This window comes from Pseudoalteromonas sp. A25, assembly GCF_009176705.1.
Classification (GTDB): Bacteria; Pseudomonadota; Gammaproteobacteria; order Enterobacterales; family Alteromonadaceae; genus Pseudoalteromonas.
The window spans coordinates 115,343-230,685 of the sequence record NZ_AP021847.1 but is presented as its reverse complement, the minus strand read 5'-3'; the positions used below and the strand labels follow the sequence as shown (position 1 = coordinate 230,685).

Below are 115,343 nucleotides of genomic sequence, written 5' to 3'. Positions count from 1 at the left end.
ATTAAAATGTTGCTTTATTTGTGCAAAAAAAGGCAGCATGTGGTGAGTTCTAAAATCACAGAATTGTAATTGTAGATCGTTTGCGAGCTTAAAATATTCAAAAGCTTGCTCGTGGTTACCTAGGCGGTGATGACACGTTCCTAACGAGTAATAATTGACAATATTCATTCGCTTATCATCATATTCTTCGAGTAGTTTTTCTAACGGCTCAAGGTAATCTGGTAAATCTTGGCTGGGCGCTAATTGTACTAGCTCTCGAAATATGTAAGGAGTAACTTCTTGATGAGCACAATGAATACCTTGCGAAAATGTGGTCCTTGCTTGTTTTACGAACCCATAGTCTAAATAAAATTGCCCTAGCTCATAATGTGCCCTAGCACTGTGTTTTGCCACGCTCAAGGTATATTCTAAAACGGTTTTGGCATCAACAGGTGAGCCCACTTGTATAAAGCAAAAAGCAAGGGTAAATAGAGGTTCTAATTGCTTGGGAAGGTGTTCACATGCTCTGCGTAAATAGTAAATTGCGCTGTCATAGTCTTCAAGCTGAACGCATATACGCCCTAAACCAAATAGTGCAGAGCCATTGTGGTTGTTTTCTTTTAGTACGGCCTTAAACATAAACTCAGCTTCTCTGAGTTTATTTTCATCCATTAATTCATTGGCTCTTTGTATTAATAACATGTGCGGTTGGGTATTTAATTCTGATATGTAGATGATAAAAACAAAAAGGCGAAATAGCCAATGCCATTTCGCCTTTACTGCTGGGTTACAGTAAAAAATTAGAAGGTATAGGTTGCCTTCACGTAATAGAAGCCACCGTTGATACCATACGGAGACGTCTCATAGTATTTACCACCCCAATTGTTATTAGGAATACCAGTTGCCTTTTGGAAATCGAGCTTCTCTGCTTCTTGGTCGAAGATGTTATTTGCACCTACAGTTAAACTAATGTTTTCCGTGGCGAAGTAGGTTAGTTCAGCATCAAATGTAACAGACGGATCTGCCATAATTGCTGTAGCATCATAGTCTACGTGCACACCTTGATACTCACCAAAGTAGTTGTAACGAACAAAGCCTGTGAAATCTTCCCACTGTTGCGTCCAAGTAAATGTTGCACGGTGGTTAGGTAAGTCTTTTTCTAAACGCTTAACTTTGAAGTCGCCTGTGATTGCTGAGAATCTATCAACTTCAGTTTCATTCCAGTTATAAGCGAACGCAAAGGTAGAGTAACCACCTAGCATATCCATTGAGTAGTTCGCTACTACGTCAACACCCTGCGTGGTTGTATCAAAGTCGTTAGTAAAGAAACTTACTTGTGCAAGACTATCTACGTTGGGTACACCATCTGCTTTAAGCGCCGCTTTTTGAGCGAGTGTTAGGTCAATTTTATTTGATTGACTAATACGGTCTTCCACTTGGATGTTGTAGTAATCAATCGTCATGAACAAGTCACCTGATTGATAGACCGCACCAAATGTGTAGCTATCAGACTCTTCTGGCTGTAGCTCTGTACCACCTAAGATTTTAGACACTGGGTTTGTTGGTGGTAATAGTGCAGAGTCTACTAACACACCGCTGCTAAGGTTAGTTTGAACGTTACTGACGTTTGCTTGACCAACAGTCGGTGCGCGGAAACCAGTACTGATTGAACCACGGAAAGATAAATCATCGGTTGCTTGGAACTGAGCGGTTACTTTGTAATTTGTTGTAGAGCCGAATGAATCGTAGTCTTCAAAGCGAAGTGCCCAACCCATTAAGAACTCTTCAGTAAATGGTGTTTCAACATCAACATAGGCTGCATAGTTACGGCGACTATACTCTCCTGCTGCTGAAGGTTTAAAGCCTGGGAAGCCGTTTGAGCCGATGCCGAAGCCTTGCTCAGTTAATGGACCAGCAATAAACGACGCTTCGTCACCAGCGATTACTTCAAAGGTCTCTTCATGCCACTCAAGACCAGCTGCTACGTTTACATCGTACGCTAAGTCGAAATCGTAGCCTTTTGAGATATCTGCATTAAAGTTTTTCTCTAGTTGGATGTATTTACCTGGGCTGAACTCCATTGGGGTTTCTGCGCCCAATGAGGCATTTACTGTGTTGGTAATAAAATAGCGAGACTCATTGCGACCAACTGAACCGCTTAAGTCATATAAAGCGCCTTTCATAAAGCCTTCTGTGATCTCACCCTTAGTACCAATTGTCAGTGATGTATCTGTGATATTACCACCGAAGAAAGGTGTAAAGCCTGCCGGTAGCATTTCGTTAAATGCAAAGCAGTTAGAGGCTGATAATGAGTTGAGTGCATCTGGATCTGGTAAACCGTTAGATTGTATCTCTACTACTGGACAGTTTAGCTGAGCATCGTAACCGTCATTAGAGCCAACAAGTACTGTAGGAGTCGCGGCATCCCATGCTGCTTGCAATGCTTCATCAGTTGGGTGTCTTCTGGTTGGTACACCATCAACCAAGCGAATGTTACCACCGTAAACGCCTGGTCGAGTTGTTGGATTACGATAGTAGAATCCACCTTTTACATCACGTTCTGAGTAGTTACCGAACATATAAAACTGCGAATCATTTGATAAATCAAGGCCAACGTTACCGAATAAGCTGATGTCGTCTTTTATCTCTGGTGCACCCCAAACTTGAGCTGGGTTTCTGACACCTTCTAAACCAGCCGCTGTGAAGGCTGCGGCATCAGGGCGCTGTACACTGCGGCTTGTCGGATCGGCATTTTTATATTGGAAACTTAGGTTAGCAAAGCCGTCGTCTGAGAATGGTAAACCAACGTTACCTTCAAATGTTGTTGTATCACCATCGCCTTCAAAGTACTGGCCTTGTTTTACTGAAAAACTGCCACCTTCGGATGCATCTTTTAAAACAAAGTTAATTACACCTGCGATAGCGTCTGAACCATACTGAGCTGCAGCACCGTCACGCAACACTTCGACTTGTTTAAGTGCAATACTTGGAATAACTGAGATATCAGGACCTTGAGCACCATCGTTGATACCACCACCTAGGAAGGCGATAACGGATGAGCGGTGGCGACGTTTACCGTTAAGTAGGATCAATGTACTGTCTGCTGGAAGACCACGAAGGTTTGCAGGACGTACTAAAGACGCAGCGTCACTGATTGGGTTTTGGTGTACGTTTAGTGATGGAACAGAGCCTTTTAGAAGCTCGAGCATGTCATCGCCGCCAGCTTTGCTTAGCTCATCACCGCCGATAATGTCGACTGGTACTGGTGAGTCGCCTACTGAACGAGGTGCTGCACGCGAACCAACGACCGCTATTTTTTCAATCTTTTCTTTTTTAGCACTATTCTCTTCCGCCATAGCGGTTGTTGAAAATAGACCAACAGATGCAGTTGAAGCGATAGCATAAGTAATTGCACGACTAATCGCGTTTAATTGTAGTTTCATCCTGTTTCCCCAGTTTGATTTTTGTTGTCATAAGCTTTTAAACAAAACTCATGTTTGCTTTTTATTGCAACTTATATATACATATCATTAACTTGTGATGCAAATATTCTTTGCACCCGTTATAACCGTAGCAGCGATTTAAATAAAGGCAAATTTTTAAATAATTTTTCGTTAAATCCAAGGGTTAACGGTAAGTTACAGTTAAAAAATGGGTAAAAAGCGCAGGGAAACTAAATTTTTAATGCAATTTGTTTGCTTGTTATTTGTTCGAAAGGGGAATCTTTTGTTGGTTTTTTAACCACTCTTTTTTTGCTGCTCTGTATGTGTCCCAAACGCAGGGGCAGCAACTTCCGCCACCACAACATTCATCAGATTTCGGCTTTTGAGGTTCGCTTATTTGCTTTTTCGGTAGCAGTGTCATCTCGGTACATCATTAAGACTAAAATCACATAGTAACATTAAAGAAAAGTTTGCTAAACTCGTTATAACCTATTTGGATAGTGGTAGTGCATGAGGCTGATAAAAGTAGTTCACAAGGCGCCGATAAGGGTTGCAAAAATTTCAAAAAAAAGACAACAAATACGGTTGCGCCGTGCGATGATCGAGCTCAAGCTTGCTTTGTCTCAAGAAAAGCAAGAAACCAAAGAGATGTTAGATATTTATAAAAGGTATAGTTCAGGTAAAGCACACAAAGCAGAGCTAAAAGTAGCAAATAAACAGTTTGTTGATTTGTTAAAAGGATTAGGGCTTGGTGTATTTGCTTTATTACCTTTTGCGCCAATCACCATTCCGTTGATAGTTAAATTGGGTCAATGGGTGGGGGTTGACGTGTTGCCAAGTTCATTTTCACCAGGAAATAAAGCTGCGCGTAAATAAGTGATTTCAAGCTCGTAACTTGTTATTCTTAAATTAGACTTTTAAAAGTACGAGAAAAATTATAATGCGCGGATTACTTGTTCAAGCCAGTACTGGCACTCCCATTCACTTCATTTTGAAACCTCAGCTTGATAACTGGTTGAAATCTCAGCCTGCTCTAACGCAAACGTTGGTCAGAGCAACCAAAACTGCTAATACGAAGTATTTTCTGGTTCCACAAGAAAACAGCGAAGAGCTGGCTGCCGTGATCTGCTTAGTTGACTCTTTAGATTCTATGTGGTTAGCGGGAGAGCTTGCTAAGCAACTACCAAAAGGTGTTTACCAACTCCAAGGCAGTGACGAGTTTGTTGAACAGCAAGCGTTGAGTTTTGTATTAGGTGCGTACCAGTTTTCCGCCTACAAATCTATGGCTAAGGTTGAGTCGCAACTCGCTGTTGCTGATAGTGCTATGTTAGAGCGAGTGACGCGCTGTGCAGAAGCTATTTATTTAGTGCGCGATTTAGTTAATACACCAGCAGCCGATATGATGCCACAGCATCTTGCTGAAACAATGGATGAGTTGGCGCAGCGCTTTGACGGTCAGTTTACGCAGTTTATTGGTGATGAGCTTTTAGAGCAAAACTATCCGACTATTCATATGGTTGGCAGGGCCAGCGATAACAAACCGAGATTGTTAGATTTAACATGGGGAGATGAAAAACACCCTAAGCTGACTTTGGTTGGCAAGGGAGTATGTTTTGACTCTGGTGGTTTAGATCTTAAGCCTGCTTCAGGCATGCGAAATATGAAAAAGGACATGGGCGGCGCAGCGCATGTGATTGGATTGGCACACATGGTGATGGCGGCTAATTTACCAGTGCGTCTGCGTGTGTTGGTTCCTGCCGTAGAAAATGCGGTGTCTAAAAACGCATTTAGGCCGGGTGACGTTATCAAAACGCGTAAAGGGATCACAGTAGAGATTGATAATACCGATGCTGAAGGCCGACTAGTGCTGTGTGATGCTTTGGCAGAAGCGCAAAGTCAATCGCCAGACTTATTGGTTGACTTTGCTACTTTAACGGGTGCTTGTCGCGTGGCGCTAGGTACAGAGCTACCAGGCTTTTTTAGTACCGATCCCCACGTTGCGGCAGGGCTAATTGAGCAAGGCGCAAATACGCAAGATCCAGTTTGGCAGCTGCCTCTATTCGACCAATATAAAGAGTTGTTCAAAAGTGATGTAGCAGATATCGCAAATTGTGGTTCAACACCATTTGGTGGTGCCATTACTGCCGCGCTTTATCTAAAAGAATTTGTAGAACCACAGCAGACTCCTTGGGTGCATTTTGATGTGATGGCTTGGAATGTTCGCTCATTGCCAGGTCGTCCTGCAGGTGGTGAAGGGTTGGGCTTAAGGGCGACGTTTAGCTATTTAGCCAATCGCTACGCAGGCTAGCATAATAAAAAGAAAAGCGGGTTTATCATAACCCGCTTTTTAGTGTCATTATTTGTGAGGGATATTGGCCAAGATGGCTTTCATTTGTTGCCAATATAAGCCAACGCTAGCAATGTTTACTTTCTCATCAGGAGAGTGAGGAAATTTAATGGTTGGGCCAAACGAAATCATATCCATATTAGGGTACGGCTCTTTAAATAAACCACATTCGAGTCCTGCATGGATAACCATAATGTCAGGCTTTTTGCCATAGATGCCTTCATATACATCGCGGAAAATATGAAGTATTTGTGAATCGGGATCAGGCTTCCAACCTGGATAGGCGCCCGATAATTCAATATTAGCGCCGGCGAGGGATGCTAGAGAGCGCAATGAACCAGTTACATCTTCTCTTCCTGAATCAATCAGCGAACGTACTAAACATAGTATCTCGACATGCTCATCTGATGTTTTAATCACGCCCACATTGAGCGATGTTTCAACAACGCCCTCGATGTCGTCGCTCATGCGAATAACACCGTTGGGGCAAGCGTTGAGTAGCGCTAATAGTTGGCTTTGAGATGCTTCGCTCATAGGAGCGAGCTGAGAACAATCTTCTTTTATATTCAAGCATATATTAGTTTCAATTGATGCTAGTTCAGTTTTTAATAGTGCTTCAAAATTGTTCAGTTGGCTTTCAAAAGCCGTTAACTCAGAAGCTGATAAGGCAATTTTCGCGTAGGCTTCTCTTGGAATAGCGTTACGTAATGAGCCCCCTTTGATATCAATAAGGTGCCAGTTAACATCAGTCACATGATGTTGTAAAAAGCGCGCCAATAATTTGTTCGCGTTTGCACGCCCAGTGTGAATATCCACACCAGAATGCCCGCCTTTGAGCCCTTTGAGTGATATTTCAAAAACTCGCATATCAGCGCATGGTTGACGCTCAACAGCAAGCTTTAAGCTTGCGTCTACGCCACCGGCACAGCCCATATAGATTTCGCCTTCTTGTTCAGAGTCGGTGTTGAGTAGGATGTCTGCATCAAGCCATCCTTTTTTGAGCCCAAAAGCACCAGTCATACCAGCTTCTTCATCAACAGTAAGAAGGACCTCTAGTGGGCCGTGAGGGATGTCGTCTGCTGCAAGCACAGCTAAACATGATGCCATTCCGATACCATTATCGGCCCCCAAAGTAGTGCCTGTTGCGGTGACCCACTCTCCATCTACATAAGGTTTTATCGGGTCGCAAGTGAAGTCATGGTCGGTATCATCATTTTTTTGCGGCACCATATCAATATGAGCTTGTAACACTACAGTTCTGCGGTCTTCCATGCCTGACGTTGCTGATTTTTTAATAAACACATTGCCAGTTGGGTCTCGACGTACATCAAGCCCTTTATTAGTCGCCCATTCAACAATGAACTTAGCTAATGCTTCTTCGTGTTTAGATGGATGTGCGATTGCACAAATTTGGTCAAAAAATTGCCAGATTGCTGTTGGTTCTAACTGACTAATTTCTGTATGTGGTTTAAACAAGATGTTATCCCTACTTGAATGAATAAGTGAAATTTTATCATTCATGTAGGGATAATGGCGATACCTTTATTGGCAAGCTTTCACAGCTGGAGTGATCAGCTCAACGCCACTTTGCGTGCAAGGTGCTAATGTTGCATCGCTTTGTGCTATCGGGGTTACTCTATCACCCCATTTAATGTAGCTTGCGGCCCAAGTTAAGCCTGCGCCAAAAGCTGCTGACATGATATTGCTATGTGGCTTAATAAGCCCATTTTCAACGGCTTCACACAGAGCAATCGCAATAGTTGCCGCTGATGTATTGCCATATTTGTCGATATTAACCATGACTTTATCATCTTGTATGTCTAGACGCTGTTGAATTGCCTGAATGATACGTAAGTTTGCTTGGTGTGGAACTAAAACATCAATTTCACTTAGTTTCAAATTGGCTTTATCTAGCACTTCATCGCACGCTTCGCTCATGCCTTTGACAGCACGTTTAAATATTTCACGACCCTCAAACAGAAGATCAGAGGGGCCAGTTGGTTGATATTTATCCATATCAGTACCGTAGTTGGCAATATGAAGAATATCTCTATCGGTACTGTCACAGCCTGTTTTTGTGCCAAGTAAACCACAAGGTTCTTCACTCGCTTCTAGTACAACCGCACCTGCACCATCACCAAATAACACTGCACTGTCTCTTTTTGCCCAGTTGACATACCAAGTCATTCGCTCTGCTGCCACGACTACCGCACGTTTGATCATACCTGCTTGAATCTGAGCTGTTGCATTTTGTAATGCGTACAAAAAACCAGAGCAAGCCGCGTTAGTATCACAAGCCGCTGCACCTGTTGCACCGATATTTTTTTGCACAAGAGATGCGGTATTAGCAACCATAGTCGAAGGGGTACAAGTTGCTAATAAGACTAAGTCGATATCTTTGCCTGTTAACCCAGCACATGCGAGCGCGTGCTGACTTGCTACAGTCGCTAATTCTGCTGTGGTGGCGTGGCTAACTCGGCGTTCTTTTATACCCGTTCTGGTGCTGATCCATTCATCATTAGTATCAACAATTTGACTTAATTCTTCATTAGATATTTTGGCAGGGGGGATACATTTACCCCAGCCAGTAATTTTTGCGTAAATCATGCGGCTCTCTTATTCTTGTCTGACCAGTGGCCAAGTTAGGGCATTTATAGCAAATATCTAGGGTGATCACCAGTTGATATTGCCTATAGGCATCAGTGTAGACTAGACTCATCAGTAAGGTACATATTGATTTGTAAGGTATTATGACCAATAAAATTAACGCAGAATTACTTGAGCTCCTTATTGATCAAGAGCGGCAATTATTAGAGCCGGGTGTACGTCAATCATGTGACATGCTAGAGAGACTACTCAGTGATGATTTTTATGAAATTTCGGCAAATGGCCTGATGTTTGATAAAAAGCATGTTATTTCTCGTTTGCCTAATGAAAAGGTTCCCCAATTCTATAACCAAACGTTTAAAGGCCGAATGCTTGGCCCCCATCTTGTTCAGCTTACGTATCAGGCTGCTTACAGACGCAGTGTTAAGTGTCAACTCAATTACTCTGTTCGTATGTCCTTGTGGCGATTAGAACATGACTTATGGAGGTTGGTATTTCATCAGGGGACACCATGCGCAGAGTTTAAATTGCGCTTAGATGACTGATCTGTATTGTATATATTCTCTTCAACTTAAATGTTTAAATTAAGCAGATTAGATTATTTGCCGTAAATTATCTTAAACAGTTGAAACTCTGTTTTTGTTCTATAAAGTCTATAGTCGGTCTTTCAAAGCCACATTGCCAAAAATACTTGTGTTAAAATAAACGATAAGAACGCTTGCTCGTTAAGTGATAGCTTAGTGCTGGAATATGAATACCCGCTATGGCTGTAAAGTAAGTTTGTGTTTTGGTCTTACCTGCAAATTTGCTCAAGGTTCAACTATTGCCTAAATTTAAATTAAAATAACAGAAGACGCCTTTATGCTGATTTTTGATTTGAATTACTGGGCTGTATTATTGGCAGCTTTGTCATCATTTATGCTTGGTGGGGCATGGTACTCTCCATGGCTATTTGGCAAAAAGTGGATGGAGTGTTGCGGACTAACCGACGTAGATCTCCAGCAAAGCGACCCTAAACTCATTTACGGTGGTGCATTTGTTTTAGCGCTCATAGCTGCATTTTTTATGGCTGTCTTATTGGGTAAAGATCCGCTATTGATAGATGCGATTATCTTGGGCGGCTCGATAGGCGCAGGGCTTGTAAGCACAACATTAGGGATCAGCTATATTTTCGAGCAGCGACCATTGACCTTATTTTTTATTAACGGGGGGTATCATACTTGTCAGTTTGTATTAATGGCATCAGTATTGAGTATTACGGGATAGATTATAATGGCTAAACCAAACAAAAAAGGGCCCGTGCGTACAGTTGATATTTATTGCTCCAGCTGTGCGGCGACTTTATTTAAATACCGTAAAGGCGGTAAAGGTGCTTTGGTTAAATGCTTTTTAGAACGTATCGTTAAAAACCATACGCAAAATAACAGTCACTGTCCAAAATGCGAGCAAGAATTTGCTCGTTCTACTTTGATCCGCGGCACGCCCGCCATTAAATTTATTGGTGGCAAAGTTAGGTTTAAATAAATAGCGGACAATTATCCTGTTTCAGTATTTTTCAACTGATAGTATTGCCACCGTTTGTGCTGTTTCAAAGATTGAAAATTACCCTCCCCATGGAACGGGCCAGTGTGTTTGGGTGAGCAAAAAGCCAAATTTGGCACTTCTAATGGACAAAAACATGATCGATATTCTTTTTGATGTAATAGGTATGAGCGGAACGGCTTTGGTTGTAGGTGCGTTTTTTATGCTGCAATTAGGAAAAGCCTCACCAGAAAGCTTAACCTATAACCTGATGAACCTTTCTGGTGCGATACTATTGTTGATCAGCTTATGTTACAACTTTAACCTAGCCAGCTTTGTTATTGAGTTGTTTTGGATAGCGGCTTCGATAATAGGTTTAGTGAAGTATTTAAAAGCGAAGCAAAGTAGCGTAGCCACATAAATTTCAATAAATTACACCTAAAAGCTTGCACGGCTGCTGATCATTTGTATTATTAATATAATGTGAAGTTTGCTGTGCTGTCCTCATTCTATAGATTTGTGTATTCAGCCAGTATATGTAGCCAGGCTGAATAATGATAAATATCCCGATAAAAACAATACCCTTGTTTGCTATATGTCTGGCTTCTAGCGTTTGTCACGCGAAAAATGAATCAGATCTTTTTGCCCTATCCTTTGAAGAACTTCTCGACGTAAATATCAACTTAGCCACTAAAACTGATGAAACAAGAGCCAGTGTGCCCTCGAGCATCACTGTGTTCAATCGACAACACATCTCGCTTTTAGGTGTAACAAATGCCTACGAGTTAATGAACTATGTGCCAGGTTTTCAATCAACTCGTGGCGACTGGGTGGGAGCAGTACCCAAAGAGCATACTCGAGGTATATTTTTAGACAGTGGTAATGTGCTTGTGATGCTTAATGGCCATCGTTTGAATGAGTCGTCATTTGGTAAAGCTTCGGTGTATATGCCCCATATTTCGGTAGATATCATTGAAAAAGTAGAGTTTATACGTGGCCCGGGCTCAGCGCTTTATGGGAGCAATGCATTTTTAGGCGTAATGAATATAGTTACGTCGAAAGATCACAATCACATGAGTTTGGGCATAGGCGAGCATGGATTTACTCAAGCAGCTGTCGGTTTTAATAAAGTACTCTTTGGTGATCTAAATATATATGGCAATGCTTCTTGGCAAGGACAGCAAGGTGAGCGTTATGTTGAAGGAGTAAGAGATCCTCTTGCGAGTTACTTTATTGAACTTGGTGGGCAGTGGCGAGATCTGAAGCTGTCAATGTGGCATAACCAAACTCAACTAAACGGTTTTGTTAATTTAGCCGGTTGGTCGGATGAAAATAAACATAAGAGCCAAAATTTAGCGGTATTAATTGGCTATGATTGGCTTAGAAGTGCCCAATGGGATGTGAGCTCGACTGTTAAGTATATTGAGCATGATATCTATTCCGCTGGGTTAATTGCATCGGCTCAAGACTTAAGCCTACAGAATGACTTTTTTGTTGGACCTAGTTGGCAATCAAAAGACTTAACGTTGAACTTGGATGGCGCCTTTAGAGTAAATAATTCGTTGGCATTGAATTTTGGTGTTGAGTATTCAGAAGAAGAACAATCTGAAGCTGGAATTAACACTAGTTATTATGACTTTGCTCGCGGTGATGTTTTTTTAGGGGAAGAGTTTTACCAAAATGGCATTATCACCGTGAACCCACATCAGCCGTTTAACACTTTATTGCAGTCTTTTGACTCAACGGCAGTATATGGGCAACTAAAATACACAATGAGCGAGAAAGCAACACTCTTTGTGGGTGCCAGATATGATGATGTTAAGGACATAGATAGTAAGTTTTCGCCAAGAGTCGCTGCTATTTACTCTTTATCGGAGCAAAATACGATTAAGCTTCAATACGGAGAGTCATTTCGTACGCCTGTTAGTAACGAGCTAAACTCTAATGATGATGTAACTGTGGGCAATCCAAACTTGACCTCTGAGTATGTAAAAACAACGGAGTTGGTATGGCACAGTAAATATCATAGTTGGGAACTGGATCTTGTGCTTTTTGATAACCAACTTAAGGACTTTATAAATCTTGTACCAATTAATACTAGGCAGTTACCTGTAGAACAAAGACGCTTTACGTTTTTAAATACGTTTAACACCGATATGCAAGGGTATGAGGTGAGTGGTAAGTTTAATATCACCCCTAGTACTTGGCTTGAGATGGGGTACACCCATTTACTAGATGAACCTTTTAATCCAAGCTATAAGCGTTTTGCATCACTTGCTGTGACGCATAATATGGATCCGCTACAAATTAGTTTTAATGCATTGTGGAGAGACAGTGTATTTGTAAAAACACCGGAGCCAGGCGTGTTAGATAACTATGATCAGCCGGCTTACAGTCTTTTGGGGGCATCGTTGTCATGGCGCTTAGGTAATAGCCAATCTATTGTAATGAAGGTAAAAAATTTGTTTGATAAGCAGTACGTAATATTTGAACCGCGCATGAGCGATGGCAGAATACCTGGCACGGGAAGAGCAATTCACGTGCAGTATGTACAAAAGTTTTAACCAATATCAATCCGCAATAATACATAAGCATTTTTAGAGACAAAACCCAACATTAGCTGCGTTAAAAATTTTTAATTTAGAACTACTAAATAGCGATATTTTTGCCTTGCTATCGATAGGTTTTGTCGGCAAAAAAAAGATCACTTAATTAAGTGAGTTGGAATGAAAATAGCTTATTCATCACCCAATCGGTTTTACATTCGCTTTTTGTGAAACTCCTACTGCGATCCTTCTGCTTTTAAAAATTGCGTTAATTTAGTAATTACTACAGTATCAATAAAATCATAAATATACCCCAATATATGCGTCGTGATTTCTTGCTTTAAGGGTGTTTCCTATTTGGGTGTGTAAATCTAAATGAAAATAGTTATTGAATGCATCATTGTTATTCGATAACATGCCCAGCGCTATAATAACCTTACAAAAATTGGGATTACTGTGAAAAACATAAAAAATATTGCACTTTCGCTCGTATGTGTAGGCGTTTTAGCTGCCTGTGGTGGCAGCGATAAAAAGGTGGCTGCACCTGTTGATAACTCGCAAGGAAATGGTCAAACAACGGGTCAACAAACTGAAGTTGTGCATCCTACTGCGACGTTTGAAAGTGTCGTATCAGCCAACGCCAATTATGCTTTTGCCGTTTATTCTGATGCTTTAAGCAGTGCTAAATCATTACAAGAAGCAATAAATACGTTTGTTGCGACGCCTAGTGAGGCTAATTTTATGCTCGCAAAGCAAGCTTGGTTAAATTCACGCGAACCATATGGACAAAGTGAAGTGTTTCGTTTTCGTGAAGGGCCAATTGATGCGCTAACTAAAGATGAGCAAGGTAATTGGACGTTGCAAGACGGTCAGGGTCCAGAGGGAGCAATTAATGCATGGCCGCTAGCTGAAGCGCTCATTGATTACACTCAAGATATGGATGGTAATGAAGCGCGTGGTAATGCGGCTGTATATCAATCGGGTGGCAATATTATTCAAGACAGCTTCACCTTTGCCCAGATCACTGCGGATTTAATTCGTGAAAAATTTGAGCTAGACGGTGAAGAGGCAAACGTAACCTCAGGCTACCATGCGATTGAATTTTTACTATGGGGTCAAGATCTGAATGCCGATTTAACCTACACAGCACAACGTGATTACACCGCGGGTCATCGCCCTGTAACAGATTACTACACGAGCAGTAATCTACCGAGCAGTGAAGCTAATGGCCGCACCTGTACATCAGGTGAGCAGGGTGCACAAGATGAAATTTGTCAGCGTCGTGGTGATTATTTAAAAGCGGCAGCAGCATTACTTGTGCAAGATTTACAAGCGGTGGTTGATGCATGGCATCCTGAAACGGGTTTTCATTATCAAGAATATACCAAAGCCGACAATGCTGCGGCTAACTTAGGGGCCATGCTTGAAAGTATGGGGCGCTTGAGTTTTGGTGAATTGGCTGGAGAGCGTATGAGTATTGCAGTGCGCACTGATAGCCAAGAAGATGAACATTCGTGTTTTTCTGACAATACGCACCGAGATATATTCCTAAATGCGAAGGGCATTCGCAATACATATTTAGGTCTTTACACTGATATTAATGGCTTAGAGCAAAGCGGACCGAGCATCCATAATTTATTGGTAACAAAAGGTCATGAAGCGCTAGCGTTAAAACTAAAAACAGCCCTTGATAACACGATGGCTAAAGTACTCATTATTGACCAGACAGCAAAAGCAGGTATGTCTTTCGATGTGCAAATACAAAAGGCTGAAAATCAAGCTCATATCTATGCTGCAATTACTGCATTAGCAGAGCAAACTGATCTGATCCAAGAAGCCATCGACGCTTTAGGCGTGTCGGCGGAAGATCTTAAACAAGATACAGAAGAAAATATCTAACAACTTGTAATAATTATTTAGGCTGGCGCAATGCCAGCCATTTCAGTTTCTGACATATAGAGATATATGGCAGATCAGGGGCACTGAAGTGACACATTATTTAAATAAACTACTAACTTATATATCAATATTAACACTAAGCGCTTGTGGAGGTGGTTCAACAAACAACACTAACACCGAAAAGCAAAATACTAGTAATGACACAGTTGATCATGTTGCGACAGATAAACCGGCGTTTAGCATTTCAGTCACTGATGGGTTACCCCCGCTTTTAACAAATAAACCTGATGATGCTGAGCACTTAAGTGCAGGCTTGGCGACCACCCACATCCTTGACCAAAATGCATATAGTAAAGCTATCCCGGCGATTGTAGACTCACCCCAATTAGATGCGGTGTTTAAAGCTGGCGATCACACCTTTCGCAGTAACCATGATGGACAGGGACCGTTATTTAATAACACAAGTTGCCAAGGTTGCCATATAAAAGATGGCCGTGGGCAAGTGCCTGCAAATGCAAACGAACCGATGACTAGTATGTTCTTAAGGGTCGGTGATAGCTCAGGTAATGTCGAGCCGACCTATGGTGATCAGCTTCAAGTATTTGGCACCATTACAGGACAAACAACTACTCTCGCTAAGTATCGTGGCGCGTTAGATGACGGATTAGCATACGGTGAGGCATATACGTGGGTTGAGTATGAGACGGTTATCGGCAGTTTTGCGGATGGTGAAAGCTATGAACTTCGTAAGCCAGTCTATAAAATTAAAGATCTCGCATACGGTGACTTTATTGACGATGTGCAGTTTTCTGCCCGAGTAACCCCCCATGTGTATGGTTCAGGTTTACTTGAAAGTATTCCTGAGCAATCTTTATTAGCGTACGAAGACCCCAATGATAGTAATAATGATGGGATTTCTGGACGCGCCGCATTTACAAATCATCCACTGACTGGTGAGTCACAAATAGCAAGATTTGGACAAAAAGCAGTCACAGGTTCGGTGCTGCAACAGATCTCGGGAGCATATCGTGGCGATATGGGAATTACCAATACCGTCAATCCAGGTGAACCATGCACGCAAGCTCAGGATGCTTGCTCCGCCCAAGCACAATTAGAAAATAACAAACACCACAACGGCGTGGACCTAAACAATGTTGACCTTGCACAGGTTGAATTTTACAACCGAACTTTGGCTGTGCCTAAACGACGTGGGTTTGATGAAAGCACTCAAACTTGGCAAGCCGACGTTTTGGCAGGTAGAGAGCAGTTTTATGCGGCTAATTGTCATAGCTGCCATGTGCCCCGTCATAAAACAGGGGCGGCACTAGGTAGCGTGTTGGGTGATGTTGATTTAGTGACGTTATCTGAGACACGGACAAATATTACGGCGTTGGAGCATCAGGTTATTTACCCATACACTGATCTGTTGCTACATGATATGGGAGGTTCATGCCGTGTAAGTAGAGAGCTTGCAGATGGTCAGACTTGTTCACAGGGTAAAGAATGCATTTATGTGCAACGCTGTGAAGGTCTTGCAGATGGCCGCCCTGAGGGAGATGCAACAGGAACTGAGTGGAAAACGCCTGCTTTATGGGGGATTGGCTTAGTTCAAACGGTTAATCCAAAAGCAACGTTTTTACATGATGGTAGGGCAAGGACCATCCAAGAAGCGATTTTATGGCACGACGGAGAAGCTAAAGCATCACAGCAAGCGTTTGTTAACATGGACAAGGCACAGCGTGTTGCATTACTTGCATTTTTAAGGTCGCTCTAATGTATGTGTTGCGTATTTTAGCTGTCGCAGTATTGAGCAGTACGGCGGTTGTGCAAAGTGTTTTGGCGCAAGTCAGTGCACTGACGTCTTTTGAAAAGCAAGCAGTGCCCAGCTTTTCAGAGCGAGAACAGCTTCCTGGTGGAAAAGCCACGGCAAAGCGTGTGGCAACAAGAACGTTTATTCATCCAGCAGGTAATATTCCGACGATTGAGCAACTAGATTTTTGGGATGGGTTTTCTTTTTTTCGAGATCCCTGGGTTGCTTCTCCTGCTATTACTTCTGATAGAGACGGATTAGGTCCGCTTTTTAATGCTCGCTCATGTAAAGCTTGTCATCATGATGGTGGGCGGGGGCGCTTGAATAATAGCGGGGAATTTGCCTCACCCGCTCTTTTATTTCGATTACTAAAACGAGATGGTAACGGTGTTGATAAGCACTATGGCGGTCAGCTACAGCCCAATGCGGTAAGGTTGTCTCATCACAAGCTACCGAGACCGGTGAAAGGGGAAGGTAGGGTTCGGGTTAATTACCAAAATATATCAGGTCGATACCCAGATGGTTCTGAATACCGTTTAAGAAAGCCAATTTATCATCTAGATAAGTTGGAATATGGAGAACTTGAAAAAAATACCGTGTTGTCGGCACGCTACGCGCCTGCTATTTATGGAATGGGCTTACTCGATGCCATTAGCGAGCAAGATTTACTCGCGCAGCAAGATGTTGATGATATTGATGGCGATGGCATACGCACACAATATAATAGGGTCAAAAATGTTCAAACTGGTCAAATACAAATAGGGCGGTTTGGCTTTAAAGGCTTACACCCAACGCTTGAGCAGCAAGTGGCGGGCGCATTTGTAAATGATATGGGCATAACGAATGCAATTTTTGCTGATGAAGTGTGTACTGATGTGCAGAAAATGTGCGCTAAAGCCGCGAGCGTTGACCCTTATGGAACACTGGATATACCAAAAAAACTCCACGATTTAACCGTTTATATGAATCAAACGCTGGGAGTCCCTAAAGCGAGAGATTTAACCAGCGAACGAGCTCAGCAAGGGCGAACCATATTCTTTCAATTGCGTTGTAACAGTTGCCACACACCAAAATATATCACCCGAGCTGATTACCCCATTAAAGCACTACAAAGTGTGCACATTTATCCTTACTCAGACTTAGCTCTTCACGATATGGGGGAGCAGCTAGCAGATCAAGGATCTGAGAATCTCGCTAAGGGAAGTCAGTGGCGCACCCCGCCTTTGTGGGGTATCGGGTTGCAAAAGCGGGTACAAGGATTTGAGGCATATTTGCATGATGGTAGGGCCCGTACCGTGGAAGAGGCCATTCTATGGCATGGCGGCGAAGCACAAGTTATAAAACAGAACTTCATGCAGCTATCAGCCAAGCAACGCAACGCATTAATTTATTTTTTAAAACAAATATAAGCTTAGTGAGAAATAGAATGTTAAATACAGATAGTAAAGCAATGTCATGGGCATTTATTGCAATGCTGAGCGCGGTGTCATTAGGTGGATGTGGCTCAGGTGGTTCAGACAGTAAACAGCTTGATAGCAACCAACAAAATAATAGTAATGTAGATAGCAACTCTGGGGGTACACCTAACACCCAGGAAAAGCTAACCGCAGAGCAAGGATATGAGAAGCTAACATCTAACTTGGTTGATAACGTGATTATTCCAACCTATCAACAGGTTCGTGAGCAAAACTTAAAATTGAAAATGCATACCACGCAGTTTTGTAATAATGAACAGCGAGATCAAAACAGCCTCTCTCAATTACAGCAAGCGTGGCAGCAGACGCACTTGGCATGGCAACAGGCAAGAACAATAAAGCTCGGTCCTATCGCTGAGACGTTTCATTATTCCCGTATCCAATTTTGGCCAATTTCCGCCAATAAGCTTGCCAACGATGTGGAAAGTTTAATGGCTGAGCAAGTGGATCTATCTGGCGGTGTGAGCGCGATGAAACACCAAGTACAGGGTCTACCAGCTTATGAATACATTATTTATAACTCTGATGTGCCATTGCTTGAGGCTGTTGATTTTACTCGCCGTTGTGCGTACTTAGGTGCGATCACTGAGAATATTGATACGATGATAGTTAACAGCATTGAAGCGTGGGAAGGTGACTATGGCAATAACTTCAAACATGGCTTGGGGGTGTTTTCAAGCAAAAAACAGGCATTAGAGAAGCTTTTAACGATTTGGTTTGAATATCTAGAAATTATTCGAGACAACAAAATCAACGGTCCTTTGGCGCTTGAAGCACCAGGAAAGCTTGAGTTAATAGAGAGTGTATTGAGTCAAACATCGATAACTAATATTAAAGCGAACGTGACAGCACTTGAAAAACTTTACCTTGGTGAACAAGGTTTTGGTTTTGATGATTACTTGCAACAGGTTAATCAGCGAGAGGATACTGTTACTGAGATAGGCCTGCATTTTCAAGCGGTGTATGACGGCGTTGATGCCACACAATACAAGCCGATGCAAACACTTATCACCACGAGTGAAGGGCGTGCTCAGCTTGCAATGCTTGCAACGTCAATAGCAAATTTACGCAGTATTATGAGTAGTGATTTTGTGCAAATAACAGGTCTTGCTCCTGGGTTTAATACCAATGACGGAGATTGATAGTGTTATCTAATGTAAATGCTATGTCGCGTCGCGAATTTTGCAAGCGCGTACTGGCTATGAGCGCGAGCATATGCGTTATGCAAGCTTTAAGTGGTTGCACTGTGAATGTGCTACCACGATTTGCTAGTGCTTATACAGATAATCACGGAGATCACTATGTTGGATGGTTTAATGGCCAAGGTGAGATTTTAGGAAAAGTTGCTATTGATAGCCGGGCACATGACTTATGCTATGTCCCAGACAATGATTCATTATTGGTTTTTTCAAGACGTCCAGGACGTGTAATGTACGTTATTGATGTTAATGAGAATAAAATCAGACATCGCATAGATAGTGCAGAAAACCAACATTTTTTTGGGCATGGCACATTGAGCCTGGATGGTCGGTTTTTGTATACCACTGAAAACAAATTCGATCCTTCCTATCATGCATATGAAGGCTTAATTGTTGTAAGAAATACCCATAATTACAAAGTTGAAGCGCAGTTTAATAGCGGTGGTATTGGTCCCCATCAGCTGGCAATGCTCAGGCAACAAAATACGTTGGTGGTAGCCAATGGTGGAATTCATACTCATCCTGCGCGCCCCCGAACCAAGCTGAATATTGATAGCATGAAGCCAAACCTAAGCTATATAGACATATCGTCAGGTAAGGTTGTAGAGACGGTATTGCCACCAGATAACCAGCTCAGTACCCGTCATTTGTGTTTGGCTAAAAACGACACGGTTTATGTGGGTTGTCAGTATCAAGGTCCCGCGCACTATGTTAAACCTTTGGTGTTCTCCCATAGTAGAGGTGAGCAGCTTCATGCTTTGCCTGCCAGTGATGAGCAGTGGCGCTCTTTTAAGCAATATATAGCCAGCCTGGCTGTATCTCATGATGATCATAAACTTGCGGTTACGTCTCCGAGAGGTGGCGTTGTGGGGGTTTGGGATAGGCACTTACAAAATTTACCGGTAATTGAAAACAAGATTGATTGTGCTGGAATAGCACCTTATCAAGATGAGTTTATCGCAAGTACGGGTAGCGGTATCTTGTCTAGTTATAAACATCAGGTTAAGCACGAATTGCACTGGGATAACCATATGATTTATATGTGAATCTTTAGTTTAAATACGTATTAATGCGCAGTAAGCTCAAATTTACTTGGTTTACTGTGCTTTTTAATGGAAGAATTGTGGGTTACTAGGTGTAGCATGTTTATTGGTTTTTACGTTGTTACATTTGTACCTAGCTATTTTGATTAATAGCTCTACGTTGTTGAATCGATATGTTAAGTGCTTATAGATTTTCAATGCTCGCTTTGTTATTTTTACGGTTTATTTATGTTTTTTTGATGATTGAGGTATATTTGAGTTTTAAATTTTGTAAATTTATGTAACTTAAAATTTACACTTTCGGTTGTTTTAGTTCATTTTCATCCCTTCATATATCCTTAATTTAATGAAATATAAGTTTATATTTGTTATTGCTCTGATGTTTATTTATTGTTAATTTTCGTTGTGCTTTTTTTGTGCGCTCAACTAAGCTGGATTTAGCGATGAGTCACTAATTTGAATCTCTTCGCTAATAAAAGTCAGAACGACTGACGGATACAACATAAATAACAATTTGGAGCGTAAACGTGAAATTATCAAATATCACTTTAGCCACACTTTCAGCATTAGCTTTGGCTCACATGAGCTCAGCGGTCGCTGCAAACAAGCAGTTTTTAAATCAAAACCCAACTATTAATACCGCGGTTAACTCGCAGGCTGTATCAGTTCTCTCTGATAAACCGCGAGATATTATTGGATTAAGTGCCGACAATGAGCTGATCTTGCTTAAAGAGTTCAAACAACCTAATGGCGATGTGACGCGTCGTTATCAGCAGATGTACAAGGGCGTGCCTGTGGTTGGAGATACAGTGATTTTGTCATTTGACAAAAATGAGCAGTTGAAGTTTGTACACGGTGCTGCGGTATTTGATATTGCTGATGATCTATACTCGGTAACACCAACCCTTAATAAAGACATGGCGATAGCGCGTGCTGAGCAAGCGCATGGCATGAAAGCACTAAGTGCTAAAGGTGATAAACTCAAAAAGCATAATGAAACTTCAAAGCTCGTTGTGTGGGTTAACAAGAAAAATAAAAAGGCTTACTTAGCCTATGAGGTACAATACGTTGTATATGGCGACAACCCCTCACGTCCTTATCAAATCATTGACGCCCATACTGGCGAGTTGCTGTTCAGTTATGAAAATCTGCAACACGCAGATGGCACGGGCCCCGGTGGTAACCAAAAAACAGGGCGCTATGTATATGGTACAGACTATGGTTATTTAAACGTAAGCCAGTCTGGCAATACTTGTACTATGAATAATGCCAATGTTAAAACGATTAACCTAAATCATGGTAGTTCAGGTACATCTGCCCACAGCTTTACTTGCCCAGAAAACACAATAAAAGAAATTAATGGTGCATATTCTCCGTTAAATGATGCTCACTACTTTGGCAACGTCGTATTTGATATGTACAACGAATGGCTAGGGACTGCGCCATTATCATTCCAGTTAAAAATGCGTGTTCACTACAGCAGCAACTATGAAAATGCGTTTTGGGATGGCAGTGCTATGACATTTGGAGATGGCAAAGATAGATTTTACCCTCTAGTAAGTTTAGATGTGTCTGCGCACGAAGTGAGCCATGGTTTTACTGAGCAAAACTCAGGGCTTGTATATAGCGGCAAATCAGGCGGTTTGAACGAAGCTTTTTCAGATATGTCGGGTGAAGCGGCTGAATTTTACATGAAAGGCACAAATGACTGGTTGGTAGGCCAAGAAATATTTAAAGCTGAAGGTGCGCTTCGCTATATGAACAACCCAACTCAAGATGGCCGCTCGATTGACCATCAATCTGACTACACATCTGGTATGGATGTTCATCACAGTTCGGGGGTTTTCAATAAAGCGTTTTATAATCTTGCAACCACGACTGGTTGGGATACCAAAAAAGCGTTTTTGGTTATGGCCAAAGCAAACCAGGAATTTTGGACAGCAAACACCAACTGGGATTTAGCTGGTAATGGCGCAATTGACGCTGCGTGTGCGCTTGGGTTTGATACCGATGACGTAAAAGCGGCCTTGGCAGCAGTAGGAGTTAACTCAACGGCAAGCCCAGGTGGTAATTGTGGCGGTCCAATTACAGATGAAGAAATCTTCAACGGAGTGCCTCGTACGGGGATTTCTGGCGCATCAAAAGCGCAGCAGTTCTTTGTGCTAAATGTGCCTGCGGGCGCGACAAACTTGAACTTTGCGACAGCAGGTGGAACAGGGGATGCTGACTTATATGTTAAGTTTGGTGCTCGTCCATCGCTAGATACATTTGATTGTAAGAGCACAAGCTCAACCTCTACAGAGAGCTGCGCTATCAACAATGTTCAAGCTGGTACTTACTTTGTAATGGTGGAAGCGTGGAATCAAATTTCTGGCGTAACGCTAACGGGTAGCTTCTCTACAGATACAGGGGGTCCAACGCCGATAGACCGCACAGAATCAAATGTGTCAGTAGCGCGTAGTGACTGGGCGCGCTTCACTCAAGACTTGAGTGCAGGCTATTCATCGCTAGACGTGACTATCTCTGGTGGCACGGGGGATGCGGACCTTTATGTGAACTTTGGCGCTGCGTCTACGACGACAACTTATCAATGTCGTCCATACAAAAATGGCAACAATGAAACGTGTACTATCGCTAATCCTCAAGCAGGTACTTGGCATATTGACTTACGAGGCTACAACACTGCAAGTGGCGTAACGCTTAGTATCAAAGCAAATTAAGCTACACAATGGTAAGGGAGCAACCTGTTGCTCCCTTTCTTATGCAACCATAAAGGAAAACAACATGTATAAAGCAATAACGTTGCCCTTAGTTGGAGCCAGCTTAATCGCTGGCTTTGTGGCAAAAGCAGATATGCAAAGCGATGAAAAAATTTGGGTGACCATTGACCCACATGCTGCTAAACATTACCAACTGAAAAGCATGATGAGTGGCTTGTCGGTAAATACGCAGGCAAGTGGGCAATTAAATGCAGATTTAATGCACATAAATCAGGGGATGGTTGGGGAGCTAAGTGCGTTTATGCACGATAACTACCACCGCTGTGGCGGTTTTGTGGCGCATAGCTCATATCAAGAAGCGCAACAGTATTTAGCACAATTAGCTGAAGTAGATAAGGGCGCTATCACACCATTACTGGTCGATTATACCATTGATAATCCTGAGAGAGTGAATAGCCTACTGGGATATGTTTTTGCAAGCAATCTAACTAATACCGTTAATACGCTGACAGGGTTTCATAACCGTTATTATACGCAACAAACCGGCGTTGATGCGGCGCAATGGATAAAGGGTCACTGGGAGCAACTTAGTGCATCTAGAAGTGATATTACGGTAGAGTATTATAATCACAGCTGGTCTCAGTCATCGGTGATTGTCACAATTCCAGGCGCTGAAAAACCAGATGAAATAGTTGTAATTGGTGGCCATTTAGATTCTATCAATTCATCAAGTCCAAGCTCTGGTAGAGCGCCAGGTGCAGATGATAATGCCTCTGGTATCGCTGTTTTATCCGAAGCTTTGCGCGCTATTGTAGCAAGTGACTTTAAGCCAAAGCGTACCATTCAAATTATGGGTTATGCAGCTGAAGAAGTGGGTTTAAGAGGTTCAAAAGCCATTGCACAAGCATATAAATCGCAAAACAAGAACGTGGTTGGTATGGTGCAATTTGATATGTCTGGCAGAAACGGTAGCACGCAAGACATTGTAATGATGACCGATTATACCAATGGCGCGCAAAATCAATTTTTAGGCCAGTTAATTGATACTTACTTACCAACGATAAGTTATGGCTTCGACCAATGTGGCTATGGATGCTCAGATCATGCTTCATGGTACCAACAAGGCTATGCGGCATCGATGCCATTTGAATCGTCTATGTCTGACATTAATAGAAAGATCCATACCGTCAACGATACTGAGTTTGATGCTGAGCATTCAGTTAAATTCGCTAAATTGGCAGTGACATACTTGGCTGAGTTGGCAAAAGATGCGGGAAGTGTTGATCCCGAACCAAATAACAAACTCAAAAACGGAGTTGCAAAAACAGGTATCTCTGGTGCTGCAAAACAACAGCTATTCTTTACGCTCGATGTTCCTGCAAATAGCACTGGGCTGAAATTCGTTACCTCGGGTGGTACTGGCGATGCGGACCTTTATGTTAAATTTGATTCAAAACCAACTTTGCAAAGTTATGACTGTAAAAGCACAACGTCATCGAGTAACGAAAGTTGTATCATCTCAAATGCACAAACGGGGACTTATCATGTAATGGTTGAAGCTTGGAACCAAATAAGCGGTGTTAGCCTTACGGGAAGTTATCAAGCCATTGGTGATGGACCAACTCCCATTAATCGCAAAGAGACTAACTTGAGTGTTAATCGCGGTGCTTGGCTTAACTTTGAGCAAGTTCTAGAGGCCGGACATTCTAACTTTACAGTAAGTACCTCTGGGGGCACAGGTGATATAGACTTGTATGTTAAGCATGCAACCGCGGTATCAGACAATGTATATGACTGTCGCCCATTCAAAAATGGCAATAGTGAATCATGTAGTTTTGATGCCCCAGCATCGGGTACTTGGTACATTGGCCTTAAAGGCTATAACGCCAGTAGCGGCGTTACATTGACAATTAACGCTCAATAGCTGCGCACGGTTTGTTTATTAGGATAGGGCGCTTTTGGTGCCCCTATTCTACTTAACGATTTATTTACCTTACATCTTGTTGTCGTTCTTGCTCTGCTTCATACTCTGTCCAAAATGTTAAATTACCCTATAGATAAGCCTTAACTCTTTTGCGATATATATGAATAAAACAATCAATAATAATTCTAATACACTGTTACTGTTATTAGCGCCAAGCTTATTTTTAATTACCTGCCTAACAGAAGCGCCTGCTGGGTTACCTCCAGAGGCTTGGCGAACTGCGGGGCTAGCGATTTGGTTAGCAATTTGGTGGGTGAGTGAAGTGGTTCCTATCCCTGTTACCTCGCTAGTACCCATTATTGCTGTTCCTCTAGCTGGCATTAATGATATTAAGTCAGCAACGAGTTTGTACGCGCACCCTTTAATATTTTTGTTTCTAGGCGGATTTTTAATTTCTATTGCGATGGAAAAGTGGCAATTGCATCGGCGAATTGCGCTTCATACCATGTTACGCTGCGGTAACAATGCCAAAGTACAAATATTAGCCATGATGTTAGTTAGCGGTTTTTTATCTATGTGGATAAACAACACCGCCACTACATTGATGATGCTACCGATTGCTTTATCTGTAATACATGTTCTGCGTGATAATGGCGGAAATTGCGAGAACTATGGTAAAGCCTTGCTGTTAGCCATTGCTTATAGCGCCAGCATTGGTGGCGTAGGCACTATTATTGGCACAGCTCCCAATGCCTTGATGGCAGCATTTTTGTGGGAAAGTTACCAAATCAAAATTGGTTTTGCCCAGTGGATGGTATTGGCAGTACCGTTCTGTGTGCTGATGATAGTACTTTGCTGGATATGGTTAGTGCGGTTTGCGTTTAAAGTAAAGGCGACTTCTTCAGAGGCTGATCTAGAGTGTCTATTTAAAGGGCAACTGAGCGCTTTGGGCAACATGTCCATCGCAGAAAAAAACGTGTTTGGGGTATTCGTATTTGCAGCCTTGAGCTGGATATTGCGCCCTTATTTAGCTATGTGGACAGGTTTAAATATTACGGATACCGGTATTGCTGTTGCAGCCGCATTGCTGTTATTTGTATTACCGTCAGGTCAGCCTCAACAGCGTATCATGGACTGGGAGTCAGCAAATAAGCTCCCTTGGGGCATATTACTATTGTTTGGTGGCGGGCTTACTTTAGCAGCTCAAATTAAAGGTTCGGGGCTTGCAGACTATGTAGCAAACTCTTTGGCAGGTGCATCGCTCGTTCCAATCATTGTTGGCGTATTATTGGTTAGTGCGTTAATCTGCTTTTTAACTGAACTAACTAGTAATACAGCCACTGCGGCGGGCTTTTTACCGTTGCTGGGACCTATCGCTGAACAAGTTGCGGGCACGCCTTTGATTTGGGTTATTCCAGCTGCAATGGCAGCGAGTTGTGCGTTTATGATGCCGGTAGCAACGCCCCCCAATGCGATTGTTTTTGGCTCTGGTGAGTTAAAAATAAGTGATATGGTTAAAGCAGGATTTGCTATGAATATTATTGCGATAGTATTGATCACGATACTAACAATGACCGTTGGAGCTTGGTTGTTTGGCTATTAAAACTATGAGGCTCTTCATTCGGCTCAAGTATGTTGCGTGATAGTGCTCGCTTGATATATTAATCCAATGATTAAAAAGGATATGTATTCGATGCAAGTTGAACAGCTCAGTGAATTAAACAAGCAGTTGATGGCACTGCAGGTGGCTTTTTCACAGCAGCCGTATCAAGACACTCAAACGCGAGTCAAACTGCTTAAAACACTTCAGCAGGCTTTGGTCGCACATCAGGATGAATTGGTTGCTGCTGCTCGAAGTGACTTTAATGGTCGCACAGAGTTTGACTCTGTATTTGGAGATATCATTCCTACGGTCAATGCACTGAAATATATGTGTGGCCACTTAAAAGGTTGGATGAAACCCCAAAAACGTAGCGCTGGAATGATGTTATGGCCTTCAAAAGCGTCGGTGCACTATGTACCAAAAGGAGTAGTCGGGGTTATCTCGCCATGGAATTATCCAATTCAGCTAGCATTATTGCCAGTTGCTACTGCGCTGGCTGCGGGCAACAGAGTTATGCTGAAGCTTAGCGAGTTTACGCCACAGGTAAACCAAGTAATAAAAAAAATGTTTGTTGGGCTCTGTGAACATTGCGTAATTGTTGAGGGAGACCATCATGTAGCTAATGCGTTTTCACAGTTGAAGTTTGACCATTTGTTTTTTACAGGTGCTACTGAAATTGGTAAAAAAGTCATGGCTTCAGCCGCACAAAATTTGGTGCCAGTGACTTTAGAGTTAGGTGGCAAATCTCCTGTGATCATTGCTGATGATGCTGATTTGAAGCACGCCGCTAAAGCAATTTTATTTGGTAAACTTCTCAATTGCGGACAAATATGTGTTGCACCAGATTATGTAGTAGTGACTAAACCGCAGTTTGAAGGGTTAATTAAAGAGCTAAAGGCGCAATATACGCTTAACTACCCAAACAAAGAGCATGACGAAAAAATATCCAGCATAATTAATTCAAGGCAGTTTGCTCGACTAAACGAGCTGCTGGTGGATGCAAAAAGTAAGGGAGCGACGATATGGCCATCGTTACCTTCGCAAGATGCACCTCAGCGCATGGGGTTGCACCTTGTGATCAATCCAAGCTCGTCAATGCAAGTGATGCAAAGCGAGATCTTCGGTCCTATCTTACCAATAATGGTCGTTGATAATGTAGACGAAGCAATACAATACGTTGAGTTGCATGAAAGGCCATTAGCGACTTACTTATTTAGCGATGATACGTCATTGATAAATAAAGTGAGTAAAACGCTGCGTACTGGCACATTGGCTATTAATGAAACGGTACTTCAAGTTACTGCAGAGGATATTCCTTTTGGTGGCGTAGGGCACTCAGGAATGGGTCAGTATCATGCCAAAGAGGGTTTTATACAACTCAGTCACGCAAAGAGCATACTGCACAGCAATAAAAAGACCAGGCTTCGTACCCACTTGATGCTAAAGCAATCTAAGGTCCTTACTTATTTGGTTAAAAAGCTTATGCTGAAGTGAGCGTATATCCACTTTTCGTCACATCCTCATGAGCTCATAGTGCCTTGAAGTTCGAGCTCATATCACTATTTTTGTAAATTTATAGAGCAGCCAAAATGTTTAAGATATATACAGCTTAACTTTATTGACAGCGGTGTCATTTTTGTTAATCTGATATTCCTGCTGGACGGGTTAGGATGTACCTACGTGGGAATAGATAAAGTAAAACAAGGAAAAAGGAGAAGGTTATGAAAAAAGCTTTATTATCAGTTTCAATGCTCTTTTTATCGGGCACAGCTGTCGCGGATGAATGTGGATATTGGGAAACATATTATGTAAAAAACTGCTCTGTTGAGCAAAGTTACCCTGTGACTGTTTGTCATTATTACACTGATTATCCAAACCAAGGTGCACCAAATAGTGTGAGTAACACGTTAGACGGCCATGTCTCGTGTCCATCTACTTACCTTTGGTGGGATTTAGACCGCACAGAACATACAACAAGAACTAGAACAGTACAAGATCCAAATAGATGTGTATGGGAAGCAAGACGACGTTGGGTATGGAATGAAAACCCACCCAGTTATTGTCGTTAATTGTGCTAGCTCATCTCAATTTCTTGTTTTGGCGTTGGTTAGCCAAAATACAAAGCTGATATGAGCTAGCCTTTAATGCAACGCTTGGGCTTTAGTAAGCAGCTTTACGAGGCCTTACTTCTGGAATATACTTACGAGCTTGAATTTTATAATATATTTCAGTCGCTTTTTCAGTTGCGCGCTCTATTTGTGACGGAGATAGCTGTTTTTCATCGAGCTGGCGACTTTCAGCGGCTTGTTGGCTGCCATTATATTCGGCAATCGTGTTCCATATAAAAGACTTCTCGATATTTTTGCTTACACCTAAACCCTGATAGTACATTAGCGCTAAATTGAATTGTGCTAGTGTGTAATTACTTGCAGCCGCTTTTTCGTACCAATCCATCGCGGTATGATAGTCTTTAATTACCCCATCACCATTGGTATACATTACACCTAAGTTAAACTGAGCAGCTGCCAAGTTTTTCTTTGCAGCACGGGTATATAACTCAACGGCTCTTTGCTTGTCTTGTTTAACCCCATTTCCTTGTTCATACATGACGGCTAATGAAAACATTGCGTCAGCAACACCAGTATTGACAGCATCTTGAAATAGCTGGGCGGCTTTTCTTAAATCTTTAGGCACACCGTAGCCACCTTCATACATTTTAGCTAACTCGTAGATCCCAGGACCATACCCCATGTCTGCTAGGTATCTAAACTCCTTCAATGCAACTTCAAAGTCACCTTTATTGGCAGCTTCGATACCTTCTTCTAAACCTGCGTTACTTGGTAATGCCCATGCCAACATACCGACACATAGGGCAACTTTTAGTTTTTTGTGCCACATGTTACGTCTCCTATTATTTGACAATGTTTGGTGCTAAGTGAAACCGCTTAAACCTCATGCTAGTGTTAAAGCGATAAATAAAGCTAATGTATTACATTGGACCATTATTAGTAAACTAAGTGCAAGAAAAGATTGCTATTGCTAAGAGTTATATTTTTTATGCGCTTTAATCGGCAGTGTTTGAAGTGGGTTGTCGACTTTAGCGTAGCTCAACCGAGTAAGGCCTGACGTTGTGTGATATCTATCAAGGCCACTAATGGCCACTGTTTGTAACTGCTCTAAGTCTAAGAACCCATCGTGGCAATACGCTGCGTCGTCTTCTAAATAAATATCAGTTATCTCACCAATAACGAGTTCGGTTTGATTCAGCTCGATTGTTTGAGTGCTTTTAAGTGTTACCGCAATTTTTAATTTGCTCTCTTTCACAAAAGGTGCCATGCATGGTTCATGGTATTGTGGCGTTAGCCCTACAGCCGAAAATTCTGAAATCGCTTTGTCATACCGCGCTGATGTTTGATGCGCTTTTTCAACAATTTCTGTATGTATATGGTTTATGGTGTAATGGCCAGTTTCTAAAATGTTTTCTAATGTGTGTCTCGGTACTGAGTGTGGCCGCATAATCATGCCAATCAGAGGTGGGTTGGCACCAAGGTGAAATACCGAGCTTACGATAGCCAAGTTCTCTTTACCTTGCTTGTCGGCTGTGCCAATGAGATTCGCGCTTTTAAACCCTGACAAAGAGTTAATCAAATGAACACGGGTTTGTTTGTCTAATGCGTCGATATGTTGTTTTGAAAAGTGCATGCGATACCTTTATGAATTGAACTCATTACCAATTAATTGTTTTTCCTTGCCAGTCGATGTAGTCAACTTGCCCATCTACCACTCTAGTTGTAATTAAATGACTAAGCTGCTGTGCAACAAATTGAGGCGTGAATAGCTTGCCTTCGGGTACATTTTTTTGAAATGGCTTAGATAAGCTGCTGTCGGTAGTACCCGGATGAAATAAAACACATTTGCAGTGTTTCGCTCGCCTAGCAAGCTCTATAGATACCGTTTTGACTGCCATGTTCAAAGCAGTTTTACTGGCTCTGTAGCTATACCAACCACCAAGTTGATTGTCGTCTATACTTGCCACCCGGGCACTTAATACGGTAATGACGCAACGGCTTTGGTTGGTCAAGCGTTGTCCTATGGCTTTTAGCCAAAGCATGGGAGTGATGGTATTCGTTTTAAAAAGCCAAATTAGATATTGCTCACTCATATCTTCTAGGCGTTTTTCTGGTACAAACTTGTCATTATGCAATTGCCCATTGAAAATGGTCACGCTTTGCGCGTTGGCTATGTGTGATTCTATTTGGGGTGCTAGGTTGTTGATGCTTTGCTCTGAGTTGTCGCATAAAAAATGCTCATGATGAGCATCTAGTTGCTCAAAAGGCCCGCGACTGATGGTTATCAATGTGTGGTGAGGGTACTTTATTCTTTGCTCATGCATAAACGCTTTGGCAATTTCACCGTTAGCGCCAATGATGATAATTGTTGTGTTACTCATTGATGTTACACCCAGAACGCGCACACTGGTTAGGCATTAATACTTTCGAAATTGCAATGCGATGCTTGGCAAAAAATAGATAACACCAATCTGCTGCCCAGCGGATGGGCACAATACGCAATACTTTAAGCCATCGGTGTTTGCCAACAGCTTTCCATGCTTGATAGGTGGCGTCTAAGCCGAACCACACTGTGCCTTCGCAGTCTTGCAGATGAAGTACTTTAAGTGCTTGGTTTCTATCGATATCAGGATATTGCTCGGGAAAGCGCTCATCATGCAAATCAACAAGCGTAATGCAGCCCTGTTGATCATAGGATTGCAAGCTTTTCATCTCTGCTACACACAACGGGCATTGGCTATCATAAAATATTTTCATGTCACGTCTAACTTTAACTTTGATACATTAGTTTACGGTTAACAGATAAAAAGAGATCGCTCGTAAATCGAATTAATCTCGGTATAGTGAGTAGTATAAAATCTAGACAAAGGATGCATCATGACTGAGCAATATCAAACGTTACGTACTAACGTCAGTATGTTAGGTGAACTGTTAGGAAAAACGATAAAACAGGCCCAAGGTCAAAAAGTGCTCGATAAAGTGGAGCAAATTCGTAAATTATCTAAGTCATCTCGTAATGGTAATGAGCAAGACCGCGCCTTACTTATTGATACACTCCATGGCTTGACCGATGAAGAGCTATTGCCGGTCGCTCGCGCTTTTAATCACTTCTTAAATTTGGCCAATGTAGCTGAGCAGTTTCATACGATATCAAAGCAAGGCGCGCCAGATGGAATGCTAAGTACTTTAAAAAGTACGTTAACACAGCTTAAAGCAAACGTAGACGATGGCTCGCTGAACTTGAACCAAGTTGCGCAGGTTATTGCAAACTTAAAGATGGACTTGGTACTTACAGCTCACCCTACCGAAGTTACTAGACGCACCATAATTAGTAAGCATGTTGAATTGAGTGAATGTTTAGAGGCGCTAGAGCTACATGTTTTAGATGATCACCACCAGGCCTACTTGCTTGACAGAATTGAGCAGCTGATTTGCCAAGCTTGGCATACCAACGATATACGGGGCAAGCGACCTACGCCATTAGACGAAGCAAAGTGGGGTTTCGCTGTTATTGAAAATAGCCTTTGGCATGCAGTCCCTGAGTTTATTCGTCAATTTCACAGCTACAGTGAGGAGATATTAGCTCTTAAGTTACCAGAGGACTTTTCACCCGTCGCTTTCACGTCATGGATGGGCGGAGATCGAGATGGTAACCCTTTTGTGACAGCACAAATCACTCAAACCGTACTTGACCATGGCCGTTGGATGGCGCTGGATCTGTATTATCGAGATTTAGATAAGCTGGGTGCTGAGCTGTCAATGCATTGCGCAAGTGACGAGCTTAAGGAGTATGTTTCAGAGCAAAGTGAACCGTATCGCTATTTACTAAAATTACTCAAAGCGCAAGTTAGCGAAACAATTTTTGCACTCGAACACAAAATCAAAAATGAACCAACCAAAAAGCAAGATAAAATTACGCAAGTTTCTCAACTTAAAGCGCCTTTAGAGCTGATATATCGATCTTTGTGCAATGTGAACATGCATGTTATTGCCAATGGATTATTACTAGATGTGATCAGACGCTTAAATTGTTTTGGTATTAATTTATGTAAACTCGATATTCGTCAAGATTCTGCGCGCCATACGGAGGTGTTTAGTGAGTTGACTGGGTATTTAGGGCTTGGAAAGTACGCTGATTGGTCGGAGCAAGATAAACAAGCGTTTTTATTGGCAGAGTTAAACTCTCGCAGGCCTTTGATACCAAAACATTGGCAGCCCAGCAGCAATGTGCAAGAAGTATTAGATACATTTGCAGTGATAGCCAATCAAGATGAACATGCATTGGGTATATATATCATTTCAATGGCGCAAAATGCGTCTGATGTATTGGCGGTTGAGTTATTACTGCAAGAAAGTGGTTGCAAATTTAAATTACCTGTTGCGCCTTTATTTGAAACTTTAGATGACTTAAATCGCAGTGCACAGGTAATGACAGAGCTGTTTGCTCAATCATGGTATCGACAGCATATAAATCGCAAACAGTTTGTGATGATTGGCTACTCAGACTCTGCAAAAGATGCGGGAATGATGGCCGCTGGTTGGGCCCAATATAGTGCCATGGAGAAACTAGTCGACATTTGTGAGCAACAAGATATCGAGCTTATTTTATTCCATGGTCGCGGCGGTACGATAGGTCGTGGTGGTGCGCCAGCAGCGCAAGCTTTACGTTCTCAGCCTCCTGGTTCATTAAAAAATGGTTTGCGAGTGACTGAGCAAGGTGAAATGATCCGCTTTAAATTTGGTTTACCAAAAGTAGCGATCCAGAGCTTAGCTATATACAGTGGTGCGATTATTGAGAGTAATCTATTGCCTCCGCCTCAACCAGAAGCTAGCTGGCAGGAGGTTATGGAGCTGATCAGCAGCGCTTCGTGCGAACATTATCGCAGTATTGTCAGAGAAAACCCGCAATTTGTTCCGTACTTTAGAATGGCAACGCCAGAAGTGGAGTTGGCCAAGTTGCCATTGGGCTCCAGACCCGCAAAGCGTAATCCGAATGGGGGAGTGGAGAGTCTACGTGCAATACCTTGGATTTTTGCGTGGAGTCAAAACAGACTCATGCTGCCTGCTTGGTTAGGTGCTTTACAAGGTTTAAGTGCCGCTGTTGAGACTTATTCAGAGCAAACATTAAAAGAAATGAGTGAGCGTTGGCCATTTTTTAGAACTCGGCTAGAGATGCTAGAGATGGTATTTTGCAAAGCGGATAGCTGGTTAAGCGAACACTATGAGAAAGGGTTAGTCGATGACGATTATAAACCTTTGGGCAAAAAGCTTAGAGATGAGTTGAGCCAAGCTCGTGACCTCGTTCAACGTCTTGCGCCTGACTCAACGTTGTTGTCTGCTCAACCTTGGATAAAAGAGTCTATTGCGCTGCGAAACCCTTACACCGATCCACTTAATGTGCTGCAAGTTGAGCTACTCAATCGAGCTCGCTCCGGACACAGTGATGACATTGATAACGCATTAATGATCACGATGACAGGTATTGCTGCAGGTATGCGAAATACTGGTTAGACGAGCAAACAAAAGCAGCTTTAATGTTCACTTTGGCTGTTTTGCTGATAGTAGAGTAAAAACCAATCCTTTAGGGTTGGTTTTTTGTTTTTAGTAGGTGTTTTTGATTAATTTTATTGACTTCGGTCTGCATTTAAATAAAATCGTTCGACTGGTTATACCAGTTGGTTGTTTTATGTTCGAGCTAGCGAAGCTAAGCTTTTTTGCAATTATAATTGAGGTCCAATGTCAACACTGTCTACTAGTATCACATATGATGATACGACATCGTTAATCTTAATGACGTTGCGCGGTTGCGTTAGCGCCGATGATGTTGTGAGTGTTTATCGAATCGCCAATGACTACGCTAAAGCTCATAACAGTTCAAAAATATTAATTGACTTGAGTGAGGTAGAGCACCGCTTTGCTGCGATTGATATTGTTGATTTTATGCCAAAGGTTGCACATTATTTGCGCGATTTCACTGTAGCAAGAGTAGTGGGTTTCGAGGGATACATGCACGACTTAATTTTACAAAAAGCAAAGCGTTACAACGTCAATGCAGAAAACTTCGAATGCTTTAAATCTGCAAAGCAATGGTTGTGTAATTTATAGATTCTGCTTAAACTGTGCTGCCATTAATCAATTATGTTCCCAATAATGGCAGTATTTAATCCGCAACAATTAAAACAATTACAACGCCAAGCAAAGCATACACGCGGTTATTTTTCAAAAGAACAACTAAGCGACCTACAACAGCAACTAGATTGCGATATGGATGCGTTGCTCAAAGCCTTACTTCCTGTAGCCGCAACATTTTCTGTGGCACCGATCTCGCATTTTAATGTTGGCGCAGTCGCCTACGATAAAATTAGTGGAAATGCATATCTAGGTGCCAATTTAGAGTTTTCTCATCAGGCCTTATGCCTCGTCGTTCATGCTGAGCAGTCAGCAATAAATAATGCATGGCTAAATGGTGCAAAAGAGGTCAGTGCGATGGCAATCACTGATGCACCGTGTGGTCATTGCCGTCAATTTATGAATGAACTATCCACAGCTAAACAGCTCAAGATCATGTTGCCAAGCTTAAACACACACTTGCATGAGTTATTGCCAAGTGCATTCGGCCCGCAAGAGCTTGGAAATTCTGCGCGCTTACTTGACAGCAGTGCGTTAGCAATCACTGATTTGTCGAGTGAGATCAGTGAGCAGTTAAAGTCTCACTTACAACGCGCCTACGCTCCTTATTCTAAAAACTTATCAGCAGTTGAAATATGCACTGCATCTCATGGTAATTTTTATGGTCGCTACGCCGAGAACGCAGCCTATAACCCTAGTTTATCACCAATGCAAAGTGCATTAAGTCAGCTCGCACTTGCAGGACTAACTGTAGAGCAGGCGGGTATATGTGAGGTTACTTTAGTGCAAAGCGATGGACTTGAGAATCAAACAGCAGTTGCTGAGGCTGTTTTAGCGAGTTATAACGCAGACATTAAGCCTAACTATATTACTGCAAAGCTTAACTAAATGCTGGTCATTGTGTTTTTAGGGCCTCTGTATACAGAGGCCTTTAACTTAAAAGTTATTTAAGAAGTAATTCAGCAGCTTTGATCACGACCGCAACAGAGTCATGTTCGACTTTTGCGTGGTCAACTGTTGGGATCTCCTGACGAGTTCTGTTAACAAGTACGCCCGCCACACAAGCCGCTTTTAGGCCTAAAGCCGCGCACATCGTAAATAGTGTCGCTGACTCCATTTCATAGTTCATGACATTTAACTTTTGCCACTCTTCGCAACTACCTTGAAATGCTTTGTTTACATAGCCTGAGTAGGTATCGTAACGTTCTTGGCCTGGGTAAAATGTATCACTAGAAGCAGTTATACCGATATGGTGCGGGATATCTAACTGTTCACACGCATTCACCATTGCTTGTGTACAGTGAAAGTCTGAAACAGCAGGGTAACTTAAAGGAGCAAAATGCTGACTTGCACCGTCTAACCTGACGGAAGCTGTGCTAACTAAAACGTCGCCCTCATTTATATGGGGTTGTATTGCGCCTGTTGTACCAATGCGTAAGAAAGTACGAATACCTAATTGAGCCAACTCTTCTACAGCTATGGAAGTAGATGGACCACCAATACCCGTTGAGCAAATTACAACAGAGTGGTTGTTAAGTGTGGCTCTGTAGACATGAAATTCACGAGTTTGGGCTAAACAGATAGGGTCGTTTAGCTTGTGCGCAATGCGTTTTGCACGCTCAGGATCGCCCGGTACAATTGCCAGAGTTGCGCCGTTTAGTGCCTGTTTATCTAGCCCTAAATGAAATACCTTATCCATAGTAAACCTTATTTTTATCTAAAGCGTAATGTTTATTATTACTGGACTCAAAGTACAGGACGGATGTCCTATTTTTGTCTCAGTTCTGCGCTTACTTGCATCTTTAAGTTTGATCTTCTAAACCTTAAGTGTAGCAATATAAGAGGACTTATTATGCCAGCATCTCCACCAATTGATAAAAATACAGAATTTGCGCGTTGCTTTGAAAGTAACAAAATAGGAACATTTGCCGCTTTTCATTGGCTTGCTCTTGCATTTAAAGACATGACTCGAGCGCCAATCTTGAGTTTGGTTTATGGTTTAGTTTTTACTATTATCCCGGCCACAATAATGTGGCTCGTGTATCAATCAGGCACTCATTTAGTGATTTTACCAGCAGCGGTTGCTTTTGCATTGATTGGTCCAGCCTTTGCTGCGGGCCTTTATGATGTTGCATGGGAATTAGAAAAAGGCCACACACCAACGTTTAGACACAGTCTCAAATCAATGTTTAGAAATCCCGCTGGTGAATGGGGCTTTGCTATTTTACTGATGGTCATCATGATAATTTGGATGCGCTTGGCTGCGCTGATCCATGCACTGTACCCCAATGTAACTGATCCTACATTTGAGCAGTTATCGGCATTTTTAACCTTAGGTACGCTGGTGGGTGGCGTGCTGATGGCGGCTGTATTTGCAATTTCAGCCTTTACCCCACAAATAATGATGGAGCGTAGAGTCGATATTATGACGGCGGTGATTAGTTCAATGCACGCTGTTAAAACGAATGTAAGCGCTATGGTTGTGTGGTGTGCGTTAATAGTGCTGCTTGTGCTGCTAGGGTTTTTAACAGGCACGGCTGGCTTTATTATTATCATGCCATTGTTGAGCTATGCGAGTTGGCATGGCTATATCGCTATTATAAAAACTAAAAAGCCAAGAGGTTACGAATAAACCGTAACTATTCATGAGTTATGAATATAAAACCACGGTGTTGCAGGCGACCCACTGCCACCGTGGTTGACATTAACAACCACGATGTTATACCTCCGTTAAGTTTGGATTTATTACTGCGCGATAGATACTTTATGAACTAATTACTATTCATAACGTATTGTTTATTATTAAAATTTATTTTTTGTTCATAAATTCATTAACCCTTTACATTCAAGCTAGTGTGCGTTGATTTATATGGGAATGACGCAGAGTAAAAAAATAGTAAAGCGCATTAATATGCAAAAGTTATTATCTTTGGAGGCTTCACATGGCGAGTACAAAACAACAATTTATACAAAAACTTGAGCACTGTTTGTGTCCCCCTGGAGACGGTGTTTTTACTGTCAACACAGCCAAAGAAAGAAAAGACGCATTGAGGACTAAGCTGTACGGTCAAACTGAAGGGGTTGATGCTCTGTGGAAAGCCTCGTTGGAAAACTTAGAGCAAAGTGAGTACAAGGCGGCAATACTTGGGATCAGTTCTGACTGTGGTGGCGGTATTTTAAGAGGTGCCAATTGGGGACCACTCTTTTTGCGCTCAACCTTGATAGAGCAACAGCCACAAGTAAGCGCGTTTGACCTAGGTGATGTTCGCGTTATCCCTCATTTATTACATGATAAATACTTAAATGAAGCGACCATAAGTAACTGTCAAAAAGCACTTTACCACAATGAAAACAGTGAGTATTACGTATCACCATTATCAATCACTGAAGATGTTTGTGATGGCTTTTATCAACAACACCCAGATAAAGGTATATTCGGAATTGGTGGCGACCATTCAATTAGTTACCCTTTAACCAAGTCGTATTTAAAAGCCAAGCGTGATAGTGGCAAACGTACTGCTATAATCCATTTTGATGCCCATACTGATTTGTTGGTGGAGCGCTTGGGTATTGACTTATGTTTTGGCTCTTGGTGCACACATATTCTAGAGTTTTTACCTGCTCCTCACCATCTGATCCAGTTTGGTATTCGCTCGAGTGGCAAGGATAAAGCACATTGGGAGTCAACATTTGGGGTGAAACAGCATTGGGCTCATGAAATTCGTGAGCAGGGTGCACAAACAATTGCGCAGCAGGTGATAGCACAATTAAAATCCGACAACGTTGATGAACTATATGTAAGCTTTGATATTGATGCATTAGATGAAGAGTTTGCCTCTGCAACAGGCACGCCAGAGGGGAACGGTATGACACCTGATGAGGCATTGACGATACTCAATGCGCTTAGAGCAGAGTTTCCAATCACAGGGGCTGACATGATGGAAATTGCTCCGTTTACAGACAGTTCGTTAGTGGGTCAAACAAGTTCAGAGACCACTCTGCGAGAAGGTGCAAAAATATCGGCATTTTTAATAGATGCGATTAATAACTCATAACTTTCTATCTCAGTAATCAGTAATACAAAAACGACGGCTTCACTTAAGCAGTCGTTTTTGTATCATTTCTGTTCTAATTGTGCCAAATGCGCTATATTTTCTTTTAGTTCACATGGTTACAGGTAGTTACTGAATGCGTTTATGGTTATTGGTTTTGAGTTTTGTTTGTTTTGCATCCAATGCAAACACGCTCAACGTCATGACGGAGGATTTCCCAGATTTTCAATACACTAATCATGAAGGTGTGTTAGTTGGATCAGCTGCAGAGAAAATCAAAGCCGTTTTGAATAAAGCGGAAGTGGACTATACATTCAGTGTCAATCAATGGTCGGTATCTTACAATGCGGCCCAACGAAACCCCAATAGTTGTATTTTTTCAATTGCGCGCTCTGACTCCAGAGAAAAGCTTTTTGATTGGCTATTTCCAATCAGCGGTTTCACCACCTCTTTTTATGGCTTGCGTTCTAAAAAATACAACATCGAAAAGTTAGATGACGCTTTGCAATATAAAACAGCCGTTATAAGGCAAAACTTCAGTCATTTGTATTTAAAAGAGCGGGGCTTTGAAGAGGATAGGCACCTAATTATGATCTCAAGTTTTGATAATGTTTTTGAGCTGCTTGCAACAAGAAAGGGCTTTGTGGATCTGGTTATTTTGAGTGATGTGCAGTTTGAGCATAAGAGAACAACAGAACGTAAGACCTCTCTATTAGAAAAAAAATATACACTGAAAAACTTTGGTGCACAGCTTTATTTTGCTTGTAATAAAGCGCTAGCACCGAGAACTAAAGAAAAAATCGTCGAAGCGTATAAAGCGCTCTATCAGAAGTAGAAGCTCAGTTAAATATTTACTTTTTTATTGATGGCCAAACAAAGCCATGGAATGTATCAAGATAAAGCTGTTCAACTTTTTCTCTTGCCCAAGGCGTTTTTCGTAAAAATTTTAAACTAGATTTTACGCTAGGATCATGAGTAAAACATCGAATGTTGATAGCTTCACCCATTGCCTGCCAGCCAAGCTCTTGCTCAAGTTTAATAATAATGTCTTCTAGCTTTACACCATGTAATGGATTATTTGGCTGCTGTTGCGTCATGAGACCACTCTAACTATAAAAGCGCTTAGTTTACCCTGATTGTCTTTGTTGGGTCCAGCCTAATGGGTTGGCCTTCTTTGTTTGCTTTTAGCCATACCAACTGACTTTGTGGTTGATTGCTGTATTTATGACTACAAATAAATAGTAAGTCAAACTGTTTGATTAAAGCACCCTCGCTGTACTGTTCGCCTTGATACCAACATACGCGCTGTGGTGTCTCCAGCAATGTGACTTTTTCATGATTCGAATCAACGGCAAACGAATAAGTTGCTGTTATTAATAAAACACTTAAAGTGATATAAACAGGTGATTTCATGGCAGAACTCCCAGAGTTGGCTAATCTATAAATAAAGCAGTTATGCGCTTTGCAAGAGTAACTATAACAAGATAAAAACAAAAGAAGGGGATCGCAATGGCGTTTGATCAAAATATGATGGCAGAGCTTACATTGTTAGCTAAATTTCCACGAACCAGTATGCATCAAGGTATAAAAATACATAGTGATGCAGAGCAAAGTTTAATTGACGCAGCGCAGAGGCTGTATGATAAAGGAATTATTGATAGCCCAGATGGTGGTTATCTTACCGATCTGGGCTTAGACTTGATCTCGCATTTAGACCAAGTGCATTGTGCATTGCAGTGAGACTATTGTGCGTCAGGTTGATTCTCTGGCGCAGCATCGCTGAATGCAGATAACTGATTACAGCGCTCATAAATAGCAGCGATTTTAGGAAAAGGAGCCATATCTACTTTAAAACGCAATGCGTTGAACACTTGCGGCACTAGGCATACATCAGCAAGGGTTGGTGTATCACCAAAACAAAACTTGCTATCACCTAGCATTGGTTCAAGCTTTTTAAATCCTTCGATCACCCAATGACGGTACCACGTACTTTTTTGCTCATCATCAACGTTTAACTCTTGGCTTAAATATTTAAGCACACGTAAATTATCGATAGGGTGAATATCACAGGCTATGGCATAGCAAAAATTACGAACTTGAGCTTTCTGCCAAGGATCATTAGGTAAAAGTGGCGTGTCAGTGTGTGTTTCTTCTAGCCACTCTAAAATAGCTAGTGACTGAGCCAGAACACCTTGCTCTGTTTCAAGGGCAGGTAATAGCCCCTGCGGGTTTTTACTGGTGTATGCCTCGCTTTGCTGTTCAGATTTTAATAGATTTACCGCAACCAGTTCATGGTCAATATTTTTTAGATTCAAAGCGATGCGAACACGGTATGCTGCTGATGAGCGAAAGTAGGTATAGAGTTTCATAGTTTGTTCCTTAATCACGACAAAAGGCACTCAAAAGAGTGCCTTAGCATTTTGGTAAGCGTTATGTTACGCGCCTTTATAGTATTTTTTAATGCCTTTCCAACAATCTAAGTAATTTTGCTGACGCTCTTTGCCTTCAAGCGCATACTTAGTTGGTGAAATGACATAGCGTGACTCAAACATAAACGCCAAAGTATTTTCATAACGTTGTGGCTCAAGCTCCGCATTTGATGCCTTTTCAAACACATCTGCTTCAGGGCCGTGTGGAGACATGCAGTTATGTAAGCTCATGCCACCTGGTACAAAGCCGTGCTCTTTAGCGTCGTATACACCTTCAATTAACCCCATGAATTCACTCATGATATTACGGTGATAGTAAGGAGGACGGAATGTGTCTTCTGCCACCATCCAACGCGGTGGGAAAATAACAAAGTCAACGTTCGCTACACCCGCTGTGCCAGAAGGCGACGTTAGTACAGTAAAGATTGACGGATCTGGGTGATCAAAGCTTACCGTATTCATCACGTTAAAGCGCGCTAAATCATATTTGTATGGTGCACTGTTACCCGTCCATGCAACAACGTCTAGCGGAGAGTGACCGATATCACAGCGGAATAAGTTACCGTTAAACTTCGCAACGAGTTCGAAGTCGCCTTCTTTATCTTCAAATGCAGCAACAGGGTATTGGAAATCACGCTCGTTAGTATAGCCGTTAGCTCCAACTGGGCCACGCTCAGGAAGAATAAGCGGGTGACCATAGTTTTCACAGATATAACCACGAACTTGCTCACTGAGCAATTCAACAGAGAACTTGATACCGCGAGGAATAACGGCGATTTCACCTGGACGTAGCGCTAATTTACCGCACTCGGTGTGTAGCACTAGCTCACCTTGCTGAGGTACAAATAAGAACTCACCGTCTGCATTGTAGAAGTAACGGCCTTCCATTGAAGCGTTCGCTACATACACGTGAATCCCGATACCTGCTTGGCCATTGGCACTGCCGTTTGCAGCCATAGTGACTAAGCCATCAATAAAATCTGTTTTTTCTGCTGGAACCTCTATCGGGTTCCAACGCAGCATAGTTGGGGGTGTTGGTACTTCAGTAATAGGTGCTGTGCGCAACAGGCCATTGTCCATAGCTTGATAATCGCCTTGTACTACTGATGGACGAATACGGTAAAACCAGTTTCTGCGGTTATCTGCACGGGGCGCTGTAAACGCGGTTGTATTATATTGTTCTGCGTACAGGTCGTATTTTACTTTTTGTGGTGAAAACTGACCAATTGGTAATGCGCCAGGTAACGCTTCGGTTTCAAACTCATTACCAAAGCCTGTTAGGTATTGAAAATCGTTGCTCATAATTTGTCGCTCCTTAGTAGATGCAAACAAGATACTCTCATGTGAGAGTATTATCAAGTGTCTTTCACAATTTAGTTTGTATATAATTTTTTACAGATGTATTAAAGGAGCAGAAGCCTTGAATAAGGTGTCACTAAAAATAGAAGAGTTTTTACCGTATCGACTGGTGAAGTTGGCAAATAAAGTAAGTACTGCTTTTTCGAGCGTGTATTTTGAGGAAGCAGAATTAACCGTACCTCAGTGGCGTGCCATTGCTCATCTTGCACAACAAGAAACGTGTTCGGCAAAACGTTTGTGTGATTTAGCTCAAATCGATAAATCCACAATGTCACGCGCTGTAAAGCAACTTACAGACAAACAGTTGATTGAACTATGTGCAGATCCTAACGACAAACGCGCAAAGCTACTGAGCTTAACGAAAGACGGGGAGGCGCTTTACGCACAATTGTCTCCAAAGGCACTTAAGTGGGAGCAAGAACTCCTAGTGGAATTGTCTAATGAAGAGCGAGTACTGCTGAAAAGCGTGATGGACAAAATAGAACTTCAAGTAGATAAACTATAGAAAAAGGCCAACATGATGTTGGCCTTTTAAATTTATGTGCTAATTAAATCGAGATTAGAAAGTGTAACGAATACCGATTTTAGCTCTCCACGCTGATGCTTCAGTGATTTCAGTATAGTTACGTACATCTGCACCATTATAGCGAGGATCAATAACTAGCTTACCATTTTCTAGGCCGCCGAAGTCATAGATAGCTTGATCAGAGAAGCGTAGTTTCTTCTCAATACCCCAGTCACTATTAAGTAGATTTGCGAAGTTCTCAACCATTACGTAGAACTCGCCTTTGTGGCCTTCAGAGAAACCTGGAAGCTCTTGCTTAAAGCTCACATCCATGGTTGTAACCCAAGGTTGAGTACCAGTATTACGGCCAAGTAATTGACCGCGCTCTGAAATACCCGCACGGTTTAGTAATGTTTCAAGCTCCGCCCAAGACAGTTTTGACTTTGCCCAGTCTACATTTACATCATCTGCACCAGTCGGGATGTAAGCTAAATAAGCTGAACCTCTGTTGAAGTCACGCGTATCACCTAAGTCACCATCATTAAATAAGCCCATTGTGTAACTAAATGGGCGACCTGAACGACGCTCAAAGAATACGTTGAACTTAGTAGCATAACCATCGAAGAACTCAGTTTTATAGCTCATACTTACTTTAAAGTTGTGTTCAACTTCATAGTGACCACGGCCAACTAAGTCAACATTGCGGCTATGTACCGTTGCATACTGGTAGTTACTTTGTGCACGTGATGAGCTACCTGGGTTTACATCTTCAACGTCTTGATGAGTATAGCTAGCAGATACGTAAAGACCGTTATCGAACTCTTTAGCTAGTGACGTACTGAAGATAACAGAACGACCGTCTTCTTTAGAGTTAGTCATCATGATATCGAAGTTGTCTTTTAAATCACCTTCGTAGATACTCTCATAAATTGTACGGCCAGTAGCGCTTGTGCCAACAGGTCGCATAGCAGTGTTACGCCATACCGCTTCATTCTCTTTCTTGTGATACGCAAGCTCAGCAGTCCATTTAAAACCGTCACCTAATAGCGCTGAGTCGAATTCATATTCAAAACCAACTTGAGCACGAACACTTGAAGGTAGTTCAAAATTAGGGTCTGTATAGTTTGTGCTACCAGCACCTTGAACTAGAGACTGTTTAATTTCATCTGGAACACGTGTGATATCTACTTCTTCCACACCTGCAAAGTAATCGTTAATCGCGTTTTGTGAAGCAGTTACGTAAGTAATACCATCGTTTTGGAATGGTGCGTTATACCATACATTTGGAATACCACCTTGGAAACGACCAATACCACCATTGATTGTTAGAGACTCGGTTGCATAATATTTGAAACCTACACGAGGCAAGATAATATCTAGACCGTCAAGGTTTTCTTGGTTGCTATAGCCGTAAGCGTTTAAGAAGTTTTGGTTAAGCTTCGCTTCGTCACTTGAAGAAAGACGCTCATAACGAAGACCTGCTGTAACTTCTAAATCATCTGTTGGGTAAAACTTGTCTTCAACATATAACGCAAATTGGTTGCGAGTTGAGTCATAGGCCATGTCGTTGGCATTACTAGTATAAGCATTACCATAAGTGAATTGATAATTGTCACGGTTGATGTGAAGCTTCTTGTTAGCAAAGTCTTCCAAGCTAGCAAATGTCCAGGAACCGCGTGAGTTCTCAGCAAATAAGTTATATAAACGCAAGTCTTTGTACTGAACACCAAAACCAATTTCGTGGTCACCCAGTAGGTAAGTTGCGTCAAATGTCAGTTCTAGCGTTTCAGTTTCACCAACATTGTTGTGGCGGAATTCCGTTGCACCGAACTGGAAACCTGGTCCACGACCATCTTTAAGGTGAACTTCGATTGAGCCCAGATCAGAGTTAGTTACGCTGCTATTGCTTACATCTTTATATGCTAATCCAAACTCAGTTGTAAAATCATCAGACCAATCTGAGTAAATTTTAGTTGCAAAGTTATTGAACTTAGTCGTTAAAGTGAACAAGCTAGAGTTCATTTGAACAGTTGCAACTTCGTCTTGATAATCTCTTGTTTCTTCTTCGTTCTGCCACTGATATGTGAAGTCAGCACGGTGCGCATCATTAATATTCCAGCTTAGTTTAACAAGAATACTGTCACTTTTGTCTTCTGGGTCGCCACTCAAAGAGTCTTGAAGACCATATACATTGTTAAGTGTATTAATGAACGTGTTGTAGTCGGCTTGGCTCGCTACAAACTCTTTCTCGGCACCGGAACCTGCAAAACCGTAACCCAACTCTTTTTCTTTTTCCCACGCGTTATAGTTTACAAAGTAGAATAGTTCATCTTTGATGATAGCGCCGCCAGTACTGAAGCCTAAACGCTTTTCTGTTACTTCAGTTTCAACTGACTTGGTCGAAAAAGTTCTGTGACCATCTGAATCTAAAACGGCATCACGACCGTCAAAGTTTTGAGTGATGTCGTCAATCTTACCACCAAGGCTTGGAGAGCTGTGCTCGTAAAAGCCAGTGAATGTGTATTCGTTTGAACCAGATTTAGTTACCGCATTGATAGTACCACCACCGAAGTTACCTTTTTTAGCAGAAAAAGGTGATGCATCTACAGATATTTGTTCAATTGCATCAAGTGCCACAGGTGGCTGTAGAGTAGGGTAGCCTTGCTTCGATAGACCAAAGTCATCATTTTGACCAATGCCATCAACCGTTAAGCTGTTACTGCGTGGGTTGTTACCTGCAATGGTCAATTCACCGTCACCGTTAATGCTCGCTAGTGGGTTAATACGCGCAACGTCTTTAATATCGTTGTTGAAGCTTGGCGCATTTTCAATTGTTTCAGCGCCAAATACGCTGTTTGAGCCGCCAGCTTGCTGTACGATTTTGTAACCTGTTACTTCGATTTTTTCTACTTGTTGTAAAGGCTCAAGTTGGTTAACTATGCGGTGCGTATCACCAAGCTCTAGGAAAATATCATTAAGCTGTGCATCTGAATACTTGTCAGAATCAAGCACTACGCGGTAAGGACCGCCAACACGAAGGCCTTTTGCGATGAACGCGCCAGATTCGTTGGTCATAAATGTGCTGATTGTGCCTGTTGGCTCGTGAATAACTGTAACTTTAACGTTAGCAGCAGCGTCTCCTGTTGGAGTGGTGATTTTACCACGCATTGCAGATGATGTGTCAGCTGCAAATGCACTTGCTGATACGCCAAGAGCTAATGCTAAAGCGCCGGCCACTTTAGTTAAGCGAACGTTTCTCATTGTGTTGTTTCCCGTGTGTTTAGGTTGTTTCAATTTCAAATAATCAAGCTAAATGGGCGCATCCGTGTTCAAGCCACATCTAGTTAAAGTAGAACTATCCATTCGATAGTATTTGTAAATCACATCAAAACACGGCTAGCTCCAAAGGGCGCTAACCGTGTTTTTTTAAGATTTAAAATTCAATCGATAGGAATTACAGCTTAGAAGTTATATTTAACACCAAAGCGGATTTCGTATAACGATGGTTTGATTTCAAAGTCAGTACCCGATGGGTTATTGAACTTTTCAAATACATATTGCCCGTTATCATTGATTGACGCTGTAACAGCATTTTGCATTGAGTTACCTTTGTTAAGCGTGCCCCAATCGTCATTTAGTAGGTTGCCAACGTTTTTAATTACGAAGAACGCTGAACCTTTGTGACCTTCAGCAAAACCGCCAAACTCTTGCTCAACTTTTAAATCAAACGTTACCCACCACTCGCCATCTTGCGAATTACGACCTTGGATATGACCACGTTTTAAGCCTTCGCGCTCAACCCATGCATCAAATGCTGTTTTATCAAAGTCATCACCATATACGACGTTTGCTGCGTCAACGTCTGGCACATAAAGTAGGTCGCGGTTGTCATCTGCATAACCAAACATGCTAGAGCGCTGACCCTCGAACGTGTACGAGTAAGGGTTAGTGACACTTGCTTGACCGAATAGGCTGAACTTAGTATCTAAACCGTCGAACAACTCTGTGTTGTAAGATAGGTTCATTGTTACACGATGTGGTACTTCATAATCAGAGCGTGAACGACCTGGGTTTTGCGGATCGTATGTTGCAATTCTGTGGAAGTTTGAGAATGCAACTGAGCTGTCCATTGGGTGCACGTCTTTTGTCACTGAATAAGCGTAAGAAAGGGCAAGGTCAACACCGTTGTCAAAAGACTTATTCATGCCAAATGACAATACATGGCTATAACCATCATCGCCTTGTACGTTAGTTAGCATTAAGTCAGATTCACGTGAGTGAATTGAGTCGTTGTAAATAGGGCGTCTATCAGGCGCAGTTTCATTTGTCTGTAATGCAAGGTTTCTGATAACTGCAGAGTCTTGCTTATCAGTGTAAAGATAATCTGCTGTAAATACGTAATCTGATTCAGTTACATAAGTAGCCCCAAGTGAAAACTTCCACTCTGAAGGAATCTCAAAGTTTGGATCTGTTACGTTTGTGCTGTCATCTACGCTGCCTGTACTGATGCTATCGTAAAGCGACTGTGGAATTGCGTAACCAGGTTTACCACCATCAACAAATGCAACGGCATCAGGTCCAAGTAGTTGAACATTACGCTCACTATCTTGGATGTTACGAACACCGTCGTTTGAGTAGCTGTTAGAGATCCATACATTCGGGTTACCACCTGAATACAGGCCAATACCACCGCGTAATTCTAACTGGTCGTTAAGCACCCAGTTGATACCTAAACGAGGTTGCAGTAAATCAACGCCATCTAAGTTTTGCTGGTTTGAGAAACCAAAGCGTTCTTTAAAGTTAGGGTTGAACGCTGGAACGTCATCACTGGTATACCAATCGTAACGAAGACCCGCAGTAACGGTAATGTCGTAGTCAATCAGGTCAAATTTGTCTTGGAAATATAACGTATTCAGCGCGTACTTAAATTCGCCAGCAGCGTCTTGTGGGTTGTGAGATGACGCATTACCGTAGTATACACGTGCCACACCATTGCGATAATCTTCAATGCTGCCAAAGCGGTGTTCACCTTCGTTGTGCTGTACGAACATGTTAAATACGTCTAACTCTTCACGCTCATAACCAAAGTAAAGTTCGTGGTCATCTAAATAATAGGTACCTGCGAATTTAAGAGATAAGTTGTCATATTTTAACTTGTTTGCCTGGCGAGAGTCATCTGGACCTAAGTAAACGTTTACATCGTTAACACGAACTTGGAATTCACCAAAACCTGACGCACGGTCTAACGAAATTTGACGATTATCTAGTTCTGAGTAGCCAACACGTACTTCAGTTGTAAATACGTCGCTCCAGTCAGAATAGATCGATGTTACGAATGATGTAAATTCAGCACCACGCTCATAGAAGTGATTTGAAAGAGATAAACGGTCAGAGCCAGAGTCAGACTGAGATAAAGAGAAACCATCGTTGTAGTTATATACGAAGCTTGCACGGTGGTCGTTGTTAATGTTCCAGTCAAGCTTAACAAGTAGCTTTTCATCTTCAACTGGCATACTCGGTATCATAGAGCCTGCATCATAACCATATACATCTTTGGTGATAGTAATGATTTCATTTATCTGAGCTTGGCTAATTTTACCATTTGCAAATGGCGTATATTCGAAGATTTCTGAGCCTTCAAGCTTTTCATAGCTGGTAAACAAGAATAGGGTGTCTTCAACTAATGGCATACCGAAGTTGAAACCGTAGCGTTTCTCTGTGTAGTTGCCTATGTTTTGTTTCTGGCCATCAATTTCGTCACCAGAAAGTGAATCATTAGTATAATCAAAGAATACGCCGCCAGTTAATTCGTTTGTACCAGACTTTGTTACCGCATTAATGTTACATGAAGTAAAGCCACCATACTGAACATCAAATGGCGCTAACTCAACAGCTACTTGAGCAATTGAGTCAAAAGAGAAGGGCATACGCTCTGTTGGGTAACCATTGCTATTTAGGCCAAAGTTATCGTTCATACGCATACCATCAACAGTCAAGCTGTTGAAGCGCGGATTACCGCCAGCACACTGGATAGCGCCAGAGTTACTTTCGTCTACATAAATACGTGGATCAGTACGGACGATATCTTTAATGTCGCGGTTGATAGCTGGTTTACTTTGAAGATCTGCTAAAGAAAAGTGCGTAGCAGGGCCTGTACCGCCTGTTTGAGCAGTAACAGGGCGACCAGTAACAACGATTTGCTCCATCGTCTGTTGAGACTTGAGCTGTACAGAGACAGGGAAAGTTTTACCCAAAGAGAGGTAAATATCTTCAAGCATCGTATCTTCAAATTTATCTGAGTCTACGATAATTTGGTAAGGGCCGCCTACACGAAGGCCTTTTGCTGAGAAAACACCGCTTTCGTTAACAACAGCCGTTTTTACAGAACCTGAAGGGGTATGAATAATAGTAACTTTCGTGCCAGCAGCTGGGTTACCCATAGGGCCAACCACTTGACCTTTTAGACTCGACGCTGTGTCATTAGCAAATGCAGCGCCACTAGCCGCGAGGCTTGCAGCAATCGCTAGAGAGAGCGAAGTTTTGCGCAAAAGAGTTTTCATTATATTGTTTCCCGTATTGTAGAACTTACTAGTTATTTAGTGTCGCAGTGTTAGAAGTCTTCAGCGCTTCTTTAAGTGGCTGCGCGTTTTTATCAAAAATTTGGTTTAACAGGCCAGCTAGTCGAATTCCCCCTTGTTGTAAGCGAGTCTTAACTGTTGGCATATATTTGTAAATGTACCCGTAACTTATGTCAGTTTCATTTAAGTTATAAATATTTTCTGCTATGTGGTGCGACTCTAGCAGCCAGTCAGCGGGTTCACTGTTCAAATAGTCTTCAATGATAGCGCTATTTGACGTTTTTATGAAATTTGTAAACTCAGTGTAAGATAGGCGCTCATTTTCTATTAAACGAGTGTCCCAAGTGCTGTGCAGGTTAGTTTTGTCCCCAAAAAAGGTTACGCTAATTTTATTGCCACCGTGATCATCTGCACGCCCTGCATGAAACGGCTGATGACTATCACCAACAAGGTGTACTAAAAAGCGCAAAGCGAAACGTTTTTCGTTAAGAGATGACTTATCAGACTTCAGCACATTAATACCGTAGTACATGCCGTCTAAAACATTTTTAACTTGTTCTTTGGATGATACATCGTGATGCACATGTTTATGCATATTCTCAGCGTCAGTAACATTTATGTAGTGCCATTTTGAGGATTTTTTTCGCCAAAACGTACTATTGTCAGAACGCATTTCGTCTGCCCAGGTCGACACTTCTGCTAAAGAGTCACCTTCGAGTAATGGTAGTAATGCGTTTTGAGTTGTAGGGGTAAGGTGTAGAGACGCCAATTCTCCAACTATTCGATGACCGTTTTGACCCCAAGCTAGCGCTTGTGATGATGTTAAAAGTGCCGCAGCGAGCGCCAGCGAAGAAATTTTAGTTGTTAACATGTATCTATACTCTGAACAGAACGCGATATAGAACCGCTATTTCAATAAGGTCAATTGTCCGTGTTTTTCAAGAAAACAAAAGGAGTCAAGCCTATTCATAATTTCTTGTTAATAAAGTAATTAAAACAATGCGTTATAAGGCATAGGTAAAATTACCTATTGTAATAAGTAAGGGAACTTGTTGTAATGACGTTGTCTGCTAATCAAGAAGTATTAAGTTTTGAACAAAACATCTATTTTGAACAATAAATGTACGTTTTTTGTAGTGCTATTGCTCTTATTGCTCGCTAACTGGTTTGTACCTTATTTACTCGTTAACAGCGAATTAAATAAGCTGTCACCTGTAAGCTCCTATTCGTACACATGCAAAATAGCAAGTTCATCTAGTCTGGCGGTATTTCGCGTTCATGTACCTGTACAGAGCTTAGCCGAAAAGGTTCATCACTCATTATGCCAAGACAGCGTATTAGCGAAGCAGTATGGCTCTGTAGAAACATATTGGGGAGGAAGCCTTGCAGAGCAGATTGAATTTTTAGCTAAAGGAATAGCGGATATCATACTCAGTAAAGATAATGTGATGGAAGCGATGATGGCTGAGTCTACACAAAACTATATGCCATTAATTGGCTACCCAAGCTATACCGCTTTTTTTATATCTGCCCGTGAGAAGCCACGATTAGAAAAGGCTTATTTTCTTGATAAAACAATTGGATTGGTAGATTACCCAACTAGTCGTTCAGCGCATATTTTGCCAAAGCAAGTTTTTAAGCAACTAGATATCGATTTGTCAGCATTGAATATTGTGTATGCAGGCTCTCACAGTGCGCTTAGAGAGCTACTTTCTAAAGGGGAGGTTGATATAATCGCTTCTTATTGGCAAGAACAAGATCAGCAAAAGTTTTCTGAAAACTATATAACGCCAATCGCCGACAATGTAAGTGGTAGTAAGTGGTATATAAAGATGGCAGACGAAAATACCGATTTAGCATGCGCATTACAAAGCTCAATTAGTGCTGTTGTTAATAATGTTCAGTCAAGCTACTTTGACAAGTTGCAGCATTATTGGCAATGCAATATTGCACCTTACGGTTTTGTAGAGGGTTATGATAATGAAGGTTAAACACCACAAGGTCACTAGCTTTGTATTACTGGTTGTAACGTTTACTTTATTATTTAGCTTTTCACAAAGCTATGTCATCGAACGAGATGCAAAAAGTGATTTAAGCAAGTTAGCGACTAGGATTGCTTTAGATCTAGAAATGTTACCAATTGCCGAGCCGCTGTTTAATTATAGCGGTGACCAGCAAAAAGTATCGCTTTACATTCAAGAAATAAATAGGGTGCTTAGCGCCCATAACTCACGTATTGTTCTTGATGATATACGAAGCGTAGAGCCATCGCCTAAGCCCGATCATAACCATGTTTATATCCTTGAGTCTGCTCACAAAAAGGTTGTCATTAAGTACCTTGTTAATAAGCAGCACCTTTGGATAAGTTATATTGCACCGCTTATATTTGCATATTTGGTGTGGTTGCTATACCTAAGATCACATCTAAAGGCACGGCAAAATTTAGTTAAGTCGGTAACCAATATCGAGTCTGAGCGAGCAAAGTTAGTTCTTGATTTAAATACAAAATGTATTTACCTAAGCTCAGACCCACAGCAGCATGTTCAGTTAGCAAATAAGCCGTTATGTTTTTATATCGCACTAGTAGAGTTTTGTGACAGCAATGCAGATACTATACTTAATCCAAATAAAGACGTGCCTGAAGCATTGGTATCAATTGCAAATCGTTATTTTGAACGACTCACAGTGCTTGGTCATACGGTTAGAAAAAAGCCAAATTTTTCAAATAGCTTAGAGAAGACTTTAAGTGAGATCCGCGCTGCACTAGATGACGTGTTTAATGAGCACCCAGAGCTAAAATCAAAATATTACCCGCCAAAAGCGTACGGGGAGGGGTCTCGTTCCAAACTACACAGTTATGGATTATCGAATATTAGTTTTTCAGACGTTGATGTTAAAGGGAAGTAAGTGCGTATATGCATTTGCTGGGTATAAAAATAGATAAGGAGGCATGACTTGCCTCCTTGGAGAACGTTTTATAGTAGCCCAACATTAATCGGAGAGTGCTTTTCCAAGTAATCTTTTAGTACTTGGGCATCGGTAATGCTGGTAGATTTAAAGCCTGCCAACTGAGTGATGTTGGGGTAGCCATCGCCTCCAGCGGCGTTGTAGCTGTTGATGCTCATACGATACTGTGCATTTATATCTAAAGCTTCACCATTGATCATAACATTCGTCAACTGCCCGTTAACTAGGTCAAATGAAAGCCCATAATATTGCATGTATGCGCCCGAATCAGGCGGAAAACGCGTTACTGTATTTAGGTAATCTAATAGCTCATTACCTTTCCATTGCATCACAGTGATCCGGTTCTTAAAGGGATGCACTTTTAAAATGTCTTTGTAGCTTACATCTCCGGCTTTAATGCTATGACGAATACCACCACCACTTATTAAACCAAAATCGGCGTTTACCGCTGCCATTTGTGCTTTAATTATCAGAGCTGCCAGTTTACTTTGAGTAAAACGTACAGTAGAGCGCTTGCCATCAAGGTAGTTGTCAACGTAGCCAACGCTGCCTTTAAGCTTTTGTTCTCCAAAGGTCTGATAAGGTTGCAAAAAAGCCTCAAGTTTTTGATCGGGTTCTATATATCCATTAATATACTGGCCCTTATCATCTTTCAAGTTAACGGGTATTAGCTCATAACTGATTAAAGACTTCTTACCATCTTTGATTTTAAACTCGGCTTTGCCAACATATTTGCCCCACTCATGAGCTTGCATTATCCAAATGCCGTTTTGTTGATCAGGTATACAAGACTTCCCAGGAGCAAAGTCTTTATCTGCTTGACCTCGTTCAGTTACACAGACAGGCTCTTGCGAATGGCCCCCAATGATCATATCGATGGTATTTGGTGCCAGGTTACGAGCCAGTGTTACGTCACCTGGCGCGTTTATACCATGTTCTGCATTATGAAAATGTCCCATGTGTGTTACGGCTATAACAGCATCTACCGCGTGATTTGCTCTGATGGATTTGACAACCGATGTTAAAATTTTTGACGGCTCAACAAATATCAGATCACCCAAATACTCTGGATTGGCAATTTTAGCAGTGTCGGTTGTTGTTAAACCGACGACCGCAATAGACAGACCTTGCTTGTTGATAATGGTGTAAGGTTGATAGGCATGACTATTGTCTTTTGCATGAAGAATATTGGCAGATAGCAAAGGGAAGTTTGACCAGTTTTGTTGTTTGTCAAGCACATCTAGTGGGTTGTCAAACTCATGGTTGCCAATCGCCATAGCGTCATAACCAAGTAGGCTCATGCCTTTAAAGTCGGGTTCTGCAAATTGCAGATCTGACTCTGGAATACCAGTGTTGATATCTCCCCCTGACAATAGCAGCACGGCATGCCCTTGCTGCTGTGCTTGAGAGCGAAGCTTATCAATTAATGTTTTACGTGCCGCCATACCATATTCGCCATCTTCATTGTGCCAAAAGCGACCATGGTTATCATTTGTGTGTAATACAGTAAGGTACTGCGTAGGCTCTGAAGATGTAAGCTGGCATGATGACAAAAAGGTACATAGGAGTACCGTAAAAATAATGCGCATATTAACCTATTATAGGTAAAACTAATTATGCGCCCATTTTAAACTAAAAACTCTAAAGAGAAAGAGTAAAAATTATGAATTTTTTGTGCCGCTGCATGCCGCCATTACAGCGTCTTCACGTCTTGACAGCTCTTGTTTTGCTAGAGATGACTTATCATGGTTGATCTCTACCATCCAGTTTAAAAAGCTAGCGGGCAGTTTTGTATAAGGTTCCCCAGCGTGTAACCCAAAATCACATATTGGCATTTCGTTGTTCATTGTTTTCATCCTCTATGTTTGTTGGAGACACATCCTAACAAAATATACGGCTAATTAAAGAACAAAGTGTTACATAGTTAATCTTTTTAAGTAGTTTTGGTTATATTAATGTAACTGCCAAGGCTAGCCATTGAATAACAATAAAAGTGCAACCTAAAAGAAAAAGTCTAAAACGTGCTCTGACCTTATTGTAAGTCAAGTGGACAACGCTATGTGCTACTCGTGATAAAACGAAAAGTAACGCACAAATTGCAAAAAACCAGCTTGTGGTATTTAAGTGCATGGCGAGCAAGCAAACGACATAAAATAGCACAGGAATTTCAAATTGGTTTTCAAAATTGCGACTAGCTAATAGCACCTGTTCAGGCGCATGATTTAGTTGCATCGTTTTAAAGTCATGTATTTGCAATGAGCCTTCTCGGGCTGCGGCGAAACGTCTCCTGCCCATCACAATCATCACGCTGAAAGTTAAAAAAACTTGCAAAAGCATTGAGATAATTACAATTTTGTCCGGTGAGCTAAACATGTTTTGTAGTCCTAGATTTACAGACTGTTACAATGATGTCTGCATATTAGTTGCAAATCACTAACTTACTAAAGATGATTGGTATCAGTAAAGCAAAATATAAAATGGATAATAATCATGAAAAAGCTTTTTGCACTTAGTATCTTGAGCCTTTCGGTGATCACAGGGTGTAGTACTCATTCACTTGGCACAGTAAACTCACAATCTCCTTCGCTACTCAGCGAGCAATTGGTGGTTAGTCCAAATGATACTCGCCAGTATCAAACGCTAACCTTGGAAAATGGTATTGACGTTATTTTAGTGTCAGATCCGAGTGTTGAAAAATCGGCAGCCGCACTAAGCGTCGGTGTTGGTTTATTGCATGATCCCATGACCCAGCAAGGGATGGCACACTACCTTGAACATATGTTGTTTTTAGGTACGGAGCGTTTTCCTGATACCAATGGTTACTCAGATTTTATGACGCAAAATGGTGGAGCACATAATGCTTATACTTGGTTGGATATTACCAACTACATGTTTAAGGTGAATAGTAACGCCTACGATGAAGCTTTAGATCGCTTTTCTGACTTTTTTAAAGCGCCAAAGCTCTATCCAGAGTATACAGAAAAAGAAAAAAATGCCGTAAATGCTGAATGGTCTATGCGTCGTGAACTAGACTTTTTTGGCCAATTTAAATTAGCAAGAAACTTGATGGGAGAGCATCCAGCGAATCGCTTTTTACCGGGCAACTTAGAGACCTTAGGTGATAAAGAGGGAAGTAAGCTACATAGCGAAACGGTTGATTTCTACAATCGCTACTACTCAGCAAACATTATGAAAGTGGTGATGTTGGCAAATGAGCCTTTGCCTGAGATGGCGAAAAAAGCTAAAAAGCACTTCTCAACTATAAAGAATAAACAAATTGAAAAACCGAAAGTGAGTGCAAAGCTCGACTTTAGCCAAATTGGCAGAAAGCGCGTTCATTACGTCCCAAATGAAGACGTTAAACAGTTAAAACTTGATTTTACCATTGAAAACAACCGAGACCAATTTGCAGTTAAACCAAACTATTTTGTTACTTATTTGTTGAGCAATGAAATGGCTGGCAGTCCAGCTCAGGTGCTGAAACAAGAAGGATTGATCTCTGAACTCACTGCTTCAGCAGATGCTGGTATTTATGGTAACTATGGCGCGTTGAGTGTAGATATAAACCTTACTGATAAAGGCATGGAAAACCGCGAGCTTGTGGTTGCTACTATCATGCAGTATATCGACCTTATTAAACGTAAAGGTATTGATAGCAAATACTTTGATGAAATTCGTACCTCACTAAACAATCAGTTTCAATTCTTAGAAAAAAGTGACGAATTTGGCTATGTCAGCAACCTTGCAGATAGCATGCAAAAATACCCAATAAATCATGCGATTAATGCGGGCTTTCACTATGCTAAATTTGATCCTAAAGAAGTATCATCGGTACTGGAGCAATTAGACGCTGAACACCTTAGAGTGTGGTACATCAGTAAGGAAGAGCCCTTCGAAAAACAGCTTCATTTTTATGATGGCAAATACAAAGTCGCTGATATTTCACAAGACGAAATCGACAGTTGGAAAGCGCCTAGCAAGTTAGCATTGCAGCTACCCAGTGTTAACCGTTTACTACCAGAGCAATTCGCCATAAAAACGACGCCAGAGCAGGGGCAAATAGGCGTACAAAAAGTATTTGAAGAGCAAGGTATTACAGTTTGGCATACTCCAAGCGCGCTGTTTGCTCATCAACCTAAGGGTAGCTTAAACATTTATATAAACTCACCAGAGCCGATGAGCAACATTAAGGCTGATGTGGCCTTGGCTATTTGGACCGATCTATACGCGATGGCGCAAAGCAAATTAGCAACAGAAGCTGCAGTTGCTGGCATGTCAATGTCACTGTCGCCAAGCAACGGCTTGGTGATGAATATCTCTGGCTTTACGGATAAGCAGTCACGGCTATTGTCACAGGCAATGGATGAATTAAAAGTAGAAGTGTCGCAAGAAGAATTTGCTCAAGCAATTGATAGATACCGTCGAGAATTACAAAACGAAGGTAAGCAGTTTCCAATTAATCAAGTGTTTGGTCAATATCATCGATTGATAAGAGCTGGTAGCTTTGATACTCAAGCACTGCTTGATGCAGCTAATAACTTAACGTTGGAGCAGTTTGATAAAATTCAAACACAATTGCTGAAAAACAACCAAGTGCGTATTTTTGGTTATGGCAACTATGATAAAGCTAGTTTAGTTGACGTTGCGAATGTGGTTAAAAAAGCACTGCCCAAATCGCAGCAAATTACTGATTATGTTAAAACCCCTTATTGGCAGCCTAAGAAAGGTGAAACCTTGGTATGGCAACAAGATATTGACGTTGCCGATGTCGGTTTGATAGATATGGTGGTTCACCCAGAAGCGGGCTTTAAACAAAAAGCGGCGGCACGAGTGCTGGTGAGTCATTTGCGTACCCATATATTTGATACGTTACGAACGGAAGAGCAACTAGGTTATGCGGTAGGGGCAACGGCACAAAGTATTGATGATTATTCAGCGCTCGGCTTTTATATTCAAACACCAGTTAAGGATGTGGCATCGATGCAAGCACGTTTTGATCAGTACAAAACGCAATACGCAAAAGCGCTTGAAGACTTAGATCATAATACCTTTATGCAGCTTAAAAATGCTCAGTTAGTGTCTTTGAAAGAAGCGCCTAAAAACTTAGGCGAAGAGCTGTCTCCTTTGCTGTCAGATTGGTATAGAGAAAATTACCAATATGATTCAAAAGAGAAACTTATCAAAGCGGTTGAGCAAGTGACTTTAGCGGATGTGAAATCGTATTATAAGCAAACAATGCTTAACCCAGAAGCACCTCGCCTTAACATTCAGCTTCGTGGTAAGAAGTTCCAACAAAAGCCGTTTGCTCAATTACCTAAGCAGACAAAGCTTGCTTCAATTGAAGATTTGTACAAGCGTATCTCATTACAATAAATAAAAATCGGCCAGCACACTTCATGAGTTGCTGGCCAATTTGGTGGAGTAATATGGATGATAATAATAAATACAGAACGCTTAGTTATTCGTAAGGCAACGTTATCGGACGATGCGTTTATTTTAAAGTTGTTGAACCAGAAGAGTTTTATAGACAATATTGCTGACAAAAAAGTATATACTTTGGCTGACGCACAAAACTATATTCAAGGTGCATTCTTAGATCCTTATATGCAAGGACTAAAAGCTCCTTTTATTGTTACCTTGCAAGATGGTACTGCAATTGGTGTCGCTGGCTTCTATCAGCGACCTGTTTTCAAAGAGCCTGATTTAGGCTATGCATTTTTAGACGAGTTTACGGGTAAAGGATATGCCTCAGAAGCTGCTAATGCCTTACTAAAATTTGCTAAAGATAATTTACAGTTAGATACCGTACTGGCAATAACCTCGTTGACCAACGAAGCAAGTATCAAATTGTTACGCTTTTGTGGATTCGATTTTAAGCAAACTATAGAGCTTGAGCCAGCAGTAGTGTCTAACTTGTACGAAATACATTTTTAGCTTGTAGTTAATTTTCCAAAGCGTGTAGTTGCTTGGCTATTTGCTTTGCAACTTGCATCCATGAAGTTTCAAGTGCTCTAACAAGAGCAGGGAACCCGTCCTTAGTCAAAGGCTCAGATAGGGTAAAGTTTTGGTAAGCAAGGAGCTGATCAGACGTATTGTTTTTTTCGTACAAGTACCAACTGCCACTAAGTAATGTACCGGCCTCATAGTGGCCCGCAAACTCTGTTACCTCCACCATAAGGTAAATAGTGTTGTAACCTGACGTTGGTACGTTAGCGCTCACAACTTGCCAAAGATCTAGCTTATTGCTTAGTAAGTTATGTAGTTTCTTACTGAGCATATCATTTGGGTGCTCTGCCCAAAAGTGATGCTGTGCGACAGAAACCTGATTATCAGGCTGAATTTGAACGATTGCTTGCTGATCTGCAATGCCAGATAGTTTTATTGAATGAATTTTTAGTGTACGTTTTTGCGCTGCAACATCTGTATCTGAATTCACTCCTGTGGCTGCAGCAAAACTAAAGTATGCGTTAGGATTGGTGACACTGTGACTGCACCCAGTTGCAAAAGCGAGCACTAAACTTGCTAAAATTACACGCATTTACTTTTTCCTAGGCTCAGGGTCTTCAACATTATTTTTGTTAAAAATAAGCATGTTTGGCTGTTCATTCAAGCTTTTAGCAAAAGGTTTCAACGTGTTTGATAAACTTTCTAGTTCTTCTAATGTATCCGTTAACTGTTCAACCATTGTCGAGTCTTGCTGATAATGTGTGAGCGTTTTTTCAAACTGTTTTAAGCTAGAAGTCAGCTGAGTGAGCGTAGTACTGATATTATCCAAATTATCGTTTACCTTGTTGGCTGTACCATTTTGGTTAAAAGTGCTAACTAATTGATTCATTTCCATTGCCATTTGCCTGTATTGTTGCAAGGTCCCGTCTAGTTGTGTCAATGTGTTGTTCAGTGGCAGATCATTTAGTTTGTTTAATAACTTAGTAACCTGCTCAGACAGTGCTGTAAATCCGCTAGATACACTAGGTAGTGTTGGGTATAGCGACGCGGTTGTCACACTGGCTTGGGGCGATTCTGGATAGAAGTCTAACTCTATGTATACCGCTCCTGTTAACATATTGCCACTTTTTAACGATGCCCTCAATCCATTTCTAATCCATTGTTCTATATTTTTTTGCCAATATTCTCTGGCAAGCTGACTTTTCTCAAATAGCCTGCCGTATTCAATGCGGATCAAAACGGGAAGAGAGGTACTGCCTTGTTGAAAATAAAGCGGTTGTCCATCGCGTTGCAATTGAGCTGGCGCTTGCTCAACGGTGCCAATGCGCATACCTCTATATTCAACTGGTGCACCGGGACTTAGACCACGAATAGATTGTTCAAATTCAATTAAATAGAAATCGTAGTCATCAAAGCGTTGCTCAAGCGCGACCGAAAAGTTCTCATGCAAAGTAAATTGACTATTTTGTGTGGCTTCGGCACTGGGTTCTTGATTGGGCGGGTAATCTACCGATATGCCGCCTTTTATTAACTTTGATAGACTGCCAGTAGAAACTTGGATCCCCTCGGTTGATAAATTCACAGAAACACCCGATGAAACCCAAAAAATGACATTATCAGTTATCAACTTGTCGTAAGGTGAGAAAACAAAAACACCATATTCCATTGCTAAATTATCGGTATTAAAGTTGGTTGATTCGATTTGACCTATCTTGAAGTTTCTAAAATAAATGCTTGTACCTACATCTAACACTTCAGCATGGCGTGATTTTAATCTGTACCGTTTCCCTTTAATATCAGAGGCGATCAGTGCAGGTTCATCCTGCAACGTGAATAAAGAAGACTTTACGTTACTACTGCCTGGCTCAAGCTCAAGATAAACACCTGAAAGTAAGGTGTTCATGCCAGATATCCCTGACTCATCGATTCTGGGTTTTACAACCCAAATTTTGGCATCAGCACTCAGCAAAGAGGTGTACATGTTGTCTATTTGTACTTTGGCAATAACTGCGTTTTGATCAAGCTGCAAGCGCAGAGACTGCACAACGCCCACCTTAACACTGCGTACTCGTACCTCAGTTTTACCCGCCACAATACCATCCGCCGTGGTCATTTTTACAAAAATTGTTTGACCTTGATTTAGTTGGTGCTGATATAGCATCCACGCAGTAACAAATAGAGCAATTATGGGGATGAACCAAATGACGGAAAACTTTGGTTTTGATTCTATATATGCATGTTCATTCATTAGCTTTTAACTTGTCCCATAAAATACGCGGATCAAAACTGTGTACAGCCATCATTTGACACAACACCATGACTGCAAAAAATACAATGCCTATTTGTGGCTCTACCGTTAGCACAGAACCCAGTTGTACTAAAGATACCAATACAATAACTACAAAAACATCAATCATTGACCACTTACCCATCCATTCTAGCCAACGATACAACTGACTCGCACGCTTAGGGTTATTACACATTTTTGCTTCATAAAGTAGATAAAACAATGCCAGCGCTTTGAATAGCGGAATGCAAATACTGGCAACAAAAATAATAGCAGCAATTGGATAAGAGCCACTTTGCCACATGATAACAATACCCGAAAAAACAGTAGCAAAGGTATCTTGTCCTAAATTAATCGTATTCATTATCGGCAGCAAATTTGCAGGAACCATTAACACAAGTGAAGTGAGCATCCACGCAAATGCGCGAGCGCTTGCTTGTGGCTTTCTAAAATGCGTTTTAGCGTAGCAACGCGGACAATGCTCATGTGCAGTAAGTTGTCCGCATACATTACACTGTTTTAAAGACTGAGATAATGCGCTTTGACCGCACAATAATGGTTTGGGCTCAAATTGTTTTTGCTGGCGTTGCCAAAGTTCATTGGCATCTATTAGAGTCAGTAATTCAATAAAGCAAAATACAAACAAGACGTACGCCCAAAAGCCATAACCCAACGATAACTCGGCATACGACATGAGTTTAAAGGTACTCACCAAGACCGCAACGAGAAAAATATCAGCAAGGTTAAGTGGCATTATATAGCTGAGTGTTTTTGCTATCCAACGGGCATTATGAGGATTTAGCTTGCTCCAAAGCGGGCTGTTAGTAAGCAACACCAAAAAGCACATAAACAATGGCATGACCAAAATAGTGAATACAAACACAACGGCCAGTGCGGTGCTGTACTTTTCACTCAGTAACAACGCGGCATCCCACAGTGTGATTTGCTGACTTAACCCTTTTTGTGCAAAAGAAATAAAAGGAGAGTACAAGCTTGAAAATAAAAATAACAAAGAGGCAATACTAAACGCGCTTAACCACTGCTGTTGATTGTTTTTGCAGCTTAGTAAGTGTGAATGGCAAACGGGGCAGCGCGCTCTTTGCTGCTGCCCGATATGTCCAACATTGATGAGTCTGTCACAGTGTTTGCACGCTAGGATCACGGCTTTGCCCAAAGAATGAATACTTGCTAAGTTTGCGGCAAATATTGGGTGAGTGCAAATCTGTGCTTTAAGCGTATTATTTAGCTGTCAAATACAGCAACAGTTTGACGACTTAGTGCAAGCAATTGGCGATCTGGACCATAAATATTGGCATCTTCTACGCCATACCCTTTGGCACTGTGATGTGTCAGGGCTTCAAACCCAAGCCAAGCATCTTTTGGCAATTTGATGTCACTTAAGAATTCAATGTACCACGACATACTACTTGCTGGCGAAGGCGCGCTGCACATTTGTAATAGTGTGGGGGGCCATGCATCAGCTAATGCCAGCAAATGTAGCGCGTTAAGCTGATGCTCTGGTTCTGCTTTAAATTTCATCCACCCACCTAAATTTGAACTTTTGGCATTACTAAACGGTAAAGCGCCTTGCTGAGCGTTGAGTGCGACATGTTGAAAAAATGCAGGCATTAGGCCCTCTTGATAAGGTAATACATGTTTTGGTTGAACTGGTTCTAATGTGCATTTATCAGCACTTGGTACTGTAATACTTGAATTTCTATCTTTAGCGAAACACCCTTGAGCAATCAGGCAAACTTTATCAGCTTGTGTGAGTGTACTAAGCATTTGCGTCGCATTTTTACCACTTCGTAAGACTTGAGTACTTATTTGAAAAGGTTCATCGGCTAGTAGCGGGCCAACAAAATTGGTGCTTAAAGAAAGCAGGCGACGATCATCGGTTAATCTATAAAACATACTTTTGAGCATAAATGCAGCGGACAAGCCACCAAATGCAGTGCGGCCTTGGCACCAATTTTCAGGAAAGCTGAACATACTGTCATTATTAGCAAGTGCTGGGTTATTGATGAGCTGATCAAATGTCATGGTAATACCTAATCTTATTTATTATGTTGTTTAGCATAACTGGTCAAACCAGTATGTCAATTGACGTTTTATTGCCTTTTTCTGGCCAAAAAAGGCACAAACAGAAAAAAATTTCAAAAAACTGCACTTTTTTTTAGTTTTGCGCTTGAATTCAATTTTCTTGCCCCTATTTACAAAGCATCTAACAGAACAACGAATTTTGAAGTCGGAGAAGATTCATGGGTAAAATTATTGGAATCGATTTAGGTACTACTAACTCTTGTGTAGCAGTACTAGACGGTGATAAAGCACGCGTTATCGAAAACGCTGAAGGCGATCGTACAACTCCTTCAATCATTGCTTACACAGCAGAAGGTGAAACACTTGTAGGTCAGCCAGCTAAGCGTCAAGCGGTAACAAACCCACAAAATACTTTATTTGCAATTAAGCGTTTGATTGGTCGTCGTTTTGAAGACGAAGAAGTACAGCGCGATATTGGCATCATGCCTTTCCAAATTGTTAAAGCTGACAATGGCGATGCATGGGTAGAGGTACGTGGCGAAAAACGTGCAGCACCACAAATTTCAGCAGAAGTACTGAAAAAAATGAAGAAAACGGCGGAAGACTTCTTAGGTGAAGAAGTAACTGAAGCGGTTATCACAGTACCTGCATACTTTAACGACTCTCAGCGTCAAGCAACTAAAGATGCTGGCCGTATCGCGGGTCTTGAAGTTAAGCGTATTATCAACGAGCCAACAGCCGCAGCACTTGCATACGGCATGGACAAAAAACAAGGCGACAACGTTGTTGCAGTATACGACCTAGGTGGTGGTACATTCGATATCTCAATCATTGAAATTGATGAAGTAGATGGCGAGCACACGTTTGAAGTACTTGCAACTAACGGTGACACACACTTAGGTGGTGAAGACTTTGATAACCGTGTTATCAACTACCTAGTTGCAGAGTTCAAAAAAGACCAAGGTATCGACCTTAAAACTGACCCGCTAGCAATGCAGCGTGTTAAAGAAGCAGCTGAAAAAGCAAAAATTGAGCTTTCTTCAGCGCAGCAAACTGAGGTGAACCTACCTTATGTAACTGCTGATGCAACTGGTCCTAAGCACATGAACGTTAAGCTAACGCGTGCAAAACTTGAGTCGCTAGTAGAAGATTTGGTTACTAAGTCAATTGAGCCGCTTAAACAAGCGCTTGCTGACGCTGACCTATCAGTAGGTGATGTAAACGATATCATCTTAGTAGGTGGTCAAACACGTATGCCACTAGTACAGAAGACAGTAGCAGAGTTCTTCGGTAAAGAGCCACGTAAAGACGTTAACCCTGATGAAGCGGTAGCAGTAGGTGCTGCGGTTCAAGGTGGTGTACTTGCAGGTGACGTGAAAGACGTACTACTACTTGACGTATGTCCTCTGTCTCTAGGTATTGAGACTATGGGTCAGGTGATGACGGCGCTAATTGAGAAGAACACGACTATTCCAACGAAGAAGTCGCAAACATTCTCAACAGCGGAAGATAATCAGTCTGCGGTAACGATTCACGTACTACAAGGTGAGCGTAAGCGTTCAAGCGATAACAAGTCTCTAGGTCAATTTAACCTAGAAGGTATTCGCCCAGCGCAGCGTGGTGTACCTCAAATTGAAGTTACTTTTGATGTTGATGCTGACGGTATCTTACACGTATCTGCAAAAGACAAAGATACGGGTAAAGAGCAGAAGATCACAATCCAAGCTTCTTCAGGTCTAAGCGATGATGAAGTAGAAAAAATGGTACGTGATGCAGAAGCGAATGCAGAAGAAGATAAAAAGTTTGAAGAGCTAGTGTCTTCACGTAACCAAGCTGATGCAATGGTTCACGGTACTCGCAAGCAAGTGGAAGAAGCGGGTGATGCATTACCTGCAGAAGACAAAGAAGCGATTGAAGCGGCATTAACTGAGCTTGAAACGGCGATTAAAGGCGACAACAAAGAAGAGATCGATGCTAAAGTGCAAGCACTAGCAGAGAAGTCTCAAAAGCTAATGGAAATTGCGCAAGCTAAAGCTCAGGCTGGTCAAGCAGGCCCTGATGCTGGCGCTCAGCAAAGTTCAGCTAAGCAAGACGACGATGTTGTTGACGCTGAGTTTGAAGAAGTTAAAGACGACAATAAGTAATTGTTGACTTGCAAGGGCGCGCTGGCGGTTATCGCTTGACGCGCCCTTAGTGTATGTAAATTTTGGCTGACTTTCGGTTAGCCTATTGATGGGGTTAAGCCCATCATTTAACTAGGTAATGTGATAACTATGTCAAAACGTGATTATTACGAAGTACTAGGCGTTAGCAAAGATGCCAGCGAACGTGACATAAAAAAAGCGTATAAACGCTTGGCGATGAAGTATCACCCAGACCGTACGGCGGGTAATCCTGAGCTAGAAACAAAGTTCAAAGAAGTAAAAGAAGCTTACGAAGTACTAACTGATAGCCAAAAGCGTCAGATGTATGACCAATACGGCCATGCAGCCTTTGATCAAAATGGTGGTGGCCACGGTGGTTTCGGCGGCGGTCAAGGTGACTTTGGCGATATTTTTGGTGACGTATTCGGTGATATTTTTGGTGGCGGTGGCCGTCGTCAATCTCGCCAGCAACGCGGTGCAGATTTACGTTACAACATGGACCTTACGCTCGAAGAAGCGGTTCGTGGTAAAGATGTTGAAATTAAAGTACCAACTTGGGTAAGTTGTAGCCCTTGTGATGGCAGTGGCGCAAAAGCGGGCTCTAAGCCAAAAACCTGTACAACCTGTCATGGTGCGGGCCAAGTACAAATGCGCCAGGGCTTTTTTGCTGTGCAGCAAACATGTCCTACGTGTCAGGGTACTGGTTCGATTATTTCAGACCCTTGTAACAAGTGCCATGGTCAAGGCCGAGTAGAAAAAACCAAAACACTGTCTGTTAAAATTCCAGCGGGTGTTGATACAGGTGACCGTATTCGTCTTTCTGGTGAAGGTGAAGCAGGTATGCACGGTGCCCCAGCGGGCGACTTATACGTTCAGGTAGCAGTACGTGAACACCCAATCTTCACACGCGATGGCAATAACCTATATTGCGAAGTGCCAATTAGCTTTAGCACCGCAGCGCTGGGCGGTGAAATTGAAGTGCCAACGCTTGATGGCCGTGCAAATCTTAAGATCCCTGCAGAGAGCCAAACAGGTAAAATGTTCCGCATGCGTGGTAAAGGCGTTAAGTCAGTACGCAGCGGTGCAGTTGGCGACTTAATTTGTAAAGTGGTACTTGAAACACCAGTGAATTTGAACGAACGTCAAAAAGAGCTGTTAAAAGAGTTTGAAGAAAGCATGGGGGGAGATAACAGTAAAAATCGCCCTAAAGCGCAAGGCTTTTTTGATGGTGTGAAAAAGTTCTTTGATGACTTAACCAAGTAAGAAAATTTTAAAAAGTTATGTAAAAAACGGCGCAACGAGCGCCGTTTTTGTTTGCTGTTATTTAATTTAACAGCACTAAATAATCATGTTTGCTTTCACATTTACAGGCAATTGTTTGGTTGTTTTGGCCCAATATTAACTGCCCTGTTTTACAGCCGAGTAGTTCGCACTTTGCATCACAAGCAAGGTTGTTGGTCCATACCTCGTACTCGCTTTGCATAAAATTTAAAAATGCGATTACCACAATCACCACGAATATGAAAAATAGTGCGTTTTTGTACATATTACACATCAGTTCATTTCTTAGTGATATATAAGACTTTAGTAGAGTATTGACGTTTGTCGAACTTACGGTATTTTGAAAATAATCAAAAAGGAAGTAAGTATGACACCGGCGATAAAACTGCTCGAAAAGAACAAAATTATTTTTGAAATACTCAAGTTTGAACACGATGCAAATTCACCGAGCTTTGCTGCTGAAGCCGCAGAGAAACTCAATTTAAACGCTGCGCAAGTGTTCAAAACTTTGCTTGTTGATGTAGATGGTGAGTTGAACGTTGCCATTTTACCTGCAACACGCCAGGTTGATTTAAAAGCGTTTGCCAAGGTTTGCAAAGGCAAAAAGGCCATACTCGCTGATGCTAAAAAAGCACAAAATACCACAGGCTATTTAATTGGAGGGATTAGTCCTTTTGCACAAAAAAAGCGTTTAAACACCTTATTACACAGTGACGCGCAGCAGTTTGAGAGAATTTACGTAAGTGCTGGCAAACGGGGTTTGGAAGTTGCTGTCGCACCAAGTGATTGTATTAGTTTGTGTAATGCAGCGTTTGCTCATTTCTAGATAGTGTAATCAGTTCATATGAACGGTCGGGTGTACGATTATAACCTTGGTCGGTTTATGAGTGTTGATCCTGTGATACAGAGTCCGGGGAATAGTCAGTCGATAAATCCGTATTCGTATATCATGAATAATCCGTTGGCTGGGGTGGATCCGAGTGGGTATGAGGCGGAGAAGAAGGAAACCGTAGAGGTTGCAGCCGATGCAGAAGTGCAACAGGATACTGACGGTAACTACTATGTTAGTGCAGGTGATGGCAGTGGAGAGCTTATCCAAATTGACTCTGTTAAAGGAACGACATCTAATGGTTCTAGCAGAACAGTGAATCTGGGAGCTGGAGGGAAAGTTGAAAGTGTTGAGATTGTGGATATTGGTTCACAGGGGCTGATTACTCAAGTGAACAACTCCTATAAGAGTGGGGTGGGTGGAGTCAGCGATCCTAAAGTAAGAGAAAACCTCACTGATGAGCAGTGGATGAAGACCAAGCGTGAAATAGAAAACAACAAGTGGATGATACTTGGAGTGATAGCAGCACTTTCTGACCCAAGTTCAGAAGAATACAAAGGTATAGCGTCTGACTATGGATATCACGTCGGTATAGATGACTTCAGTGAAGCAGCGGAATACCTTCTTCAAAATTATAGACAAGCTTTATCTATACTAGAGAAACTAGAAAGGAAAGATTTTTACTACTATCCTGCTTCGGGCAATTATGGTGAATACACCCAACGTATTGGGCTTTCTAGAATGTTTTATAAGATTTCTCAGCATAAATATGTTAGCTCAACTATTACACATGAAATATCTCATGGCATAGGCTTCAAACACGAAAAGGGAAAAAACACTACTTTTGGCCGTGAGAAAGGAGATTTGATTCATCTGGCTTTGATAGGAAGAACAGCTGCATCAGCGCTTGCTCGACTTGATGCGCGAAAACAATTATTAACAAATGCATTTCAATTTGAGCGTACAGCCTTAAAATTTGACCACAGGAAATGAGCTATGCATAAAGCTATTTTTATTTTTATTTTTATTTCAACTTCAACAGTAGCGAAGCAAGAGATAAAAGAAGTAACTTTGTTAACTAAACTCGAATGCAAGCAGGGAAAGGTTTTCGCAACAATAATAAACAAATCGCAAAAAAAAGTAGATATTCCATATGGTTTACTTGGTGTGAAAAATAGTTTTGGATGGGGGAGTATTCAGGTTTTTGAGAAAAGCAAATTTGATGAGTTAATGGAAAAGCCCTCTCCTTTAAAAATGAAGGAAATTAGTCTATCACCTATAAAAGGTGGTGATGAGAGCAAAGAAATAACTTTAGGAGCATTTGAAAAGCTGTCTTACCCCCTCAATTTAAAATCTGGGTTTAGGGTAGATGGCAGTGAAAAGTATATTGCAGTACTAATTATTGTACTTGGTGAAGTTGTTTTAGACGATAGTATAAAAGGTTATATCACTAGCGTCTCAAACCCTGTAACCTTTTCATTAGCTGGTATGTGTGAAGAGATGCCGAGAATTAAAGATGATCGCTAAAAGTGAATTAACGGACCCTGTAACACATTTTGTGTAACTGCCAGTTTTAAATAACATCTTTTAATCGGTCTTCGAATTCGATCATAAATCGATTTAAGGTTAATTAACGTGGACAGGCACTCAAACTTGAAACCTTGAGGGGACTAAACAAGACACCCATTTTTATTTGTATATTTTTCATTCATAAATAAACAAGACATATATGGACGCTCAGCCGTTGTCAAACAATACTGACCAATCGGGGTGACTTTAGTCGCCTCGTGTCGTTTTACCTAATCTATCCTGCTTGAATTTTAATCTTTGAATCAACCAGTTGTGCAATAAAAAGCTGCTCTGACATATATCCGGGCTTAACTGTGTCTATCAGCGCCCCTAATGAGCTTCGAGCCTGCATTCCCAAAAAAGTTAATCACCCACTCGGCCTTTATAGCCGTGCCCTATACGGGATTGATGCAGGCAGGTTCTGGCCTTTGTTCATCAATTAAAAATAAGCAGTGGTAAAAGGTTGTTAGGTGCTCACTACACCCACCCGGGCTAGTTTGCCCTTGTCCACGTCGAGCTTACCTAGATAAATTAAATCAGAAAATAAACAAGACACCCACTTTTATTTGTATATTTTTTATTCATTGCCAAGAATTAAATAAGACACCCACTTTTATTTATCTGATTAAAAGGTAGGCAGCTTCGATGGCGACGGCACGTAAAAGGCAGGTAAGTCTTGTTGATACCAAATATTATCACTGCATATCACGGTGTGTTCGCCGTGCATTTTTGTGTGGTGATGACACGATAACGGGCAAAAGCTATGAGCATCGCAGACAATGGGTAGAAGACAAACTGCTAGCGCTTGCCAAAGTGTTTTGTATTGATGTATGTAGGACTAAACAAGACACCTACTTTTATTTGTTTGTTTTTCATTCATCGCCTATCTTTTATTTATCTGATTAAAAGGTAGGCAGCTTCGATGGCGACGGCACGTAAAAGACAGGTAAGTCTTGTTGATACCAAATATTATCACTGTATATCACGGTGTGTTCGCCGTGCATTTTTGTGTGGTGATGACACGATAACGGGTAAAAGCTATGAGCACCGCAGACAATGGGTAGAAGACAAACTGCTAGCGCTTGCCAAAGTATTTTGCATTGATGTGTGTGCCTATGCGGTGATGAGTAACCATACGCATATTGTGCTGTATGTAGATGATAAAAAAGCAAAACGGTTGAGTGATAAAGCCATACTTATTCGTTGGCACAAATTATTTAAAGGTACGCTGCTTACGCAAAAATATCTACAAGGCGACAAGCTAGATAAGGCACAGCAATTCTTTTTAAATCGTACCATTGCCGATTATCGTGAACGACTGGCGGATATCAGTTGGTTTATGCGAGTACTTAATGAAGATATAGCCAGAAAAGCCAATAAAGAAGATAACTGCACAGGCCGATTTTGGGAAGGGCGGTTTAAATCCCAAGCGCTGTTAGATGAAGCTGCAGTGGCAGCATGTATGGCATATGTTGACCTAAACCCTATCAGAGCAAAGATGGCTAAAACCCCAGAAGAGTCTGAGCACACCAGCGTACACAAGCGAATTAAAGCCGCCAAAGATGCAAAACAACCCAAACAACTCGCCCGCTTTGCAGGCAGCCCCAGAAAACACATGCCCAAAGGGCTCCCGTTTGAGTTAAAGTCATACTTAGAGTTAGTGGAACTCACAGGTCGCTGCATGCGAGAAGATAAACGCGGATACATAGAGCAGCGTACCCTCCCTATTTTAGAGAGACTAAACATCGCACCTGAAAACTGGCTAAAGCTCACCACGCAATTTACCAAAGTGTTCAAAGGCGCAGTAGGGCGACCTAATAAACTGGATGGTTATTACACGCATTTAGAAATAAAACGGCGAACTGGCATTAGTCATTGCGAGCAGCTTTTCGGCTAAACCACGTGACAACCCTAAATTCGTAACCACAATCATGCTGTCAAAGTAGGTAGAGTTGTGCCTAGCATTTTGTAATTAACGCCAAATATCTCGGATAAAAGCAAAAAGTAGATTGAAGAGGTGCTTTTTAAGTAGAAATATCAAAGTAACGGGTGCAATTTATTCGTTGCCTTATTAATTTAAAAATGGCGGTCTTGTTATTTCTCAACCGTGGGCGATAACAAAATGACGGCTGACGTTGTCATTCCTGATGGTGCAAAAGTACTTGTAAAAGTAAAAGAAGGTGATCACCATACTATGACGGTTCACTTTACTTTGTAATAAGAAAAATGAGTATCTAAGGCTATGCTTAGCGTTCGCATAGCCTCAGTATATTTGGTGTGACTTCCAATTCAGTATCAGTTTTTTAGGCAATCTACCACATTAGATTGTGTGGAAGATAACTGTTAGTCTCTTTGATAAAGTGCTTCTACAGTGGCCGATCTTAAGCTGTTTGCATTGATCATGTAACCAACTAATGCTGATGATGGCGATTTTGGCAAAGACAGTTTTTCTACTGAAAGAGCGTGAATGGTGAATTGATATCGGTGCACACCATGGCCTTTAGGTGGACAAGCACCACCAAAGCTTTCAACGCCATAATCATTGCTGATTTGTTTAGCACCATCTGGCAGTTTACTTTGTGCATTAATTCCTAAGCCGGTTTTTAGCTCGTTGATTGATACAGGAATATCGACAACTTGCCAGTGCCACCAACCACTACCAGTGGGTGCGTCTGGGTCATAGGCAGTAATTGCGAAACTCTTTGTACCTTTGGGTACGTCTTGCCAAGCTAAATGTGGAGACAAGTTATCGCCATTACAACCAAACCCTTTGAACTCATGTTTCTTGCTCATGAATTCGCCTGGTGCGATATCTTGGCTTGTTAATGTTAGCGCTAAGCTAGTAAAGGGGGCAATCATAGAGATTGCTAAAAGGTGATTTGCTATTATTTTCATGTGTTAATCTTCTTTGTGAATTCATTTTGCTATGTTGCCACTCTCAGCACTTTGAGTGTTATTAAAAAGCAGTCAAGTTTTCGCCCATATCCTTCAATTTCGTGCTTCTAAGTTCAGACGGCGTCATCCCAAAATGATTTTTAAACTTTTGTGTGAATCGAGATTGCGAGGTATAGCCAGACAAACTTGCTACATCACCGATCGGCTTGCTTGTGGTTTGCAACAAATGCAGCCCATGACCTAGTCTAGCCTTATCTTTTATTTGTTGTAACGTCATATCTTCAGCCTGTAGTTTTCGCCTAAGTGTTGATTCACTTATTGCTAGTAAACCACATAGCTGATCTAACCTTAGCGCTTGAAAATCATTGTTTTTTAACATTCCAAATATCTGATTACTTAGGCTAACATTGTGAGCCATCAAGGGGATGTGTTCAAAACCCAAAGCGTGCAGTAATAGCAAAATTTCTTGTTTTCTGTGCTTAATAATATCGCCATTGGCCCAAGGTACACTGTCAACAAACTGAGTAATGCAAGCGAGTAACTCTTCAGACACCGAAGCGCTGTAATGCTTAGGGATTATATTTTGTTGTTCTGTTTCAATCTGTAACCGTTCAAAAATACTAAAGTCGTTGGCATCGAACTCAATCAGTAAGGCTTGATAAATATCATCGTTGGGGATATTACGCATATCAAGCTTAGGACTATCCGATAAAAATACAAACTCACCCGCATTACACCTAATATTGCCTTGTTTACCAAGAAGTTTACTACCGTTCATAACAATAATGAGTGTAGGCTTGGTAATCGGCACATCGAGTAATCTTTGCTCATGAAAAGCGCAATAGACCGAAAAGGGTAAGTCTACATCTTTTGATGTTATCGAATTAATGCTGTTTATTAACGCCTGCATTAGGCTCCTCAATCAAGTTGTTTTAATAGCAGTCATCACTGCAAGATATATAGATTTCACTGAACATTCTTTCTAGTTATGATGCAGTTGTTGAATGTAAGTAGCCACCCATGAGTAGATTATTTTAATTGAACTGTGCAAACAAAAGTTGCATACAGCATCCACATTGAAAAAGAAAACCCGACAGAGCATAAGGCTAGTTATTAATATCATAATCAGAAAGCTTGCAAAGTTCAGCCATTACTTTGTGTTATGTTGCGCTTATGATTAACGCGGTAATAACTATCATGTGGCTGCTCGAGTGAACAAAATTTATTCCTAAGAGGAACAAAATTTTAGTCTATTTGGGGCATGAGTAAGATATAATCCTCACCAATTTAATCAGTAACCATTGCAAAAGTTTAACTTATGGTAGCGTATGTACGAAAATATTAAATCTAAACTTAACACGTTAAAAAATAACAAAGCGTTTGAGTTATCAGTTGTGGCTGTGATCATCATCTCAGCCCTTGAAATTGGGGCCAAGACGTTTCCGCTTTCAAGTGGTGCTATATCAGTTACTCACGTTCTTGATGTCTTTATTACTTTGTTCTTTTTATTCGAAATTTCGGTGCGGTTTATTGCTGACGAAGATAAAAAGCGTTTTTTTAAAAAGGGGTGGAATATTTTTGATACCCTTGTAGTTGTTATCAGTCTGATCCCCGTTAATGATAGCGAAATGGCTTTATTGGCGAGACTTGTCAGAGTGTTCAGGGTACTGCGAATGGTGTCGGTCGTTCCTGAGCTCAGAGTATTGATTAATTCACTTATTAAAGCGATGCCGCAGCTGGGTTATGTGATCCTGTTGATGTTTATTATTTTCTATATCTACGCGGCGATTGGTAGTTTTGTATTTAAAGATATTAACCCTAAGCTGTGGGGCGATATTGCGATATCTATGCTTACTCTATTTAGGATCATGACATTTGAAGATTGGACAGATATTCAATACGAGACGATGGAAGTATATCCCATGTCTTGGGTGTTTTATTTAACATTCATCTTTTTCACCGCATTTGCATTTTTGAATATGGTGATAGGTATTGTTGTGAATGTAATGGAAGATGAGCGCTCGAAAATGAAAAAAGCCAAAGAAGACGCTAAAAATGTACCTACAATCGAAGACTTACATAGCGAGATACAACAGTTGAAGGCATTGATAGTGCAGCAACAGCAAAGTATCAAGCAAACAGCTGATAAAGAAAGCACTAATTAGAGTCATCAAACAACAGCAATCGAATAGCTGTTTTTAACGAGTGCTATCTGATGAAACCAAAATTAACTAGACTATTTCGGTAAATAATTAGATGGCACTTTTAACCCACCCTAAGGGAAATATCATTTTTCGTTAACCTCTCACTTATTTTCAGCTGAGGTTAGTTAGCATGTCACTGCCTACTTATCTTTGTCGCGCCGACATTCGTAAATAACCCGAGTTCATCAGGTTAAATAATCGTATAGTCACCACTTAGCTAAAAATGGTCTTACGTATCGGATTATTCGCGTATAAAACACCTTTTCAGCGTACACGTGTAAGCTTTTAATTTACTTACAAATATTCTTAATTAAATGCAACCGCAGTAAAGAACTCGTAAAAAATGTTTCTAGAGTGATTGATCTATTGTCATTTTTGTGCCGTAATGTAGATATATCTATCTGGTCGGATGAGTTGAATATGAGTTTAAGAACACAACTAAAGAAAGTTTTACCTAGCATTTCAGTAACAGAACAAGAAGCACTTGATGCAGGTGATGTATGGCTTGAGGGGTCTATCTATCGTGGTAAGCCTGATTTTGATGCACTAAGAGCAGTGCCTGAAGCAAAACTAACCGCTGAAGAACAAGCATTCTTAGACGGCCCAGTTAAAGAATTAATGGCGATGATTGATGATTCTGTGATTCAAAACAGCAAGCATCTGCCAGATCATATTTTAGAGTTCTTGAAAACAGAACGATTCTTCTCATTAATTATCCCTAAGTCATTTGGTGGTCTTGAGTTCAGCCCTTATGCAAACTCGACTATCGTGGGTACTATCGCAACTAAGTCGTCTGCTGTCGCTGTAACGGTGATGGTCCCTAACTCGTTAGGCCCAGGTGAGTTACTTTTACATTATGGTACACAAGAGCAACAAGCACATTACCTACCGCGCCTTGCAAACGGCCGTGAAATTCCATGTTTTGCGTTAACTAGCCCAGAAGCGGGTTCTGATGCTGGTGGTATTCCAGACATCGGTATCGTCAAAAAAGGCCAATACAATGGTGAAGAAGTACTTGGTTTAGAAGTCACTTGGGATAAACGATATATTACGCTTGCGCCGATTGCGACAGTACTTGGTTTAGCTTTTAAAGTTGAAGATCCAGATGGTCTGTTAGGTGGTAAAGAACATCTTGGTATTACTTGTGCACTTATTCCAAAATCACACCCTGGTGTTGAGCTTGGTAATCGTCATGACCCTATGGGCATTCGTTTTTATAACGGTACAACACGTGGCGAAAAAGTGTTTATTCCGATGGACTTTATCATTGGTGGGCAAAAGAATATAGGCCGTGGTTGGCAGATGCTGGTAAGCTGTTTAGGTGCCGGTCGTGGTATTTCACTGCCAGCTTTAGGCGTGTCTACATCACAGGTTGCGCTTAAGTCTGCGTCAGAGTACGCAGCTGTTCGTGAACAGTTTGGTTTATCTATCGGCCAGTTTGAAGGTATTCAAGAAAAGCTAGCAGACATTGCGGGTAAAACTTACCTACAAGAAGCGATGCGAGTGTTGACAACAGAAGGGTTAGGCATGGGCTTAAAACCGTCAGTTGTTACCGCTATTGCTAAGTACCATATGACTGAAATTGGCCGTGATGTACTAGACTCAGCAATGGACATTCAAGCGGGTAAAGCAATTCAAAATGGTCCGCAAAATACCCTTGCCAGTGGCTATGTAGCTCAGCCTATTGCGATTACGGTAGAAGGTGCAAATATCCTAACTCGTAACCTGATGATTTTTGGCCAAGGTGTAATGCGTTGTCATCCATATTTGCAATCAATGGTTGAGTCTATCCACAGTGAAGACAAAGGCGCAGACAAAACATTCAACAAGATTCTACGTAAAACCGTGGGTTACAGCGTAGCTAATAGCTTACGAGCATTTCGTTTAGGTGTGTTACCGTTTACAGCGGGTAGTAAGTCTTCATTACCTGAAGTACAAGCTTATGAAAAAGCAGCGCATCAGCTATCAGCGAAATTAGCTGTGTATGCTGACTTCTCATTACTTGTATTAGGTGGAAAACTAAAACAAGCAGAGATGCTTTCTGCACGTTTAGGCGATGTCATGAGCTACTTATATGCAGCGATGGCATCTATCAAGTATTACGAGCAAAAAGTAGCGGTAGCTGACAGACAAGCAGCAGCACCTTATTTCCATTACGCGACCCGTTGGGCTTTGCAAAACGCTGAAAACGCGCTGCATAAGTTCTTGGATAACTTCCCAGCGTCAGGCACTCGCAAGTTTATGCGTGTGATCACGATGCATTACACTTATAGAATGCCTGCGATTGGTGATGATCTGGTACGTGAGCTTGCTAAAGCGGCGCAGATGGATACGGCATTTAAAGCACAGCTTACGCACCTTATCAAGCCAACAGCGGGTGATGGTCATGATATTAATGAACAAGCTTACAAAGCGAAAATGGCTTGTTTAGACTTGCTAGCGAAAGTGAAAAAAGCACTTCGTAAAAAAGAGATCAAGGCAGGAGTACGCTTTGCGCAAACTTTAGACAACGCATTAGCTGCGAATTTAATAAGTTCGCAAGAATACGCTCAACTTATCGATTACAACAAGAAACGCGAAAAGGCGATCCGTGTTGATGAGTTTGACTTTGATTTGAATTTGCTAGATGACAACGCACAGCCTATCGAAAAGGTAAAGCAAGCGAGTTAGAAATAGTCAACAATGCCCTAAGTGCCAACGGTAACGGCACTTAGTTATGAACAAAAAGCCCCTCACATCGTTAGGGGCTTTTTTTATGTCAAAAACGTGCTAGGGTCTGTTAAAAAACTAGCAACATACACACTATGTTATATCAATTTTTAAGTGATAGGTTTAGCGAGATAATCGATAAAGACAAGCATTCGGTGCTCTGGAGCGGCTGTGGTGAAGTGAGGAAAATGCGTTTAGATGGACAACATGCGGTCGTTAAATATTCACAAGTTCCAAAGCAATTAGCGCACCGACATATAGAGCAATCTGACTTTGCGTTATCAAGAAAGCTTAATTCTTACGCTATTGAATTAAAGTTTTATCAAGATCACAGTAAATGTTTTATCGAGCGATGTCGCGTACCAAAGTTACTGTTTGCGACTGAGCAAAATAAATCAACTTGTTTAGTACTTGAAGACTTTACCGCTTATGGATATGCGTCACCTTCTGATGTATCTCAAAAGGTACACTATGCCGTATTGGGCTGGTTGGCGCGCTTTCATAGTTTTACGCTCAATAATAGTGGTATTGGTTGGCATCAAGGAGGGTATTGGCACTTGGCGACTCGTCCAGATGAATGGCAAAGAATGCAGCACCACGCTTTAAAAACGCATGCTCAAGATATCAATGATCTCATAGAGCAATGCCCTTATCGGTGCGTGATACACGGAGATGCAAAGCTTGCAAATTTCGCATTGAATAGTGAATTTGACGTGATTGGTTATGACTTTCAGTATGTTGGAGCTGGGGTTGGGGTGCAAGATGTTATGCTCTATCTAACTAGTGTGTGCGACTCATCGAGCTTACATGAAAGCGGCGAACACTTATTGGCGTATTACTTTTTGCAGTTATCCCAAGAGTTAAGAAAAACCTTGAGTGAAGAGCAAACGCTCGATGTGGTCAATTATTGGCAAGCTTTGTGGCCTGTCGTTTGGGCTGACTTTCACCGCTTTTTAACGGGTTGGAAGCCTGATCATTTTAAGATAAATCAATATATGCTGGCTCAAACTTCACTTACTTTGTCTCAGGTTCGTCAATAACGATGATTTACGCTTTACTTAGCGCTCTTTGCTGGGCTGGGTTTGATTGGTGCAGAAAGCAATTGGCACATTGGTATAGTGCGCCGTTCATGTCAATTATGTTTAGCTTTTTGGTATTACCCATATTTGTTACATTCTGGCTTTTTAGCGGTGCCCAATTACCCACAGAAAACTATTATACGAGCGCAACCATTAGTGGCCTTATCGCCGCTTTAGGTAGTGTGTCGTTTATTCGAGCACTTGCCATTGGTAAAATGGCAATTATATTGCCCATGCTTTCGTTTACCCCGGTATGGTCGGCAATGCTTGCTTGGCTGTGGCTGAACGAACCACTGAGTACATCACAGGCGCTTGCAATATTGACGATAACGTTAGGTTCGTTTTGGGTACTCGGTGGGAAACTAAAGGCAACTGAAAAAGGGGTGGGCCATGCGCTATTGGCTGCCCTTTGTTGGGGAAGTTGCATTGTGCTTGATAAGTATGCGCTGCAATACGCAACAAAAGAGTTTCATGCAACCTATATCACTTTAATTGTATTCTTTGCAACCAGCCTACTACTTAAGATCATAGTAAAGCCACAAGTAGTGAAAATGCGCGTTAAATGGTGGCTTTTTGCTACGGTGTGTTTTTCTGGAGCGGTTATTTTTCAATTTATAGCTATTGAGCAGTTGCAACCAGGCTTGGTTGAAGGGTTAAAGCGCGGAGTAGGTATACTAAGTGCTCTGTTTATTGGCTTTTTGCTTTACAAAGAGACATTGAGCGCTAAACAATTAATGGCAATTGGGTTGATTATTGTGAGTACATTGGTGCTTGTGTATTAAGTAGCGCCCACGTTGGTGTGGGCGCTGAATAATTTTTAGTTACACGATCCTACACGCTTCCAAACATTGCTGAAAACGTCTGGTTGTGCAGCGCGAGACCACCAAATAGCTTCGTACTTGTAGTTTTTGTACGATACTTCATTGCCAATTTTATACATTTTTGACGCTGACCAAGCTGCGAGGCCGTCACAACCCGGAGGTGTTACGTCACCAATTTGTACAGATTTTGTCACCGAGTTTGTTTTTGCACCATCAGTTGCCGTTAATGTTACTTGATAAGTACCTGCTGCTGCGTAAGTGTGGCTAGGAGACACCTCAGCACTGCTTGCACCGTCGCCGAACTGCCAAGAATAGCTACGAGCGTCAGTTGATGAGTTTGTGAACTTAACGGTCGTACCATTTACGCTGAAGCTAAAGCTTGCAACTGGGCCGCCAACTGGGTCACCACAGCCATTTTGTGCGATGTAATCATATGCTGCTTTTGCTTGTACAATACCGTAACCATAAGACGTATCACGGCCAGCCGTGCCTTTATCTTTGGCTGTGTTGTTTAATACTTTACGAATTTCATCATTAGTACAGTTAGGGAAGTGACTCCATACTAAAGCTGCAACACCAGATACGTGTGGTGTTGCCATAGATGTACCGCTAATAGACTTGTAGCCATTGTCGTTCCAAGTTGAGTTAACACCCACGCCTGGCGCCGCAATTTCTACCTGACTATTGTATTGTGAAAATGACGCTTTGTTTTCAGAGCTATCAACCGCAGCCACTGACACTACCGCATCATAAGACGCTGGATAGCTTAGGCTGCTATTTCCACTGTTACCTGCGGCCGCAATGTGTAATACGCCACGGTTGTAACTATTTTGAAATGCGCTACGTTCCGCAGTTGAACTACCGCTGCCACCTAAGCTCATGCTGGTTACATTGGCGCCAGCAGATTCACACTGCTCAATTGCTTTAATTAGATCAGAACCGTATGCCCATCGACCTTGGTCATTAAATACTTTAACGATATGTAGGCCTAATTGGCCTGATGGATTTACGCCTACAACGCCTTGACCGTTACCACCAATTGCGGCAATTGTGCCTGCTACGTGAGTACCGTGACCATTACCGTCGTTATACCAGTTACCCGTATCGTTTGAGCCGTAGCCATCATCACCGGTAATACCCGTGCTAGGCAGATCAGGGTGGTTTAACGTGTAACCTGTATCCATGATACAAACTTTACGGTTGCCACTCATAGTATCTGCTAATTGATTAGCTTGAACCATATTGATCCCATACGGTGTAGACTCAGCCATTAAGAAACGTTTAGGGTCTGCTTCAACGTTTGCTACCTGTGGGTTAGCTTTTAGCTCTTCAAGCTTTTCAGGTGTTACTTCCATCACTACTGCATTCACGCTTGGCAGCGCTGTCATTGGTTGCAAATTAAGTTGATGAGCAAACGAAGCAAGCGCTTGTTGCTTATAATTTGCAGCATCAGACTTAGACACTGATAGCGGCAAAGTGTTAATAGCGCTATCTTTAAGCGTTACAATTACGCGTTGGCCTTCATCTGCATAGGCTGTACCTGCGCTGAGGGCTGCACCAACACAAGCTGATAAGATGGAAAGTTTTACGCTGTTAGAAACTGATTTTTTCATTTTAAGTTACCTTTTTTACATGTTGTTAACCGCTGTAAATAAAACAGGTAAATATGTATGTGTCAACAGTGTGTTTTTTGAACGACTTTTTAGAGGTGGTTATTTAATTTATAAATATATTCATATTGATTGGTTTAGATGGCTTTTTGTTCTATTTTGGGTGAAATATGCTTCATTCTCTGCTTAATTAGATAGAAATTTATTTTACTAGCGCTGTCATATTATCGAGGGTATATGGTTTTGGTGCGGGTGTAGTATGTGAATAAGAAAAGTATCTAAAGTCTATTTTATCTAGTTCTTTATTATGTATAGCCTGATATAAACTCTCGTACTTTGGTGCGTAGGATTTGAAAATTGGCAACTTCAAATCTCCGATATAATTTTTATTATCGGCGTCAAAGTCAGCAATTTTTATAATCGCTAAAGCCCCTAAGGAAACATGCCCCCCGACTGAAACATTTAACTTTTTATGTTGGTCTTTGTCCCAGTTTATACCGCCTATTATAACGTGCTGGCGCATGTTCAACTCTTGTGCTGCTCTTGCTGCACCGGTCGCCATCGCGTCGTTTGCTGCCCAAATAACCTTGGTGTCATCAAAGCGTCTTAACAAACCTTTAGCCACCGTATACGCCTCTTGCTCTGACCAATTTGCGCTTACTCTTTCTAGTAACTTTAAATAGTAAGAACGGTTGCTGTAGCTGAGTAAACCTTGCTCACGCAGTTTGGCAGCGTCTGTTGCTGATTCTCCTAATAATGCGAGCGTATTAATGGTTGGGTTCTTTTTAGATTTTGTTACGTGCTTTTCGAGCTCTTGTATCAAAAGGCGACCCGCTTGATAGTTGTCGGGTATTATTGAGCCTAATATTCCAAAACCGCGAGCGTTCAGACGCATCACTTCTTGTTTTGTGGGCTTGTTAAGTAAAAAAATAACCTTGTCATGTAATTCAGTTGAGGTTAGCAATGCTTGCGTTGCGGCTGATTTCTCGTCGACTAGCACAATATAGTTGTCTTTTCTTGTGAGTGCTTTGTTTATCAGGCGCTTCATATCTATGTGATTACGATCTGCATATAGAATACTCAGCTCGACATTAAGATCATCAGCGGCGGCTTGCATAAACTCAGAGACATTGAGCCAAAAGTTGCCAGTTGGGTTATCTTGTGAAAAACCTGGGTTGACGAAAGTCACTTTTATTTGCTGTGCATAGCAAGGCAAAGTAAGCAACAAAAAGCAAATTAATGTCACGATTTTTTGTAGCAATGCAGACCCCCTATTTTCGTATTAAGTAGTTATTATGGCACAAAAATCTAAAATTACTCTGGCAAACTCTAGTCGCTAATTTAGTAATACTATTTTCAAGTACAAAAGATCACTATAATGCCTGTCAAATAGTTGGAGGGGATATGTATCAGTATTTATATGTAGCACTACTATGTTTAAGTTCGTTTGCTTTTTCTAAGCAAAGTAGTGATCTTGAAGTAACGATGAAGAATATGGGGCACGCCTATAAACAAGCGATGCAGAGCGAGTCGCAGCAAGAATTACTAGCCGCGATAGACTCTTTTAGAGAGCATTTACATGTTAGTAAACAGCATCAGTTCAGCCCAGAGTTGCACGATGAGTCTCAAAAAGGGTTAAGTAAAGTCTCGTCGGTTTTAGATGAGAGTATCATGTTGGTTAATCAGGGACATTTAGTTGCAGCAAAAACTAAACTAAAAGAAATTGACGAACTGAGAAAACACTATCATCAGTTGCACGAGCCGCCAAGTATTTGGGATCTCTTATTTGGTAACTAAGCTCAGTGAAGTACCCATTATGACCTTTATTTATGTGCATAAAAGTCACTCATATTAATTTTTGCGCAGATCCGTTTGAATATTGTGCAACTGTTTAGAATGGGGCTAGCTATTCGCTGCGAGCCTGATATAAATAATAAAGCGTAATGTTTAAAAGGGAGCCGCTATGACGGAACAAAACCAACAACTAGACAATAGCGTCATTGCGACATTGAAAAATAAAGATCACTCATCATTAAACGAAAAGCTTGATGGTTTGGCTTGTACACATAGCGATATTATAGAGCTCTTAGCGCAATACCAAGCGCTCAGTGAACAAGACGACGATGAAAAGTTTGATAACTGGTATGATGAATTATGCCAGTCTCAATTAGATGTGTTAAAAGCGTTTGAAGTGATGCGCGCACATTTTGAGCAAGAATGTCAGTAATACAATGATTGGTTGAAACAACGCAAAACGGCAGTTTTACATATAGTAAAATTGCCGTTTTGCAATAACAACTTCCTTTGTCTAAGGTTAAAGCCATTGAGCAATTGAAAAAGGAAGTGTTATGAAGCTCTGCTATTCAATACTGTTGGTTGTGCTAGCTAACGTTCACACGGTTTATGCAACACAATCAATTAAAACGCAGCATCTCACACAACATGTCACTTTGCTAAAAAGTAGCGATAATTCAACCAACATTGGCATGATATCCACCTCTCAAGGGTTAGTATTGATAGACCCTATGCCTGGCCATAAACAACTCCATGGCTTGCTTAATACTATTGAGTCTTTAAATGACGATTCGGGATCAGTGCGTCATGTCTTTAATACTCACATGCACTTGGATCATACTGGCGGCAATCGCTTTTTCGCAGGCTATGGGGCTGAGCTAAATAAGGAAGTTGCTGACATCAGAGTATACAGAGTGCACTCACATAGTTCGGATGACTTTGTGTACTTTATTCCTCAAAGCAATGTTGTTTTTGTTGGTGATGTACTTGATATGAGTTGGCACCCTACATTTTATGTAGGAGGTGTTAAGGGCTTTAATGCCGCAATCGAGACAATCTTGAATATTGGCAATGAGCAAACAGTTATCGTCCCAGGGCATGGAAAAGTAGCGAGCAAGCAACAAGTAAAAGCGTTTCGCCAACACACGCTAGACTGGATAAGTAGGGTAAACACACTCTATGATGCAGGTACAAGCGTTGCGAGTATTTCGCAAGACCCACAAATAGTAATGCTTATTGATAAATTCAATCACGATAAACAAGATCCATTTTTAACAGAAAAAGCACTAAGGCGCTTTATTAAGCGAACCATATCGGTCATAAAAAACGATAAAAAGCATTAGCAGGGTACTTAAACACGCACTTATCAAAAGATACTTTGCGATATACCCTAATGTCACTTGATAGATAAATCATATTTTAAGATCAACTCATCGATGTAGCGCTCTCTCAATGACAGGTTACGTTCATGCTTTGCTGGGTGACTAAAAGCGCGATTGAGTAACTTTATAGCTTGAAGTAACTGTGGGCGCAGTGCTGGGCTGATACTAGATGCTGTTCGTTCTTCCGTTATTTCATCAACAATGGCGCGCCCTAACTCTATTTGCACCAGTTCTTCAATCAAACCATTTTGGCTAATAGCACCATATTTACTACACAAAAATTGCTGCCAAGCATTTTGGATCTGCTCGCTCAAATCATCACTAAAGCGTTCACTTTGGCATATAAATCCTTGTTGCTGACATTTACTCAAGCTGTATATATATTGCTGATAAAAAAGCTCATAAGCATGTGAAGAGCTTGACGCTTTGTGTTTTATTAAATCTAAACCCCACTGAGCGCAGCCCCTTGGGTAATAGTCAGTAAACTCTTCACATTCATACAGGCCTAAAAACGAGCTGCACTTTATTTGGTTTTGAATACTATAGCTTGGCTTTGGAAATAACCCTTGCTGCTGCCACTCGAATAGCTGTTCCGTATCAATCTTTAACGCTTGGCACAGTTCTTCTGTGTGATAAAAATGGGTGTTTAAGTGGTTTAATAAGCTCATAAAGTGAAACTGGATAAATATACAGTGTTTTCATTCTCACTGATGTTTGAGACATTTTCAAGTTAAAAAAGCTTTTAAGTAGCTGATTGCTGTGCTTAGGCTGCGTAATTGATGTGTGATTAAACAACTCACGTATATATTGCAAATATTTAACGCTTTGACCCTCGGATAATAACGCTATTTATGGTAAAACAGTGCGCAAATTCGACAACTGCAAAATTAGAGCATTATGCGAACGATTCAAACGATAAAACAAGCGAGCCTAATTACGGCGATAAAAACACCCTACACCATGAATGGTGAAATTGATCTGAGTATGTATGACAAGTTAGTCGATGCACAGATAGCAGGGGGAGTTGACGGTATTATTGTTGGCGGCACCACAGGTGAAGGCCAACTAATGAACTGGGAAGAACATTTGATGCTGATTGCACACAGTGTTAATAAATTCTCAGACAGACTCATAATTGTCGGTAATACGGGCAGTAACAATACGCGCGAAGCGATTAAGGCAACTGAGTATGGGTTTGCGTCAGGTATGGATGCGGCATTGCAGATCAACCCGTATTATGGCCGAACCTCTATCGAAGGTGTTAAGACCCACTTTGAGAGAGTCTTAGATATCGGCCCCGCGTTTATATACAATGTACCTGGGCGCACTGGCCAAGATTTAACTCCAGATATCATCGAGCCGCTAGCAAAGCATGCAAACTTTATTGGTGTAAAAGAATGTGGTGGTAACGAGCGCATTGCACATTACGAGTCACAAGGCATCGCTTGTTGGTCTGGTAACGATGACGAAGCTCATGACAGTCGTCACCGCTTTCAATCGCATGGTGTTATATCTGTGGCGTCTAATTTAATCCCAGGTTTATTTAGACAGTTGATGGATAAAGAAAATGTAGAGTTGAATCAAAAGCTAACACCGCTTATGCAATGGCTGTTTTGTGAACCTAATCCAATCGCGATCAATACGGCATTGATCATGACGGGTGCCGTTAAACCTGTATTTCGCTTACCATATGTTCCGCTTGATAAAACTCAGCAACAGCAAGGAATAGCGCTTATCAACCAACTTAACGAAGTTGATGTCGTGGGTGGAAAAGCAAAACCAATCGATGAAACATTATTAAAGCTTTGTTAGGTTTGCACAAATAACGTATAATCTGCGGCCCTTAAAGTATTGGCCGCAGGTTTTTACCATGAATTTTAAATCTTTTAGCTTTTCACCTTTGCTGTTACAAGCATTAGACGAACTAAATTTCCACACCCTAACTCCAATACAACAAGCTGCTATCCCTGTTGTACGCAAAGGTCATGATGTGCTGGCTACAGCTCAAACTGGTACTGGTAAAACAGGTGCATTTGCATTACCTATTATTCAAAAGTTATTGGATGATAATGCATGTGAACAACCCCGCGCACTTATTGTTGCGCCAACAAGGGAGCTGGCAGAGCAAATAGCGTCAAACTGCGCATCATTTTGTAAATATACTGATCTTAAAACTGTTGCGTTATTTGGTGGCGTTAGTCCAGAAGGACAAGCACAACTTTTGGCAAAAGGGGCTGATATTGTTGTTGCCACACCTGGACGTTTACTAGATCAGATCCGTTTAGGTAATTTGAGTTTAGCTAAAGTAACGCATCTGGTTTTAGATGAAGCTGACCGAATGTTAGATATGGGCTTTATCACAGATATGCAGCAAGTAATAAGTCTAGTTGATGAAAATAGGCAGTTACTCTTATTCTCTGCGACTTTCCCAAGTGCAATGAAGCAGTTCGCATCGCAGGTGTTGCGTCACCCTAAATATGTACAAGTTACGCCAGAGAACACCACCGCAGAAACAGTACGCCACGTAGTTTATCCAGTAGAGCAAAGCCGAAAAACAGAGTTACTATCAGAGTTAATAGGTAAGAAAAACTGGCAGCAAGTGCTGGTTTTCGTCAACATGAAAGATGTAGCGGATGAGCTGGTGGAAGAGCTAAACCTTGATGGTATTGCAGCTATCGTTTGCCATGGTGACAAAAAACAAGGCGCCCGTCGCAGAGCATTAAGAGAATTTAAAGAAGGCAAATATCGTGTTTTGGTAGCTACAGAAGTAGCTGCGCGAGGTATTGATATTGAAGGCTTACCACGCGTAGTGAACTTTGATTTGCCATATCTAGCTGAAGATTATGTGCATCGTATTGGCCGCACTGGCCGTGCAGGAAATCAAGGCCAGGCTATATCATTTGTATCGCGAGAAGAAGAGCAAGTCTTAGTACATATCGAACAGCTTATTGAGCAGCAAATTAAACGCTACTATCTGCCAGGCTACGAAGTAAGCAACCGAGAGTCGTTGATTAAAAAGCTGACTAAAAAGCCAGCACATCAACGTCGCCAGCCTAGAAGCAATCGCCCAAGTAATCAAGCAAGCGGTGAGGCAAGAGCTAAAAACCGTGCGCGTATTGCAAATGTACGCAAGCAGACCAAGGGTAAAAAGTTAGGCTTGGATAAATAATTTTATCGAAAAAACATTGGGGGTTTGCATATAAGTTTGTTGCAAACCCAATGCTTATTCATTTATTTGCGCCAGCACGAACGCGATAGTTAGCCTGTCTCCCTTCATTGCCATGGTGTTTCCCAAAAATAGCAATCCAAATATAGCCTTGATGGAAAAGCTTGCGGTTGCATATTGTAGTATTGAGCATTTTAAAGTGCTGTTATCAGGCATACGATGACATCATGTTTACTGCAATCTTGAGTTAAAAAAGTAATAGTAAATTAGTAAGCTCCCTGAGCATTATTCGAATATATTTTGGTGGTATGCTATCTGCTGGGTGGAAGTAGCATTTCTCCATTGGTTTGAATTTAAAGCTAGTTTATTATGGGTTTAGCAAACAATAAATAATTGATTGATTTATAGTTAATCTAGGTTGTAAATTAAAATACAATCAGTCGTGCTAAATATCACTCATATACCCACTAAAACTACAGCTCAGGACGTGCTATGAAATTACGTATTTATCAAGTTGATGCTTTCGCCAATGACCTTTTTACTGGCAATCCCGCGGCCGTGGTTCCCCTTGATGCATGGTTAGATGATGCATTGCTGCAAAACATCGCCCAAGAGAATAATTTGTCTGAGACTGCATTTTTTGTCAAAGCTGAGATTGGGTTTGAGCTGCGTTGGTTTACCCCCAAAGATGAAGTGGATTTATGTGGCCATGCAACCCTTGCAACAGCGCACGTGCTCTACGAGCACCTTGGCTATGAGGATGAAAGTATCTCTTTTCAAACCCGCAGCGGCACCTTGGAGGTAACTAAAACTGCGCAAGGATATAGCATGGACTTTCCTGCATCGATATTGGAGGAGATCCCGGCTTCTCTCGCTTTGCTTGGCGGGTTAAAACAATTAGAGCCTGTGCAAGTACTGGCCGCATTTGATTATGTAATCGTATTGCAAAACGAACAGCAAGTGCGAGCGCTCAAACCCGACTTAGATACGTGGCGCAAGCTAGATAGAAGGGGCGTGGTTGTAACAGCTCAAGGTGACAATGTTGATTTTGTAAGTCGCTGTTTTTTTCCAAAGCTCAATGTTGATGAAGACCCAGTAACAGGTTCTGCACACTGTGAACTTGCACCATACTGGGCTAAGAAACTGGGTAAAACGCAACTTTGCGCCACGCAAATATCACAGCGAAGCGGCACGTTATTATGTGAAGTAAAAAATGAACGCGTTATATTAATTGGTTCGGCGGTGGATTACATGCAAGGGGAGATCAGTTATAAAATTGATTCGTAAGAGGCGCTTGACCTGTTGATGTGTTCATCTAGTAGAGTAAGCTCAAAATTTATCTCAGTTATTGCCCCGAGCTCGTTGTATAAGCCTATTAATAAAGGCGTTAAACATGCCTAAAAGTGTTTAACAATAATAGCGAATAACACAACCACCCTTAGCATTACCCAATGCTAAGGGTGGTTAAAAGGGCTAAGTAAAGATTACTTAGTTGCTTTGTATTTTAGGGTTACGTTAGCGTAAGGGAACATGCCTCTTACTCCAAAGTGCCAAGTCCCCGCTTGCGGGTCTTCAATAGAGCAGCTTTCTTCACTGCCCCATAGGTATGGACGACAGTCGTACTTGAAGAAATGTGTTTTCTTGTTATGACGAACGTATAAGTCAGCTTCGCCTTCGCCACTAATGCTTACCTCAAGGTTTTTATACCCCGCTGGTAACTCAATTGAAAAGCGCTGCCACCAAAACCAACCCGCTAGATTAGTAAATTCACCTTCAATGACCTCTTGCTTAGCTTTTGTCTTGAGCTCTATAACAATAGGGTCATGATCTGAAGCGCGGTAGGCATTGTCTGCATAAAGGCTTGTGAGGTGCTTGTCAGATTTGTATTCCATGTTGTAATCAAGAGCAACAGGCTCGTCAGCATTGATATGCCAATCAGTGATATCAACTACTTTTTCCATCATAGATGAACTTGCGAATGCATGATCGAGGCTACCAATACGTCCTTGATAGACATACGAATAATCAGTGGTAGTTTGGTGAAGTTGCTTCTTGATATCTTGATACCCTTCTTCTACGTACGTTCGAATCGGGTCTTCTTGAGAGTAGGCATTCATATCACCTAGGATAATAGTATCAGGATCATCTTGACCTGTAGGAGAGGTTGCTAGCCAGTTCGTTAATGCTTTAACGGCATTAACACGAGTTTGGTTCCAACACCCTTGTCCGTCGTTTTGATCTTGATCTAGGCCTTCTGCTTTTGAACAGCTTCCTTTAGAGCGCAGGTGCGCTACCACTAAGTTAAAAGTTTCATCGCTTTGTAGATCTGTAAAAGCTTGCATCACTGGTGGGCGGTTACCGTAGTCAAATGGTACGGTTTCAGTGAACGCGGCTGTGCCCACTTCTTTAACCTTGTTGCTGCGATAAATAATCGCAGACATGATAGCATCACCACCGACCTTTTCAGTTCCTAAGTTTACAAAGGCATAAGTGTTTTGCGCGTCTTGTGCATTTAGAGCCGCAGTTAGATCGGCCAATGCACTTAACTCGTCAAAGCCATCGTTTTCCATCTCTAAAATACCGAATAAGTCAGCATCTAGCTTAAGCATAGCCGCAACTGTTTTTGCTTTTTGACGTTCGAACTCTTCGCTCTTATCTGCGCCACGCGGGGTCGGATAGCCGCCACCTTGACCGTCACCATTGAAATAGTTCAATACATTGAAACTCACGATGCGCAGGTCGCCGCGCTCGGTCACTTCAGGCGCTTCTGTGCGAGGGTTAGTTGCAATAAAGTTAGGTTGTGCTGTTGGGTGAACTCGATATTGGCCATAACCGTAACCTAATACACCTTTTACACCTGTGACTGTGTCACCTAAACGCAACGTATTGTATGCATCAAGTTCTGGACTTGGGTATGGGATCACATCAGGGTTTTGCGCTGAAGAGCCATCATCTAACAATATTTCTTTTTGCTTATTTTGCGCCTCTACAGCGTTTGCTGCATCACCTGGCAGGGCAATTTGTGTCGACTGATAGAGGCGTTCAGTAGCTAAGCGCACTTCACCGTAGCGTTTTAAGCCATAGGTGTCGTTTACAACTAGGTCGTTGCTTATTTCAACCAACATACCTTCAACAGACTCAAGACCCGCTTCAAGTGGCAATGAAATGGTCGTAGCAGAAACAGAGGCAGAAGTGCCGCATACTTTAACCGCACTGACTGCGCTAATCTGAGTTTGGCCGTACTTTTCTTCAACTTTGCCCGCGACTTTAACACGATCACCGTTGCTCACTTGGGTGTTTTTGAAATATACAAAAATACCTTCAGACGTATTGGGGTCGCTATCTTGATCAGCCAGTTCTTCTTGTAAGAAAAAGCCTTTAAGTTGCTCATCACCTTGGAGAGCTGAAGTAACCACACCTTGTATTTCGACCGTTTGACCTGCAAGTGGGCTAGCACTACCTGACCCTTGTACTTCGCTGATCAAGACGTTGTTAGTGTCACACACTAGCTCTGCTGGCTCTGGTGGTAGTTCGTCAGAGTGCTTGCCGATGTTAGAAAAGTCGTCTTTAGCGTTTGCTATCCACTGAGCTGATGGCAAAAATTCATCACTAGCATTAGTATCACCGACCACAAATTGCCCTTTTCGCACTAAGCTTTTGTCTTTGGTATTGGCTTCGTCATCGGCCCAGCTGTAGCCGGGATCAACACCAATTTGGCCCAGGCTGTCAATGATAGTGCCTGTTTTAAGTAATGCGACTGCATCGTCACCATTGAACCAGCTACCACCGGATAAAAGCTGGGCTTTTGCCGTCAAAGTTTCATTTGCGCTTGAATGCGCAATAACGAATGTAGCTTTGGGCTCAAGGTTGCCTTCAAGTGTAAAAGTACGACCAGCATCAGTATTGCCATTGAAGTAGAAATTAACCGCATAATCGGCCAAATTCAACGTCTGGCCGGAGGTATTGTAAAGCTCTACAGCTTTGTTGTAACTGCTGCCCTCTACATATTCAGAAATAATGAGCTCAGCATGAGCGGGTATGCAAGCCGCTGAGATCAGCGTTGCAAGAATTGTTTTTTTTAACATTTTATTATAGTTCCCGTGTTTAGCACTAATCTAGCTCTTTGGCTAGAATTGGATATTCTACTCTAAAATTATTGCATTTGTGTTTAAAAAATTTTGTTTATGAGCGACTTATGATGAATGAATGTAAACAAAGCTGTAAATAAAAGAGGTTTTAACTTGGGGCGGGCAGTCGTTTAATGATGATTTGGCAACTAAAAGAATAATTAAATTAACATTTTAACCATGTTTGGGTTTTGAATAGAGCATCGATAAGCTGTTATTAAGCCGGCTGTAGTTTTTGCGAGAACGACGGAGCACTTTTGTCTATACTCCGTCACTGTGAACTAACTCAACGCTTAAGCGGTTATCATGGTAATACATACACCGCTTATTATATTTAAATTATAGGTTTGCATGAAATGAGATAGAGGCGACATCTCCGTTGTCTGCATTGATGAAACTGGCTTTGTAATAGTAAGTATCTGATAAGAAGAACGTTGCTCCTAACTCTAAATTTGAGTCATTTGCGCCGATGCCAAATGCCCAGTTCTCAGTCATATAGTAATTAGCCATTATACGAGTAACAGAGCCACGGCTATGTGCATAGTCATCATGGCTTGCATCAATGGTGAAATATTGGCCAGCGTCTAACTTTTTAAAATAGCGCCCTGAAATTGACCAATCATCTGGGCTATCCTGAACTCTAGCGGTAAATCCGAGGTAGTCCGATTCATTGATTTGGTGGTTGTAAGCCGCTTCGACCCAAACGTCATCAGAGCGACCTTCGTTACGCACATTTTTGACAGATACTTTCAGGTTGTCGTTGTACAGATAACCAAAGCCAATACTATGGCTGTCTTCGTCACTTAAGTCGTTTACTTCAGCATTTACAAACCAGTTATTAAAAAATGCTTCACCAGAAACGCCGAAGAAGTTATCTCTATCTGAATCTGTATAGTTTACAGATACTTTGGAGTCCGTATCTAGGTAACCATAATCATCCCAGACCCCAGTGCTTTGTTGTGGTGCAAAGTAATAGGTACTTGCAAAGTTCATTTGGTTGAAGCTTTTATATCCTGAGAGAGCATTATCTCGTTGTTCGTTTGCATACTGAGCACTGTTAAACCATTGCTTCTCAGTGGTGGTATTGGCAAATGCACTTAAAGGCAGCACGAGTGTCATAATCGGTAATAAATAACGCATAATATTCCTTTGTTTATTGGCGTTAGAAAAAACGAGGCGTGTTTGATGCCTCGCTTGCACCGATAAGTTATACAAGTAGCTTACTTAACACAAGCTGAAAAATGTAAAATTTTTCTAAAATAAGCTTTGATATCAAGCTTATAATGCTAAAAATAGTTATCTGTGCTCAAAGTATATACGGTATGTGGCTGACCAAATAGGGTACTCAACATCCATCAAATAGCATACAAAGCGCTCTTCATCTAAGTTTGCATAGTTGAGTAGGTATTTGAGTTTTGCTTGCATTTGCTGGTCTTTATTCAGCAAATTGTGCGGATTTTGCAAGCTAATAATACTTAGCTCGGGAAAGTCAGGTAAGCGTTCTGTCCACATATCACTGACATTGAGTTTGCCTTCTTCTACCTTTTGATTACCGTGGTAGCATCCTACGTTGACATTACTACTTCTATCTATCGCCTTATCAACTAACACTAACAAGGTAAGTCGCTTAGCTGGGTTTTTGATAGAAATACTTGTTGAGCTACATTGATTTTGATGTGTAAGTGGGTTCACTAGCTCATCAGGGTTGTTAAAAATGAAAGTTGCATCAAATGTCGGTGTATTAGCTAAATCATCAAATACAATTCCAGAGTTACTAGGAGAATAACTGCTATAGGCTCGCTCAAGTCCATCGGTTGAAAATTCGCCAGCAATGCCAATGGTGAATTCATCAGCATTTATCTTACTTGAGCTTGATAGCAGTTTTGGCTTTTTAAAGTCACTAGGATGGGGGTGCGTGTAAAATTGCACAAAGGGTGGGGCACCTCGTTGTCTTTTTATACCCTTTTTACTGATCATTGCTATTTCTTGTAAAAAATCAGAGTCTTGGCTTTGTAAGGTCAGTACGTAAGTACTAAAAATATGTTCAATACTAAACCCAAGTAATGACTTTGCTGCGTAAAACAATTGCGCTCGTTTATCTTGCTGATGTGGCAGCTCATCTGTATTTGGTTCATGGATCTGTTTTAATTGCCGTTTTAGATCTGCATGGCTGCTAGCATAAGTTTTGATACTTTCACCAAATAAATGGCAGGCTTGACTAAGTTGCTGGTGGTTCGACTCGCTAATATGAGGCTGCAACTTACAAATAAACTCTTCAAGCGCTTTTATACCGGGTAATTGTAATAATACTTGCTCGCCTGTTGCGGCTTTCTTAGCATTAAAAATGCGTTGGCTGTTTGAGCGGTGATAATCTAAATAGTTAGTTAACCCATTGATAGTACTAGCTGTTACTGGAAGTTCAGCAAAAATTGCATTAAGGTTTTTTTTGAGGCGTTCGCCTAGTCTAGTTAGTTCACTGGCGGATTGCTGATTAAGTCCCATGATATCAAGCCCTTATTTTTTTCTAGAGTTAGATTACATGGGACTTAGTGGTTTTTAAAGTCCGGTTGAGAAATAAAAACCTAGGTTTATTGGCAAGTACCTACTCGCGTCCAAGGGCCCCATGGACCTGAGCTTTGAGGGTTTTCACCCTGCACCCACCAGTTAGCGCGATAAACAATGCCTTCTACGTGTGCAAGTTCACCTTGTTGGTAGACTTTCGATGCTGACCAACCATCTACACCATTACAGTTACCAGTATCACCACCTGACACTGTAACTGATTTAGTTACCGTTGCTGTTTGGTTATTGTTGTCTGTGATAGACAGAGTGACTTGGTAGCTACCTGCTTGGGCATAAGTGTGGTTTGGCGAAAACGCGTTGCTGCGGTTGCCATCACCGAAGTTCCAAAGTACTGAGCTGATGTTACCTGCACTACTGTTATCAAAGCTTACGCTTAAGCCGTTAGCTGTTGCGCTAAAGTCGGCAACCGGTACAGTTGTATCACCACATTTATTGCCTTTTTGCCATACACTAGGGTAAAGGTCTGGTTGTGCGCCTTGTGACCACCAAATCGCAGTATATTCATACCCGTTAAAGCTTACTTTGTCGTTCAGTGCGTAAGACTTACTAGCGCTCCAGCTTTCTACACCTGAGCAACTACCGTTATCATCGCCAGTTGATACTTTTACTTGCTTTGATGTTGTACCTGTTTGGCCTTTAGTATCTGTTACAGTAAGCTGAACGTTGTAAGTACCTGCTTCACTAAACTGGTATGTTGGGCTAGCTTGTGATGAAGTGCCGCCTTGGCGGTCACCAAAGTTCCAGCTGTGGCTTACTACGCCCTTGTCATCGCGTGAACGATCGGTAAATGTGACGGATAGTTGATTAACTGTCACGTCAAAGTCAGCAACTGGCGCACTATCATCAGGAACTGTATTGCCAATGCCTGTTTTTGCTTTGATCCAATCTAAGTAGCTCGTTGTTCTAGTAAAAGCTGATGCTCCTCGACAACCTATACCCCAGCTTACCGTACCGATACTATAAAATTCATTACCTACACGTACAGCATAAGGGCCGCCACTGTCACCATTACATGCAGAACGACCGCCTTGACCGCCACCGCAGATCACAGAGCTTGGGATGTTGTAGTTTAGCTGACTGCTACAGCTTGAGTTACTGATTACAGGAAGGTCTACTTCTCGAAGTACATCACTCCCGCGACCGCCATTTGATGTACGACCCCATCCTGAAACTGTTACATAATCACCAACGCTTGCGTATTGTTGTTCTATTGCTGCTGTTGGGAGTTTCGCAGGGGTATACTGGCTGCTAGCTGGAGAGGCTAAGCGTAACACCGCAATATCGTAACCTGAACGGATACTTTGCGCGCCACGCCATTGCTCATGATTGATAATCTGAGATACACGTAGTGTTTGACCATCATTGCGGCTAATTGAATGTGCGCCGACACGCACGGTTAAACTGCTCGTAGAGGCATTATCAACACAGTGAGCTGCAGTGAGCACCCAATCTTGGCTGATCAGAGTACCACCACACCCTTGTTGTCCGTTCATTAGTAATGCAACTTGATATGGTCTTGAATATTCGTCGGTTACTACGCCACCAACAATGTTTATGTCGACATCAGGTTGGGTTGCAGGTTGTGCCATTAAAAGAGGAGAAGCTAATGTGCTTAATACTGCTAATGTGATAGTTGTCATTTTGTTCTTGTACATGTTGTATCCTTGTTGTTACTCGCGAATGAGTAATCTAGGAATAATCTGAGATATGATTTGGATCAATAGCTAGTTTAAACTCTGTTCGAGGTATGACCAGTTTGAGGGAGGGGGCTTTTGAATAAATATCACACAAAATCAATGATTTGGTTGTATTGATTAGTTTACAAACTCCATGTAAATGGATGTAAATGAAATGGTGTTTTTGTGTTTTTTATTATTTTTTGCTTCTTTTTAGAAACAAAAATTCAAGAATGAATCATTTGTTTTAAAGTATGGAGGAAAAGTATTACGAATTTATTTAGCAACCTGAGTAAATTTACAGGTGCTCTTGATTTTTGTTGAAGTCACTAGTTTATAAGTGCTTAAGATGAAACCTCTCTACACAGCCTAATCTATATATTTCTTTAATTTTATTAACTTAAACGTATGCATTCACACACATGTACGCACTCGCAATTTTATACCATTAGTAAAATGATTAAATTGAGTACGATATTTTTCTGACTAAACTCTTGAACTATATCAATAGTGTTCTAACGTTAATATTTACCAAAAGTTAACATTGTAAAGGTATTAATCTATGAAACGTTACATATTTTCACTCATTATTGGTATTTCCTCTTTGTGTTGCACCGCCGCCCAAAGCAGTGAAGAGCTTAAGTATCCGGTGGTGTTAGTTCACGGCTTATTTGGTTTTGATAATTTACTAGGAGTCGACTATTTCTATCGTGTCCCTTCTGTTATTCAGCAAGAGGGCGGTGATGTGTACGTAGCTGAAGTATCTTCAGCGCATAACTCAGAACTACGAGGTGAGCAATTACTCGAACAAGTCGCACTTGTGCGTGCAATAACAGGGAAGGCTAAGGTTAATCTTATTGGACATAGCCAAGGCGCGCAAACGATCCGTTATGTGGCATCAGTTAAGCCTCAATGGGTCGCGTCAGTGACGAGTATAGGAGGTGTTAACTGGGGAAGTCGTTTTGCAGATGTTGTCAGAGGGAGTGTTGATACCGGGTCATTTTCAGAACAGTTTTTAGCGTCTTTGGCAAATGGCTTGGCTGGACTGATAGATTTGTTATCGGGTAAACCGAGTGCGCCCAAAGATGCTTTAGAAGCACTATCAGCACTAACTACGGAAGGTTCAGTGGCGTTTAATCAAAGCTTTCCTGAAGGAATACCAAGCACATATTGTGGGCACTCTGCAGCCTTAGCAGACAATGGTGTTTATTACTTTTCTTGGAGTGGCTCAAAAGCCTGGACGAATGTGTTTGATCCAGCTGATAACGCATTGGCATTATTTTCTCAAGTATTTACAGAGCCAAATGATGGACTTGTATCCGCTTGTTCGAGCCACTTAGGTCAGGTCATAGGGACCAATTTTAAAATGAATCACCTTGACCAAGTCAATCAGACTATTGGCATCCACCATTTGTTCGAGACGGATCCGCTTACACTATACCGCCAACATATTCGTCGACTAAAGGGTCTTAATCTATGAGCAAGTGGAGCTTGACGATTGCTATATCAATGATCACTGCGTTAAGTCTCGCTGCGTTGCTCGGGGGGGTCCTAAGCACTGCTGAAGAAGAAGTGACGCAACACGTTGAGCCGATGCTATCAGATGCATCGCCTGATGAAGCAAACAATCAGGCTCCACTGTTTTTTGAAACCAGCAAAAGCAGCCAACAAGGTTGCCAGAGCATAACAGCAAAAGACAGGCATAAAATAGATGATTGGCTACTTGCACTGCAAAAAGAAGAGTTACAAACACAGTGGCAACATCATATTGATAAGCTGGATGTGTGCTTACAAGCGCATGCTACAGCCTATCTAAATTATAAAAGCGCACTTGCAGAAGTCGATGAAAATCTTAATATATTTGAACGCCATGAGCTATTAATGGCTTTGCAGCGTCAGTATTTTTCAGTGCAGTTAATAGAGCGCTGGTTTGCGGATGAAAATCGTTGGAACGAACACGCTTTAGAGCGTTGGCAAATTTTGGCTGATAAGAGAAGCAGCAGCGAGCAAAAAGAGCGCTTAATTGCACAGCACATAAGCCAACTATCAGATACTGAGCGGCAACTTATTCACTCCAGCACCCAGATAACCACACTCTCCAAAAATCTGCCAGATAAAACTCCTAACGAGTTGATAGCGCAGTATGGTGAAGCAGCCGCTCAACGGCTCGTTGAATTAAATGCGAAGCAAACCCAATGGCGTGAAAAGTTGTTAAAGTTTGAGCAACAGCGCTTAGAAATTATGGCAAGTGACAATACCCAAAGTGAGCAACTGCAACAAATAGAAAGGCTAAAGCAAACAATGTTTAACAGCGCAGAACAAAAGCGGCTGCCACATGCATTTGCATTAATACAAAGTAAGCACGAACGAAATTAACGGATATATGCACCAAACTCTAGGAGCTCATAGGTACTTTACTTGAAGAGTAGGTTAAGCCGAAGGCGCCAACCAACTGGAGCAACGCGGTAAGTTGGGTTGTTTTTGTCGGATGGCGTCGCTGCGCGCCTTATGCCGACCTACGTAAAGGGTAGGTTGGTTAAGCCGAAGGCGCCACCCAACAGAGTTTTAAATTAACGCCTTAAGGGTCCACTTTTGGCACATATCCGACAGTCAGATTTTGTGAAATCCTATTGATAGGATCTGCAGACACGTTAAGGCCTATTCAAATAAACTCTAATATAAGCCGTAAACATTGCGCTCAATCAAACCTTTTAATATTTTTTTAATTTAAAGTTAATTTTTAACCAGTGGTTAACCTTTTTATTGTTAGGATGATACTCATTACTTTAAGTTAGAAATGACTATGGAAGATAAAACCGTTAAATTCGACAGCACAGCTAGAACATTACACTGGATCTCGGCGGTAGTGATAGTTTGGGCGATGTTGTCGGGTTTATACGTTAGTTTGTTATCTGCTCTTCATTTGGATCAAGCACATTCGATGCAAGTAATTAAACGCTTTATTACGGATTTCAATGTATCTCTTACAGCGCTATATATACCTTTGTTTGTAATGCGGGTTTTACATGTGCTACGAACCAAAAAGCCTCACTATGGTGACATGTTGTCACCAGCGCAAATCAAGATGGCGAACGCTGCCCACATATGCATGTATATTTTGATAGCAACCCTGTTGTGCTCTGGCATGTTGATGATGAACAGACCATTTGGTATTTTTGGGTTGTTTACAATGATGCCGATTATTACAGATCCTCAATGGTTGAATGTCTATTCTGACATTCATCAATACAGTAGTTATGTGCTGCTGGTGTTTATCATTTTACATCTAGGTGCGCTGTTAAAACACCAGCGTTCGGGCAATCGAATATTACAAAGAATGCTTTAATTTCGTTAAGAATGCGAGGGCTCAGCAGCTCGGTAGTGTTTGCCTTTTTCAACTCCACATTCATGCGCAATAGTATTATTGAATGTGATTGGGATAGTTTGGCCACACGGTAATTTATTGTAGTTTGGCGGTAAATTTGGGCCACACTGCTGCACATCAAAGTGTAAATGTGGACCACCACTTTGGCCTGTATTACCACTTAAGCCGATCACTTGCCCTGCTTCAATGGTGTCTCCTTCTGAGACGAGAGCCCCTTGGTGTGTGAGGTGAAAGTAACGAGCAATGGTGCCATCATTATGGCGTATAAAAATGTAATTCTCTTTGAGATCTTCGCCATTATAGTCTTCAAAAGACTCCTGTACTGCGACAACCTCGCCGCTGCGTGAAGCTACTACTTTTGTGCCAATTGGCATATTAAAATCAATCGCATACAAGCCGACGCCTTTGTTTGATTTTCTATAATGTCCGGTCGACACTTCTACCTTGTACGACTCTCCAGGCTGGTAAGGGAGAATATATAGTGAGTTTTGTTGATTGCTGTATGCTGAGCAGTCAACAGGGGGCTTTGAGCACGCAGCAGGTAAAGCTGTGATGATTAGTGCCAGTTTTAATAGTTGATATTTCATGGTAAACAGTCCTGTGTTTTTTGTTATTTTAAGACTTTGACGCTGCAAGCTAGCAAAGGGTTTAAACGCTTGTTAAATAAAACAGGCCTAAGTTTGCTTTGCTCGATACTGAAATACCTCCTCTAAAGGTAAGTTAAACACCGCTGCTATTTTAAAAGCGACCTCTAAAGACGGGGAATATTTATTTGCTTCTATGGCCATAACTGTTTGGCGTGTTACGCCGATTATATCGGCCAGTTGTTTTTGGGTCATTTCATTGTTTAAAAATCTTAAGGTGCGAATTGAGTTAGTGATCTCAAAAGTGTCTTTTGCATTACTCATAGATCTGGCCCGTTCTGCCTTTGTATAACTGTGCTGCATAGTTCGCTATCTCGGCGAGTAAAAACGCGCCGACCATTACATGCATAGGTAAATATGGAATGTTGTACTCTATGGCTGGTCCCCAGCCATTAGCTTCTGCTTGGTACTGGAAAATCGCAACGCAAATTCCAGCTTGTAAAATATGGGCTTTGGATTTATAGCCAACCAAATTAATTTGCTTTTCTCGAACGTCTAATGGTTGTTTAAGCTCATCGTCACTAATGAATGCCAACAAGAGGTAGCTCGAAACCATGAGGATAACAGAATACGTGAGAACTTCTAATAATAACCCCGATAACCAAGATACCGATGCTAATTGTTCTGCTGTAGCATTTATCAAGCTAATTATATAGATATACGAGATATAAACACTGACCAGTAAGTCAATCGTTAGTGTTAGCTCTCTAAAGCTAATACTTTGTAGAAATTCTTTTAACTGTGCTTTGCGAGTCATTTTTTTTAACCTAAAGTAAAATATTTTTGACATTAACTATCGTAAGATGGTTTTTTGAGCGTGTCAAAGATTTTTTACTTAAGGTTTGCTTTATTTAACTTTGGCTATCTATTCGTTATTTATTTAATTGCTTTTTTAAAGTATCAATTATCTGTGTCGTGGCATTTTTATTTGTTATTTTTTCTTTTAATTGTAGCCATTTACGCTTCCAAAAGCGCTTTTTAACTTTTTTAGTCCCTGATGCTGCACTAATATCACTATCAAAACCAAGATCTTGTTCGATGTAATATGGCATTAAAGAATACACAGCAACTTTTGTTTCCCAAACATGCTGAAGATCTGTATCGACAGGTCGAGCAAACTGTTCAGTTGCTGCAAGTAAAGTTTTAGCCCCTTCGTAGCTAATTGCTTGAGCACAGCATCCCGTCATGGCTTTTTTGTGTACAACTAACTCAAATTTCTCATTGACCGAATGGGAAAAAGCAATGGGGCGAGTTCTGTTTTCGTAAGCAGCAAGTTTGAGCAATTGCCAATCAACGGGGAGGCACTCAATTGTCGCAAACACATCACTTAGGTCACCGACTAATCGAAAGTCATCTTCCATTACTATCGCGTAGGGATGTTTGTTATCAACAATGGCTTGCCATGCTTTTCTATGGCTCATATAGCAGCCTATCTCGCCTTTGCTCAAAGGCCTATAAAATAGTTGCTTATTGAGCATAGGTTGATAATTTTTAATTAAGTCTATATCACTGAGCGTTTTACCATAAACTCCTGATATCCTCTCAAACGTGAGACCTTGTTCTTTCAACCTTGCGCTACTTTTATCTAACCGATCTGTACTTTGGTCTAAATTGATTAAATAAATAGGAGGTTGTGTATTCATGATTCGTCGCTCTTTATATGACAGTTATCGGCATGGATTGTCGCAATTCGCAGTAACCCTAAATAATTGAGAGGGGCGCCGTTAGCTTCCGAGAAGGTTCCTTTGCTCAAAACAGATAGCCTAACTAAACGAGTTGCTATAAAAGCAAGCATAAAACCTTGAATATAAATAAACATTAAACGTTTTACCAAGGAACTTGCGATTAAGCGACAAGCATACCACGGTAAAACGTAAAGGCTAGTATCAGCTTGGTTTATGGCGGCTTTCTAAACAATCAACAACCTCTTTTAAACTGCTGTCGCTGCGCTGTAATAAAACCAATAAGTGATAAAGTAAGTCTGCTGACTCGTTGATCAGCTCTTCTTTGTCCTGCTTCATGGCTGCAAGCGCAACTTCAACGCCTTCCTCGCCGACTTTTTGGCAGCTTCTGCTGATGTCTTTGGCAAATAAGGATGCTGTGTAACTGCTATTAGGGTCATCATTTTTACGGGCAATGATGACTTGCTCTAATTGAGCTAAAAAGCTAGTAGCGGGTTTCGCGTCGGCAAAACAGCTTTGCGTCCCTAAGTGACATGTTGGCCCTTCGGGTAAGGCGAGGATTAAAATCGAGTCTTGATCGCAATCAGTGTGTGCGCTTATCAGCTTTAATACATTGTTAGACGCTTCTCCTTTAGTCCAAAGTCTTTCTTTAGAGCGAGAATAAAAAGTAACAAGTTGTTTTTCAAATGTTGCAGCAATCGCTTCTTCATTCATAAAGCCTTGCATTAGTATCTGACCCGTAGCAGCATCTTGCACAATAGCTGGCATCATCGGGCTTTTTTCAAAATCAAGTTGTGATAGGTTATCTGGAGTTAATTGCATAATCGCACCGCCACTTGTTGTTCGTTTAAATACGTTTTTAGTTCACCAATATCAATAATGTTTTTATGAAAAACACTCGCGGCAAGCGCTCCATCAACCTGACTTTGCTTGAATACATCGGCAAAATCTTGCATGTTGCCAGCACCTCCCGAAGCGATTAATGGAATGTCGCACATGCGTCTGATCAGGCTAAGTTGCGCGTTATCATAGCCTTTTCGAACCCCATCTTGGTTCATGCAGTTAAGCACGATTTCCCCAGCGCCAAGCTCTTGCACCATTTCGACCCATTGCTGGGTTTTATAGCGAGTACGACTCGATGCATTGGGATCTCCGGTAAGTTGATAAACAAGGTAATCACCTGTATTTTCATCGTAAAAGCTATCTATGCCAACCACCACGCACTGCTTACCAAATTCATCGTGCAGTTCTTTAATTAGTTGCGGTCTTGCAATGGCTGGGCTGTTAATACTGATTTTGTCAGCGCCTTGCTCTAACACTTTTGCAGCATCAGCCACGGATTTAATGCCGCCGGCAACGCAAAACGGGATATCAATGTGTTTGGCGATGTTACTGACCCAATCCACATCTAGTAAGCGTTTTTCAACACTGGCGCTTATTTCATAAAAGACTAACTCGTCAGCACCCGCTTGGCTATATAGTTGCGCGAGTTCAAGAATATCTCCAACAACTTCATGGCCTTTAAATTTTACCCCTTTAACAACTTGGCCATTTTTAACATCTAAACAAGGAATTATGCGTTTTGATAACATGCCAACGCCTCCTCAACTGTGAATACTCCATCAAGTAGAGATTTGCCTAAAATGACTCCGCCTACGCCTATACGACTCAGTTTTTCAATGTCTTCTAAAGAGCTGACGCCTCCAGATGCTTGAACTTTAATTTGCGTATTATGTGCTACTAATTGCTCGTAGAGTTTAAAAGAGGGACCAGTCATGGTGCCATCTTTACTGATGTCCGTGCATAGAAAGTCAACCACACCCAGAGCATAATAAAAGTCTACTAACTCAAATAAGTTGTCTTGGCCACCCGCCAGCCAGCCATGTGTCGCGGTTGCCCAACCTGTTTCGGTCTGGTTGACATCAAGTGCAATCACAAACCGCTCAGCACCAAATTCTTGTATCCACATTGCGACCTCTTGCTGTTTGTCAACAGCCATCGAGCCGATAACAACTTGGTTTGCACCGGCTTCAAGCCATTGCTTTACATCATCAAAGCTGCGAATACCGCCACCAACTTGATAAGGCACATTCAAAGCTTTGGTGGCGGCTTGAATTTGTAACCACTGTTTTTTTTGTGGGTCGCGTGCACCTTCTAAATCAACTAAATGCAGTTTTTGTGCGCCACTGTTTTGATATTTTTGTAGTCTCTGCCCAAGTTCATAAGGATAAAATTGAGCGGTGTCATATTTGCCTTGATAAAGACGTACGATTTGATTTTGTAATACATCAAGTGCTGGAATGATCATGTGTATCCTTAGGGCAATTGCCAATCGATAAAGTTTTGTAACAGCTGCGCGCCAACTTTAGCACTGCGCTCCGGGTGAAATTGCATACCCGCATAGTTGTCTTTTGCAACAATGGCAGAAAATGCACTGCCATATTCTCCTTGCGCCAATGTTGCTTCGTTTGGCGTATGCGCAAAGCTGTGTACAAAGTACACTTGTTGTTGTGCGCTAAGTCCTTTTGTCAGTGGATGTGGTTTTACTTCACATAAATTGTTCCAACCCATGTGAGGGGAAGTAAGCTCGCCTACTTCTAATAGCCCTACGTTGCCAGGGATCATGCCTAAACACGAAACATCCCCTTCATCGGTATGCTCACAAAGCAGTTGCATACCTAAACAAATTCCCATAAGCGGCTTGTCGTACTCGGCTATTGCTTGTTGCCAACCACCTTGCTTTAAACGCTCCATGGCAACTTTGGCATGACCAACACCGGGTAAAATCGCGCGGTCAAAATGAGCAAGCTGAGCAGGGTCTGTTATCACTTCTGGGGTTACGCCTAAACGCTCAAATGCGAAGCGTACGGAGTTTATGTTGGCACAGCCGGTGTTAATTATGGCAATCATAAGCACCCCTTAGAGCTTGCGGTTTGCTGCTGTAAGTCTTGCGCAATTGCCATTCTGAGCGCACGCGCAAATGCCTTAAACAAGCCTTCAACTTGATGGTGACAATTACCATCGGTCACTGAGAGGATCAAACTTACTTGGGCATTATCCGCAAGCGATTTGAAAAAGTGCTCAACCATTTGCACATCTAAGTCGCCGACCTTTTCGCGACTAAAGTTGGCATTGAGTACAAAGGAGGCACGGCCTGATAAATCAAGCTGACACTCGGCTTTACACTCATCCATAGGAAGCGCGAAACCATAACGTGCTATTTGTGATTTGGTGCCTAAAGCACGCTTTAATACTTGCCCAAGCGCTATGCCAACATCTTCCACTAGGTGGTGTTCGTCAATATGCAGATCGCCACTGGCTTTGATGTTTAACCCGATATTAGCGTGGGTACGAATTTGATCTAACATGTGATCAAAAAAGCCAAGTCCGGTATTTATTTCGCCATTGGCGTTTTGATCCAAATTAGCACTGACGCAAATTTGTGTTTCTTTTGTATTTCGAGTTACGCAAGCAGTGCGGTTTTGTGTAGTCAGCTGTGTAACAATGGCTGGCCAATCTCCGTCATATAATATGCCCTGAATACATAAATTTTCAGCAAGGCCGATGTCGGTTTGGCGGTCACCAATCACATAAGAGCGCTCTAAATCCACTTTACCTGAGCGCATCAGCTCGGTGAGTAGGCCTGTTTTGGGTTTTCTACACTGGCAATTGTCTTCATTAAAGTGCGGGCAAATTAATACCTCATCAAATTTAATCCCTTGACTGGTAAAAATTTCCATCATCTTATTTTGTGCGATATCAAAATCAGCAATCGGAAAGCTATTGGTGCCTAAACCATCTTGGTTAGATACCATAACTAATTTATATCCAGCTGCTTGCAGCTGTAAAAGTGCCGGGATCACGTTGGGCAAGAGTACCAGCTTTTCAAGACTATCAACTTGCTTGTCGGTAATCGGCTCGTCAATCAAAGTGCCATCACGGTCTATAAATAAATAGGGGTTACTCATGGTTGTTCCTTTAAAGCTTGCTGCCAAGTGTTTCAAGCCACAGCTTCACTTGTTCTAGTTCTTGTTCATTACCAATTGATATTCTCAGCCAATTATCTTGCTCGCATAGGGTGAACGGGCGCATGATAAGGCCACCTTTCATGGCTTTGTCTATATCGGCTTTGTTTTTGAGTTGCGCGGTAACAAAGTTACCTTGTCCGTTCAAAACTTTGCTTACAGCGGGCGATGACTCTAGCCATTGCATCAGTATTACTTTGGCACGATTTAAAATCGTCACTTGCCTGCGCATTTGGGTAATTGCATCACTTTGCAGTGCTTGTTCGGCTATTGTTGCAACAACTCTAGATACGGGATAAGGGGCAATTACTTTGCGCACTGGCGCTAACAACGCTGTGTTAGCCAACATAAAGCCTGTTCTGAGCCCTGCTAATGCAAAGGCTTTCGATAAAGTGCGCAAAACCACGATATTAGCAAATTCCTGTAATAGGGTAGTGGCGGTTTGCTGCGGACAAAACTCTATATAGGCCTCGTCTACCACGACAATTGCTTTGTTTTCTAGTGCGTTAGCGATTGCAGATATTTTATTCAGTGGCGTTAGGCTGCCAGTAGGGTTATTGGGGTTACAAATAAATACTAATTTGCTGTTCCCAACCGCTGTAATAATCTGCTCAACACTCCCTTCAAGTAATAGCTCTTGAGTTAAAGCGTTAATGGCAACATTGTGGCTATCAGCAGTTACCTTATACATGCCGTACGTAGGCATAAATAACGCAATGCTGTCTTTGCCGCTTGCGCAGTAAGTGCGTACTAAAAGTTCAATACCTTCATCCGCTCCGCGGGTCATCAGCACTTGTTCAGCGCCAAGTCCTGCGTATTGCGCATAAGCGTTGATAACGTTTTCAGGTTGCGGATCAGGGTAGCGGTTTAAATCAGACAAGCTCAATTCAAACGTTTTTGTATAAGGGCTTTCGTTGGCGTTCAACCACGTTGAGCCAGTAAGCTTTTGGCTTTTTGCCGAACTATACGCGGCCAGCGCATTGATATTGTCGGGAAGAATATTGTTTGGAAATACTTGCTTAGTCATTGTTCATCGCCTCTAGACGAATTTTTACGGCATTAGCGTGTGCATCTAATCCTTCAGCGTCGGCTAAAGGCACAATTGCACTGCTTAAGTTTTTAAGGCCTTGAGCTGTAATGCTTTGCACGGTATAGGTGCGATAAAAGTCTAATAAATTTAGGCTAGAATAGACTTTTGAGTAGCCATATGTAGGTAACACGTGGTTAGTCCCAGACGCATAATCCCCAGCAGATTCTGGTGTATAATCACCAACAAACACAGAGCCTGCGTTTTTAACTAGCGGTAGGTATGGGGTGGCATCAGCAAGTTGTAAAATCAAATGCTCTGGCCCGTACTGCGCTGAGATATCAAAAGCTTGCTCGAGTGAGTTAACTAATATCAGCGCACTGTTGTTCATAGCTGCTTGCGCAATATCACGTCGGGTTAGCGCTTGTAGCTGTGCATCAAGCGCGCGCTGTGTTTGCTCAATGATGGCTTCGCTATTACATAGTAAAATAACCTGAGAGTCGCTACCGTGCTCGGCTTGTGACAACAAGTCTGCTGCAATAAATTCAGGGTTAGCACGCTCATCGGCAATAATAAGCACCTCAGATGGGCCCGCTGGCATATCAATCGCAAAGCCTGTTTGCGATTGACTTAGCAGCTGCTTTGCCATGGTAACGTAGCTGTTTCCAGGGCCAAAAACCTTGTTTACTTTAGGCACACTTTGCGTGCCAAGCGCCATCGCCGCAATTGCACCAGCACCACCACTTTCTATCACCGTAGTAATACCGCATAGTTTGGCAGCATATAAAATGGCAGGTGATATACGGCTTTCGCCATTAACCGGTGTGCATAAAACCACAGTTTTTGCACCACTTAGCTGCGCGCATACCCCTTGCATTAATACTGAAGAAGGCAAAGGCGCGCTGCCTCCAGGCACATATAATCCTATCGCATCGATCGCTTGATATTTCAGTTCACACTCAACGCCCGGGCTGGTGGTGAGTTTAATGTCTTTTGGCTGCTGTGCTTGGTGAAAGGCTTTTACGTTTGCATAAGCCTGTTCGATTGCTTTTTTAAGCTCTGTACTGAGCTGCGCTGCGCTGTTATCGATTTCATCTTGTGGCACAACCAAGCGCGGGTTCACTCTTTTATCGAATAGTTCAGCATATTTTAGTAGGGCAGCGTCCCCCTCAGACGCAACTTCTTCTATTATTTTCAGTACGCTGTTTTCGACTGTTTTACTGGCCATAACCGCAGGGCGTGTGAGTAACGCTTGCTGGGTTTGGGGTGTTTCCTCATTCCAACGGATCACGGGGATTACTCCATCATCTTTTCAATTGGCATCACAAGAATTGAGTTTGCACCCAAAGCTTTTAACTCTTCCATTGTTTCCCAAAACAAGGTTTCGGTGCTGACCATGTGCAAAGCAACATATTCGTCACTGCCTGCAAGCGCTAACAAAGTTGGCTGACCCGTGCCTGGCAGCAATTCGCAAATTTCATCGAGTTTATCTTTTGGCGCATGCAGCATGATGTATTTACTTTCTTTGGCTTGTCTTACACCTTTTAAACGCGGCATAAGTTTGTTAATAAGCGCTAGCTTGTCACTGTCGGCTAGGTTGGGATTTTGAATCAAGCAGGCGTTTGATTCCAAAATGGTGTCGCCTTGCATTAAGCCGTTTGCCTCTAATGTCGCCCCCGTTGATACCAAATCACAAATAGCATCTGCAAGGCCCGCGCGCGGTGCTACTTCAACCGAACCTGTGAGCATTACCGCGCTGGCATTGATGTTTTCTCTTTGTAGATATTGCTTTAAGATTTCTGGGTAGGTAGTAGCGATGCGCTTGCCTTCAAACCAAGACTTATCTTGCGGACCAAGCTCTTGAGGCCATGCCAATGCTAGGCGACAGTAACCGAAATCTAACTTCGAAAGCTTAATAACTTCTGCGTTTTGTGTACCACCGGCGCGCTCTGCTTGTGCTTCGACCAATACGTTTTCACCAACAATACCTAAATCGCAAACGCCATCCATAACCAGACCTGGAATATCGTCATCTCGAACTCTTAAAACGTCGATAGGCATATTGGTTGAGTGGGCAATAAGGCGCTGCTCACGAAGGTTGAGTTTTACCCCCAGCTGTTTGAGCAAGTTTTGGCAATCTTTTGATAAGCGCCCTGATTTTTGTATTGCGATTCTTAATCTATTGCTGTTCATAATCTATTTTCCTTAGTTTTAAAAACAAAAAACCCCGAGGCGGAACCTCGGGGCGAAAATAAACTAAATTTTGTGCTGCTCGCCGGAGGTTCCTTTAAGGGAATAACCCACCAGCGAAATACCTGACAGGTTATCCCGTTGAATGATGGTGATGATGTACTGCTGTCAGTGTATTGAACATGGTTAACTCGTTAAATATTCGTTATGCTGTGTTTGTATATCTAGAAAAACACAGAAAGGTAAAAGTGTGCAAGCACTTTTTCGTGATTTCTAAAGAATATCTTATAACTGCCGATAATATAGGTAGATTTTACAAGGCGAGGGCATTGATTATGGATGCACTAAAACCATTCCTAACTAATATTGTGAGGTTAGAAGTAGAGCACAAGCCAATGTTTTACATTGCTGGTGTAAAAGATGGATTAGTTTCGAAAGTGAAGTTGCGCCGTGAGGTACTAGAGCAACAGCGCAAAAAGCTAAAAGAGCAAGAAATGGCTGAGCAACAAAAAAACGCAAAGAGTAAAGATCAAGAAGAAGACGACGAAACACATTTAGATACTTGGGCATGATGCACTTTTAACAACGCTGTTTTCTTGCCCTAGTGTACTTTACTCATTACAATCAGCCCAAACTTTCTAACTAAGCTGTATCTTGTCGATTCAACACGTTTTTTCACAGCAAGGGCCACTTGCTCAACACTTTAATGGTTATACACCAAGGCAGCCACAAATCGAAATGGCTCTAGCAATAGAGAAAACCATTGCCGATAATGGCCAGTGTGTTGTTGAGGCTGGAACGGGCACAGGTAAGACGTTTGCTTATTTAGCTCCTTTGTTATTAAGCAAGCAAAAGTCGATTATTTCCACAGGCTCAAAAGCATTACAAGAGCAGCTTTATCACCGCGATTTACCCACATTACAAAAAGCACTGAAAGTCGGTAAAACCACAGCTTTACTTAAAGGAAGGGCTAACTACCTGTGTACCTATCGGTTGTCACAGCATGTTGCGCATGTACCTAGCGATGACCCAGATATAATGCACCAACTTGCAATGGTTGCTAAGTTTGCCACCGAAACAGACAGTGGCGATTTGGCTGACTGTATAGGTATTGAAGAAGACGCTAAAGTTTTACCCTATGTAAACTCAACTGCAGACAACTGCTTAGGTAAAGACTGCCCAGACTTTCAAAGTTGCTACATCCGAAAAGCCCGATTAAAAGCGATGGAAGCTGACTTAGTAGTGATAAATCATCACTTGTTTTTTGCTGATATGGCAGTCAAAGACTCTGGCTTTGCAGAGCTAATGCCAACGGCTGATAACTATGTATTTGACGAAGCTCATCAGTTACCTCAAATTGCCAGTGATTACTTTGGTGAATCATTTAGTACTAAGCAACTTGGCGACCTGATCAACGACATTCGACTCATATATCGCTCAGATATCCCGGATATGTTGCAACTCGGTAAAACGTTAAATAAGCTTGAAACCAGTGTTGCAGATCTAAGAATTTCCTTTGGAGTAGAGGGGGGGCGTGGTGACTGGCGTGCCGCTTTAGCAAGCAAACAAGTCTGTGATGCGTTGCACAGGGTGATCAGTGATCTGGATTTTTTATACCAAGTGCTTAAAACTTGTTTAGATCGCAGCGACAAAATAGAACACCCATTTGAAAGAGTACTCAAATTTAAAGGGCAGCTGGAGCGTGCATTCGATGTTTCGCAGACAGGTTTCAGTTATTGGTTTGAAACCACACGACGCTATATTTCTATTCACATTACGCCCTTGGATGTATCGGGTAAGTTTCAAGAAATAGTTGAAAAAACCAAATCGAGTTTCGTTTTTACCTCAGCTACTTTATCTGTTGATGATTCGTTGGCGCATTTTAACGCCAGCCTTGGGCTTACGCCCTCACATCAAAGCATTGTGGTAAGTCCGTTTGATTACCAGCAACAAGCATTGTTATGTTTACCTCGTTATTTACCAGAAAGTCGTGACGATTTAATGCCACATACTTTGGTCAAAATTGCCAAACAACTTATTAGTGCCGCAAAAGGTCGCACGTTTTTATTGTTCACTAGCTATCGCGTTATGCATCTGGTATTTGAAGGCTTAAGTACAGCGCTTGAATATCCGGTATTTATGCAAGGGCAGTCATCAAAACGCATTATTTTGGAGCAGTTTGTGCGCCATGGTAATGCAGTGTTACTAGGAACAGCATCCTTTTGGGAGGGGGTTGACGTACGAGGTGATACGCTTAGTTGTGTTATGATAGATAAACTGCCTTTTACTTCGCCAGATGACCCGCTTTTGCAAGCAAGAATGAACGACGCTGAAATGCAGGGTAAAGAGCCATTTTCTACAATTCAATTACCGCAAGCGGTGATTAGCTTAAAGCAAGGGGTAGGGCGTCTTATTCGAGATAATTCAGACAAAGGTGTACTGGTTATTTGCGATAATCGCTTAGTTACGCGAAAATACGGGCAAACATTTTTGAAAAGCTTACCTGCGATGAAGCGGACTCGCTGTTTGGAAACCGCAACTAAATTTCTTGAGAATATAAAATAATATGAAACACAACTTGTTAGCAATTGACGCTTCAACAGAGGCGCTCAGTTTAGCACTTCACTACAATGACCAAACTTATCGTCACTTTGAAGTCTGTCCGCAACAACATAGTCAAAAAATCCTCCCTGAGATAGAGCGATTATTATCCAAAGCAAATTGTCAGCTTAGCGACCTAGATGGCATTGTGTTTGGTAGAGGTCCTGGTAGTTTTACCGGAGTGCGCATTAGTGTGGCGATAGCTCAGGGGCTCGCGTTCTCATCAAATTTGAAGTTGGTTGGAGTTTCAACTTTAGAAGCGATGGCATTACAAGCGGTACGTCAATGTAATGTCTCACAAGTGCTAAGCGGAATTGATGCACGCATGGGTGAAATTTATCTAGCACACTATCAGGTTTCAAGCGATGGCACTGTGGCCGTTGTTGAAGATGAGATTGTTTGTGCGCCTGAGGATGTAAAGTGCTTTGAGCCCCAAATTGCTGCGGTAGGGAGCGCATGGCAAGCTTACCCTGAGTTGGTCAAAAGTAACAACCTTGATGTACAAGAAGCCATTACATTACCTGATGCGTTTTACATGCTTGAGCTTGGTGACCTAGCATTTAGCAAAGGGTTATCTGTTGATGCAGCGAGTGCTCAACCGCACTATGTTAGGGATACGGTAACTTGGAAAAAGTTGCCAGGTCGAGAATAATCTTATATTTTTATAAGAGTAGCTACATCGGTGCAGACAATGAAAACACAGCTAATTGTACAAAGCCAACATACTTATCAGCTTAAACCAGCAATTAAAAAGCTAGATGCTGAGCAACAGTCTGCGCCAAAACCCACCGAACAAACAAGCTTTGTAAAAAGCTCTGATAAAGGCATTGAACTCGCCAAAAAGCTACAAAGCGAATTTAAGTCAACTATTTATGACCAGCCAAGTTTTAACAATAGCAAGGCGATCAGTTCCTACATGGCGATTAATAACCAACAGCGCAGAGATGAGGTACAAAGCCTTATCGGTGTGAATGTGTTTGCTTGATGAATTGAAAATTATTCAATCCTACTCACTTCTCTATAGTTGTATCCTTTTCTAAACTTAGTGATGTTACTAAGGAAAAGTGAGTATCAGCTTGTCAAATTTAATCATAAACAGGTTTAATCAGGTAGCGCTGAAAGTATCATCCAATACGGTGATTTTTTCTCTTCGTGAAGGTTACATTGCGTTAATACCGTTTTTTATTGTGGCGTCACTTATAACATTGCTAAATCAGTGGCTCGATATTGGTAGTAGCAGTAATCATAAGTATTTTAATGACTTCAATGCATTGGTTTGGGGCCTGTTCCCGTTATTTAGCTTGATCTCATTTTCATACCATTTGTCAAAAAACCTAAATATTCACTCGATTGCCTCACCGATCATAGTGGTTATCTGCTTTGCCACTGTGACAGGGTACATATCCATAGAAAATAACACGATTGCGATAAACCATACTCAAGGGGTTTTTTACGCGATACTAATGCCCATTTTTTGCTGTTACTTGTTACATCAATTAAGTAAGTTAGATTTTTTAAAGATAGTTAACGTCAGTTCGATCAGCCTGTTCCTCAGAAAGCATATTAACCTTATTTTTCCCTACTTAGTTGTGACCAGTGTAACGTTATTTGTTTTTCCGTATATTAATCATGTTGGGATATGGTTATACGATAATTTGTTGCATGTTCATTTTGAACTAACAGGCTTAGGTAAGCTGTACTTTCAGCTCATATCAACTCACTTGTTGTGGTTTTTTGGTGTACACGGAGACAATACATTTCATATTCTGGCGCCGCTTGAGTTGTCACATTATGTCCTAGAGCCAGATATTGTTATCTACCAGTTTTTCACTTCATTTGTTTTATTAGGTGGCACAGGTTGCGTATGGGGAATTATCATCGCAAGCTTTTTCATAAAAGAGGCGCATCATGAGCAGCATATTGCCAAGCTCTCATTGCCATTGGCGGTTTTTAATATTAGCGAAGTAATGATCTATGCATTACCTATTGTTTTTAACCCTTTTATTTTAATCCCATTTTTATTAGCACCAGCGCTCAATGCCATCGTATCGTACCTGTGTATCTATTTCGATGTTTTTAGTATGTCAAATGAGGTGAATGTACCTTGGTTCACTCCGATTTTTATTAATGCTTGGATGCTGACTGAAAGTTATATTGCTGTGCTTATACAAGGTATATTAGTTTTACTCAATGCTGCTATCTACTATCCATTTTTAAAGGCTTGCCAAAAGAATAGTATGCCCGGTAAGGCGCTAGAAATGTTAGTAAAAAGATACTCCGCGGGGAGAGAAATCGAAAGTAAAGCGGAGAGCATTTTTGCGGTCCATCATGGCGAATTCCAGTTAGAGCATGATTGTTTGAAGCAAGTTACGGATGCACTTAATCGTGGCGCGTTGGTGCTGCACTACCAGCCAAAAATTAATCTACAAAGCGGTGAAATTGACGGTTTTGAAGCGTTGATCAGGTTAAGGTTACCTAATGGGCATGTAGAAGGACCCTGGTTTCTCAACACCTTAGCTAGACATAACTTGCTAGAAGTAATAGATAATTTTGTTATTGACCAGCTTGAGGTAGATTTAGAATCATTCAAAAAAGCGGGAGCGGTGCCAAAAATTAGTTTTAATATGTCTCCAGATAACCTGCTCAATGGTGGCTATAAGCGAGTCATAAAAGCGTTTTCTAAATACCAGAATCAAGTTGAGGTAGAGCTATTAGAGTCGGTATATATTGAAGATTTTAAATCAACAATAGGGATAGTCGAGTTACTTAAAAGCAACCATATAAACTGCGCAATGGATGATTTTGGTACAGGGTATTCATGTTTGTCAGTATTATCAAAGCTGAACATCGATACCATTAAACTTGATCGAAGTCTGTTGCCAGACCCTAGCAATACAAAGTCTAAAACGCTGTATCTTCATCTTGCGCAATTGTGCAAGCAACTTGGTTTTAAGACGGTCGCTGAAGGTGTAGAAACTACAGAACAAGAGCTGATAGTGAAACAGGCCAACATCGATTTAGTTCAAGGCTTTTTATATTACCAAGCAATGCCAGTTGAGGAGGCCATAAAACTACTGGGAAATACCCAAAAAGTAGTTGTTTAGTCTGGCCTCTCAACATTTAAAAGCGTACTAGTTTTGTATGAACGAAATTAACTTATCTGCAATTGCAGTATTGTCTTGTGAGCCAATAAATTGTTCAGCCCCTTTTCCGTGCGCAAAGACTTGTACATCAATGGCTGTATGACCTCCCGTTGTCCAGCCAGTAAAACTTGCGTCACTGATTATTTTGGTAATTGCTTGCGCAAGTGCTTTATCTCCTTGTCCTTTGGCTTGTTCGAGCAATAGCTTGGTTGGCTTATCAAACGGTAACGCTGTTGATGTGGTCCATATCTCTTTTAAGTTATCTGACTCTAGCATTTTTTTGGTCATTACTTGCACGGATGACTTTATACCTTTAATGATGCTGCTTTCCCAGCGGTATTGACCATTAGCACCTAACGTTAAACCGCCAGTGGAATGGTCAGCAGTGACGACTAAAAGTGTGTCAGGGTTGTTATCAACGTACTGTTTAGCTGCCTTGATCGAGTTAGCAAAGTCGTGCATTTCTGCCATTGCACACGCAATGTCGTTGGCATGGCCACACCAATCAATCTGACTGCCTTCGATCATTACAAAAAAGCCTTTTTCGTTTTTCTTCTCTAACAGAGACAATGCTTTTTTAGTCATTTTTTCTAGGCGATCAGGGTTTTCATCAATTGCGAACGCAAGTCCGACTGGTGCAAATAGACCCAGAGCAGGTAACGAGGTTAGCGAGTCTATGGTATTTAAGCTGTCGCTGTAGCGATAACCCATTGCTTTAAACTCTTCTACTAAGTTCCTATATTCCCGAGAAAAATATTTAGTCCCTCCGCCAAGTAATAGATCGACAGGTAACTTACCAGCGATTTTGTTGTCGATATAGTCATCAGCAATTTCATCGTAATTACGGCGCGATTCATTATGAGCTGCGAAGCTTGCAGGCGTTGCGTGATTAATTTGAGAAGTAGCAACAAGCGCAGTTGTCATCCCTTTGAGTTTCGCAATTTCAAGCATGGTTGTTAGTGACTTTTTGTGGGTATCTACCGCGATTGCACCATTATAGCTTTTGCTACCGGTGCTGAGTGCAGTTGCACCTGCTGCACTATCAGTAACCACTGTGTCATCATCAGGGTAAGTATGTGCCATGCCCACTAATATAGAATCAAATACGGTTGGTTCGACAACTTTTGTATCTTTATTATCTGTGTAATAACGATAGGCAGTTGTATACGCTGGGCCCATTCCGTCACCAATCATATAAATTACATTTTTTGGCGATGATTGCGCTAATGCATAGCTGCTTGTTAGCCCAAGTGCGAATGTGCTTGCCATTAGGGCTTTAGAAAAACAAGTATGCTTGTTGCTAAATAAGCTTCGAGGCTTTTTCATTATTGGTGTCCTTATAGTTCCCATGTGTTTTTGATCATATTACTTATTGTTGATCGTACTAAAGGTGCAGCTGAATTTTAGACTACTTTTATTGTTCTAATATTAGGCCTGTGTTGATACAACAAGGTTTTTGGTTGCGATTATATACGCTTAAGTTGTAGCCTAAGATGATAAAGTAATTGCACGTAACAACCAACGAGATTTATGTGACTAGAGTAAAAAACGCGATAGATAGACTAAAACAACTAGGAATAGCAGCTCAAATATTTGGTGAAGGACCAGAGGTTGTGATTTGCGTTCATGGCTGGCTTGATAACAGTAATAGTTTTCAACCTATGCTCTGTAAAATTGATGCAAAATACACCTATATTGCGATTGACCTTAAAGGTCATGGTCAGTCGCAATGGCGTTCTAGCGATGCGCATTATTATTTTGTGGACTATGTGTACGACTTGCTCAAAGTAATTGATGTGTTGCAGGTGACTCAATGTCATCTAATTGGACATTCACTAGGTGCAATGGTTTGTGGCTTGTTCAGTGCATTATATCCAGAGCGCATCAAAAGCTTAGTGATGATAGAAGGGATAGGCTTAGTTTGTACGGAACCTGATGGCATAAAGCAGCAAATGTTAGATTCTTTTGAGCAAAGAAATGTCACGGGCAAGTTTAAAAAGCGGCTTTACTCGAGTTTTGATGCTCTGATCACCGCACGAAGTCTTGCTGGAGATATAACTAAAAAAGATGCCGCGCTTTTAATGAGTAGAAATACTCAAAAAGTAGAAGGCGGTTATTACTTAACCACCGATCCGCGGCTTAAAACTCAGTCAGGGTTTCGATTTGCCAAAGCCCAAGCCTTGGCGGCTTTAAAAGATATAACCGTGCCCAGTTTATTGATAATCGGCGATGCGGGGTATGATTTCGTGAAGCAAAATTGCAGTATATTTAAAAGTAATTTCAATGTATTAGAAGTA

At 41.6% G+C, this 115,343-nt stretch carries 100 protein-coding genes and 1 pseudogene (2 of these 101 running past the window's edge); 55 read left to right on the top strand and 46 right to left on the bottom strand.

Translation table 11 applies throughout. The features are described 5' to 3' along the window. The 3 genes from GDK41_RS17680 to GDK41_RS17670 form a co-directional block, all read right to left on the bottom strand. Positions 1–681, bottom strand: the beginning of a protein-coding gene (locus tag GDK41_RS17680) for a tetratricopeptide repeat-containing sulfotransferase family protein (protein WP_152087802.1). The gene continues 798 nt to the left of window position 1, outside the view; only the first 681 of its 1,479 coding nucleotides appear in the window; its start codon is at positions 679–681; its stop codon lies off the left edge, out of view. 98 nt (positions 682–779) lie between these two features. After that, a complete protein-coding gene (locus GDK41_RS17675) occupies positions 780–3,422 on the bottom strand; it encodes a TonB-dependent receptor plug domain-containing protein (RefSeq protein ID WP_152087801.1) in 2,643 nt (880 codons plus the stop codon). 259 nt (positions 3,423–3,681) lie between these two features. After that, entirely contained in the window at positions 3,682–3,843 is a 162-nt protein-coding gene (locus tag GDK41_RS17670) for an oxidoreductase-like domain-containing protein (RefSeq protein ID WP_152087800.1), read from the bottom strand. Between the two features lie 89 nt (positions 3,844–3,932). On the opposite strand from GDK41_RS17670, the gene GDK41_RS17665 reads away from it, so the two are divergent. Beyond that, entirely contained in the window at positions 3,933–4,298 is a 366-nt protein-coding gene (locus tag GDK41_RS17665) for a hypothetical protein (protein WP_152087799.1), read from the top strand. Between the two features lie 64 nt (positions 4,299–4,362). After that, positions 4,363–5,730 (top strand): leucyl aminopeptidase family protein, encoded by a 1,368-nt coding sequence (locus GDK41_RS17660; RefSeq protein WP_152087798.1) that lies wholly within the window; start codon positions 4,363–4,365, stop codon positions 5,728–5,730. Between the two features lie 48 nt (positions 5,731–5,778). Here GDK41_RS17660 and GDK41_RS17655 read toward each other — a convergent pair whose 3' ends face one another. Next, positions 5,779–7,245 carry an aminoacyl-histidine dipeptidase gene (locus GDK41_RS17655; RefSeq protein WP_152087797.1) on the bottom strand — a complete coding sequence of 489 codons (1,467 nt, stop codon included), beginning with the start codon at positions 7,243–7,245 and terminating at the stop codon, positions 5,779–5,781. A gap of 66 nt (positions 7,246–7,311) precedes the next feature. Further along, the gene (locus GDK41_RS17650) at positions 7,312–8,376 is read right to left on the bottom strand and encodes a ketoacyl-ACP synthase III (protein WP_152087796.1); all 1,065 of its coding nucleotides are present in this window, start codon (positions 8,374–8,376) and stop codon (positions 7,312–7,314) included. Between the two features lie 143 nt (positions 8,377–8,519). Between GDK41_RS17650 and GDK41_RS17645 the strand changes: the two genes are divergently transcribed. The 15 genes from GDK41_RS17645 to GDK41_RS17575 all read left to right on the top strand — a co-directional run bounded on the left by GDK41_RS17645 (position 8,520) and on the right by GDK41_RS17575 (position 28,185). Beyond that, on the top strand, positions 8,520–8,921 hold the full coding sequence (locus tag GDK41_RS17645; RefSeq protein ID WP_152087795.1) for a nuclear transport factor 2 family protein: 402 nt from the start codon (positions 8,520–8,522) through the stop codon (positions 8,919–8,921). 316 nt (positions 8,922–9,237) lie between these two features. Continuing rightward, a complete protein-coding gene (locus GDK41_RS17640) occupies positions 9,238–9,642 on the top strand; it encodes a DUF1761 domain-containing protein (protein WP_152087794.1) in 405 nt (134 codons plus the stop codon). A 6-nt stretch (positions 9,643–9,648) separates the two neighbouring features. Beyond that, positions 9,649–9,900, top strand: a complete 252-nt coding sequence (locus tag GDK41_RS17635; RefSeq protein WP_152087793.1) for a hypothetical protein — start codon at positions 9,649–9,651, stop codon at positions 9,898–9,900. A gap of 154 nt (positions 9,901–10,054) precedes the next feature. Then, positions 10,055–10,318, top strand: a complete 264-nt coding sequence (locus GDK41_RS17630) for a CBU_0592 family membrane protein (protein ID WP_152087792.1) — start codon at positions 10,055–10,057, stop codon at positions 10,316–10,318. Positions 10,319–10,451: 133 nt separating this feature from the next. Beyond that, positions 10,452–12,461, top strand: coding sequence for a TonB-dependent receptor plug domain-containing protein (locus GDK41_RS17625; protein WP_152087791.1), 2,010 nt, complete (start codon positions 10,452–10,454; stop codon positions 12,459–12,461). Positions 12,462–12,899: 438 nt separating this feature from the next. Next, positions 12,900–14,342, top strand: coding sequence for an imelysin family protein (locus tag GDK41_RS17620; protein WP_152087790.1), 1,443 nt, complete (start codon positions 12,900–12,902; stop codon positions 14,340–14,342). 88 nt (positions 14,343–14,430) lie between these two features. After that, entirely contained in the window at positions 14,431–16,116 is a 1,686-nt protein-coding gene (locus GDK41_RS17615; protein WP_232056603.1) for a di-heme oxidoreductase family protein, read from the top strand. Next, a complete protein-coding gene (locus tag GDK41_RS17610; RefSeq protein WP_152087789.1) occupies positions 16,116–17,561 on the top strand; it encodes a di-heme oxidoreductase family protein in 1,446 nt (481 codons plus the stop codon). The genes GDK41_RS17615 and GDK41_RS17610 overlap by 1 nt, the downstream gene beginning before the upstream one ends. 17 nt (positions 17,562–17,578) lie before the next feature. Further along, a complete protein-coding gene (locus tag GDK41_RS17605; protein ID WP_172971669.1) occupies positions 17,579–18,769 on the top strand; it encodes an imelysin family protein in 1,191 nt (396 codons plus the stop codon). Positions 18,770–18,771: 2 nt separating this feature from the next. After that, positions 18,772–19,872, top strand: a complete 1,101-nt coding sequence (locus GDK41_RS17600; protein ID WP_152087787.1) for a DUF1513 domain-containing protein — start codon at positions 18,772–18,774, stop codon at positions 19,870–19,872. Positions 19,873–20,396: 524 nt separating this feature from the next. Next, positions 20,397–22,589, top strand: coding sequence for a M4 family metallopeptidase (locus tag GDK41_RS17595; protein ID WP_152087786.1), 2,193 nt, complete (start codon positions 20,397–20,399; stop codon positions 22,587–22,589). A 64-nt stretch (positions 22,590–22,653) separates the two neighbouring features. Beyond that, positions 22,654–24,513, top strand: coding sequence for a M28 family metallopeptidase (locus GDK41_RS17590; protein WP_172971668.1), 1,860 nt, complete (start codon positions 22,654–22,656; stop codon positions 24,511–24,513). 160 nt (positions 24,514–24,673) lie between these two features. Beyond that, positions 24,674–26,116: an SLC13 family permease gene (locus GDK41_RS17585; RefSeq protein WP_152087785.1), complete on the top strand. Its 1,443-nt coding sequence runs from the start codon at positions 24,674–24,676 to the stop codon at positions 26,114–26,116. Between the two features lie 66 nt (positions 26,117–26,182). Beyond that, on the top strand, positions 26,183–27,610 hold the full coding sequence (locus GDK41_RS17580; protein ID WP_152087784.1) for an aldehyde dehydrogenase family protein: 1,428 nt from the start codon (positions 26,183–26,185) through the stop codon (positions 27,608–27,610). 227 nt (positions 27,611–27,837) lie between these two features. Continuing rightward, complete coding sequence (locus GDK41_RS17575) at positions 27,838–28,185, top strand: hypothetical protein (protein WP_152087783.1); 348 nt, start codon at positions 27,838–27,840, stop codon at positions 28,183–28,185. Between the two features lie 91 nt (positions 28,186–28,276). Here GDK41_RS17575 and GDK41_RS17570 read toward each other — a convergent pair whose 3' ends face one another. The 4 genes from GDK41_RS17570 to GDK41_RS17555 all read right to left on the bottom strand — a co-directional run bounded on the left by GDK41_RS17570 (position 28,277) and on the right by GDK41_RS17555 (position 30,942). Next, positions 28,277–29,014: a tetratricopeptide repeat protein gene (locus tag GDK41_RS17570; RefSeq protein ID WP_152087782.1), complete on the bottom strand. Its 738-nt coding sequence runs from the start codon at positions 29,012–29,014 to the stop codon at positions 28,277–28,279. Positions 29,015–29,155: 141 nt separating this feature from the next. Next, complete coding sequence (locus tag GDK41_RS17565; RefSeq protein WP_152087781.1) at positions 29,156–29,818, bottom strand: flavin reductase family protein; 663 nt, start codon at positions 29,816–29,818, stop codon at positions 29,156–29,158. Positions 29,819–29,843: 25 nt separating this feature from the next. Next, positions 29,844–30,566, bottom strand: coding sequence for a short-chain dehydrogenase (locus tag GDK41_RS17560; RefSeq protein ID WP_152087780.1), 723 nt, complete (start codon positions 30,564–30,566; stop codon positions 29,844–29,846). Then, a complete protein-coding gene (locus tag GDK41_RS17555; protein ID WP_152087779.1) occupies positions 30,559–30,942 on the bottom strand; it encodes a thiol-disulfide oxidoreductase DCC family protein in 384 nt (127 codons plus the stop codon). Before GDK41_RS17555 ends, GDK41_RS17560 begins: the two co-directional genes overlap by 8 nt. A gap of 120 nt (positions 30,943–31,062) precedes the next feature. Here GDK41_RS17555 and ppc point away from each other — a divergent pair, with 120 nt between their 5' ends. The 3 genes from ppc to cdd all read left to right on the top strand — a co-directional run bounded on the left by ppc (position 31,063) and on the right by cdd (position 35,202). Next, positions 31,063–33,696 carry a phosphoenolpyruvate carboxylase gene (ppc, locus tag GDK41_RS17550; protein WP_152087778.1) on the top strand — a complete coding sequence of 878 codons (2,634 nt, stop codon included), beginning with the start codon at positions 31,063–31,065 and terminating at the stop codon, positions 33,694–33,696. A 225-nt stretch (positions 33,697–33,921) separates the two neighbouring features. After that, positions 33,922–34,290: a hypothetical protein gene (locus tag GDK41_RS17545; protein ID WP_152087777.1), complete on the top strand. Its 369-nt coding sequence runs from the start codon at positions 33,922–33,924 to the stop codon at positions 34,288–34,290. Between the two features lie 45 nt (positions 34,291–34,335). After that, positions 34,336–35,202 (top strand): cytidine deaminase, encoded by an 867-nt coding sequence (cdd, locus tag GDK41_RS17540; protein ID WP_152087776.1) that lies wholly within the window; start codon positions 34,336–34,338, stop codon positions 35,200–35,202. Between the two features lie 55 nt (positions 35,203–35,257). On the opposite strand, the gene udp is transcribed toward cdd, so the two are convergent. After that, on the bottom strand, positions 35,258–36,013 hold the full coding sequence (udp, locus tag GDK41_RS17535) for a uridine phosphorylase (RefSeq protein WP_152087775.1): 756 nt from the start codon (positions 36,011–36,013) through the stop codon (positions 35,258–35,260). Positions 36,014–36,166: 153 nt separating this feature from the next. Between udp and GDK41_RS17530 the strand changes: the two genes are divergently transcribed. From GDK41_RS17530 to GDK41_RS17520, 3 genes are all read left to right on the top strand, one after another. Further along, positions 36,167–36,946 (top strand): DUF2189 domain-containing protein, encoded by a 780-nt coding sequence (locus GDK41_RS17530; protein ID WP_152087774.1) that lies wholly within the window; start codon positions 36,167–36,169, stop codon positions 36,944–36,946. A 310-nt stretch (positions 36,947–37,256) separates the two neighbouring features. Next, positions 37,257–38,369 carry an arginase family protein gene (locus GDK41_RS17525; protein ID WP_152087773.1) on the top strand — a complete coding sequence of 371 codons (1,113 nt, stop codon included), beginning with the start codon at positions 37,257–37,259 and terminating at the stop codon, positions 38,367–38,369. Between the two features lie 133 nt (positions 38,370–38,502). Further along, complete coding sequence (locus tag GDK41_RS17520; RefSeq protein ID WP_152087772.1) at positions 38,503–39,201, top strand: substrate-binding periplasmic protein; 699 nt, start codon at positions 38,503–38,505, stop codon at positions 39,199–39,201. 16 nt (positions 39,202–39,217) lie between these two features. Here the strand turns inward: GDK41_RS17520 and GDK41_RS17515 are convergent, their stop codons facing one another. Further along, positions 39,218–39,463 carry a VF530 family DNA-binding protein gene (locus tag GDK41_RS17515; protein ID WP_152087771.1) on the bottom strand — a complete coding sequence of 82 codons (246 nt, stop codon included), beginning with the start codon at positions 39,461–39,463 and terminating at the stop codon, positions 39,218–39,220. Positions 39,464–39,488: 25 nt separating this feature from the next. Further along, entirely contained in the window at positions 39,489–39,779 is a 291-nt protein-coding gene (locus tag GDK41_RS17510) for a DUF1496 domain-containing protein (RefSeq protein WP_152087770.1), read from the bottom strand. Between the two features lie 96 nt (positions 39,780–39,875). Here GDK41_RS17510 and GDK41_RS17505 point away from each other — a divergent pair, with 96 nt between their 5' ends. After that, positions 39,876–40,106 carry a TIGR02647 family protein gene (locus tag GDK41_RS17505; RefSeq protein ID WP_152087769.1) on the top strand — a complete coding sequence of 77 codons (231 nt, stop codon included), beginning with the start codon at positions 39,876–39,878 and terminating at the stop codon, positions 40,104–40,106. A 2-nt stretch (positions 40,107–40,108) separates the two neighbouring features. On the opposite strand, the gene maiA is transcribed toward GDK41_RS17505, so the two are convergent. Then, complete coding sequence (gene maiA / locus GDK41_RS17500) at positions 40,109–40,735, bottom strand: maleylacetoacetate isomerase (RefSeq protein WP_152087768.1); 627 nt, start codon at positions 40,733–40,735, stop codon at positions 40,109–40,111. A 66-nt stretch (positions 40,736–40,801) separates the two neighbouring features. Next, positions 40,802–42,097 (bottom strand): homogentisate 1,2-dioxygenase, encoded by a 1,296-nt coding sequence (gene hmgA, locus GDK41_RS17495; RefSeq protein ID WP_152087767.1) that lies wholly within the window; start codon positions 42,095–42,097, stop codon positions 40,802–40,804. A gap of 127 nt (positions 42,098–42,224) precedes the next feature. Between hmgA and GDK41_RS17490 the strand changes: the two genes are divergently transcribed. Continuing rightward, positions 42,225–42,659: a MarR family winged helix-turn-helix transcriptional regulator gene (locus GDK41_RS17490; RefSeq protein ID WP_152088272.1), complete on the top strand. Its 435-nt coding sequence runs from the start codon at positions 42,225–42,227 to the stop codon at positions 42,657–42,659. A gap of 54 nt (positions 42,660–42,713) precedes the next feature. Here GDK41_RS17490 and GDK41_RS17485 read toward each other — a convergent pair whose 3' ends face one another. From GDK41_RS17485 to GDK41_RS17475, 3 genes are all read right to left on the bottom strand, one after another. Further along, a complete protein-coding gene (locus GDK41_RS17485) occupies positions 42,714–45,920 on the bottom strand; it encodes a TonB-dependent receptor (protein ID WP_152087766.1) in 3,207 nt (1,068 codons plus the stop codon). A gap of 200 nt (positions 45,921–46,120) precedes the next feature. After that, positions 46,121–49,219, bottom strand: a complete 3,099-nt coding sequence (locus tag GDK41_RS17480; protein ID WP_152087765.1) for a TonB-dependent receptor — start codon at positions 49,217–49,219, stop codon at positions 46,121–46,123. A 28-nt stretch (positions 49,220–49,247) separates the two neighbouring features. After that, positions 49,248–50,108 carry a S1/P1 nuclease gene (locus GDK41_RS17475; RefSeq protein ID WP_152087764.1) on the bottom strand — a complete coding sequence of 287 codons (861 nt, stop codon included), beginning with the start codon at positions 50,106–50,108 and terminating at the stop codon, positions 49,248–49,250. Between the two features lie 220 nt (positions 50,109–50,328). Here GDK41_RS17475 and GDK41_RS17470 point away from each other — a divergent pair, with 220 nt between their 5' ends. Then, positions 50,329–51,228 (top strand): PhnD/SsuA/transferrin family substrate-binding protein, encoded by a 900-nt coding sequence (locus GDK41_RS17470; RefSeq protein ID WP_232056601.1) that lies wholly within the window; start codon positions 50,329–50,331, stop codon positions 51,226–51,228. Then, a complete protein-coding gene (locus tag GDK41_RS17465) occupies positions 51,218–52,144 on the top strand; it encodes a hypothetical protein (protein ID WP_152087763.1) in 927 nt (308 codons plus the stop codon). Before GDK41_RS17470 ends, GDK41_RS17465 begins: the two co-directional genes overlap by 11 nt. A gap of 68 nt (positions 52,145–52,212) precedes the next feature. Here GDK41_RS17465 and ushA read toward each other — a convergent pair whose 3' ends face one another. From ushA to GDK41_RS17450, 3 genes are all read right to left on the bottom strand, one after another. Further along, positions 52,213–53,793 carry a bifunctional UDP-sugar hydrolase/5'-nucleotidase UshA gene (gene ushA, locus GDK41_RS17460; protein WP_152087762.1) on the bottom strand — a complete coding sequence of 527 codons (1,581 nt, stop codon included), beginning with the start codon at positions 53,791–53,793 and terminating at the stop codon, positions 52,213–52,215. 72 nt (positions 53,794–53,865) lie between these two features. Continuing rightward, positions 53,866–54,051 carry a hypothetical protein gene (locus GDK41_RS17455; protein WP_152087761.1) on the bottom strand — a complete coding sequence of 62 codons (186 nt, stop codon included), beginning with the start codon at positions 54,049–54,051 and terminating at the stop codon, positions 53,866–53,868. 100 nt (positions 54,052–54,151) lie between these two features. Beyond that, positions 54,152–54,577, bottom strand: a complete 426-nt coding sequence (locus GDK41_RS17450; RefSeq protein ID WP_152087760.1) for an MAPEG family protein — start codon at positions 54,575–54,577, stop codon at positions 54,152–54,154. Between the two features lie 117 nt (positions 54,578–54,694). Here GDK41_RS17450 and GDK41_RS17445 point away from each other — a divergent pair, with 117 nt between their 5' ends. Together GDK41_RS17445 and GDK41_RS17440 are read left to right on the top strand one after the other, a co-directional pair. Next, entirely contained in the window at positions 54,695–57,577 is a 2,883-nt protein-coding gene (locus GDK41_RS17445) for an insulinase family protein (protein ID WP_152087759.1), read from the top strand. A 57-nt stretch (positions 57,578–57,634) separates the two neighbouring features. After that, a complete protein-coding gene (locus GDK41_RS17440; RefSeq protein ID WP_152087758.1) occupies positions 57,635–58,138 on the top strand; it encodes a GNAT family N-acetyltransferase in 504 nt (167 codons plus the stop codon). A 7-nt stretch (positions 58,139–58,145) separates the two neighbouring features. On the opposite strand, the gene GDK41_RS17435 is transcribed toward GDK41_RS17440, so the two are convergent. The 4 genes from GDK41_RS17435 to GDK41_RS17420 form a co-directional block, all read right to left on the bottom strand. Then, the gene (locus tag GDK41_RS17435; RefSeq protein WP_152087757.1) at positions 58,146–58,742 is read right to left on the bottom strand and encodes a PqiC family protein; all 597 of its coding nucleotides are present in this window, start codon (positions 58,740–58,742) and stop codon (positions 58,146–58,148) included. Continuing rightward, positions 58,743–60,398 (bottom strand): intermembrane transport protein PqiB, encoded by a 1,656-nt coding sequence (pqiB, locus tag GDK41_RS17430; RefSeq protein WP_152087756.1) that lies wholly within the window; start codon positions 60,396–60,398, stop codon positions 58,743–58,745. After that, entirely contained in the window at positions 60,391–61,599 is a 1,209-nt protein-coding gene (locus GDK41_RS17425; protein ID WP_152087755.1) for a paraquat-inducible protein A, read from the bottom strand. Before GDK41_RS17425 ends, pqiB begins: the two co-directional genes overlap by 8 nt. 80 nt (positions 61,600–61,679) lie before the next feature. Further along, positions 61,680–62,480: a thioesterase family protein gene (locus GDK41_RS17420; protein WP_152087754.1), complete on the bottom strand. Its 801-nt coding sequence runs from the start codon at positions 62,478–62,480 to the stop codon at positions 61,680–61,682. Positions 62,481–62,698: 218 nt separating this feature from the next. Between GDK41_RS17420 and dnaK the strand changes: the two genes are divergently transcribed. The 7 genes and pseudogenes from dnaK (at position 62,699) to GDK41_RS17385 (ending at position 70,200) form a co-directional block, all read left to right on the top strand. Beyond that, the gene (gene dnaK, locus GDK41_RS17415) at positions 62,699–64,624 is read left to right on the top strand and encodes a molecular chaperone DnaK (RefSeq protein ID WP_152087753.1); all 1,926 of its coding nucleotides are present in this window, start codon (positions 62,699–62,701) and stop codon (positions 64,622–64,624) included. A 129-nt stretch (positions 64,625–64,753) separates the two neighbouring features. Next, positions 64,754–65,887 carry a molecular chaperone DnaJ gene (gene dnaJ, locus GDK41_RS17410; protein ID WP_152087752.1) on the top strand — a complete coding sequence of 378 codons (1,134 nt, stop codon included), beginning with the start codon at positions 64,754–64,756 and terminating at the stop codon, positions 65,885–65,887. A gap of 385 nt (positions 65,888–66,272) precedes the next feature. Further along, positions 66,273–66,731, top strand: a complete 459-nt coding sequence (gene ybaK / locus GDK41_RS17405) for a Cys-tRNA(Pro) deacylase (RefSeq protein ID WP_152087751.1) — start codon at positions 66,273–66,275, stop codon at positions 66,729–66,731. 57 nt (positions 66,732–66,788) lie between these two features. Beyond that, positions 66,789–67,727 (top strand): hypothetical protein, encoded by a 939-nt coding sequence (locus tag GDK41_RS17400; protein ID WP_232056600.1) that lies wholly within the window; start codon positions 66,789–66,791, stop codon positions 67,725–67,727. A gap of 3 nt (positions 67,728–67,730) precedes the next feature. Then, the gene (locus GDK41_RS17395; RefSeq protein ID WP_152087749.1) at positions 67,731–68,261 is read left to right on the top strand and encodes a hypothetical protein; all 531 of its coding nucleotides are present in this window, start codon (positions 67,731–67,733) and stop codon (positions 68,259–68,261) included. 687 nt (positions 68,262–68,948) lie between these two features. After that, positions 68,949–69,140 (top strand): annotated as a pseudogene (locus GDK41_RS17390) (hypothetical protein); the annotation flags it as partial. A gap of 85 nt (positions 69,141–69,225) precedes the next feature. Beyond that, complete coding sequence (locus GDK41_RS17385) at positions 69,226–70,200, top strand: transposase (RefSeq protein WP_152087748.1); 975 nt, start codon at positions 69,226–69,228, stop codon at positions 70,198–70,200. Positions 70,201–70,646: 446 nt separating this feature from the next. On the opposite strand, the gene GDK41_RS17380 is transcribed toward GDK41_RS17385, so the two are convergent. Both GDK41_RS17380 and GDK41_RS17375 read right to left on the bottom strand, forming a co-directional pair. Continuing rightward, positions 70,647–71,198 carry a YbhB/YbcL family Raf kinase inhibitor-like protein gene (locus GDK41_RS17380; protein WP_152087747.1) on the bottom strand — a complete coding sequence of 184 codons (552 nt, stop codon included), beginning with the start codon at positions 71,196–71,198 and terminating at the stop codon, positions 70,647–70,649. 61 nt (positions 71,199–71,259) lie between these two features. Further along, positions 71,260–72,108: a helix-turn-helix transcriptional regulator gene (locus tag GDK41_RS17375; RefSeq protein WP_152087746.1), complete on the bottom strand. Its 849-nt coding sequence runs from the start codon at positions 72,106–72,108 to the stop codon at positions 71,260–71,262. A gap of 418 nt (positions 72,109–72,526) precedes the next feature. Between GDK41_RS17375 and GDK41_RS17370 the strand changes: the two genes are divergently transcribed. The 4 genes from GDK41_RS17370 (at position 72,527) to GDK41_RS17355 (ending at position 77,972) form a co-directional block, all read left to right on the top strand. Beyond that, on the top strand, positions 72,527–73,363 hold the full coding sequence (locus tag GDK41_RS17370) for an ion transporter (protein ID WP_152087745.1): 837 nt from the start codon (positions 72,527–72,529) through the stop codon (positions 73,361–73,363). Between the two features lie 459 nt (positions 73,364–73,822). Further along, a complete protein-coding gene (locus tag GDK41_RS17365; protein WP_152087744.1) occupies positions 73,823–76,072 on the top strand; it encodes an acyl-CoA dehydrogenase in 2,250 nt (749 codons plus the stop codon). A 134-nt stretch (positions 76,073–76,206) separates the two neighbouring features. Then, the gene (locus tag GDK41_RS17360; protein ID WP_152087743.1) at positions 76,207–77,151 is read left to right on the top strand and encodes a phosphotransferase; all 945 of its coding nucleotides are present in this window, start codon (positions 76,207–76,209) and stop codon (positions 77,149–77,151) included. 2 nt (positions 77,152–77,153) lie between these two features. Beyond that, positions 77,154–77,972, top strand: a complete 819-nt coding sequence (locus tag GDK41_RS17355) for a DMT family transporter (protein ID WP_152087742.1) — start codon at positions 77,154–77,156, stop codon at positions 77,970–77,972. 35 nt (positions 77,973–78,007) lie between these two features. Here GDK41_RS17355 and GDK41_RS17350 read toward each other — a convergent pair whose 3' ends face one another. Continuing rightward, the gene (locus tag GDK41_RS17350; protein ID WP_152087741.1) at positions 78,008–79,624 is read right to left on the bottom strand and encodes a S8 family serine peptidase; all 1,617 of its coding nucleotides are present in this window, start codon (positions 79,622–79,624) and stop codon (positions 78,008–78,010) included. 199 nt (positions 79,625–79,823) lie between these two features. Further along, complete coding sequence (locus GDK41_RS17345) at positions 79,824–80,882, bottom strand: ABC transporter substrate-binding protein (RefSeq protein ID WP_152087740.1); 1,059 nt, start codon at positions 80,880–80,882, stop codon at positions 79,824–79,826. A 143-nt stretch (positions 80,883–81,025) separates the two neighbouring features. Here GDK41_RS17345 and GDK41_RS17340 point away from each other — a divergent pair, with 143 nt between their 5' ends. The 3 genes from GDK41_RS17340 to GDK41_RS17330 all read left to right on the top strand — a co-directional run bounded on the left by GDK41_RS17340 (position 81,026) and on the right by GDK41_RS17330 (position 82,758). Beyond that, the gene (locus GDK41_RS17340; protein ID WP_152087739.1) at positions 81,026–81,418 is read left to right on the top strand and encodes a cytochrome b562; all 393 of its coding nucleotides are present in this window, start codon (positions 81,026–81,028) and stop codon (positions 81,416–81,418) included. A gap of 166 nt (positions 81,419–81,584) precedes the next feature. Continuing rightward, positions 81,585–81,848 carry a hypothetical protein gene (locus GDK41_RS17335; protein WP_152087738.1) on the top strand — a complete coding sequence of 88 codons (264 nt, stop codon included), beginning with the start codon at positions 81,585–81,587 and terminating at the stop codon, positions 81,846–81,848. Between the two features lie 121 nt (positions 81,849–81,969). After that, positions 81,970–82,758, top strand: coding sequence for an MBL fold metallo-hydrolase (locus tag GDK41_RS17330; protein ID WP_152087737.1), 789 nt, complete (start codon positions 81,970–81,972; stop codon positions 82,756–82,758). Positions 82,759–82,811: 53 nt separating this feature from the next. Here GDK41_RS17330 and GDK41_RS17325 read toward each other — a convergent pair whose 3' ends face one another. Next, complete coding sequence (locus tag GDK41_RS17325) at positions 82,812–83,465, bottom strand: DUF6058 family natural product biosynthesis protein (RefSeq protein ID WP_152087736.1); 654 nt, start codon at positions 83,463–83,465, stop codon at positions 82,812–82,814. 229 nt (positions 83,466–83,694) lie between these two features. Here GDK41_RS17325 and dapA point away from each other — a divergent pair, with 229 nt between their 5' ends. The 3 genes from dapA (at position 83,695) to GDK41_RS17310 (ending at position 87,250) form a co-directional block, all read left to right on the top strand. Then, positions 83,695–84,609 carry a 4-hydroxy-tetrahydrodipicolinate synthase gene (dapA, locus tag GDK41_RS17320; RefSeq protein ID WP_152087735.1) on the top strand — a complete coding sequence of 305 codons (915 nt, stop codon included), beginning with the start codon at positions 83,695–83,697 and terminating at the stop codon, positions 84,607–84,609. Positions 84,610–84,667: 58 nt separating this feature from the next. After that, entirely contained in the window at positions 84,668–85,966 is a 1,299-nt protein-coding gene (locus GDK41_RS17315; protein ID WP_152087734.1) for a DEAD/DEAH box helicase, read from the top strand. Positions 85,967–86,455: 489 nt separating this feature from the next. After that, positions 86,456–87,250 carry a PhzF family phenazine biosynthesis protein gene (locus GDK41_RS17310; RefSeq protein ID WP_152087733.1) on the top strand — a complete coding sequence of 265 codons (795 nt, stop codon included), beginning with the start codon at positions 86,456–86,458 and terminating at the stop codon, positions 87,248–87,250. A gap of 197 nt (positions 87,251–87,447) precedes the next feature. On the opposite strand, the gene GDK41_RS17305 is transcribed toward GDK41_RS17310, so the two are convergent. From GDK41_RS17305 to GDK41_RS17290, 4 genes are all read right to left on the bottom strand, one after another. Beyond that, the gene (locus GDK41_RS17305; protein ID WP_152087732.1) at positions 87,448–90,048 is read right to left on the bottom strand and encodes an ExeM/NucH family extracellular endonuclease; all 2,601 of its coding nucleotides are present in this window, start codon (positions 90,046–90,048) and stop codon (positions 87,448–87,450) included. A 381-nt stretch (positions 90,049–90,429) separates the two neighbouring features. After that, positions 90,430–91,230: a putative porin gene (locus GDK41_RS17300; protein WP_152087731.1), complete on the bottom strand. Its 801-nt coding sequence runs from the start codon at positions 91,228–91,230 to the stop codon at positions 90,430–90,432. Between the two features lie 156 nt (positions 91,231–91,386). After that, positions 91,387–92,592 (bottom strand): hypothetical protein, encoded by a 1,206-nt coding sequence (locus tag GDK41_RS17295; RefSeq protein WP_152087730.1) that lies wholly within the window; start codon positions 92,590–92,592, stop codon positions 91,387–91,389. Positions 92,593–92,678: 86 nt separating this feature from the next. After that, positions 92,679–94,328: a trypsin-like serine protease gene (locus GDK41_RS17290; protein ID WP_152087729.1), complete on the bottom strand. Its 1,650-nt coding sequence runs from the start codon at positions 94,326–94,328 to the stop codon at positions 92,679–92,681. Between the two features lie 583 nt (positions 94,329–94,911). On the opposite strand from GDK41_RS17290, the gene GDK41_RS17285 reads away from it, so the two are divergent. From GDK41_RS17285 to GDK41_RS17275, 3 genes are all read left to right on the top strand, one after another. After that, positions 94,912–95,829, top strand: a complete 918-nt coding sequence (locus tag GDK41_RS17285) for an esterase/lipase family protein (RefSeq protein ID WP_152087728.1) — start codon at positions 94,912–94,914, stop codon at positions 95,827–95,829. Beyond that, positions 95,826–96,725 (top strand): lipase secretion chaperone, encoded by a 900-nt coding sequence (locus GDK41_RS17280; protein ID WP_152087727.1) that lies wholly within the window; start codon positions 95,826–95,828, stop codon positions 96,723–96,725. Before GDK41_RS17285 ends, GDK41_RS17280 begins: the two co-directional genes overlap by 4 nt. A 427-nt stretch (positions 96,726–97,152) precedes the next feature. After that, a complete protein-coding gene (locus tag GDK41_RS17275; RefSeq protein ID WP_172971667.1) occupies positions 97,153–97,695 on the top strand; it encodes a cytochrome b in 543 nt (180 codons plus the stop codon). A 5-nt stretch (positions 97,696–97,700) separates the two neighbouring features. On the opposite strand, the gene GDK41_RS17270 is transcribed toward GDK41_RS17275, so the two are convergent. From GDK41_RS17270 to hisG, 12 genes are all read right to left on the bottom strand, one after another. Then, positions 97,701–98,321: a M23 family metallopeptidase gene (locus GDK41_RS17270; protein WP_152087725.1), complete on the bottom strand. Its 621-nt coding sequence runs from the start codon at positions 98,319–98,321 to the stop codon at positions 97,701–97,703. Positions 98,322–98,408: 87 nt separating this feature from the next. After that, on the bottom strand, positions 98,409–98,642 hold the full coding sequence (locus tag GDK41_RS17265; protein ID WP_152087724.1) for a helix-turn-helix transcriptional regulator: 234 nt from the start codon (positions 98,640–98,642) through the stop codon (positions 98,409–98,411). Then, a complete protein-coding gene (locus GDK41_RS17260) occupies positions 98,635–99,135 on the bottom strand; it encodes a hypothetical protein (RefSeq protein WP_152087723.1) in 501 nt (166 codons plus the stop codon). Before GDK41_RS17260 ends, GDK41_RS17265 begins: the two co-directional genes overlap by 8 nt. Before the next feature lie 115 nt (positions 99,136–99,250). Continuing rightward, positions 99,251–100,021 (bottom strand): glycosyltransferase family 25 protein, encoded by a 771-nt coding sequence (locus tag GDK41_RS17255; RefSeq protein ID WP_152087722.1) that lies wholly within the window; start codon positions 100,019–100,021, stop codon positions 99,251–99,253. A 243-nt stretch (positions 100,022–100,264) separates the two neighbouring features. Further along, a complete protein-coding gene (gene hisIE, locus GDK41_RS17250; RefSeq protein ID WP_152087721.1) occupies positions 100,265–100,882 on the bottom strand; it encodes a bifunctional phosphoribosyl-AMP cyclohydrolase/phosphoribosyl-ATP diphosphatase HisIE in 618 nt (205 codons plus the stop codon). Beyond that, entirely contained in the window at positions 100,873–101,652 is a 780-nt protein-coding gene (gene hisF, locus GDK41_RS17245; protein ID WP_152087720.1) for an imidazole glycerol phosphate synthase subunit HisF, read from the bottom strand. The genes hisIE and hisF overlap by 10 nt, the downstream gene beginning before the upstream one ends. Continuing rightward, a complete protein-coding gene (locus tag GDK41_RS17240) occupies positions 101,634–102,368 on the bottom strand; it encodes a 1-(5-phosphoribosyl)-5-[(5-phosphoribosylamino)methylideneamino] imidazole-4-carboxamide isomerase (RefSeq protein ID WP_152087719.1) in 735 nt (244 codons plus the stop codon). The genes hisF and GDK41_RS17240 overlap by 19 nt, the downstream gene beginning before the upstream one ends. Before the next feature lie 8 nt (positions 102,369–102,376). Next, a complete protein-coding gene (gene hisH / locus GDK41_RS17235; protein WP_152087718.1) occupies positions 102,377–102,970 on the bottom strand; it encodes an imidazole glycerol phosphate synthase subunit HisH in 594 nt (197 codons plus the stop codon). Continuing rightward, a complete protein-coding gene (gene hisB / locus GDK41_RS17230; protein WP_152087717.1) occupies positions 102,967–104,028 on the bottom strand; it encodes a bifunctional histidinol-phosphatase/imidazoleglycerol-phosphate dehydratase HisB in 1,062 nt (353 codons plus the stop codon). The genes hisH and hisB overlap by 4 nt, the downstream gene beginning before the upstream one ends. Before the next feature lie 10 nt (positions 104,029–104,038). Continuing rightward, positions 104,039–105,112 carry a histidinol-phosphate transaminase gene (gene hisC, locus GDK41_RS17225; RefSeq protein ID WP_152087716.1) on the bottom strand — a complete coding sequence of 358 codons (1,074 nt, stop codon included), beginning with the start codon at positions 105,110–105,112 and terminating at the stop codon, positions 104,039–104,041. After that, positions 105,105–106,403, bottom strand: coding sequence for a histidinol dehydrogenase (gene hisD / locus GDK41_RS17220; protein WP_152087715.1), 1,299 nt, complete (start codon positions 106,401–106,403; stop codon positions 105,105–105,107). The genes hisC and hisD overlap by 8 nt, the downstream gene beginning before the upstream one ends. 5 nt (positions 106,404–106,408) lie before the next feature. Next, positions 106,409–107,308 (bottom strand): ATP phosphoribosyltransferase, encoded by a 900-nt coding sequence (hisG, locus tag GDK41_RS17215; RefSeq protein ID WP_152087714.1) that lies wholly within the window; start codon positions 107,306–107,308, stop codon positions 106,409–106,411. 329 nt (positions 107,309–107,637) lie between these two features. On the opposite strand from hisG, the gene GDK41_RS17210 reads away from it, so the two are divergent. From GDK41_RS17210 to GDK41_RS17190, 5 genes are all read left to right on the top strand, one after another. After that, on the top strand, positions 107,638–107,874 hold the full coding sequence (locus tag GDK41_RS17210; protein ID WP_152087713.1) for a hypothetical protein: 237 nt from the start codon (positions 107,638–107,640) through the stop codon (positions 107,872–107,874). 166 nt (positions 107,875–108,040) lie between these two features. Further along, a complete protein-coding gene (locus tag GDK41_RS17205) occupies positions 108,041–109,867 on the top strand; it encodes an ATP-dependent DNA helicase (RefSeq protein ID WP_232056616.1) in 1,827 nt (608 codons plus the stop codon). A gap of 1 nt (position 109,868) precedes the next feature. After that, positions 109,869–110,555 (top strand): tRNA (adenosine(37)-N6)-threonylcarbamoyltransferase complex dimerization subunit type 1 TsaB, encoded by a 687-nt coding sequence (tsaB, locus tag GDK41_RS17200; RefSeq protein ID WP_152087711.1) that lies wholly within the window; start codon positions 109,869–109,871, stop codon positions 110,553–110,555. Positions 110,556–110,594: 39 nt separating this feature from the next. After that, positions 110,595–110,888: a hypothetical protein gene (locus GDK41_RS17195; RefSeq protein ID WP_152087710.1), complete on the top strand. Its 294-nt coding sequence runs from the start codon at positions 110,595–110,597 to the stop codon at positions 110,886–110,888. Between the two features lie 91 nt (positions 110,889–110,979). Next, a complete protein-coding gene (locus GDK41_RS17190) occupies positions 110,980–113,007 on the top strand; it encodes an EAL domain-containing protein (RefSeq protein ID WP_232056599.1) in 2,028 nt (675 codons plus the stop codon). A gap of 27 nt (positions 113,008–113,034) precedes the next feature. On the opposite strand, the gene GDK41_RS17185 is transcribed toward GDK41_RS17190, so the two are convergent. Then, on the bottom strand, positions 113,035–114,315 hold the full coding sequence (locus GDK41_RS17185) for an alkaline phosphatase (RefSeq protein WP_152088269.1): 1,281 nt from the start codon (positions 114,313–114,315) through the stop codon (positions 113,035–113,037). Positions 114,316–114,578: 263 nt separating this feature from the next. Here GDK41_RS17185 and GDK41_RS17180 point away from each other — a divergent pair, with 263 nt between their 5' ends. After that, positions 114,579–115,343, top strand: partial view of an alpha/beta fold hydrolase gene (locus GDK41_RS17180; RefSeq protein WP_172971666.1) — the 5' portion only. It continues 96 nt past the right edge of the window; the window shows 765 of its 861 coding nt (coding positions 1–765); its start codon is at positions 114,579–114,581; its stop codon lies off the right edge, out of view.

What these genes read in the sequence shown, in the direction of transcription:
- GDK41_RS17675 (WP_152087801.1), bottom strand. Translation starts at nt 3,422, where the DNA reads ATGAAACTACAATTAAACGCGATTAGTCGTGCAATTACTTATGCTATC.
- GDK41_RS17670 (WP_152087800.1), bottom strand. Translation starts at nt 3,843, where the DNA reads ATGACACTGCTACCGAAAAAGCAAATAAGCGAACCTCAAAAGCCGAAA.
- GDK41_RS17665 (WP_152087799.1), top strand. Translation starts at nt 3,933, where the DNA reads ATGAGGCTGATAAAAGTAGTTCACAAGGCGCCGATAAGGGTTGCAAAA.
- GDK41_RS17660 (WP_152087798.1), top strand. Translation starts at nt 4,363, where the DNA reads ATGCGCGGATTACTTGTTCAAGCCAGTACTGGCACTCCCATTCACTTC.
- GDK41_RS17650 (WP_152087796.1), bottom strand. Translation starts at nt 8,376, where the DNA reads ATGATTTACGCAAAAATTACTGGCTGGGGTAAATGTATCCCCCCTGCC.
- GDK41_RS17645 (WP_152087795.1), top strand. Translation starts at nt 8,520, where the DNA reads ATGACCAATAAAATTAACGCAGAATTACTTGAGCTCCTTATTGATCAA.
- GDK41_RS17640 (WP_152087794.1), top strand. Translation starts at nt 9,238, where the DNA reads ATGCTGATTTTTGATTTGAATTACTGGGCTGTATTATTGGCAGCTTTG.
- GDK41_RS17635 (WP_152087793.1), top strand. Translation starts at nt 9,649, where the DNA reads ATGGCTAAACCAAACAAAAAAGGGCCCGTGCGTACAGTTGATATTTAT.
- GDK41_RS17630 (WP_152087792.1), top strand. Translation starts at nt 10,055, where the DNA reads ATGATCGATATTCTTTTTGATGTAATAGGTATGAGCGGAACGGCTTTG.
- GDK41_RS17625 (WP_152087791.1), top strand. Translation starts at nt 10,452, where the DNA reads ATGATAAATATCCCGATAAAAACAATACCCTTGTTTGCTATATGTCTG.
- GDK41_RS17610 (WP_152087789.1), top strand. Translation starts at nt 16,116, where the DNA reads ATGTATGTGTTGCGTATTTTAGCTGTCGCAGTATTGAGCAGTACGGCG.
- GDK41_RS17605 (WP_172971669.1), top strand. Translation starts at nt 17,579, where the DNA reads ATGTTAAATACAGATAGTAAAGCAATGTCATGGGCATTTATTGCAATG.
- GDK41_RS17590 (WP_172971668.1), top strand. Translation starts at nt 22,654, where the DNA reads ATGTATAAAGCAATAACGTTGCCCTTAGTTGGAGCCAGCTTAATCGCT.
- GDK41_RS17585 (WP_152087785.1), top strand. Translation starts at nt 24,674, where the DNA reads ATGAATAAAACAATCAATAATAATTCTAATACACTGTTACTGTTATTA.
- GDK41_RS17580 (WP_152087784.1), top strand. Translation starts at nt 26,183, where the DNA reads ATGATTAAAAAGGATATGTATTCGATGCAAGTTGAACAGCTCAGTGAA.
- GDK41_RS17575 (WP_152087783.1), top strand. Translation starts at nt 27,838, where the DNA reads ATGAAAAAAGCTTTATTATCAGTTTCAATGCTCTTTTTATCGGGCACA.
- GDK41_RS17570 (WP_152087782.1), bottom strand. Translation starts at nt 29,014, where the DNA reads ATGTGGCACAAAAAACTAAAAGTTGCCCTATGTGTCGGTATGTTGGCA.
- GDK41_RS17565 (WP_152087781.1), bottom strand. Translation starts at nt 29,818, where the DNA reads ATGCACTTTTCAAAACAACATATCGACGCATTAGACAAACAAACCCGT.
- GDK41_RS17560 (WP_152087780.1), bottom strand. Translation starts at nt 30,566, where the DNA reads ATGAGTAACACAACAATTATCATCATTGGCGCTAACGGTGAAATTGCC.
- GDK41_RS17555 (WP_152087779.1), bottom strand. Translation starts at nt 30,942, where the DNA reads ATGAAAATATTTTATGATAGCCAATGCCCGTTGTGTGTAGCAGAGATG.
- ppc (WP_152087778.1), top strand. Translation starts at nt 31,063, where the DNA reads ATGACTGAGCAATATCAAACGTTACGTACTAACGTCAGTATGTTAGGT.
- GDK41_RS17545 (WP_152087777.1), top strand. Translation starts at nt 33,922, where the DNA reads ATGTCAACACTGTCTACTAGTATCACATATGATGATACGACATCGTTA.
- cdd (WP_152087776.1), top strand. Translation starts at nt 34,336, where the DNA reads ATGGCAGTATTTAATCCGCAACAATTAAAACAATTACAACGCCAAGCA.
- udp (WP_152087775.1), bottom strand. Translation starts at nt 36,013, where the DNA reads ATGGATAAGGTATTTCATTTAGGGCTAGATAAACAGGCACTAAACGGC.
- GDK41_RS17530 (WP_152087774.1), top strand. Translation starts at nt 36,167, where the DNA reads ATGCCAGCATCTCCACCAATTGATAAAAATACAGAATTTGCGCGTTGC.
- GDK41_RS17525 (WP_152087773.1), top strand. Translation starts at nt 37,257, where the DNA reads ATGGCGAGTACAAAACAACAATTTATACAAAAACTTGAGCACTGTTTG.
- GDK41_RS17520 (WP_152087772.1), top strand. Translation starts at nt 38,503, where the DNA reads ATGCGTTTATGGTTATTGGTTTTGAGTTTTGTTTGTTTTGCATCCAAT.
- GDK41_RS17515 (WP_152087771.1), bottom strand. Translation starts at nt 39,463, where the DNA reads ATGACGCAACAGCAGCCAAATAATCCATTACATGGTGTAAAGCTAGAA.
- GDK41_RS17510 (WP_152087770.1), bottom strand. Translation starts at nt 39,779, where the DNA reads ATGAAATCACCTGTTTATATCACTTTAAGTGTTTTATTAATAACAGCA.
- GDK41_RS17505 (WP_152087769.1), top strand. Translation starts at nt 39,876, where the DNA reads ATGGCGTTTGATCAAAATATGATGGCAGAGCTTACATTGTTAGCTAAA.
- maiA (WP_152087768.1), bottom strand. Translation starts at nt 40,735, where the DNA reads ATGAAACTCTATACCTACTTTCGCTCATCAGCAGCATACCGTGTTCGC.
- hmgA (WP_152087767.1), bottom strand. Translation starts at nt 42,097, where the DNA reads ATGAGCAACGATTTTCAATACCTAACAGGCTTTGGTAATGAGTTTGAA.
- GDK41_RS17485 (WP_152087766.1), bottom strand. Translation starts at nt 45,920, where the DNA reads ATGAGAAACGTTCGCTTAACTAAAGTGGCCGGCGCTTTAGCATTAGCT.
- GDK41_RS17480 (WP_152087765.1), bottom strand. Translation starts at nt 49,219, where the DNA reads ATGAAAACTCTTTTGCGCAAAACTTCGCTCTCTCTAGCGATTGCTGCA.
- GDK41_RS17475 (WP_152087764.1), bottom strand. Translation starts at nt 50,108, where the DNA reads ATGTTAACAACTAAAATTTCTTCGCTGGCGCTCGCTGCGGCACTTTTA.
- GDK41_RS17465 (WP_152087763.1), top strand. Translation starts at nt 51,218, where the DNA reads ATGAAGGTTAAACACCACAAGGTCACTAGCTTTGTATTACTGGTTGTA.
- ushA (WP_152087762.1), bottom strand. Translation starts at nt 53,793, where the DNA reads ATGCGCATTATTTTTACGGTACTCCTATGTACCTTTTTGTCATCATGC.
- GDK41_RS17455 (WP_152087761.1), bottom strand. Translation starts at nt 54,051, where the DNA reads ATGAACAACGAAATGCCAATATGTGATTTTGGGTTACACGCTGGGGAA.
- GDK41_RS17450 (WP_152087760.1), bottom strand. Translation starts at nt 54,577, where the DNA reads ATGTTTAGCTCACCGGACAAAATTGTAATTATCTCAATGCTTTTGCAA.
- GDK41_RS17445 (WP_152087759.1), top strand. Translation starts at nt 54,695, where the DNA reads ATGAAAAAGCTTTTTGCACTTAGTATCTTGAGCCTTTCGGTGATCACA.
- GDK41_RS17440 (WP_152087758.1), top strand. Translation starts at nt 57,635, where the DNA reads ATGATAATAATAAATACAGAACGCTTAGTTATTCGTAAGGCAACGTTA.
- GDK41_RS17435 (WP_152087757.1), bottom strand. Translation starts at nt 58,742, where the DNA reads ATGCGTGTAATTTTAGCAAGTTTAGTGCTCGCTTTTGCAACTGGGTGC.
- pqiB (WP_152087756.1), bottom strand. Translation starts at nt 60,398, where the DNA reads ATGAATGAACATGCATATATAGAATCAAAACCAAAGTTTTCCGTCATT.
- GDK41_RS17420 (WP_152087754.1), bottom strand. Translation starts at nt 62,480, where the DNA reads ATGACATTTGATCAGCTCATCAATAACCCAGCACTTGCTAATAATGAC.
- dnaK (WP_152087753.1), top strand. Translation starts at nt 62,699, where the DNA reads ATGGGTAAAATTATTGGAATCGATTTAGGTACTACTAACTCTTGTGTA.
- dnaJ (WP_152087752.1), top strand. Translation starts at nt 64,754, where the DNA reads ATGTCAAAACGTGATTATTACGAAGTACTAGGCGTTAGCAAAGATGCC.
- ybaK (WP_152087751.1), top strand. Translation starts at nt 66,273, where the DNA reads ATGACACCGGCGATAAAACTGCTCGAAAAGAACAAAATTATTTTTGAA.
- GDK41_RS17400 (WP_232056600.1), top strand. Translation starts at nt 66,789, where the DNA reads ATGAGTGTTGATCCTGTGATACAGAGTCCGGGGAATAGTCAGTCGATA.
- GDK41_RS17395 (WP_152087749.1), top strand. Translation starts at nt 67,731, where the DNA reads ATGCATAAAGCTATTTTTATTTTTATTTTTATTTCAACTTCAACAGTA.
- GDK41_RS17385 (WP_152087748.1), top strand. Translation starts at nt 69,226, where the DNA reads ATGGCGACGGCACGTAAAAGACAGGTAAGTCTTGTTGATACCAAATAT.
- GDK41_RS17380 (WP_152087747.1), bottom strand. Translation starts at nt 71,198, where the DNA reads ATGAAAATAATAGCAAATCACCTTTTAGCAATCTCTATGATTGCCCCC.
- GDK41_RS17375 (WP_152087746.1), bottom strand. Translation starts at nt 72,108, where the DNA reads ATGCAGGCGTTAATAAACAGCATTAATTCGATAACATCAAAAGATGTA.
- GDK41_RS17370 (WP_152087745.1), top strand. Translation starts at nt 72,527, where the DNA reads ATGTACGAAAATATTAAATCTAAACTTAACACGTTAAAAAATAACAAA.
- GDK41_RS17365 (WP_152087744.1), top strand. Translation starts at nt 73,823, where the DNA reads ATGAGTTTAAGAACACAACTAAAGAAAGTTTTACCTAGCATTTCAGTA.
- GDK41_RS17360 (WP_152087743.1), top strand. Translation starts at nt 76,207, where the DNA reads ATGTTATATCAATTTTTAAGTGATAGGTTTAGCGAGATAATCGATAAA.
- GDK41_RS17355 (WP_152087742.1), top strand. Translation starts at nt 77,154, where the DNA reads ATGATTTACGCTTTACTTAGCGCTCTTTGCTGGGCTGGGTTTGATTGG.
- GDK41_RS17350 (WP_152087741.1), bottom strand. Translation starts at nt 79,624, where the DNA reads ATGAAAAAATCAGTTTCTAACAGCGTAAAACTTTCCATCTTATCAGCT.
- GDK41_RS17340 (WP_152087739.1), top strand. Translation starts at nt 81,026, where the DNA reads ATGTATCAGTATTTATATGTAGCACTACTATGTTTAAGTTCGTTTGCT.
- GDK41_RS17335 (WP_152087738.1), top strand. Translation starts at nt 81,585, where the DNA reads ATGACGGAACAAAACCAACAACTAGACAATAGCGTCATTGCGACATTG.
- GDK41_RS17330 (WP_152087737.1), top strand. Translation starts at nt 81,970, where the DNA reads ATGAAGCTCTGCTATTCAATACTGTTGGTTGTGCTAGCTAACGTTCAC.
- GDK41_RS17325 (WP_152087736.1), bottom strand. Translation starts at nt 83,465, where the DNA reads ATGAGCTTATTAAACCACTTAAACACCCATTTTTATCACACAGAAGAA.
- dapA (WP_152087735.1), top strand. Translation starts at nt 83,695, where the DNA reads ATGCGAACGATTCAAACGATAAAACAAGCGAGCCTAATTACGGCGATA.
- GDK41_RS17315 (WP_152087734.1), top strand. Translation starts at nt 84,668, where the DNA reads ATGAATTTTAAATCTTTTAGCTTTTCACCTTTGCTGTTACAAGCATTA.
- GDK41_RS17310 (WP_152087733.1), top strand. Translation starts at nt 86,456, where the DNA reads ATGAAATTACGTATTTATCAAGTTGATGCTTTCGCCAATGACCTTTTT.
- GDK41_RS17305 (WP_152087732.1), bottom strand. Translation starts at nt 90,048, where the DNA reads ATGTTAAAAAAAACAATTCTTGCAACGCTGATCTCAGCGGCTTGCATA.
- GDK41_RS17300 (WP_152087731.1), bottom strand. Translation starts at nt 91,230, where the DNA reads ATGCGTTATTTATTACCGATTATGACACTCGTGCTGCCTTTAAGTGCA.
- GDK41_RS17295 (WP_152087730.1), bottom strand. Translation starts at nt 92,592, where the DNA reads ATGGGACTTAATCAGCAATCCGCCAGTGAACTAACTAGACTAGGCGAA.
- GDK41_RS17290 (WP_152087729.1), bottom strand. Translation starts at nt 94,328, where the DNA reads ATGTACAAGAACAAAATGACAACTATCACATTAGCAGTATTAAGCACA.
- GDK41_RS17285 (WP_152087728.1), top strand. Translation starts at nt 94,912, where the DNA reads ATGAAACGTTACATATTTTCACTCATTATTGGTATTTCCTCTTTGTGT.
- GDK41_RS17280 (WP_152087727.1), top strand. Translation starts at nt 95,826, where the DNA reads ATGAGCAAGTGGAGCTTGACGATTGCTATATCAATGATCACTGCGTTA.
- GDK41_RS17275 (WP_172971667.1), top strand. Translation starts at nt 97,153, where the DNA reads ATGGAAGATAAAACCGTTAAATTCGACAGCACAGCTAGAACATTACAC.
- GDK41_RS17270 (WP_152087725.1), bottom strand. Translation starts at nt 98,321, where the DNA reads ATGAAATATCAACTATTAAAACTGGCACTAATCATCACAGCTTTACCT.
- GDK41_RS17265 (WP_152087724.1), bottom strand. Translation starts at nt 98,642, where the DNA reads ATGAGTAATGCAAAAGACACTTTTGAGATCACTAACTCAATTCGCACC.
- GDK41_RS17260 (WP_152087723.1), bottom strand. Translation starts at nt 99,135, where the DNA reads ATGACTCGCAAAGCACAGTTAAAAGAATTTCTACAAAGTATTAGCTTT.
- GDK41_RS17255 (WP_152087722.1), bottom strand. Translation starts at nt 100,021, where the DNA reads ATGAATACACAACCTCCTATTTATTTAATCAATTTAGACCAAAGTACA.
- hisIE (WP_152087721.1), bottom strand. Translation starts at nt 100,882, where the DNA reads ATGCAATTAACTCCAGATAACCTATCACAACTTGATTTTGAAAAAAGC.
- hisF (WP_152087720.1), bottom strand. Translation starts at nt 101,652, where the DNA reads ATGTTATCAAAACGCATAATTCCTTGTTTAGATGTTAAAAATGGCCAA.
- GDK41_RS17240 (WP_152087719.1), bottom strand. Translation starts at nt 102,368, where the DNA reads ATGATCATTCCAGCACTTGATGTATTACAAAATCAAATCGTACGTCTT.
- hisH (WP_152087718.1), bottom strand. Translation starts at nt 102,970, where the DNA reads ATGATTGCCATAATTAACACCGGCTGTGCCAACATAAACTCCGTACGC.
- hisB (WP_152087717.1), bottom strand. Translation starts at nt 104,028, where the DNA reads ATGAGTAACCCCTATTTATTTATAGACCGTGATGGCACTTTGATTGAC.
- hisC (WP_152087716.1), bottom strand. Translation starts at nt 105,112, where the DNA reads ATGACTAAGCAAGTATTTCCAAACAATATTCTTCCCGACAATATCAAT.
- GDK41_RS17210 (WP_152087713.1), top strand. Translation starts at nt 107,638, where the DNA reads ATGGATGCACTAAAACCATTCCTAACTAATATTGTGAGGTTAGAAGTA.
- GDK41_RS17205 (WP_232056616.1), top strand. Translation starts at nt 108,041, where the DNA reads ATGGCTCTAGCAATAGAGAAAACCATTGCCGATAATGGCCAGTGTGTT.
- tsaB (WP_152087711.1), top strand. Translation starts at nt 109,869, where the DNA reads ATGAAACACAACTTGTTAGCAATTGACGCTTCAACAGAGGCGCTCAGT.
- GDK41_RS17195 (WP_152087710.1), top strand. Translation starts at nt 110,595, where the DNA reads ATGAAAACACAGCTAATTGTACAAAGCCAACATACTTATCAGCTTAAA.
- GDK41_RS17185 (WP_152088269.1), bottom strand. Translation starts at nt 114,315, where the DNA reads ATGGCAAGCACATTCGCACTTGGGCTAACAAGCAGCTATGCATTAGCG.